The organism is Kitasatospora sp. NPDC086801, assembly GCF_044745805.1.
Classification (GTDB): Bacteria; Actinomycetota; Actinomycetes; order Streptomycetales; family Streptomycetaceae; genus Kitasatospora.
Genome location: NZ_JBIVAX010000036.1, coordinates 1 through 89,318, shown reverse-complemented (window position 1 = coordinate 89,318; position 89,318 = coordinate 1). Strand labels below are relative to the sequence as shown.

Annotated in this window: 75 protein-coding genes, 2 pseudogenes and 1 riboswitch; of the genes and pseudogenes, 35 read left to right on the top strand and 42 right to left on the bottom strand. The window is 71.8% G+C overall.

Going from position 1 to position 89,318, the window contains the following annotated elements; translation table 11 throughout:
• Positions 1 to 98: 98 nt before the first annotated feature.
• The 3 genes from ACIPLC_RS29240 to ACIPLC_RS29230 all read right to left on the bottom strand — a co-directional run bounded on the left by ACIPLC_RS29240 (position 99) and on the right by ACIPLC_RS29230 (position 3,033).
• Positions 99 to 892 (bottom strand): IS5 family transposase gene (locus ACIPLC_RS29240; RefSeq protein ID WP_400476020.1). Its coding sequence is split into 2 segments (ribosomal slippage): positions 99 to 559 and positions 559 to 892, totalling 795 coding nucleotides; the frame shifts between segments, so codons are not numbered across the junction.
• Between the two features lie 397 nt (positions 893 to 1,289).
• Positions 1,290 to 2,069, bottom strand: a complete 780-nt coding sequence (locus tag ACIPLC_RS29235) for a hypothetical protein (RefSeq protein WP_400476014.1) — start codon at positions 2,067 to 2,069, stop codon at positions 1,290 to 1,292.
• Between the two features lie 457 nt (positions 2,070 to 2,526).
• Positions 2,527 to 3,033, bottom strand: a complete 507-nt coding sequence (locus ACIPLC_RS29230) for a hypothetical protein (protein WP_400476013.1) — start codon at positions 3,031 to 3,033, stop codon at positions 2,527 to 2,529.
• Between the two features lie 334 nt (positions 3,034 to 3,367).
• On the opposite strand from ACIPLC_RS29230, the gene ACIPLC_RS29225 reads away from it, so the two are divergent.
• Complete coding sequence (locus tag ACIPLC_RS29225) at positions 3,368 to 4,525, top strand: methyltransferase (protein ID WP_400476012.1); 1,158 nt, start codon at positions 3,368 to 3,370, stop codon at positions 4,523 to 4,525.
• Positions 4,526 to 4,597: 72 nt separating this feature from the next.
• Here the strand turns inward: ACIPLC_RS29225 and ACIPLC_RS29220 are convergent, their stop codons facing one another.
• From ACIPLC_RS29220 to uppS, 7 genes are all read right to left on the bottom strand, one after another.
• The gene (locus tag ACIPLC_RS29220) at positions 4,598 to 4,849 is read right to left on the bottom strand and encodes a hypothetical protein (protein ID WP_400476011.1); all 252 of its coding nucleotides are present in this window, start codon (positions 4,847 to 4,849) and stop codon (positions 4,598 to 4,600) included.
• A gap of 461 nt (positions 4,850 to 5,310) precedes the next feature.
• A complete protein-coding gene (locus ACIPLC_RS29215) occupies positions 5,311 to 5,559 on the bottom strand; it encodes a hypothetical protein (RefSeq protein WP_400476010.1) in 249 nt (82 codons plus the stop codon).
• 1,363 nt (positions 5,560 to 6,922) lie between these two features.
• Complete coding sequence (locus ACIPLC_RS29210) at positions 6,923 to 7,075, bottom strand: hypothetical protein (protein ID WP_400476009.1); 153 nt, start codon at positions 7,073 to 7,075, stop codon at positions 6,923 to 6,925.
• A gap of 91 nt (positions 7,076 to 7,166) precedes the next feature.
• Positions 7,167 to 7,814, bottom strand: a complete 648-nt coding sequence (locus tag ACIPLC_RS29205; protein ID WP_400476008.1) for a hypothetical protein — start codon at positions 7,812 to 7,814, stop codon at positions 7,167 to 7,169.
• On the bottom strand, positions 7,811 to 8,086 hold the full coding sequence (locus tag ACIPLC_RS29200) for a hypothetical protein (RefSeq protein ID WP_400476007.1): 276 nt from the start codon (positions 8,084 to 8,086) through the stop codon (positions 7,811 to 7,813). The genes ACIPLC_RS29205 and ACIPLC_RS29200 overlap by 4 nt, the downstream gene beginning before the upstream one ends.
• A 137-nt stretch (positions 8,087 to 8,223) precedes the next feature.
• Positions 8,224 to 8,658: a site-specific integrase gene (locus tag ACIPLC_RS29195; protein ID WP_400476006.1), complete on the bottom strand. Its 435-nt coding sequence runs from the start codon at positions 8,656 to 8,658 to the stop codon at positions 8,224 to 8,226.
• Positions 8,659 to 8,674: 16 nt separating this feature from the next.
• Positions 8,675 to 9,451: a polyprenyl diphosphate synthase gene (uppS, locus tag ACIPLC_RS29190; protein WP_400476019.1), complete on the bottom strand. Its 777-nt coding sequence runs from the start codon at positions 9,449 to 9,451 to the stop codon at positions 8,675 to 8,677.
• 120 nt (positions 9,452 to 9,571) lie between these two features.
• Between uppS and ACIPLC_RS29185 the strand changes: the two genes are divergently transcribed.
• Together ACIPLC_RS29185 and ACIPLC_RS29180 are read left to right on the top strand one after the other, a co-directional pair.
• Positions 9,572 to 10,615: a methyltransferase domain-containing protein gene (locus ACIPLC_RS29185; RefSeq protein WP_400476005.1), complete on the top strand. Its 1,044-nt coding sequence runs from the start codon at positions 9,572 to 9,574 to the stop codon at positions 10,613 to 10,615.
• Between the two features lie 200 nt (positions 10,616 to 10,815).
• The gene (locus ACIPLC_RS29180) at positions 10,816 to 11,238 is read left to right on the top strand and encodes a DUF6093 family protein (protein WP_400476004.1); all 423 of its coding nucleotides are present in this window, start codon (positions 10,816 to 10,818) and stop codon (positions 11,236 to 11,238) included.
• Between the two features lie 74 nt (positions 11,239 to 11,312).
• Here the strand turns inward: ACIPLC_RS29180 and ACIPLC_RS29175 are convergent, their stop codons facing one another.
• Positions 11,313 to 11,981, bottom strand: coding sequence for a hypothetical protein (locus ACIPLC_RS29175; RefSeq protein WP_400476003.1), 669 nt, complete (start codon positions 11,979 to 11,981; stop codon positions 11,313 to 11,315).
• Between the two features lie 683 nt (positions 11,982 to 12,664).
• Between ACIPLC_RS29175 and ACIPLC_RS29170 the strand changes: the two genes are divergently transcribed.
• Positions 12,665 to 15,550, top strand: coding sequence for a glycoside hydrolase family 3 C-terminal domain-containing protein (locus tag ACIPLC_RS29170; protein WP_400476002.1), 2,886 nt, complete (start codon positions 12,665 to 12,667; stop codon positions 15,548 to 15,550).
• Between the two features lie 66 nt (positions 15,551 to 15,616).
• Positions 15,617 to 15,802, top strand: coding sequence for a hypothetical protein (locus ACIPLC_RS29165; protein ID WP_400476001.1), 186 nt, complete (start codon positions 15,617 to 15,619; stop codon positions 15,800 to 15,802).
• Positions 15,803 to 15,816: 14 nt separating this feature from the next.
• Here ACIPLC_RS29165 and ACIPLC_RS29160 read toward each other — a convergent pair whose 3' ends face one another.
• From ACIPLC_RS29160 to ACIPLC_RS29125, 8 genes are all read right to left on the bottom strand, one after another.
• On the bottom strand, positions 15,817 to 16,161 hold the full coding sequence (locus ACIPLC_RS29160) for a tRNA-binding protein (RefSeq protein WP_400476000.1): 345 nt from the start codon (positions 16,159 to 16,161) through the stop codon (positions 15,817 to 15,819).
• Positions 16,161 to 17,063: a 2OG-Fe dioxygenase family protein gene (locus ACIPLC_RS29155; protein WP_400475999.1), complete on the bottom strand. Its 903-nt coding sequence runs from the start codon at positions 17,061 to 17,063 to the stop codon at positions 16,161 to 16,163. Before ACIPLC_RS29155 ends, ACIPLC_RS29160 begins: the two co-directional genes overlap by 1 nt.
• A 1,030-nt stretch (positions 17,064 to 18,093) precedes the next feature.
• Positions 18,094 to 18,948, bottom strand: a complete 855-nt coding sequence (locus ACIPLC_RS29150; protein WP_400475998.1) for a formylglycine-generating enzyme family protein — start codon at positions 18,946 to 18,948, stop codon at positions 18,094 to 18,096.
• A gap of 204 nt (positions 18,949 to 19,152) precedes the next feature.
• Positions 19,153 to 20,496: an MFS transporter gene (locus tag ACIPLC_RS29145; RefSeq protein ID WP_400475997.1), complete on the bottom strand. Its 1,344-nt coding sequence runs from the start codon at positions 20,494 to 20,496 to the stop codon at positions 19,153 to 19,155.
• A 112-nt stretch (positions 20,497 to 20,608) separates the two neighbouring features.
• The gene (locus ACIPLC_RS29140) at positions 20,609 to 22,372 is read right to left on the bottom strand and encodes a sulfatase (protein WP_400475996.1); all 1,764 of its coding nucleotides are present in this window, start codon (positions 22,370 to 22,372) and stop codon (positions 20,609 to 20,611) included.
• Complete coding sequence (locus ACIPLC_RS29135; RefSeq protein ID WP_400475995.1) at positions 22,369 to 22,971, bottom strand: PadR family transcriptional regulator; 603 nt, start codon at positions 22,969 to 22,971, stop codon at positions 22,369 to 22,371. Before ACIPLC_RS29135 ends, ACIPLC_RS29140 begins: the two co-directional genes overlap by 4 nt.
• A gap of 251 nt (positions 22,972 to 23,222) precedes the next feature.
• Complete coding sequence (locus ACIPLC_RS29130) at positions 23,223 to 24,413, bottom strand: alpha/beta hydrolase (RefSeq protein WP_400475994.1); 1,191 nt, start codon at positions 24,411 to 24,413, stop codon at positions 23,223 to 23,225.
• Positions 24,414 to 24,433: 20 nt separating this feature from the next.
• Positions 24,434 to 25,186, bottom strand: coding sequence for a DUF2993 domain-containing protein (locus tag ACIPLC_RS29125; RefSeq protein ID WP_400475993.1), 753 nt, complete (start codon positions 25,184 to 25,186; stop codon positions 24,434 to 24,436).
• 431 nt (positions 25,187 to 25,617) lie between these two features.
• Between ACIPLC_RS29125 and ACIPLC_RS29120 the strand changes: the two genes are divergently transcribed.
• Both ACIPLC_RS29120 and ACIPLC_RS29115 read left to right on the top strand, forming a co-directional pair.
• Complete coding sequence (locus ACIPLC_RS29120; RefSeq protein WP_400475992.1) at positions 25,618 to 26,304, top strand: response regulator transcription factor; 687 nt, start codon at positions 25,618 to 25,620, stop codon at positions 26,302 to 26,304.
• Entirely contained in the window at positions 26,301 to 27,674 is a 1,374-nt protein-coding gene (locus ACIPLC_RS29115; RefSeq protein WP_400475991.1) for a histidine kinase dimerization/phospho-acceptor domain-containing protein, read from the top strand. The genes ACIPLC_RS29120 and ACIPLC_RS29115 overlap by 4 nt, the downstream gene beginning before the upstream one ends.
• Before the next feature lie 316 nt (positions 27,675 to 27,990).
• Here ACIPLC_RS29115 and ACIPLC_RS29110 read toward each other — a convergent pair whose 3' ends face one another.
• Positions 27,991 to 31,800, bottom strand: a complete 3,810-nt coding sequence (locus tag ACIPLC_RS29110) for a cytochrome D1 domain-containing protein (RefSeq protein WP_400475990.1) — start codon at positions 31,798 to 31,800, stop codon at positions 27,991 to 27,993.
• A 348-nt stretch (positions 31,801 to 32,148) separates the two neighbouring features.
• Positions 32,149 to 32,868 carry a TetR/AcrR family transcriptional regulator gene (locus ACIPLC_RS29105; protein WP_400475989.1) on the bottom strand — a complete coding sequence of 240 codons (720 nt, stop codon included), beginning with the start codon at positions 32,866 to 32,868 and terminating at the stop codon, positions 32,149 to 32,151.
• A 110-nt stretch (positions 32,869 to 32,978) separates the two neighbouring features.
• Between ACIPLC_RS29105 and ACIPLC_RS29100 the strand changes: the two genes are divergently transcribed.
• Positions 32,979 to 34,580 carry an FAD-dependent oxidoreductase gene (locus tag ACIPLC_RS29100; RefSeq protein WP_400476018.1) on the top strand — a complete coding sequence of 534 codons (1,602 nt, stop codon included), beginning with the start codon at positions 32,979 to 32,981 and terminating at the stop codon, positions 34,578 to 34,580.
• A 95-nt stretch (positions 34,581 to 34,675) separates the two neighbouring features.
• Here ACIPLC_RS29100 and ACIPLC_RS29095 read toward each other — a convergent pair whose 3' ends face one another.
• Positions 34,676 to 35,593, bottom strand: a complete 918-nt coding sequence (locus ACIPLC_RS29095; protein WP_400476017.1) for a LysR substrate-binding domain-containing protein — start codon at positions 35,591 to 35,593, stop codon at positions 34,676 to 34,678.
• Positions 35,594 to 35,732: 139 nt separating this feature from the next.
• On the opposite strand from ACIPLC_RS29095, the gene ACIPLC_RS29090 reads away from it, so the two are divergent.
• Both ACIPLC_RS29090 and ACIPLC_RS29085 read left to right on the top strand, forming a co-directional pair.
• The gene (locus ACIPLC_RS29090) at positions 35,733 to 37,526 is read left to right on the top strand and encodes an acyclic terpene utilization AtuA family protein (RefSeq protein WP_400475988.1); all 1,794 of its coding nucleotides are present in this window, start codon (positions 35,733 to 35,735) and stop codon (positions 37,524 to 37,526) included.
• Positions 37,513 to 38,994 carry a CoA transferase gene (locus ACIPLC_RS29085; RefSeq protein WP_400475987.1) on the top strand — a complete coding sequence of 494 codons (1,482 nt, stop codon included), beginning with the start codon at positions 37,513 to 37,515 and terminating at the stop codon, positions 38,992 to 38,994. The genes ACIPLC_RS29090 and ACIPLC_RS29085 overlap by 14 nt, the downstream gene beginning before the upstream one ends.
• Positions 38,995 to 39,013: 19 nt before the next feature.
• Here the strand turns inward: ACIPLC_RS29085 and ACIPLC_RS29080 are convergent, their stop codons facing one another.
• Positions 39,014 to 39,796 carry a MerR family transcriptional regulator gene (locus tag ACIPLC_RS29080; RefSeq protein ID WP_400475986.1) on the bottom strand — a complete coding sequence of 261 codons (783 nt, stop codon included), beginning with the start codon at positions 39,794 to 39,796 and terminating at the stop codon, positions 39,014 to 39,016.
• Positions 39,797 to 39,847: 51 nt separating this feature from the next.
• Positions 39,848 to 41,116 carry a serine hydrolase domain-containing protein gene (locus tag ACIPLC_RS29075; RefSeq protein WP_400475985.1) on the bottom strand — a complete coding sequence of 423 codons (1,269 nt, stop codon included), beginning with the start codon at positions 41,114 to 41,116 and terminating at the stop codon, positions 39,848 to 39,850.
• A gap of 280 nt (positions 41,117 to 41,396) precedes the next feature.
• Positions 41,397 to 41,619, top strand: a riboswitch (cobalamin riboswitch).
• 164 nt (positions 41,620 to 41,783) lie between these two features.
• On the opposite strand from ACIPLC_RS29075, the gene metE reads away from it, so the two are divergent.
• Positions 41,784 to 44,099 carry a 5-methyltetrahydropteroyltriglutamate--homocysteine S-methyltransferase gene (gene metE / locus ACIPLC_RS29070; RefSeq protein ID WP_400475984.1) on the top strand — a complete coding sequence of 772 codons (2,316 nt, stop codon included), beginning with the start codon at positions 41,784 to 41,786 and terminating at the stop codon, positions 44,097 to 44,099.
• Positions 44,100 to 44,334: 235 nt separating this feature from the next.
• Here the strand turns inward: metE and ACIPLC_RS29065 are convergent, their stop codons facing one another.
• On the bottom strand, positions 44,335 to 45,630 hold the full coding sequence (locus ACIPLC_RS29065; RefSeq protein WP_400475983.1) for a hypothetical protein: 1,296 nt from the start codon (positions 45,628 to 45,630) through the stop codon (positions 44,335 to 44,337).
• 391 nt (positions 45,631 to 46,021) lie between these two features.
• Here ACIPLC_RS29065 and ACIPLC_RS29060 point away from each other — a divergent pair, with 391 nt between their 5' ends.
• Positions 46,022 to 46,561, top strand: a complete 540-nt coding sequence (locus ACIPLC_RS29060; protein ID WP_400475982.1) for a hypothetical protein — start codon at positions 46,022 to 46,024, stop codon at positions 46,559 to 46,561.
• An 82-nt stretch (positions 46,562 to 46,643) separates the two neighbouring features.
• Here the strand turns inward: ACIPLC_RS29060 and ACIPLC_RS29055 are convergent.
• A pseudogene (locus tag ACIPLC_RS29055) lies at positions 46,644 to 46,922 on the bottom strand (LysR substrate-binding domain-containing protein); the annotation flags it as partial.
• Between the two features lie 196 nt (positions 46,923 to 47,118).
• A complete protein-coding gene (locus tag ACIPLC_RS29050; protein ID WP_400475981.1) occupies positions 47,119 to 48,336 on the bottom strand; it encodes an erythromycin esterase family protein in 1,218 nt (405 codons plus the stop codon).
• A 58-nt stretch (positions 48,337 to 48,394) separates the two neighbouring features.
• On the opposite strand from ACIPLC_RS29050, the gene ACIPLC_RS29045 reads away from it, so the two are divergent.
• From ACIPLC_RS29045 to ACIPLC_RS29030, 4 genes and pseudogenes are all read left to right on the top strand, one after another.
• Entirely contained in the window at positions 48,395 to 49,243 is an 849-nt protein-coding gene (locus ACIPLC_RS29045) for a TioE family transcriptional regulator (RefSeq protein WP_400475980.1), read from the top strand.
• Between the two features lie 168 nt (positions 49,244 to 49,411).
• Positions 49,412 to 50,647: an epoxide hydrolase family protein gene (locus ACIPLC_RS29040; protein ID WP_400475979.1), complete on the top strand. Its 1,236-nt coding sequence runs from the start codon at positions 49,412 to 49,414 to the stop codon at positions 50,645 to 50,647.
• 353 nt (positions 50,648 to 51,000) lie between these two features.
• Entirely contained in the window at positions 51,001 to 51,918 is a 918-nt protein-coding gene (locus ACIPLC_RS29035; protein ID WP_400475978.1) for a phosphatase PAP2 family protein, read from the top strand.
• Positions 51,919 to 51,941: 23 nt separating this feature from the next.
• Positions 51,942 to 52,138, top strand: a pseudogene (locus ACIPLC_RS29030) (hypothetical protein); the annotation flags it as partial.
• 90 nt (positions 52,139 to 52,228) lie between these two features.
• Here ACIPLC_RS29030 and ACIPLC_RS29025 read toward each other — a convergent pair.
• The 3 genes from ACIPLC_RS29025 to ACIPLC_RS29015 form a co-directional block, all read right to left on the bottom strand.
• Positions 52,229 to 52,468, bottom strand: coding sequence for a hypothetical protein (locus tag ACIPLC_RS29025; protein WP_400475977.1), 240 nt, complete (start codon positions 52,466 to 52,468; stop codon positions 52,229 to 52,231).
• A complete protein-coding gene (locus ACIPLC_RS29020; protein WP_400476016.1) occupies positions 52,465 to 58,641 on the bottom strand; it encodes a DNRLRE domain-containing protein in 6,177 nt (2,058 codons plus the stop codon). The genes ACIPLC_RS29025 and ACIPLC_RS29020 overlap by 4 nt, the downstream gene beginning before the upstream one ends.
• Positions 58,642 to 58,977: 336 nt before the next feature.
• Complete coding sequence (locus tag ACIPLC_RS29015) at positions 58,978 to 59,508, bottom strand: AAA family ATPase (protein ID WP_363586199.1); 531 nt, start codon at positions 59,506 to 59,508, stop codon at positions 58,978 to 58,980.
• A gap of 145 nt (positions 59,509 to 59,653) precedes the next feature.
• On the opposite strand from ACIPLC_RS29015, the gene ACIPLC_RS29010 reads away from it, so the two are divergent.
• Positions 59,654 to 60,091: a VOC family protein gene (locus tag ACIPLC_RS29010; RefSeq protein WP_363586200.1), complete on the top strand. Its 438-nt coding sequence runs from the start codon at positions 59,654 to 59,656 to the stop codon at positions 60,089 to 60,091.
• 94 nt (positions 60,092 to 60,185) lie between these two features.
• Here ACIPLC_RS29010 and ACIPLC_RS29005 read toward each other — a convergent pair whose 3' ends face one another.
• Positions 60,186 to 61,742, bottom strand: a complete 1,557-nt coding sequence (locus ACIPLC_RS29005; RefSeq protein ID WP_400476015.1) for an alkaline phosphatase family protein — start codon at positions 61,740 to 61,742, stop codon at positions 60,186 to 60,188.
• A gap of 187 nt (positions 61,743 to 61,929) precedes the next feature.
• On the opposite strand from ACIPLC_RS29005, the gene ACIPLC_RS29000 reads away from it, so the two are divergent.
• Positions 61,930 to 62,697 (top strand): GntR family transcriptional regulator, encoded by a 768-nt coding sequence (locus tag ACIPLC_RS29000; RefSeq protein WP_400475976.1) that lies wholly within the window; start codon positions 61,930 to 61,932, stop codon positions 62,695 to 62,697.
• 41 nt (positions 62,698 to 62,738) lie between these two features.
• Here ACIPLC_RS29000 and ACIPLC_RS28995 read toward each other — a convergent pair whose 3' ends face one another.
• On the bottom strand, positions 62,739 to 64,139 hold the full coding sequence (locus ACIPLC_RS28995; RefSeq protein WP_400475975.1) for a hypothetical protein: 1,401 nt from the start codon (positions 64,137 to 64,139) through the stop codon (positions 62,739 to 62,741).
• A 599-nt stretch (positions 64,140 to 64,738) separates the two neighbouring features.
• Here ACIPLC_RS28995 and ACIPLC_RS28990 point away from each other — a divergent pair.
• Complete coding sequence (locus ACIPLC_RS28990; RefSeq protein WP_400475974.1) at positions 64,739 to 65,581, top strand: flavin monoamine oxidase family protein; 843 nt, start codon at positions 64,739 to 64,741, stop codon at positions 65,579 to 65,581.
• A gap of 171 nt (positions 65,582 to 65,752) precedes the next feature.
• The gene (locus ACIPLC_RS28985) at positions 65,753 to 65,896 is read left to right on the top strand and encodes a hypothetical protein (protein WP_400475973.1); all 144 of its coding nucleotides are present in this window, start codon (positions 65,753 to 65,755) and stop codon (positions 65,894 to 65,896) included.
• On the opposite strand, the gene ACIPLC_RS28980 is transcribed toward ACIPLC_RS28985, so the two are convergent.
• On the bottom strand, positions 65,860 to 66,072 hold the full coding sequence (locus ACIPLC_RS28980; RefSeq protein ID WP_400475972.1) for a hypothetical protein: 213 nt from the start codon (positions 66,070 to 66,072) through the stop codon (positions 65,860 to 65,862). The two genes, ACIPLC_RS28985 and ACIPLC_RS28980, sit on opposite strands and share 37 nt — an antisense overlap.
• 353 nt (positions 66,073 to 66,425) lie before the next feature.
• On the opposite strand from ACIPLC_RS28980, the gene ACIPLC_RS28975 reads away from it, so the two are divergent.
• The 3 genes from ACIPLC_RS28975 (at position 66,426) to ACIPLC_RS28965 (ending at position 69,479) form a co-directional block, all read left to right on the top strand.
• Positions 66,426 to 67,325 carry an MBL fold metallo-hydrolase gene (locus ACIPLC_RS28975; RefSeq protein WP_400475971.1) on the top strand — a complete coding sequence of 300 codons (900 nt, stop codon included), beginning with the start codon at positions 66,426 to 66,428 and terminating at the stop codon, positions 67,323 to 67,325.
• 114 nt (positions 67,326 to 67,439) lie between these two features.
• Positions 67,440 to 68,480 (top strand): NAD(P)-dependent alcohol dehydrogenase, encoded by a 1,041-nt coding sequence (locus tag ACIPLC_RS28970; protein ID WP_400475970.1) that lies wholly within the window; start codon positions 67,440 to 67,442, stop codon positions 68,478 to 68,480.
• A 93-nt stretch (positions 68,481 to 68,573) separates the two neighbouring features.
• Positions 68,574 to 69,479, top strand: a complete 906-nt coding sequence (locus ACIPLC_RS28965) for an NAD(P)H-binding protein (protein ID WP_400475969.1) — start codon at positions 68,574 to 68,576, stop codon at positions 69,477 to 69,479.
• On the opposite strand, the gene ACIPLC_RS28960 is transcribed toward ACIPLC_RS28965, so the two are convergent.
• The 4 genes from ACIPLC_RS28960 to ACIPLC_RS28945 all read right to left on the bottom strand — a co-directional run bounded on the left by ACIPLC_RS28960 (position 69,380) and on the right by ACIPLC_RS28945 (position 73,246).
• Positions 69,380 to 69,778 (bottom strand): alkaline phosphatase family protein, encoded by a 399-nt coding sequence (locus ACIPLC_RS28960; RefSeq protein WP_400475968.1) that lies wholly within the window; start codon positions 69,776 to 69,778, stop codon positions 69,380 to 69,382. The genes ACIPLC_RS28965 and ACIPLC_RS28960 overlap by 100 nt on opposite strands.
• A gap of 653 nt (positions 69,779 to 70,431) precedes the next feature.
• Positions 70,432 to 71,661 carry an MATE family efflux transporter gene (locus ACIPLC_RS28955; protein WP_400475967.1) on the bottom strand — a complete coding sequence of 410 codons (1,230 nt, stop codon included), beginning with the start codon at positions 71,659 to 71,661 and terminating at the stop codon, positions 70,432 to 70,434.
• Positions 71,662 to 71,669: 8 nt separating this feature from the next.
• Entirely contained in the window at positions 71,670 to 72,701 is a 1,032-nt protein-coding gene (locus ACIPLC_RS28950; protein WP_400475966.1) for a cysteine synthase family protein, read from the bottom strand.
• A gap of 32 nt (positions 72,702 to 72,733) precedes the next feature.
• Positions 72,734 to 73,246 (bottom strand): hypothetical protein, encoded by a 513-nt coding sequence (locus tag ACIPLC_RS28945; RefSeq protein WP_400475965.1) that lies wholly within the window; start codon positions 73,244 to 73,246, stop codon positions 72,734 to 72,736.
• 52 nt (positions 73,247 to 73,298) lie between these two features.
• Between ACIPLC_RS28945 and ACIPLC_RS28940 the strand changes: the two genes are divergently transcribed.
• Positions 73,299 to 73,550, top strand: coding sequence for a hypothetical protein (locus tag ACIPLC_RS28940; RefSeq protein WP_400475964.1), 252 nt, complete (start codon positions 73,299 to 73,301; stop codon positions 73,548 to 73,550).
• Between the two features lie 250 nt (positions 73,551 to 73,800).
• Here the strand turns inward: ACIPLC_RS28940 and ACIPLC_RS28935 are convergent, their stop codons facing one another.
• The 5 genes from ACIPLC_RS28935 to ACIPLC_RS28915 all read right to left on the bottom strand — a co-directional run bounded on the left by ACIPLC_RS28935 (position 73,801) and on the right by ACIPLC_RS28915 (position 79,461).
• The gene (locus ACIPLC_RS28935) at positions 73,801 to 74,835 is read right to left on the bottom strand and encodes a sugar ABC transporter substrate-binding protein (RefSeq protein ID WP_400475963.1); all 1,035 of its coding nucleotides are present in this window, start codon (positions 74,833 to 74,835) and stop codon (positions 73,801 to 73,803) included.
• 80 nt (positions 74,836 to 74,915) lie between these two features.
• The gene (locus ACIPLC_RS28930) at positions 74,916 to 75,629 is read right to left on the bottom strand and encodes a FadR/GntR family transcriptional regulator (protein WP_400475962.1); all 714 of its coding nucleotides are present in this window, start codon (positions 75,627 to 75,629) and stop codon (positions 74,916 to 74,918) included.
• Between the two features lie 133 nt (positions 75,630 to 75,762).
• Positions 75,763 to 76,794: an ABC transporter permease gene (locus ACIPLC_RS28925; protein WP_400475961.1), complete on the bottom strand. Its 1,032-nt coding sequence runs from the start codon at positions 76,792 to 76,794 to the stop codon at positions 75,763 to 75,765.
• Positions 76,778 to 78,334 carry a sugar ABC transporter ATP-binding protein gene (locus tag ACIPLC_RS28920; protein ID WP_400475960.1) on the bottom strand — a complete coding sequence of 519 codons (1,557 nt, stop codon included), beginning with the start codon at positions 78,332 to 78,334 and terminating at the stop codon, positions 76,778 to 76,780. The genes ACIPLC_RS28925 and ACIPLC_RS28920 overlap by 17 nt, the downstream gene beginning before the upstream one ends.
• Before the next feature lie 80 nt (positions 78,335 to 78,414).
• The gene (locus tag ACIPLC_RS28915) at positions 78,415 to 79,461 is read right to left on the bottom strand and encodes a sugar ABC transporter substrate-binding protein (RefSeq protein ID WP_400475959.1); all 1,047 of its coding nucleotides are present in this window, start codon (positions 79,459 to 79,461) and stop codon (positions 78,415 to 78,417) included.
• A 513-nt stretch (positions 79,462 to 79,974) separates the two neighbouring features.
• Between ACIPLC_RS28915 and ACIPLC_RS28910 the strand changes: the two genes are divergently transcribed.
• The 11 genes from ACIPLC_RS28910 to ACIPLC_RS28860 all read left to right on the top strand — a co-directional run bounded on the left by ACIPLC_RS28910 (position 79,975) and on the right by ACIPLC_RS28860 (position 89,201).
• On the top strand, positions 79,975 to 80,826 hold the full coding sequence (locus tag ACIPLC_RS28910) for a fumarylacetoacetate hydrolase family protein (protein ID WP_400475958.1): 852 nt from the start codon (positions 79,975 to 79,977) through the stop codon (positions 80,824 to 80,826).
• An 11-nt stretch (positions 80,827 to 80,837) separates the two neighbouring features.
• Complete coding sequence (locus ACIPLC_RS28905; protein WP_400475957.1) at positions 80,838 to 82,178, top strand: L-fuconate dehydratase; 1,341 nt, start codon at positions 80,838 to 80,840, stop codon at positions 82,176 to 82,178.
• Positions 82,175 to 82,936 (top strand): SDR family NAD(P)-dependent oxidoreductase, encoded by a 762-nt coding sequence (locus tag ACIPLC_RS28900; RefSeq protein WP_400475956.1) that lies wholly within the window; start codon positions 82,175 to 82,177, stop codon positions 82,934 to 82,936. The genes ACIPLC_RS28905 and ACIPLC_RS28900 overlap by 4 nt, the downstream gene beginning before the upstream one ends.
• Complete coding sequence (locus tag ACIPLC_RS28895; RefSeq protein WP_400475955.1) at positions 82,933 to 83,931, top strand: aldo/keto reductase; 999 nt, start codon at positions 82,933 to 82,935, stop codon at positions 83,929 to 83,931. The genes ACIPLC_RS28900 and ACIPLC_RS28895 overlap by 4 nt, the downstream gene beginning before the upstream one ends.
• The gene (locus tag ACIPLC_RS28890; RefSeq protein ID WP_400475954.1) at positions 83,931 to 84,671 is read left to right on the top strand and encodes a (Fe-S)-binding protein; all 741 of its coding nucleotides are present in this window, start codon (positions 83,931 to 83,933) and stop codon (positions 84,669 to 84,671) included. Before ACIPLC_RS28895 ends, ACIPLC_RS28890 begins: the two co-directional genes overlap by 1 nt.
• Positions 84,668 to 86,119 (top strand): LutB/LldF family L-lactate oxidation iron-sulfur protein, encoded by a 1,452-nt coding sequence (locus ACIPLC_RS28885; RefSeq protein WP_400475953.1) that lies wholly within the window; start codon positions 84,668 to 84,670, stop codon positions 86,117 to 86,119. The genes ACIPLC_RS28890 and ACIPLC_RS28885 overlap by 4 nt, the downstream gene beginning before the upstream one ends.
• Positions 86,116 to 86,769, top strand: a complete 654-nt coding sequence (locus ACIPLC_RS28880; protein ID WP_400475952.1) for a lactate utilization protein C — start codon at positions 86,116 to 86,118, stop codon at positions 86,767 to 86,769. The genes ACIPLC_RS28885 and ACIPLC_RS28880 overlap by 4 nt, the downstream gene beginning before the upstream one ends.
• Entirely contained in the window at positions 86,766 to 87,077 is a 312-nt protein-coding gene (locus ACIPLC_RS28875; RefSeq protein ID WP_350875992.1) for an L-rhamnose mutarotase, read from the top strand. The genes ACIPLC_RS28880 and ACIPLC_RS28875 overlap by 4 nt, the downstream gene beginning before the upstream one ends.
• Positions 87,074 to 87,967: an amidohydrolase family protein gene (locus ACIPLC_RS28870; protein ID WP_400475951.1), complete on the top strand. Its 894-nt coding sequence runs from the start codon at positions 87,074 to 87,076 to the stop codon at positions 87,965 to 87,967. Before ACIPLC_RS28875 ends, ACIPLC_RS28870 begins: the two co-directional genes overlap by 4 nt.
• 78 nt (positions 87,968 to 88,045) lie before the next feature.
• Entirely contained in the window at positions 88,046 to 88,741 is a 696-nt protein-coding gene (locus ACIPLC_RS28865) for a FadR/GntR family transcriptional regulator (RefSeq protein WP_400475950.1), read from the top strand.
• A gap of 292 nt (positions 88,742 to 89,033) precedes the next feature.
• Complete coding sequence (locus ACIPLC_RS28860; RefSeq protein WP_400475949.1) at positions 89,034 to 89,201, top strand: hypothetical protein; 168 nt, start codon at positions 89,034 to 89,036, stop codon at positions 89,199 to 89,201.
• The last annotated feature ends 117 nt before the right edge of the window (positions 89,202 to 89,318 follow it).

Genomic DNA, 89,318 nt, shown 5'->3' with positions numbered 1-89,318 from the left:
CCTCCTCCACCACCACCGTAGAGACGAACAGCCCCACGCACAGCCCCGATCAGCAATCTCCCAGCTCAGCCCTTCCCTCCAGAAGAACCGCACCCATCTCATTTGGGGATCCTCCGGAGGCAAATGAGGGCTGCGGCGATGCTGGCGAAGGCGGCGAAGTGGTCGGCCTTGCGTTCGTAGCGGCGGTGCAGTCGACGGAAGCCGCCGAGCCAGACGACGGTGCGCTCGATGACCCAACGGTGGCGGCCGTGGCGTTGGGAGGACTCGACGCCTCGGCGGGCGATGCGGGCGGGGATCTGGCGTCGTCGCAGGTAGGAGCGGATGAAGCGGTGGTCATAGGCTTTGTCGCCGTGCAGCTTGCCGGGCCTGCGTCGCCTCGGTCCGCGCCGCGAGGGGATCGGCGGGATCGCATCGGCGAGCGGGATCAGGGCCTGGCTGTCGTGGACGTTGGCTCCGGAGATCGCCAGCGACAGAGGCAAACCGGTACGTTCCGTCAGCAAGTGGATTTTCGACCCGCACTTGCCCCGATCGACAGGATTCGGATCCGTCAACTCCCCTTTTTCAGAGCCCGCATGTTCACCGAGTTGACGGCGCACCGCGACCAGTCCAACTCGCCCCGCGCGCCGAGCTCCTCCAGGACGACCCGGTGGAGCTTGGCCCACACTCGAGCCCTGCTCCACTCGGTGAAGCGGCGATGGGCGGTGGGCCCGGACGGACCGAAGCAGGGTGGCAGTTGGGCCCAGGTGCATCCTGAGGTGGCCACGAACACGATCGCCGCCAGCACTTCGCGGTCCCCGTATCGGCGTCGGCCACCGCCCTGCGGCCGACTCGGCGCCGCCGGCACCACCAACTGGAACAGCTCCCACAGCTCATCCGGCACCAAGCGCTCCACGATCGTCACGCGAGCAGCCTACAAGGCCAAATGAGATCACTTCTAAAAGGCGTTGACGTGATAGCGCGTGAGTTGCGCTGGCACCACAGGCTGAGGGTCCAGCGAGGCCAGGAAGTACGTCCATCGCCGGAGGGGCAACCACCTGTTCTGGGCTCCGGAGAGGGTGCGAAGTCCGCCGCCAGGGCGGTCCGCATCGCGAATGCCTCGGCGAGGAGGGGATGCCGCCCGGGCAACGGCAGCTTGCCGACATCGAATGTGCCCCGCCGGCCGTCCTCGCTGTGGAAGTCGACGACGAGTCCCCCCGATGCCCCTTCGTGAACGAGCGCTGGGGCCTTGTAGTCCGCGGCTGGCAGAGCTGACCGGCGGCCCGGCCCGGTGCTGCCCCGGCCCTGGCGGGTCACGGCGTCGTCTCCTTCTCCCCGGGCAGGTCCTGCGGGGGCTTCTCGTCGCCCAGGGCCGCGGCCGGGGTGTCGCGGGGGTCCTCCCAGGTGTCGGGGACCAGGGCCATGCGGGTATCCATCTCCAGTTCCTGCAGGGCATGCAGATAGATCAAGGTCGACAGCTGCGAGGCGTGTCCCAGTCTGCGGCGGACCCAGTCCATGGGGTCGCCGAAGATCCGTTGGTAGTGCAGTCGCTGGGCCGGGTTCATGTCGCCGAGTGCGGCGATGTGCCCGCGCTGGAGCTGTTCGAGGGTGATGACGGCAAATGCATGCCTCAGCAGGTGGGCGTGTGCAAAGAGGTCCAGTCCCTGCTCTTCGCACCGTTGGTTGGCCGTGGTGAACATGTCCTTCCATGCCGACAAGGTCAGCGGCATCCCGCTCTCGCCGAGCCAGAACATCGCGGGCTCCAGGCCCTGTTCGGTGTCGACCAGTAGCCGCCGACGCTCGCGCGGGCCGAGCAGTCGGACGTCGATCCTCTCGCTGCGGTGGATACCGCTCGTGTACTGGGCCAGGTGCGGCCTCTGCGGATCGGCGATCACAATCGGCCGTCGGATCTTGCGGTAGCGGCCTGCATCGCGGGCCTCCTCAATGACGCACTGCCGGTCCTCGGCCGCGTAGGCCGTCAGGTCCCGGCGGACCGAGAGCGGCTCGTAGACCCAGCGGGCCGAGTTCCGTTTCGCGATCGCCTTGGGCAGCCAGGACTTGCTGTAGCCGGCCGGGCCGGGTCCGGTCGGCACTTCCGTGATCAGGCGGCTGGCCTGCTCTTCCAGCCGCAGGCCAGTGCGGACCGTGGAGTCAGTGAAGGTTCCGTCTGCTTGGGCTTCGCGTAGACGTAGAACTGCTGCAGATGGGGGACCTCTTGGCTCCATGTGTCCCCGTCGACCCGAGGCCCGCGGGGATCAAGGCGTCGCCAGTAGTGGTAGGCCGTGTGATCGGCCTCGGCCGCGTCCCGCCAGTTCTTCCCGCCCCGGCTCTGATGCAGGAAGTTCAGCTTCCTGCAGAAGGGCCGACGCCCGGTTGATCTGACTGTTCAGCGAGCCCTCCAAGAGGTTCACCCGATGGAAGTACGAGTTGAGGTCCGTGCCGTAGGCGAAGCGCGGCGACAACAGGTACGGCGTGCCATCAGGAATGCCCAGGTCATCGAGCCACAACTCCCACTCGTCCGGGGAGATCCGCAGGTGCCAGGGCTGCGGCTCAGGCTGCGGCAGGTCCCGCGAGCTGTAGTGGACTGACCAGGTTCCTTGTCTCAACACCCGCGGACCGTACAGCTACCTGGTCACTGACCGAGCGTGCACAAGCCAGCGACCGGCGGAACCGTGCGGTGCCGATCGCTCCGTGCGGGTCGTCGGGGACGGTCTCGTGCGGGCGGTTCAGGCGCAGGGCGAGGTCGGAGGCGAAGGCGGTGAAGTCCTCGATGCGGGCGCGCATCGCCTGGATGTGGAGGGTTCGGCCCGCGGGGGCGCGTCCGCGAGGGACGGTGTGGGCGGCGGTGTCGAAGAGCAGACCGTCCGGGGAGATCTGTTCCAGGACGCGGATCGCGCTGACGACCGGCGCGATGGCCACCCACGGCACCTTCCGAGCCCGGCCGGCGGAGTGGTGGTTGCCGTCCGCATCGAGGACGCCCTTGAAGACCCGGCCGTGGATCAGGTGGCGTCCGGGCGGTTCCGGGTCGGGGCAGCAGCCCCGTTCCAGGGCCAGCACTACTGGCGGGAGGGGGTTATTTCGACCGTGCGCTATTCCCCTCCTTCTGTCCTCTTCATCGGCCCTGCCTGGGGAAGCTGCCACGAGGTAGATCACCTGTGGCTGGCTGAGGTTGCGAGTCGGCCGCCAGCCGTGAGACCGTTCCAACGATCTTCTCGGAAAGGGTTTTTCGTGACGCTCGGCATGGTTCTCGGTGATTTCTCGGCTCGCGCTTCGACGCGGGAGCCGTTCCTGCCCTGACGTTCGCACCTGCGCTCGCAGGTCGCGCCCGTTGGCTCCCTCCTCGTCGAAGTGCTCTTCGTGCCCCATGCACGTTCGATCACGAGGAGTACAGGTGTCCGAGATCCGTTGGATCGAAGCCGGTACCGACCAGTCCGCCCAATGGCACTCCGAGAACGGGATGCCAGCGCCCCGACGCGTCGTCGTTGCCGATGACCGTATGCGGGCCGACACCGCATACCGCCTGGCCTGTGAAGGAACCGCTATGCTGTGGCGCGGCGACTTCCACAACGCCCGCCAGTTGCTGCAGGCCATGAGTCGCCGTGCCGACCGTAAGGGCCTTCAGCAGGGGGCCACTCCGGCAGAGTCCTTCCACCTGCACCGCCGCGCCCGCGGACAGCGTGCCCGCACATTGAGCATGCTGCTGGTGCTGTTGGAGCACGACTACACCATTGCGCTCCGCAGATCCCCCGATGTCCGTCGGGCATGCACAGAAACGTACGGCCCGCCGGAGCGGCCCTCGGTGATCTCACTCAGAGAGCTGCTTGGCGTGATCGGCTCGAGCCAGTGGCGCCGGAAGGGGGTGGAGGTGCCCGCCCTCGGTGCGCGTCTCCACCCGCACTATGGCGTGTTCTCCCCGGTCAGGGGCGAGTATGTGAACCTGGTGGCACAGGCGCCTCTGCCGTTGCCGACGTCGGACCGCGGTCCCGGTCCTCGCACGGCGTTCGATCTCGGTACCGGCACCGGCGTACTCGCCGCAGTCCTGGCTCACCGCGGAATCGAGCGCGTGGTGGCCACGGACACCAATCCACGCGCGCTCGCCTGTGCTCGTGAAAACGTCCGCCGGCTGGATATGGCCAGGAGGATCGAGGTGGTGAGCGCCGACCTGTTCCCCCCGGGGCGCGCCGATCTCGTGGTGTGCAACCCCCCGTGGATTCCCGCCCGACCGACATCCTCAATCGAGCAGGGCGTCTACGACCCGGAAAGCCGGATGCTCCGCGGCTTCCTGTACGGGCTTGCTGACCATCTTGAACCGGGTGGGGAAGGATGGCTGATCCTTTCGGACCTCGCCGAGCACCTGGGACTGAGGCCGCGCCGGGAGCTGCTTGCCACCCTCGACGCAGCACGACTGCGCGTTGTCGACAAGAGCGATGTCAGGCCACGACACCCGCGCGTTTCCGACGCCGCTGACCCGCTCCACGCTGCCCGTTCCGTCGAGGTCACCTCGCTGTGGCGACTGACAGCTGCACGGTCACCGGTCTCCGCTTCCTAGTCGAGCCAGGCAGCTTCGGCCTGCCCCTCCGAAGGGCGGCCCTCATGTTGGGGGCCGCCCTTGCATCTGGTGTCAGGTTTCCGAACGCAGCGCCTCGTCGTCTGTTGCCCGGGTTGCAAGGTACTCGGCCCAGTCGCGTCGGGCGTAGGCAACCCAGCGGAGCGCGGTGTGGCGGTGCATCCCGGTCGCGTCGGCGAGGATCGGGCTGGGGAGATCAGTGGCGAGGGCGGCCAGTGCCGCGTTGCGTGCTATGCGAACCGGGATGCCGTGCCGGTTGAGCTTCTGGGTCATGCCGTGCGTCGAGATCGGCTTGCCGGGGACCATGCCGGGGAAGAGCCATCGAGGGCCTGGGTGGGATCGCGAGAGCTGTGGCCGTAGCTCGGGCTGTTCGGCGAGGCGCCGCAGGAGCTCGGCGAGTCGCGGGGGCAGCAGTACGGGGTGACGGCCTAGGACCAGGTGGGTGTGCTTGTCACCGACCTTGAGGTGCTCGGGTGTCAGGTGACGGAGGCGTTCGGTGGACGGGCCGAACAGCAGGGTGATCGCGCCGGCTGCCCGGACGTCCGAGGGCAGGGCATCGTCGGTCAGACAGCGCTGGAGGAGTGGCCACCGGTCGTCCTCGTCGAGCAGGTCCTGGGGTTCCTGGCTCGGGATGGAGGGGACGGTGAGCTCGCGGGTGAGTTGGCGGCTCGTGGTCCATTTCAGGAAGTAGCGGACCAGGTAGCGCCGTTGGCTGGTGGCTCCGGCGATCCAGTCGTCGACGTGCTCCTGGGCGAGGCCAGCGAGGGTCAGGCCGCGCTGGTCTGTCCAGGCCAGGAAGTCCAGGGCGACGCTGATACGGCGTCGCAGGTCGCAGGTCGCAGGTCGCGGTCTGCGGAGGCAGGATGGTGGCGGGTGGCGGCCCGTTGGCGGGCGCGTCGGAGCAGGAACCAGTGAAGGAACGGGCGGGCGACGTTGGCGTGCGCGGCCGGCTTGCCCACGAGCTCGTGCTCCAGCCAGCCGGGGATGCGTTCGATGTCCTCGTTGCGTGATTCCAAGATGCCTGTATGGATCAGGAGTTGGCGAATGTAGCGCTGGTTTCGGCTGGGTGGCAGCTCGTCCAGCAACTTGTGGGTGAGTTCGCGCCCCTCGGCCGCCAGCTGAGCGAGGAGCTTGGTGTTCGGACCCTCCTTGACCCACTGGATGGCCGGGAACGGTGAAGGGGCGTCCGCCAGCGCGGCTGTGAGCGGTCCCAGTTGCGGGGGCGACGGTGCCGTCGGGCCCGGCCAGCAGGGCGTTGACCCGCTCGGCGAGGACGCAGTGAGCGCATCTGCCGCGACTGTGGGGGTTGCCGGCCCGGCCGCACTGACGGCAGGTGTAGTCGGCGGCGAAGCCGACGCAGGGGCCGCAAACCTCGGCGCCGTCGTCGTCCCGGGCGATCAGCGGCTGGACCGTGCCGCAGCGGGGGCACTCGGCCGGTGACCGGAGCACGGCGGTGTAGCAGACCATGCAGACCGGCCCGATGAGCCACTGGGCGTTGACCGGCTTGGTCTGGCCGCAGCGGGCGCATGCTTCCCCGGTGCGGGTGCGCCGGTAGCAAGTACCGCAGACCGGCCGGCCCTCCTGGTCACGGCTGACGCAAGGGTGGACACGACTGCAGATCGAGCAGGTTGCCTCGGGGCCCCGGTAGCAGCCGTCGCAGAGGTCCGGTTGCCCGTCGCGCGCGTTGCGGGCGATGCGTCTGAGCTGCCCGCACCGCCCGCACGGACGCCGTGGTCGGTGGTGACGGTTGTAGCAGAGGTGGCAGAGTGCGCCGTTCTCGTCGACGAGGGCAGCGGCTGCGGTCTTTCCGCAGCTCACGCATGTGTGCATGGGCCGTTTCCAGCACTTGATGCACAGCCCACGTCCGTCGTCCCGCCGTGCCACCGGGTGTCGGTGCTCGCCGCAGTCGGCGCACTCCTCGAACGTGGCGGGGTCCGTGCGGTAGCAGCGGTTGCAGATCGGGCCCTCGGGGCGCCGGGCGACGACTCGCTGGCCGTCGCGGTGGCAGCGCGCGCAGGTTTCGCGGTTTCGGCTTCGGGCGTCGCAGGATCCGCAGAGCCGCCCTTCGGGGCGGAGTTGTCGCAGGTCAGACCGGATCTTTCCGCAGTGCGCACATCCGGGGCGAACGACCGGATGGCCGCCTTCGTGCAGCACCTGGGCCAACCGCAGCAGGACTGACGGGCAGATGGAACTGCCCGAGGTCAGCGCGTCGGGGTGGGCGACCATGTGATCGGCCAGTTCTTCCAGGAACCGTGCAGCCCCGCGTACGGGGATCGGCACCGCCGCTTCCAGGGCCGCTTCCGCGTCGGCGGTGCCGATCCCCGGCAGGGCTTTGCCGATGCGGCTGCTCGGGCAGCGCCGCCGTTCGGCCTCGCCGGCTCACCGGACCACCGCCAACTGCTCGTCCAGGTCCTGGATACCCTCGCTCTCCCGGGCCAGCCGGGTGAACAGGACGGCCAGCTCCTGCTCGGACACCGGCCCGTCGCCAGATTCGAAGTCGGCCAGCAGCGAGCGCAGCTGCAGATCTGCCACCGGCGCTAATGGTGACGTGGGGTATTGGAACTGTCCGAATGCCTGCCTCACCATCCGTGGCCGGGACGTGCTCGGCGACTGTCGATCATGACTACCACTGGTCGCAGTACTCGATGTGGATCTCGCGGGCGTCGCCAAGGATGCCGTCATTCGAGTGGAGCTCGGTGCAGAAGTACGGATAGCTGGGGTGGACCGGAACATAGTTCGGTCCGTTGCGGGCGACATCAAGGAAGTGCCGAGCGGTCTCTCGGAACACCTTCGCGCTGCCGGTCATGAACAGTGTCTCGGTATGAAGGTGCTGGTGAAATAGGTCGCGGTTCTCCCGGTAGTGACGTGCTGCCCAGTCGACTGCGGCGTCGTCGACAGGGTCTGTGTCGGGCAAATTCACGGTCTGGGGACGGCCGGCGCCGAGTCGACTCCTCACCTGCTTCCAGGAGGAGGGGGCGAACTGCAGTGAATGGTGCAGGAGCACGAGGTCGAGCTGGAAGCCGACGTCGTCCGGTACTTCTCTGACTGGCGGGCGGTTTGCCCGCATTGGCAGGTGAATCAGCGAACGAGGCGAGCGTGCGGCGAGCATCCACAATCCGGCGATGCGTCGGGCGGCGTCCTGGTCGAGATAGACGTCCAGGTGCCGATCGTGGTCGATGAGTACTGCATGGCTCAGAGGCTGCGCAGGCCGGATGACTCTGAACTCGTCGGCTCCCAAGCGGGCCTGGTGGATTACGACCGGCAGTTTCATCGGTTCTCCGTTGCGGTGCGTCGGCTGACTTCGTTGGCATATGTGGCCCAGTCGCCCGCGGAGAGACGTTGCCAGGCGACGGCGACGTCGGTGTGGATGCCCAGGGTGCGGGCGAGGATCGCGGCCGGGATCTCGGTGGCGAGCTGGAAGAGAGCGGTGCTGCGGGCCTGGTTGGGCCGGATCCCGAGCTGGTTCAGCCGCTGGGTCAGCTGTGTGGTGCTGATCGGCCGTCCGGGCTGGCCGCCGGGGAAGAGCCATGGAGACGGGGTCAAGGCCCCGATGGTCGCGTGACCCTTGCGGTTCGCGGCAACCACGCGGGCCAGTGCGGCGACAGGCTCGGGCAGCTGAACGGGGGCATCGCCGAGACGGAGATGTACTTCCTGAGCGCCGACCTCGACGTCCTCGATGGTCAGTTGACCGTGGCCGCGCTGACGTGCGGCTCCACCGAGGGCAGCACCGCACCCTGCCCCTTGCGCCCCGACGGCGGCAGCTGCAGCCAGACGACGTACTCACCCGGATCCTCCAGACGGACCTCACGCCAGTCCAGTCCTCGATGAGCCAGGAACGTCCAGTAGTCCTTGAGGTCGTAGGCGTACGCCCTGACGGTGTTCGGCGATCTGTCGACGTCCGTCAGATGGGCCAGGTAGCGCTCGATCGGCTCCACGGGGACGTCGTCGTCCCCGAGCTCGTCACGCGGCCGGGGGCCGCTGAGGTAGGTGTGCACCTCTGGCGACGCCAGCAGCTCGATGAACGCCGCACGGTCCCGGGCCTCGGGCTCACGGAGCACGAGCCGCTCGGTCCGTATCGGTGCAGGAGGCCAGGCGACGTTTCCAAGATCAGTCATGGCGGGCTACCTCTTCTCAGGCGCCGTAGCGGCGCTGTCGGGCGGCGTACGCGCGTACGGCACGCAGGAAGTCGACCTCACGGAACGCCGGCCAATACGCCTCACAGAAGTACAGCTCCGAGTAAGCACTCTGCCACAGCAGGAAGTTCGACATGCGCTGCTCTCCGCTGGTGCGGATGACGAGGTCTGGGTCCGGCTGGCCGGCGGTGTACAGGTGGCGGGCGATGTCGTCCGTGGTCAGGTGGACGGCGAGGTCCCGCATCGACCTGTCGGTCTCCGCCTGCTCGTACAGCAGATCCCGCATGGCGTCCACGAGTTCCTGGCGGCCGCCGTAGCCGACGGCGAGGGTTACGTGCGCCCCGGTGGGGCACTCCCGCGTGGCCTCGACCGCCTCTTTGAGGGCGCGGGCAGTGGTGTCGGGCAGCGTGTCGAGAGCTCCGGCGATATGTACCTGCCAGCGCGGCAGCGGCCTGGCGAGATGCCGGGTCAGGACTTCCTCGATCACCTGCATCAGGAAGGCGACCTCGGCGTCACCGCGCCGTTGGAGATTCTCTGCGGAGCAGACGAACACAGTGACGTGCCTGATCTGGAGGGCCTCGCACCAGGACAGCACGTTCTCTACGTGCTCGGCACCGTACTTATGGCCGAGGCTCGGGTTCCCGATGCCTCGCTGGCGCGCCCAGCGGCGGTTGCCATCCATGATCAGGCCGATGTGCCTGGGCAACTGCCCGCCCTGGAGTTGTCGGCGAAGCCGGCGGGCGTACAGGGCGTAGAGGGGGTCAGTGACGCGCAACATCGAAGCCTTTCGAGTCGGGGTCGACAGCCGCTGGCCAGCCGCAGCGTGCATACTACGGAGTAATAGCACGCATCGCGTGTCATTGGGGAACCCGCCGTCCACTGCCCGGGAGTGCCAGTGCGTACCAACGACGCCCAGATGCTTGTCCTGTCTGCGCTGGCGGACGGTCCACTGCACGGCTATGCCGTCAACACCGCAATCGAGCGGATGACCGGCGAGAGACTCGGCCGCGGCAGCCTGTCCAGCGCGCTGACACGGCTGCGTGGCAAGGGATTGATCGAGTATCTGGACGGAGAAGGCAGGCGACGCCCGATGCGCCTGACCTTTGCCGGCCGCGAGATGCTCAAAGGCGAAATCGAAGCCCTTGCTCATGTCGCGGGGCGCATCTTCGAGACCGTGGTCCCCGACAAGATCGCTTACCAGGATCGGCTCGCCACCACCGATCTCGCGCACTCCTACAAGCAGGCCGTACTCGACGAGCTGGCCATCCAGCCAGGCCACCTTGTCCTGGACCTGGGCTGCGGCCCGGGCACCGACCTCGGGGCGCTGGCACGCGCAGCAGCACCCGCAGGGATGGTTCTAGGAGTCGACTCCGCCCCTCAGATGATCCGGCAGGCGCTGACTCGCATCGCCGACCTGCCACACGCTGATGTGCTGATGGCCGATGTGCACGCGCTGCCGCTTCCCCCGTGTTCTGCGGATCGGGTGCGCACCGACCGCGTGCTCCAACACGTTGCCGACGTCCCTGGGGTTCTGGCGGAGGCCCGGCGGGTCCTGCGCCCAGGCGGTCGACTCGTCATGGCCGAGCCCGACTGGGACTCGCTCGTCGTCGACCACCCGGACCTGGACGTCGCCCGGGCGTACACCCGCCATATCACCGACCGGATCGTGCGCAATGCCGTCGTCGGGCGGCAACTGCCTCGACTGGCCGAGCAAGCAGGATTCGCCGTCACGTCAGTCGTCCCGGTCACCTCGGTCTTTCGCGAAGTCCGTGCCGCCGACCGGGTTCTCGGTCTCCAACGCAACACCGAGCGCGCCGTGGCTGCCGGCTATCTCACCCGTCGGCAGGCCGACGGGTGGCTGGACCACCTCGTACGGAGTCCGTTCTTTGCTTCGGTGACGCTCTATGTGGTCACGGCGGAGGCCCCCGCGCAGATCTAACCCGCCTCGGCGCTTCTGGTCGCCTCCGCGCGCCTGTCACGCGACGCACGCTGCCCCGGAATGGTCACCTTGGCCAGGTCGAGCCGGTTGCTCCTATCGAGCTCGAACCGACCGTGGGGGTTGGACCCGGGGGAGTCCGGCGGTACGGCGGTGGTCCGCAGGACGTGGATGCGCATCGAGAAGGCCGGAGGTGCCGCGGCGTGAGCACCCCCATCAATCTCGACGCCGTCCGCCACACCATGGTGACCACCGTGATGGTCGATACCGTACGGATCAGCAGGCCGACCGGCACCCCCGTCCTGGACGTCGAAACCGGGCTGGTGGGGCCCACGCCGACGGCCAAGGTGTGGGAGGGCAGCGGCGCGGTCCTCTCCGCCCACGGCCTCGCCGCCGTGGAGCACCTGGTCGGCGGCCGGTGGCTGGAGGACAACGCCTCCTGGTACGGACTCGTCAGCCCGCTGTCCGCGCCGCTCCCGCAGCGCGGCGACCTGGTGACCGTCGTCGCCGCGAAGGAACCGACAGCAGGCACGGTCGGCCGGACCTGGCAGGCCCTCGATCCGGGGGAGGCCAGCACCGTGGAAGTCGCACGGATCACCCGCCTCGACGAAGTCGTTTTGCTCTGACCAGTGCAGGCGCAGCCGCGGTGCTGGTGGGGTCAGTCCGGTGAACGGCCCCACCAGACGCCGTCCTTGTAGTGTCAGCTGCCGAGGCTCTCGGCGACGTGGATGAGTTCCGCGTCCGAGAGCCGTGGTGGGGCGCCGGTGGCGACAATGAAGGTGTAGGTCCCGTCCGACCACGTCAGCGAACGGGGGCCGCCGTTGGGGTCCGGTTGCGTGATGGTCGCGGGGTGACCCTTGACTGTGGCGGCCCGGCCGTCCGGTGGCGTGCTGTTCCGGAGGGTCTGGCTGATGATCAGGTGCCCGTGTACGTCGGGCCCCGTGCCCAGCTGGTACCCGATGGCCCAGGCGGGGGTGTCGGTCGGTAGTGAGGCCACGCCGGGCACGTCGACCATCTCGCCTGCGGGGGAGGGGTAGTAGTTCTCCGGCAGGAACGCGGGCCGGAGGAGGTTGCGCTCGTCGAAGTGGATGGCGGGCTTGCCGGTGACGTCGTTCAGCGTCTTGGAACCGAGCGGCTTGTTCAGGTGGGTGGTGATCTGTCCGTAGCCGCCAGGGTCGCAGAAGCCCGGGGGGACCGTGTGCCGCAGGGAGACCTTCACCGCGTTGCTGGACTCGCGTACCACGAGCTTGGGTTGCTTCTCGCAGCCCCAGCCGATGCTGAGTGTCAGGGTCTGGCCGTCGGAGCTGACCAGCAGCGGGTAGCCGGCCACGGGGCCTTCGTGGACCTTCGTTTCCGTGCCCTGGTTCATCCATGTGTTGATCGCGAAGCCGCCACCGAGAACGGCTATGGCGGCTACGGCGGCCAAGCGGTTCCGTCGTCCGCGCTTCGACATCTGACGGACGGTACCTTGCGTCACGAGCCCTCCCCGGCGGTCGCGGCCATGCTTGCGGCACGGCGTGCGCGAAGTCAAGCGAGGCAGGAAGCGGTACGTACAGGGCAAGTCGCTCAAATGCATCCTGTTCAATTGCCAAGAAATGGCAAAGCCTTGACGGTTGTGCCCGGAAAGGTCTCAAGAGGGTTCTTCCGGGGCTTTTATCTGTGGGGTGCGGGGCGTCGGCTTCGCGCTTTCGGACCTGCCGACCCTGGATGCGCCGGTTCCGGCCGCCACCACGGCCTGAGGCGGCGGGCGATGACGACGACGATAGTTGAGCCGCCGGTGCAGGCGGTGGCCCGGGACGCGCACTGGCGGGCCACGATGGCCCGGCTCCGGGCCCGGGCCCTGCCGGATCGGACCGTTTTCATCTGTGACGACGCCGACGCCATCCTCGCCCGCGCCCCTCAGGCGCCCCCCAGTGACCCTTCGCACCCCGGGTGCATCCGACGCGCCCTTGCGCGCTACCTGCCGGCAAGTGTTAATACGCCGTAAATTTGATTGATCGTCACATTTCCGGGCGATCCCGGCCCGGCCCGCCTTCGTCGATCGGTGCTGACATGCGGCGAATCTCCTCCTGTACGCGAATACTCCGGCTCGGGCTCACCGGCTGCCTCCTGGCGGCCGCCACCGGCTCCGGCACCTGCACAGCGGTCGCCATACCGGCCGGTCCGCCACCGCACGGCGGGTGGTCGCACGGCGGGTGGTCGCACGGCGGGTCGTCGCCGGAGCAGAGGGTCGAAGCGCTCCTCGGCCAGCTGACCACCGACGAGAAGGCGACGCTGCTGCAGGGGATCTCCGCGCCGAACGGGGTGTACTCGGTGGGCTACGTCCGGGGCGTGCCACGGCTGGGGATCCCGCCGCTGCTGCTGTCCGACGGCCCGGCCGGCATCCGGGACGGGCAGCCGGCGACGGCGCTGCCGGCGCCGGTGTCGCTGGCCGCCGCCTTCGACCCGGGGCTCGCCACCGGTTACGGCGCGGTGCTGGGCCGCGAGGCCCGGGCGCGCGGCTACCAGGTGCTGTACGCGCCGATGGTGAACCTCGTGCGCGTGCCGCAGGGCGGGCGGAACTTCGAGACGCTGGGTGAGGACCCGTTCCTCGCCGGGCGGGTCGCGGCGGCCGAGGTCCGCGGCATCCAGGCGCAGGGGGTCGCGGCGCAGGTGAAGCACTTCGCGGCGAACAACCAGGAGAACAACCGGCAGTCGTACAGCTCGGAGGTGGACGAGCGGACGCTGGCGGAGATCGAGCTGCCCGCCTTCCGGGCGGCCGTCCGGGACGGCCGGGCCTGGTCGGCGATGTGCGGCTACAACCCGGTCAACGGCATCTGGGCGTGCGAGAACTTCCCGCTGCTGCGGGACGTGCTGAAGGGCCGGTGGGGGTTCGACGGGGTGGTCGGCTCCGACTACCCGGCCACCCACTCCTCGGTGAACGCCGCGGCGGGCGGGCTGGACCAGGAGTTCGGCGGTACGACGTACTTCGCCGACCTGACCGCCGCCGTGGCCGGCGGACGGCTCGCCCCGGCCGTCCTGGACGACCAGGTGCGGCGGGTGCTGCGGCTGATGGTCCGGACCGGGGCGCTGGACGGCGGTCAGCCGCCCGCCGCCGACCCGGCCGCCGGCGCGCGCGACGCCCGGGCGGCGGCCGCCGCCGGGACGGTGCTGCTGCGCAACCAGGGGGCGGTGCTGCCGCTGGACGCCGCCCACCTGTCGTCCGTCGCGGTGATCGGCCCGTGGGCGGACCGCGCGTACACCGGCGGCTACGGTTCCTCGCACGTCGCCCCGTACCCCGAGCAGGTCGTGACGCCGCGTCAGGGAATCGCCGCCCGGGCCGGTGCGGGCGTCTCGGTGCGCTACCACCCGGGCGACGACGCGAACGCGGCGGCCTCGGTGGCCGCCGGGGCGGACGTCGCGGTGGTGGTGGTCGGCGACGAGGAGACCGAGGGCGCGGACCGCGGCTCGCTGGACCTCGCCCCGGCGGACGACGCGCTGATCCGCGCCGTCGCCCGCGCCAACCCGCGGACGGTGGTGGTGCTCAACACCGGCGGGCCGGTCACCATGCCGTGGCTGGACGCGGTGCCGGCGGTGGTCGAGGCCTGGTACCCGGGTGAGCAGAGCGGCACCGCGCTCGCCGACGTGCTGTTCGGCGACGCCGATCCGGCGGGGCGACTGCCCGTCACCTTCCCGACCTCGGCGGCGGCCACGCCGATCCGGGACGCCTCCCAGTACCCCGGCACGGACGGCGCCTACCACTACACCGAGCAGCTCGCGGTCGGGTACCGCTGGTACGACGCGACCGGCACCGCCCCGTTGTTCCCCTTCGGCCACGGCCTCTCGTACACCACCTTCGGCTACGGCAACCTCACCGTGACCGGCCCGGACGCGGCCGGGCGGGTGCGGGTCGGCTTCGACCTCGCCAACCAGGGCACCCGGACCGGCACCGAGGTGCCGCAGCTGTACGTCTCCTTCCCCTCCTCGGCCGGCGAGCCGCCGCAGCAGCTCAAGGCCTTCGACAAGGTCACGCTGGCGCCCGGCCGGTCGACGCACGTGGAACTGCCGCTGGACCGCTCCTCCTTCGCGGTCTGGGATCCCGGCGCGCACGGCTGGCAGGTGCCCGGCGGGCGGTACGGCCTCATGGTCGGCTCCTCCTCGCGCGCGCCGAGACTGCAGGGTGCGGTGGACGTCCCGGCCTCGCCGGCCGTCTCCGCCTGGTCCGGGCGGATCGCCGGCGCCGACGGGTCCTGTCTGGACGCGGAGGCCGCCGCCGCGGACGGCCACGAGGCGGTACGGCTGGCAGGCTGCGCGGGCACGGCGGCCCAGGACGCCACGGTCGGCTCGGACGGCACCGTCCGCGCCCTCGACGGCTGCCTGACTCCGGCCGGCCCGGACGACGGCGCCGCCGTCCGGCTGCGGGACTGCACCGCAGGCGCCGACCAGGTGTGGAGCCCGCGCCCGGACTCCTCGATCCTCCACCCGGCCTCCGGCCGCTGCCTCGCGGCCGCCGACGGCCGGCTGCTGCTGCGGACCTGCTCGGGGGGCGCCGAACAGCGCTGGGCCACCCCCCGCCCGAGCGGCCGGGTGACCGGCATCGCCGGGCAGTGCGTGGATCTGAACCGCGCCGACACGGTCAACGGCACCGCCGTCGAGCTCTACCACTGCAACTCCACCGGTGCCCAGGACTGGACCGTGGGGCAGGACGAGTCCCTGCGGGCCCTCGGCAAGTGCCTGGACGTCACCAACGGCTGGACCGCCGCCGGAACGCCCGCCCAGCTCTACGACTGCAACGGCACCGGCGCCCAGCACTGGCAACCACGCCCGGACGGCACACTCCTCAACCCGGCCTCCGGTCGCTGCCTCGACGCCCGCGACGGCAGCGGCGCCGACTGGACCAGGCTGCAGATCTGGGACTGCCACGGCGGCCCCAACCAGCGCTGGACCCTGCCCGCCTGACGCCTGACGCCTGACGCCTGACGCCTGACGCCTGACGCCTGCCCGCCTGACGCCCGCCGTCGGCCGATGGCCGATGGCCGACGGCGGGCGGGCGGGCGGATGGCGGGCAGGCACCCGTTCCTGCGCCTCATCCTGACCGGCGAGGAGCTGATCCCGACCGACGCCGGCCTCGGCGACCCGTCGCGCCGGCCCACCCGCCACCCCGCGGCCGTCGTCTCCGCAGCGCCCCCGGCCCGGTCGTCCGGCCGGTGACCTGCTGATTCGCGTCAGAGCAGCCGTGCTCCCGGCTTGACCTCCCGGTCCGGGCCGATCAGGACCACGTCGCCGCCGCCCTCGCCCGGCACCCCGAGGACGAGGACCTCGGACATGAAGTCCGCGACCTGCCGGGGCGGGAGGTTCACCACGGCCATCACCAGGCGGCCCTCAAGGTCGTCGAGCGCGTACAGGTCGGTGATCTGGGCGCTGGACTTCCGTACGCCCAGCTCACCGAAGTCGATCCACAGTTTGTACGCGGGCCGGCGGGCGCGCGGGAACGCCTCGGCGCGGACGATCCGGCCCGCACGGATGTCGACGTCCAGGAAGTCGGTGATCGTGATCCCGTCCGCCGCCATCAGACCCGCGCCGGGGGAAGCAGCCCGGCCGACATCGGCAGGGAGGAGTGGCAGACGAGGGAGTCGTGCGGGTGGGAGATGTGGCCCTCCAGGGCAGGCTTCCGGGTGAAGAAGATCAGCATGTCCCGGGTGGACGCCTGCTGCGGGTCGGCGGCAACCACCGGGGAGAGGCTGTGCTTCCGCTCGTGGTCGACGACCAGCATGGTGTCGAGGAAGTGGCGGTGCTGGTGGCGGCCCACGACGAGCTCCGGGTCGACCTCGTCCCAGCGGACCGCGTTGATCTGCCGCATGTCGTGGAGGAAGGTGATCGCGCTGTCGGCGGTCATGTTCTCACTGCCGAGCAGGGTGGTCATGGTGTGGTCCACGCCGTCGCTGTGCACCCCTTCGAGGGCGGGCTCGCCGACGAGTTCGGGCGTGGTGACGGTCCGCAGGTTGAACAGGGTGCACACCCAGCCGGGGTAGTCGTAGTCCAGCTTCGGGCGGTGCGCGATCTCCACGTCCTGGACCATGAACGCCTTGAACAGGAGCAGCCCCTGGAAGGCCCGGTTCAGCTGGAGGTCGTCACCGACCTCCGCGAACTCGCGCGTCTGTCCGGAGTCATGACGTACGAAGTCCTCGCCGGCCGACAGCACGAACGGCTGGAACTCGCCCCGGTCGACCGTCCCGTTCTTCACGTCGAAGTGGAAACGGCCGTTCTTCGACTTGCGGAAGGGGAGGGTGGGATCGTCCGGCAGGTCGTCACTCACCCGCTGAAGCTGGGCCAGGTCGGCGTCGGTGGCGCCGAGCCCCTTCAGCAGGCCGGCCATGTGCTCGCCGGGGACGAAGGCCGAACGCTGCTCGACGTACTCCTTCTTGATCCGGGTCAGGTCGGATATGACCAGGTCAAGGTCGTTGGTGCTCATGGGATGGATACTCCGTTTCGGTTCAGGGGACGACTCCCCGCGGGATCCTTCGGATCCTTCCGCGGTGGAGAGGAACGGCACGGCACACGGCAACAGCACGGTGCCGAGGACGACGGCCGCGTTCAGCCGCTCGCGGAGCAGGGTGCCGACGGATTCGGCGGCGAGCGCGGCGGTACCGGGGGTCAGGGGGCGGTGAGCTTCACAGTGCGGGATCTCTCTCGTGTCATGGGTGACGTCCGCTCTGGGGCGGAACCGATCGCCTACGACGAGAAGAGCCTATGGACCGCTGATCAACGATCAGTCAACAAACGATCTACGTGCGCGCCGGGTCTGGTTCAAAGTCTCGGCGGTTCCGCGAACCCGCAGATCGCGGACGATTGACGATCCGTCACGGAGATCCTCCCCGTACGCAGCGAAACTCCGACGATCAAGGTGGCCTCCCAGCCGCCCGAGCCGCGGGAATCCCTCATTCATCACGGTCTCTCGAACGCCGTTCGCGGTCAGTTCGTGTAGCGGAGGTCGATGACCCGGTGGGTCGCCTCGGTGGTGTCGCGTGGTCGATGTCGCAGGGGGCGGGTCTTGCCCTGCGGGGTGCCCCAACGGTGCTGACGCAATGTCGGTTCCTCTCGGGTGGACGTCGGTGGGCAGGCCGGGCGGTCGTGGCCGCGGCCTGCCCGTGTTGATCATCCCCACCGACTGTCGAGCTATGAGATCAATTTCCGCCATCCTCCCCAAGGGCGGTCTGATGAACGCCGATCGCCCGGCCCAAGGGGCAGGGCGATGAGGCGAACTCCCGTTTGACCGTTCACTCGTAGTGGTGCTGATCCCGGCCCTGACTGCGCGGTGGCGCCCTTTGACGCGTCTCAGCTGGTCACAGTCGGGGGCTCCCTCTGATGGACCGGCCTCCGATGGACCGGCTGCGGATCCGGGACTGCCACGGCGGCCCCGACCGGCGCTGGACCCTGCCCGTCTGACCCCCGCCGCCGGCCGGGTGCCGGGCGGCGGGCACCCGGGGTGGGCGGTCGGTGCGTCAGCGGGGCCGGGTGGCGTCGCGGGCGCAGCGGAAGCCGGCGTGGCCGCTGGAGCTGTCGGGGGTGTTGGAGCTCCGGGCGGCGACGCGGTAGCGGTTGCAGTAGGACTTGTGGCACAGGTGGGAGCCGCCGCGGATGACCTTGGCGGTTCCGGTGGCGGGGCCGGTGGGGTTGGCGGGGGGAGGGGAGGTGGGGTGGTCGGTGGCCCACCAGTCGGCGCACCACTCCCAGACGTTGCCGGACGTGTTGTACAGGCCGAATCCGTTGGGGTCGAAGGCGCGGGCGGGAGCGGTGGCGCGGTAGCCGTCCGTGGCCGTGTTCTTCGCGGGGAAGGTGCCGCGCCAGATGTTGCAGCGGTGGGTGCCGCCGGGGTCGAGTTCGTCGCCCCAGGGGTAGCGGGCCTGTTCGAGTCCGCCGCGGGCCGCGTACTCCCACTCCGCTTCGGTGGGCAGGCGCTTGCCGGCCCAGGAGGCGTAGGCGCGGGCGTCGTTCCACGAGACGTGGACGACGGGGTGGTCGCCGCGGTCGGCGACCGTGCTGCCCGCGCCCTCGGGCCGGTCCCAGGCGGCCGCGGTCACCGCGCACCACCAGGGGGTTCGCTCCACCCGCACGGCGGTGCGCCGCAGGGCGGCCGGGAGGAACCCGGCGAAGACGTAGGACCAGCCCAGGCGCTCGGCGTCGGTGCGGTAGCCGGTGTCGGCGGCGAACGCGGCGAACTGCTCGTTGGTGACCGCGCAGGCGTCGATGAGGAACGGGTCCAGCCGGACCTGCCGCACGGGTCCTTCGCCGTCGTCCGGGAAGCCTTCGGAGTCGTCGGCGCCCATCAGGAACGTGCCGCCGGGCAGGAGGACCATGCCGTCCGCGGGTCCGTCGGGACGTGGGGTCGGGGGCGGGGCCGGGGCCGCGAGGTCGGGCGGGCGGAGCGCGCCGGGGCCTCGTGAGGGCGTGCAGCAGGGCGCCGAGGGCAGGTGCATGGGTTCCTCCGGGAGTGGATCCGGCCGGCCGGGTACGGCGGGTCGGTTACGGCGGGCCCGGCCGGCCGGGTACGGCGGGCCGCGTCAGACCAGGGCCGCCTGGCGCCTGAGGTCGAGCTCCTGTTGCACCCGCTGCACGTCGTTGGCGTAGGGCAGGTGAAGGAGGGTCAGGAAGGCGCCGTTGACGAGCATGAGGACCACCAGGACCGCCAGGAACACCGGGCGCAGTCCGAGCGTCTGGCCGAGGAAGCCGGCGCCCAGGCCGAAGGCGGCCCAGGCGATGGCCTCGAAGACCGAGACGTAGATCGTGAAGGCGGTGGCCCGCAGTTCGGGCGGGGTGACCGCCATGACCATCGGACGGTTGAGGCCGGGGTTGACGCCCTGGGTGACGCCCATGAGGCAGAAGAGCAGGGCGTAGGCGCCGATGCCGCGGTAGTGGACCTGGGTGCCCAGGAAGGCGAGGACGGCGAAGGCGACCTGGGCGCCCTGGAGGGCGCCGGGGAGCCCGTGGCGGGGGCTGCGGCGGGCGGCCCAGTCGGCGAGGAAGCCGCCCAGCAGGGTGCCCAGCAGGTATCCGATGCCCATCGGCATCAGGACGACGGCGGCTCGCTGGGTGGTGAAGCCGAACACGTCCACGAGGTAGACGACGGCGAACGAGGAGAGCAGCAGGTGTCCGGAGAGCAGTCGTGACACCAGGAGGATCGCGAAGCTGGGGATCTTGACCAATGAGAGGACGGTGGCCAGGTCGATCTTCCTCCGGGGCGCGCGGGTGGCCTGGTCGAGGTCGGCGAGCTGCCGCTCGGCCGCGCCGCGGCCGGGGTCGCGGAAGCAGAGCAGCAGCACCACGCCGAAGAGGATGTTCAGGGCGCCGACGCCCCACAGGCCCCAGCGCCAGCCGTCGTGCACTCCCGCCAACTGCCCGATGAGCGGGCCGAGCACCGAGCCGACCAGTGCGAGCGCACCGTAGAGGGCGCCGACGGCGCGGCCGCGCGACGGGGCGTCGAACAGGTCGCCGATGATCTCGGAGACCAGCGGGTGGGCGGCCGCGTAGCCGGCCGCGAGGACCGTGACGAAGAGCAGCAGCTCGGCGAAGTCTCCGGAGAAGCCGGCGGCGATCCCCCAGGCCCCCCACAGGCCGGTGGACAGGACCAGCACGCTCTTGCGGGACCAGCGCCGCGCCGCCCACACCCACAGCGGGGCCGCGAGCACGCCGACCAGCTTGCCGGCGGCGGTCAGGATGCCGAGCGCGCCGAGCGTGAGGCCGAGGGCCTCTCTGATGACCGGGAACAGGCCGGTGACCAGGCCGGCTTCGGTGCCGTCGACCAGCATGGCGCCGCCGAGGACCGAGAGCTGGGCCCAGCGGCCCCTGACGGGGGGTGGGCCGGTTCGCGTGGCGGGTCCGGAGGCGTTCTCGATAAGGTCGGACATGCGCGACTCCACTCTTCGCATCGTTCGTCACAGGGGCAGTGCGGGGGAGCGGGGATGTGCTCGCCGGTGACGGGGTTGCCGCCCCGTCACCGGCAGGTCGTGCGCCGGCCGGTCAGAGCGCGGCGAGTTCCTCGGCCACCCGGCGCAGGGCCGAGACGTCGGTGAGCCCGCCGGCCAGGGCGGCGACGTCGATCAGCGGCGTCGGGCCGAGGAACTGCAGGAACTCGGAGTCGACGATCCCGGGCAGGTGCCGGCGCATCACCTCCACGGCGACCGGGTCGGAGATCAGGGCGAACACCGGGGTCCGCAGCGAGAAGCGTCCCGAGGGGTAGTCCTCCGGGCGGGGCAGCGGCTCGGCGGCCCTGTCGGCCTGCTCGTGCTGGGCGCGGACCAGCAGGTGCTCCGCGCCGACCGGGCCCTCGCCCGGCAGGCCGAGGCGCTCGTACTGGCTCGGCGGTGCGTCGTTCGCGCGCATCAGGTCCACCAGCAGGGTCGCCATCCGCAGTTCGGCCGCGTCGTCGACGAGCGGGGTGCGCTGCTCGGGGTCGTTCTCCAGGTCGAACAGCAGGGTGCCGTGCCGGTGGGGGTTGATGAAGGTGCGGCCCGGGACGCGCAGCGTGCGCACGCCCTTGGTGAAGGTGAACGGCTCCGCCAGCCGGAGGTCCGCCAGCTCGGCGGGGGAGAACCGCCCGCGCATGTGGGTGGGCATCAGCGTGTGCTCCAGCAGCGGTGCGTTGTGCACCGTGGCGGGGGCGCGCATGTAGACGTACCGGCCGTCGGTGACGTTGACGTGGCCGCCGTGGGCGCCGAACAGGGCCGCCTCGCGCAGAGGGGTGTCCTCGGCCACCGGCAGCGGGTGGCCCTGCATGTCCGCGGGGCGCTCGATGCCGAAGTACTCCAGCAGCGTCGGTGCGAGGTCGATCGTCTGCGCCAGGGCCTGGCGCCGCTCCCCGGCCTTGCCGGCCCGCGGGTCCCAGACGAACAGCGGCAGGTGGACCAGTTCGTCGTACCAGGGCTGGACGGTCTTGCCCCACCAGCCCTTCTCGCCGAGCAGCAGTCCGTGGTCGGTGTTGACGATCAGCAGGGTGTCGTCCCACAGGTGCTGCTCGTCCATCAGGTCCAGCACCCGCCCGAGGGAGTGGTCGCACATCGACAGCAGGGCCGCGTACTCCAGGCGGGCGTGTTCGACCTGGCCGGGGGTCTCCACCACCCGCTTGTAGTCGGGCCAGTCGAAGTGCGGGCCGTCGTAGTCGTGCGGGTAGAGGTCCTTGAACCGCTGGTGGGAGAAGAACGGCTCGTGCGGGTCGAAGGTCTCGATCTGCACGAACCACCGGTCCGCGTCCCGGTTGGTGCGCAGGAACTCCAGGCCGGCGTCGAAGGTCAGCGTCTGCGGGTGCCGGTCCTCGGTGGCCAGGTGCGGGCGGTTCACCCAGTCCTGTCGGTAGGACTCGAACCGCAGCTTCTTCAGGTCCTCCGGGATCTCCGGGTCGGCGACCTGGCCCTTCCACGGGTCGCCTTCCTGGCCGCGGAAGAACTCCCAGGTGTTGTACCGGCCGTGGTAGGTGGCGCCGCCGTCCTCCCAGTAGTGCGGGTGGTCGCTGACCAGGTGGGTGTACACCCCGTTCTGCTTGAGCAGTTCGGGCATGGAGTCGTCGAACGGCTCCAGCGGGCCCCAGCTGCGGTGCAGGAAGTTGTACCGACCGGTGTGGATCTCACGGCGGGCTGGCATGCACGGCATCGACCCCGCGTAGGCGTTGTCGAACGTGACCGTCCGCTCGGCCAGCCGCGCGAAGTTCGGCGCGTGCGTCCAGTCCCCGCCGTAGGGCGGCAGCATGTGCCGGTTGAGGCTGTCGAACATCACCATGATCGCCTTCATGAGGCGCTCCCCTCTCCGGCCGGTGGCGTCCTCTGCCCCGGCTGCCACTGTTCAAGGCGCTGGAGCATGTGCTCCAGCCAGGCCACCCACGCGTCCATGGCGCCGGCGCCGTACCGGTGCAGTTCCTCGTAGACCTCGCGGGCCAGCTCCTGGTCCAGCTCGGGCAGCGGGTCCTCGAAGCGGACCGTGCGGTCGCGGGGCCGGTTGCGGGCGATCTGCTCGCGCCGGTGGTCCAGTTCGGTACGGATCAGGCGGATCGCCGCCGTGCGGTCCAGGACCGCGGCGAAGGCGAAGCGGGACAGGAAGTCCGCGTCCTGGAACCGGCTGGGCGGCTCGTACGGGGAGTGCACCCAGTCCAACAGCGCCTCCCGCCCGACGGGTGTGAGCCGGTACACCTTCGCGTCGGGACGCCCCTCGCGCGGATCGACCTCGAACGCCACCCAGCCGTCGGCCACCATCCGCCCCAGCAGGCGGTAGATCTGGCTGTGGTGAGCCCTCGAACGGAGGAACTGGCCCTCCGTCTCGACCCACTTGCGCAGGTCGTACCCGCTGAGCGGACGGCCGGCCAGCAGGGCGAGCAGGACGTACTCGAACTGCATCGAGCCCCCTATGTGTGGAATCACTTATGTGCTCAGTGTTCTATCCACAGCCGCCAGGGCCGTCAACGCACCGGACGGCGACTTATCGGACCGTTCACGCGGGGTTCACGGTGATTCACGGCTCCGCAGCACCCGGGCGGGTGCCGTGGGTCCGGCCTTCCGGCCTGAGCCGCGGAGCTCGTGAGTCGCCGTCGGGCTCGTGAGTCGCCGTCGGGCTCGTGTGACGTCGAGGTGCGGTGCCCGGGACGCGGTCAGGTGTGCTGGGCGAGGAAGTCCGCGAGCTCCTTGTCGTACCGGGCGGGGTCGGCGTTCCAGGAGCCGGTGTGGCCGGCCCCGGGGACGGTGACGAGTCGGACCTTGTCCGGCCAGTCGCGGGCGAACCGGGCGCTGCCGGCGTACGGGACGAGTGTGTCGGCGGTGCCGTGGAAGAGCAGCACGGGCTGTTCGGGGCCGCCGTTGCGCCGGTTCGCCGCCAGGGTGTCGACCTGGTCGAGGTCCACTCCGGCTTGGAACCGGATGAAGGGGGCCGTGAGGTCGGCGATGGGGAACGGGAGTCCGAGGCCGGTGGCGATCGTGTCGATGGCCGCCCGGTAGTCGAGTGCGGGTGAGTCGAGGACGACTGAGCGGACCGCGCTGGTGTCCTGGGCGCGCTGAAGGTAGTTCTCGACGATCGCGCCGCCCATGGAGAAGCCGTAGAGCACCACGCCGGAGGCTCCGTGGGCTTGGGCGTAGCGGACGGCGGCGTCGAGGTCGCGCCATTCCGTGTTGCCGAGTTGTCGGTTGCCGTTGGAGTCGCGGGGGGCGCCGGGGTCGTTGCGGTAGGTGATGTCGAGGATCGGGTAGCCGAGGTCGTGCAGTCCGGGCATCGTCCGCAGGCCCGCGCTGCGGCCGGCGCCGAGCCCGTGGACCTGGATGACCCAGGTGCTGCGCGAGCCCGGGAGGTACCAGGCGGGCATCGGGCCCAGGTCGCCGGGGTAGCTGACGTCCTGGTAGTCCAGCCCCACCGCTCGGCGCGGGTCCGAGTTCCATACGGTGACGATGATCTTCGCCTTGGCGCCGACGGCGGGTGGGGTGGTGGCCTGGAGTTCGCGGGTGACGGTCTTGCCGTCCGAGGCGAGGATGCGGCCGAGTTCTCCCGAGCGCCGCTGTGCGGATCCGCTGTCCTGCCAGACCAGGCCGTAGGTGCCGGTGTAGCGGCTCTCGTCGGTGGCGGGAAGGGTCACCGTCGCGGTTCCCACGGCGACGATGCGGGTGTTCAGCGGGGTGTCGTCGGTGGGGTGCAGCAGCTTGCCGGTCAGGAGCCACAGCGCGCCGGACGCCGCGGTGAGAGTGAGGACGAGCAGGCCCGTGACGGCGACGACGATGCGTCGGCGCAGGCGGGTGCGGTGGCTGGACGGTGGTGTCGTGGGGTGGTTGGACGGTGCTGTCGTGGGGTCGGTCATCGCCGGGGTCGGCTCCTGGTTCATGGCTGCTTCAGCGTGGTGGGGCCGGAGGCCAGGGTGAGGGCGAGTCCGGTCGGTGTGACGGTGAGCGAGACGGGCTTGAGGGACAGGGGGTAGTCGGCTTGTCGTTTCCGCGCGGTGAGCTTGGTGTTGATCTGGTCGAGCTGGGGGCCGGTGATCGTTCGGCCGAGGAACTGCAGGCTGGTGGCGGTGATGGTGACCCGGCCGTCGGCCAGGGCGGGCTTCAGCGTCAACTGGCCCATGCCACCCGGGCCCAGGGCGAGCAGGAGGGTGCCGGTGGCGGGGTCGGTCCGGGTGCTGCTGATGGGTACGCCCTGGCCCGAGTCGCGGATCGTTTCCGCCAGGGAGTCGGCAGGGATCGTGACGGTGGCCCGGACGTCGGACGCCGTCGCGGGCTCGGCCAGGTGGAGGTCGTCGAGCGTGATGCGGACCGAGGCGCCCGTGAGTGAGCCGAGGTGGGCGTCGTCCGCGCCGAGCGTGACGTGATCCAGGTGCCGGTCGAGGATCGCGAGCAGCGCCGGGCCGGCGCCGGTGTCGACCGTCACCCGGGTGTCGAGCGCCTTTCCCATGCGGTCGGCGATCCGGCTCTTCAGGACGTGCCGGGTGACGGCCTCGCCGCCCCCGGCGATGGCCAGCACGACGGCCACGGGCAGGACGACGGCGCGAGTGATCCGGCCGCGCCGGGTGGCCGGGCGGCGGAGACGGCCCAGCCGCGTGGTGGCGGTTCGGGCCGGTTCGGGACGGATGGTCATCATTGTCCTGCTGTCGTTGTCGGGGCGTCGGAGGGGGCGAGTGGCCCGGTGCGGTCCCGGCGGCGTCCTGCGATCGGCCGTTGTCCGGGGGACGGGGCGTGACCGGTGCGCGTCAGCAGCACGACGACCGCGACGATCAGGAGGGCCGCAACACAGACGCCGAGCAGCACGAGGGACCTGGAGCCCGTGAGCACGACTGCTCTCCCTTGTCCTGACCCCGCCGGTCGGTGAGGCCGGAAGCATCCTGTCGCCGTTGTGCAAGGCGAAGGTTCGGCCTGTGTTCGGGCCGTGTAAGGATCACCGTCGGTCAGCCGGACGGTGACGGCCCGCGGGTTAGCATCGGTGCAGTTCGAAGCCGTGGCACGCGCGACTGGCCAGGCAGCCGCGCGATGGGTGCCGCGGCGCAGACAGACTGCGGTGGCACCGAACAGATGACACAGAGCAAGGGCCTTGTGCTGGTGGTGGAGGACGAGCGCCACATCGCCGACCTCCAGCGCCTGTACCTCACCCGCGAGGGCTTCGGCGTCCACACCGAGGCCGACGGCACGGCCGGGTTGGCCGCCGTGGCACGGTTGCGGCCGGTGGCGATCGTTCTCGACATCGGGCTGCCCGGGCTGGACGGCACCGACTTCTGCCGTCGGCTGCGCGCCGCCGACGACTGGACGCCCGTCATCCTGGTCACCGCCCGGGACGAGGAGGCCGACCGGATCCTCGGCCTGGAGATCGGCGCCGACGACTACCTCACCAAACCGTTCTCGCCCCGCGAGCTGGTCGCCCGCGTCAAGGCGGTGCTGCGCCGCACCGCCGGCCCACCGGTCTCGGCCGTCCTGGGCACCACCCGGCTGCGCCTGGACACCGGTCGCCGCACGGTGCTTCGCGACGGTGAACCGCTGGAGCTGACCACCACCGAGTTCAACCTGCTCGCCCACCTGCTGGCCCGGCCCGGTCAGGTCTTCAGCCGCGAGCAGCTCCGCGCCCAGGTCTGGGGGCAGGCCGACTACGGCGACAGCCGGGTCGTCGACGTCTACGTCTCGCAGCTGCGCGCCAAGCTCGGCGACGCCAGCCCGATCCGCACCGTGCGGGGGATCGGCTACAGCGCCCGGGAGCCGGGCCGGTGAGGCGCCTGCGCGCGGGCTCGCTCACCGGCAGCCTGGTCCTGCTCGCCACCGTGGTGGCCGCCACGGCCGTGCTGCTGGCGGGGGTCGCGGCCTGGCAGACCGCCTTCTCCAACGCCGAGTCCCAGTACCGGGAGCGCCTGTCCCGGCAGGCCACCGTGCTCAGCCTCGCTCCCAACCTGTCCGTGCTGCTCCTCGACCAGACCCAGCGGCTGACCGGGGCCACCGGCGTCCTGGTCGCCGTCGTCGCCCCGGACGGACACGTGGACGGCCCTGCGGCGCAGGCCGTCACTCCAACCGACCGGGACGCGCTGCTCGCCGGACGGACGCTCTCCGCCACGGCCTCGCTCGGCGACCAGCGCGTACTCGTCCAAGGGCACCCGGCAGGCAACGGCGGCGCCGTTGTGCTGACCCAGCCGTTCACCGAGGTCGATGCGGCTGCCAGCCGGATGCGCGGCAGCCTGACGCTCCCCCTGGTCGCGGGCCTGGTCGGAGCCGCCCTCGCCGGAGCCCTGCTGGCCCGCCGCATCGCCCGCCCCCTGGTCGCGGCGGCCGGCGTCGCCCACCGACTCGCCGCAGGTGAACGCGGCCTGCGCTGCGAGGCCGACGGCCCCACCGAGGCCCGCGACGTCGCCCAGGCCCTGAACGCACTGGGCGCCGCCCTGGAACGCAGCGAACGACGCCAGCGCGACTTCCTGACCTCGATCTCCCACGAGATCCGCACCCCCCTCACCGCACTCCAGGGGTACGCCGAGGCCCTCACCGACGGGGTCGTCGAACCCGGGCAGCAGGCCCAGGTCGGCCAGATCCTCCTGACCGAGACCAAACGCCTGGACCGCTTCGTCTCCGACCTGCTCGAACTCGCACGCCTGGACGCCGACGACTTCCCCATCACCCGCGAACCCACCGACCTCGCCGTCCTCGTCCGTGAGACCGCGCAGGCCTGGGACCAGCGGGCCCGACAGAGCGAACTCCACCTGCGGGTGGAAACCGCCGGGGAACCCGTGATCACGGTCACCGACGGATTCCGGGTCCGCCAGCTGCTCGACGGCCTGATCGGCAACGCCGTGCGCGTCTCGCCGCCCGGCGCCCCCGTGGTACTGGCCCTGCGTCGAACGGACACCGGCGACACCGAGCTGCAGGTCCGCGACGGCGGGCCCGGCCTGACCGACGAGGACATCCGGGTCGCCTTCCAGCCCGGCGCCCTGCACTCCCGCTATGCGGGTGCCCGCCCCGGCGGCACCGGCCTCGGCCTGGCCATCACCCGTCGCCTCACCGACCGGCTCGGCGCCACCATCACCGTCCACGGCCACGGCCCCGAGGGCGGCGCCTGCTTCACCGTCACCCTCGGCACCATCCCGCCCGACGCGTAGCCGCTCGCGCGGCACCCCGGGCCAGGGCCGCGCGTGTCCGCGGCCGAGTTGCAGAAGGCACCGAAGGCGAGGCACGGCCCGTCGCCTCCTACGCGGCGGAGCCGGGGACGCTTCGGGACGGCCTGTTCGCATCGCTGCGGTCGAGCCTGCCGAATCCGGTGCTTCCGCGGCGATGGGTACGGCTGCCGAGCTCCCCCGGAACGGGAACGGGAACGGCAAGGTCGACCACCGCTCGCTCCACCAGCCGTCCGGGTAGCGGGGGGTAGCGGGGGCGGAAGCGCGCGGCCGTCAGGTCGTGATACCGCCGTGAGTCCGCTCATCGGCAGGCGTCGCCCGTGGTGGTGCCGGAGAGGGATCCGGGCCAGTGGTTGGTCCGGCTCAGTTCGCAGATGCGGTCGGCGGTCCGGTCCGCGTCCGTGGGCCACAGCCGTGCTCCGTCGCCGGCGGCGGTGAGGAGCGTGCTCTGGTCGGGGCTGAAGGCGGCCGTGTGCACGGCTCTGGTGTGACCGACGAGCAGCGCTCTGACCTGCCGTGATGCCACGTCCCACAGGCACACCGTGCCGCCGGCGTCCGTGCTGGCCAGCGTGCGGCCGTCGGAGCTGAAGGTGACGGAGAAGACGGTGCTGATGTGGCCGGTGAGGGCGGCGACCGTCCGGCGCTGCGCCACGTCCCACAGGCGCACGGTGGCGTCGGAGCTGCCGGTGGCCAGGGTGCGGCCGTCGGGGGAGTAGGCCAAGGAAGCGATGGCGTTGGTGTTCTCGGACAGTACGGCGAGTGTGCGGTGCGTGGCCAGGTCCCACAGACGGACCGCCCCGTCGTATCCGGCGGTGGCCAGGGTGCGGCCGTCGGGGGCGAAGACGGCCTTGGAGACCAGGTTGCTGTGCCCCTGGAGGACTGCCGTCGTCTGGTGGGTCGCCACGTCCCACAGGCGCACGGTCGTGTCGAGGCTGCTGGTGGCCAGGGTGCGGCCGTCGGGGGAGAAGGCGACGCTCGAGACCTGGTCGGTGTGGCCTTCGAGGGTGGCCACCGGGCGGCCTGACGCGGCGTCCCACAGCCGCGCCGTGCGGTCGGAGCTTGCGGTGGCCAGCAGTTGGCCGTCCGGGGAGAACGCCAGGTGCATGATGTCCTGGCTGTGTGCCGCGAAGGTCACGAGGGGCCGGGGCGGGGTGGTGGTCCACGTGGTGACGGAGCCGTCGGTGTGGCCGATGGCGAGTGTCCGGCCGTCGGGGGCGTAGGTGGCGACGGTCGCGATGGCCTCCAAGTCGTTCGTCGCGCTGAAGGTGGCAGCGATCTGGCGGGTCTTGAGGTCCCAGGTGTGGACGATGTGATCGGTGGCGGTGGTGGCCAGCTCGTTGCCGTCGGGGGAGAGCGCCAGCGCGGGGGCGGACGTGTTGGTTTCGTGGAGGGTGGCGGTCAGCCGGCGCTCGGCCACGTCCCAGAGGGCGACCGTGTTGTCCTGGCCGATCGTGGTCAGGGTGCGGCCGTCGGCGGTGAACGCGGCCTGGCTCACCTCCTGGGTGTGTCCGTCGAGGACGGCCGTGGTGTCGTGCGATGCCAGGTCCCACAGCCGTACGGTGCGGTCGGCGCCGGCGCTGGCCAGGGTGCGGCCGTCGGGGCTGAAGGCGACGGTGCCGACGGCGCCGGCGTGGCCGGTGAGGGTGGCGAGCACGCGGTGGGTGGTGGTGTCCCACAGCCGTACGGTGTGGTCGGCGCCGGCGGTGGCCAGGGTGCGGCCGTCGGGCGCGTACGCCACCGCTCGTACGGAATCGGTGTGGCCGGTGAGCGTCGTGAGGGCACGCCGGGACGCCACGTCCCACAACCGGGCGGTCTGGTCGTACCCGGCGGTGGCCAAGGTGCGGCCGTCGGGCGAGAACGCCGCCGACCAGACGGTGCCGGTGTGGCCGGTGAGGAGGCCCGTGGTGCGGCCGGAGGCGACGTCCCACAGCCGTACGGTGTGGTCGGCGCCGGCGCTGGCCAGGGTGCGGCCGTCGGGGCTGAAGGTGACCGTGTCGACGGTGCCGGCGTGGCCGGTGAGGGTGGCGAGCACGCGGTGGGTGGTGGTGTCCCACAGTTTCACGGTGTGGTCGGCGCTGCCGGTGGCCAGGGTGCGGCCGTCGGGCGAGAACGCCACCGCCGTCACGGCGCCGGTGTGACCGGTGAACTGGTTGGAGGAGTAGGCGGCGTAGGCGCTCAGCAGGCTGCTGCGGGCCTCGGTGCTGTGGGCCGTGCGGTAGCCCTCCAGCGCGACCAGCGCCGCGGCCTCGGGCTGCGTTTCGAGGAGTTGCCTGGACTGGGCGGCCCGTTCGCGGGAGACCGCGATGCGGCGCTGCGCGTCGGACTGCGCCCCCTGGACGAACGCGGTCACCGCCAGCACCAGGGAGAGCACGGTCAGGACGGCCAGCGCCACGACCGTCCGGCGCTGGCGACGGCCACGCTGGTCGTCCGCCGCGGTACTGGCGTCCAGGAAGGCGGACTCCAGCCGATTGAGCGCCGCGCCGCCGGTGCGGGACCAGCCCCGGGCGGTGGCGAGCTGCGCTCCCCGGTACAACGCGCCCGGGTCGCGCTGGAGTTCGTGCCAGGTCAGGGCGGCCTGGGTGAGCCGGCGGTGCGTCCGCAGGGCCTCGCGATCGACGTCGAGCCAGTGGCGCAGCCGCGGCCAGGCGCGGATGACCGCTTCGTGGGCGACGTCGACGGTGCCGTCGGCCAGGACGACCAGGCGGGCGGCGGCGAGCCGGTGCAGGAGGTCGTCGATGGTCCTGGCGTCGGCGAGGCCGTCGAGTTCCTCCCGGGCCAGGCGGCGGCGGGTGTCCTCGGTGCCCTCGCCGGGGGCGGTGAGCCGGAGGAACAGCAGCCGCATGGCCTCCTGGTGGCCTGGCGGGAGACCGGTGTACATGGCCTCGGCGGTCTGGGTGATGGCTCCCCGCATGCCGCCGGTGGCCCGGTAGTCGGCCAGCCGCAGGACGGCCCCGCGCCGCCTGGTCCAGGTCTCGCGCATCGCGTGGGCCACCAGCGGCAAGGCGCCGGGCTGGCCGGTGGCCTCCGCGAGGACGGCCTCCAGCAGGTCGGGGTCCACCACGGCGCCCGCTCGGGCCGCGGGTTCGACGACGATGTCCCGCAACTCGGCCCGGGTGGGTGTGCCGACCGGTAGTTGGGCGCCCGAGCGGAGGGCGCCGGCCAGGGCGGGGTGGGCGAGGCAGCGGTCGTAGAAGTCGGCGCGCACGCTGATGACGACCCGGACCCGGGCCCGTTCGTCTGCTGCTGTAGGGCCGTCGGCCGCGCGGTCGTCGGCCGTGCGGTCGCCGGCCGTCCAGGCCAGGCAGGCCAGGGCCGCCTCCCGCTCCCCGACGTCCGCGCAGGTGGTGAAGAGCTCCTCGAACTGGTCGACGACGAGGACGACGCGCCGGTCGGCGGGCTGCGCGATCAGCCAGGTGTCCAGCGCGATCCCCAAGGCCGCGGGCTCGTCGGCCAGCGCGCGGGACAGGGCCTCCGCGTCACCGCCGGTCAGAGCGCAGACCGCCAGGGCCAGCGCCCGCAGCGGGCGGTCGCCGGGGACCAGCGGCGCGGTGTGCCAGGACTCGTGGAGCCGGGGGAGCAGCCCCGCCCGCAGCAGCGAGGACTTGCCGCTGCCGGAGGCGCCGACGACTGCCGTCAGCCGGTGGTCACCCACGTGCCGGACCAGGTGACTCACCAGTTCCGACCGGCCGAAGAAGATGTCGGCGTCCCCCGTGCCGAACGCGGCCAGTCCCAGGTACGGGCCGTGAGCGGGGCCGCCACCGTCCGCGTGGTCCGTACCGCTGTCCTGCGCCGTGGCGGACGGCCCTCGGACGGCCCGGGAAGCCGCCTGCCAGCGGGCCTCCCACTCCGCCTGCTCCCCGCCGCACACCCGCGCGTAGGCGAGCACCACGGCCAGCGACGGCAGGCGCTCACCCTTCGCCGCCTCCGCCAGCGTGCTGGCGGAGTAGTGCGACTCCTTCGCCAGCACGCGGTAGCTCGGTGCGCCCGACCGGTCCCGCAACTGGCGCAGCTCCCAGGCGAGCCGCTCCACCGGACCGGCCTGCGGATCCACGAACCGCTCCGGTCTGCCCAGCCGGGCCTTGCGCCGTGTCCCGTTCGGCCGCGTGTCCACGTTCACCACCCCCGGCAGGCCTCTCCCGCCCCCTCACATCGTTGTCCGACTTGAATGTCCTGCCCAGAGGGCTCTTTCGGACAATGCGCCGCCGCCGCAGAGTTACCGGCATCGGGGGGTTCGCCGGAACACCTCGTGGCGTTCGGGGGACGGCCCGGTGGCAGCCGCTCGCCACCGGGCCGAGCGCCGAGTCCTACGGGGTCGAGCCCGGCACCGTCACCGCGAACACCGCCGTCCTCAAGCGTGCCGCCGTTGGCGCCCCGGGCCGCCAGCCGGGCGACGTACAGGCCTGACCGCACCCGCGCGTCGCTCCGCCCGTCGCCCCGGCCGGTTTCGGAACGACACGCCCTAGCGGTGGGCGAGGCCGTCGATCATCAGGGAGAGGGTGAAGTCGAAGCGGTCGTGGCCGGTGCCGGCGGTGAGTTCGGCGGCGTGGCGGGTGGTGTGGGGGAAGGTCTCGGCGGGCAGGGCGGTGAGGCGGCGCAGCAGTTCGTCGCGGTCGAGGACCCAGGCGTCGTCGTGTGCTGCCCGCTGGCGCATGATCGAGACTTCGAGGCAGTAGGCGGCCACGTACAGCAGGAGGGCGTCGACGGCCCAGGCGGCGGCCTGCGGGGCGACGCCGCCGGCGAGCAGGATCGCCAGCATTCCTTCGCTGACGCGCATGGTTTCGAGGTCGGTGGGGGCGATGGCGAGCGCGGCGCGGGAGATTCCGGGGTAGTCCAGGTACTGGTCGCGGATCCGGGTGCACACGCCGCGGATCTGGTCCCGCCAGGCCGTGGGGTCGGGTTCGGGCAGGGCGAGCGCGGCGCACAGCCGTCCGATGAGCAGTTCGTCGAGGTCGGCCTTGTTGACGACGTGGGCGTAGAGCGAGGCGGGGCCGGTGTCGAGGGCGCCGGCGAGGCGGCGCATGGTCAGTGCCTCGTAGCCCTCGGTGGCGATGACGCCCAGCGCGGTGTCGACGACCTGTTCCACGGTGATCGGGGCCTTGCGGCGCCGCGGCCTGGGGTCGGTTTCGGCCTCGGGGTTCGGCGGCTGGTGGCGTGCCGCGCGTCGCTCTCTCGGGTTCACCCGACCATCATAGCTTGACACGAACGCCGTTCGTTTATAGAACAGTGTTCGTGACTAGGAATGTGAACCAGGATGCGAAACAGGCTGTGAACCGGGCCGCGCACCAGGACGTGGACGTGACCGTCGTCGGCGCCGGGCCGGTGGGCCTCGTGCTCGCCGCCGAGCTGGCGCTCTCCGGGGCGACGGTGCAGGTGCTCGAACGACGCGCCGAGCCGGACGGGTCGATGAAGGCGGGGGCGATCAACGTGCCGACGGCCGAGGCGCTCGACCGCCGCGGCCTGCTGCCGGCCGCCGAACAGGTGCAGCGGGAGCAACTCGAACGCGTGGGGTCGTTCGCCCGCGCGGTCGACCAGCCGCCCGGCGGCGGCCGACGAGCGCGCGCACCCCGCTTCACCGGGCACTTCGCGGGGATGGTCCTCGACGCCGGCCTCGTGGACTGGTCCGACGCCGACCTCGCCGCGCACACCGCCGTCGACGGAGCGCGGATGGTGCCGCAGCGCGAGCTGGAGGAACTGCTGGCCGACCAGGTCGCGCGACTGGGCGTCGCGGTGCGTCGCGGGGTGGAGGTCACCGCACTCGAAGACACCGGCGACGGCGTGCTCGTCGGCACCACCGCCGGCACGGTCCGCACCGGGTGGCTGGTCGGGTGCGACGGCGGGCGCAGCACCGTGCGTCGCCTCGCGGGCATCGCCTTCCCCGGCACCGACCCCGAACTCACCGGACACCTGGCGGTCGTCGACCTCGCCGACCCCACGGTGCTCGCGGACGGATGGGTGTGGTCGACCAAGGGGGCCTACCGCTACGGGCCCCAGCCCGGGCGGGTGGTCACCGTGGAGTTCGACGGCGCTGCCGCCGACCGCTCCGCGCCGGTCACCCTGGAGGAGGTGCAGGCCAGTCTGCGCCGGGTCTCGGGCACCGACGTCACGCTGACCGCGCTGCGCGGCGCCGCGACCCGCTGGAGCGACAACGCCCGCCAGGCCGCGGCCTACCGCTCGGGGCGGGTGCTCCTGGCCGGCGACGCCGCGCACGTGCACTCGCCGTTCGGCGGCCAGGGGCTCAACCTCGGGATCGGCGACGCGATGAACCTCGGGTGGAAGCTCGGCGCCGTGGTCGCCGGGTGGGCGCCCGAAGGGCTGCTCGACACCTACGACGCCGAACGCCGCCCCCTCGGCGCCTGGGTGCTGGACTGGACCCGGGCCCAGATCGGGGTGATGCGCGGGGACGCCAAGTCGGCCGCGCTCCGGGAGGTCGTCGCCGACCTGCTGGGCACGGGGGCGGGCACGACCTACGCGGTCAAGAAGATCTCCGGGGTGACGCAGCGCATCGACCTGCCCGGCGACCACCCGCTGGTCGGGCGGTACGTCCCCGACCTGTGGCTGGCGGACGGCTCCCGGCTGGTCGACCACGGTCACGGCGGCGGGTTCCTGCTGCTCGACCGCACCGCGGACGGCGCGTTCGCCCGCCTCGCCGGGGCCTGGGCCGGGCGGGTGACCAGCGTGTCCGACGTGACCGACGCGTCCGACGTGACCGGCATGACCGACGACCACGCGGCGCCGACCGGGGTGCTGGTACGCCCGGACGGGGTGGTCGCCTGGGCCTGCGACACCGCCGGCATCACCGCCGGCACCGGCACCGGCACCGGCCTCGAAGCCGCCCTGCGCCGATGGGCGGGCGCGCCGTCCTCCTCACCCGGGCATGAGCCGGTGCGCTGAACTCCGCTGCGCTGAACTCCGCTGTGGTGAACGCCGTTGCGGTGAACGCCGGTGCGCCGAACCGTGATGCCGGCGTCCCGCCCGCTCCTGCGGCGTCACCTCGGCAGGGGGCCGTGGGTGGTGGGCAGACCTTCGGCGAGGGTGGCGGCCAGTTCGGCCAGCATCTCGCCGGGGCCGGGCCGGTCCTGGTGCCAGGCCGCGACGGTGGTGAGGGTGAGGTCGCTGCCTTCGATGGTGAGGGTGACGACGGGCTCGCCGGTGAAGGCCTTGCCCGTGGTGCTGCCGCCCAGGGCGATGAGGGTGAACGCCTGGCCGGCGGCGACCAGGTGGGCCAGGCCGCCGAAGTTGTCTCCGTCGAGCCTGATGCGCTTGCGGACCGCGACCCGGGTCAGGACTTCGTCCAGTCGGCGGTAGATCTCCGGTGCGGCGTCGTAGCCGATGGAGGCGAACGGCAGGTGGGCGAGCTCGTCCAGCCGCACCGTCGTGCGTGCGTCGAAACCCGTCCCGCGCCCGACGACCACGGCCACCGGGGCCGTCTCCAGGTCGAGGGTGCGGATGCCGGGGCCGGTGACGGGACCGTGGAGGAAGCCCATGTCGATCTCGCCGGTGAGCAGGGAGCGCACCAGGGGCTCGGTGCTGGCGGGGCGCAGCCGGAGGAGGAGGTCGGGGTGCCGGTCCGCGACGGTGTTCAGGAAGCCGGTCCGCAGTTCGGTGGACACATCGGGTGCGATGCCGATGGTCACGGTGCGTGGACTGGTGCCGGCCGCCGTGCGGGCGAGGCCGGGGAGGGCGTCGAACCGCCGGATCGTGTCGCGGGCCGCCGGTAGCAGCGCCTCGCCGGCGGGGGTGAGTTCGACCTTGTGGTGGGTGCGGACGAACAGGGGGGTGGTGAGCTCGCGTTCCAGGTCCCTGATGCGCTGGCTCAGCGGGGAGGTCGCCATGTGCAGGCGTGCGGCGGCGCGGGTGAAGTTCAACTCCTCGGCGACGGTCACGAAGTACCGCAGGTGCAGCATGTCCACCGCCTCAACATACGCCCACCTGCCACGTGACCGGTGCGGTCATACGCGTGTGCGGGGATTGGTCGTGGCCGAAGGGGGCGTCCGCTTCTAACGTCGGAGGGGAAAGGTCCACCCCGAGAGGAAGGTGTTGACCATGAGCGGTCGACCCATTCGCATCGCCAACTTCTCCGGCTACCTGGGAGACCGGTACACCGCCATCGACGAGGCCGTGGCCGGTGACCCGGTCGACGTCCTGGTTGGGGACTACCTCGCGGAGATCACGCTCGCGGGCCTGTCCGCGCAGTACCAGGAGGATCCGACCCGGGGCTACCCCGAGTACTTCCTCGACCAGCTGCGGCCCAACCTCGCCACGCTGGCGCAGCGGCGGGTCAAGGTGGTGACCAACGCGGGCGGCTTCCACCCCGCCGCCTTGGCCGAAGCCGTCCGCGGTCTGGCCGCCGAGGAGGGCGTACGCGTCAACGTGGTCCACATCGAGGGCGACAACGTGCTGCCCCGGCTGCCCGAACTGGCTGGGGCCGGGCACCTGCTGGAGAACCTCGACACCGGCCGGCCGCTGTCGTCCTGGGGCGCGGCGCCCATTTCGGCCAACGCCTACCTGGGCGGCTGGGGCATCGCGCAGGCGCTGGCCGAAGGCGCGGACATCGTCGTGTGCGGGCGGGTCACCGATGCGTCCCTGGTGCTGGGCCCGGCGGCGTGGTGGCACGGATGGAACCGCACGGACTGGGACAGGCTGGCCGGCGCGGTCGTCGCCGGGCACATCATCGAGTGCGGCCCGCAGGCCGTCGGCGGAAACTTCTCCGGGTTCACCGGCATTCCGGGCATGCTCGTCCCCGGTTTCCCGATCGCCGAGATCGCCGCGGACGGCAGCAGCGTGATCACCAAGCACGGCCGCGACGGCGGGGCCGTCACGACCGACACCGTCACCGCCCAACTCGTCTACGAGATCCAGGGGCCGCGCTACCTCAACCCCGATGTCACCGTGCACCTGGACGACGTCCGGCTGTCCCAGGCCGGCCCCGACCGGGTCCAGGTGTCCGGGGCGGTGGGCTCGCCTCCGCCGCCGACGACCAAGGTCGCGGTCTTCGCCCAGATCGGCCACACGATCGTGAACACCGTCTACGTCACCGGGACGGAGGTCGACGAGAAGGTGGACCTGCTGCGCGCCCAGATCGGCAGGGACCTGCCCGCAGGCGTGGACGAGCTGGACTTCACCAGGATCGGGGTCGCGGCCACCGATCCCGAGACGCAGTGGGACGCGACGGTCGCGCTGCGGGTCATGGCCACCGCACGGGACCGTGAACCGCTGGAGCGTCTCGACCTCGCGGGCCGGCTCAGCAGTCTGTACCTGCAGAGCATCCCGGGCTTCTTCCTCGACGGCGCGGGCACGCTCGCGGTCGCCCCGAAGCCCCGGATCGACTACTGGCCCGCGCTGCTGGACATGGCCGCCGTGCCCCACCGGGTGGTGCTCCAGGACGGCCGCGCCATCGACATCGCGCCGCCGGAGCAGACCGCGACGGTGCGCCAGCCGGTTCACCCGGAGCCTGTGGAAGCTCCGTCGGCCAGCGGGGTGCGCCGGGTGCCGCTGGGCACTGTCGCGTACGCCCGCAGCGGCGACAAGGGCGGCAACAGCAATGTGGGGATCTGGGCCCGGGACGCCGCGGCCTGGCCGTGGCTGCGGCAGGCGCTGAGCACGGCGGAGCTGCGTCGGCTGCTGCCGGAGGTGAAGGACCTCGACGTCGTGCGCCACGAGTTCCCGCAGCTGCGTGCGGTGCACTTCATCCTGCGCGGGCTGCTGGGGACCGGCGGTTCGTCCAACCTGCGCGTCGACCAGGTCGGCAAGGCGGTCGGGGAGTACCTGCGCGCCAAGCACGTCCTGGTCCCCGAGGCGCTGCTGACCAGCGGAAAGGGTTCCGATGACGCTCACTGACCGGGTCGCCCACGCGGTCGCGCACCCGGCGGCCGACGACGCCTTCGACCCGCACGCCCAGCTCGCCGAAGTGCTGGCCGGAATCGGGATGAGCCCGGCCGACACCGGCGGCGCCATCCGGTTCCACGGCGCGGACCCGGTGGTGCCGAGCACACTGCGGCTCGGCGCGGCGTCCGCCATCGCGCTCGTCGCCAAGTCCGCAGCCGTCGCGAAGCTCTGGCGACTGCGCGGCGGCCCCGGACAGGACCTCTCGGTGGACCTGCGGGTGGCCCCGCACCGGCTCTGCCCGTTCTACGACCGCACCTGGGAGCTGCTGAACGGCTATCCGCCCGAAGACTCCGCGAATCCCTCCCAGGCGCTGGGCTTCCGGTTCTACCGCACGGCGGACGATCGCTGGGTCATGCCCCTCAATCCGTATCCCAGGATCAAGGTCGCCGCCCAGCGACTGCTGGACGTCCCGGACGACCCGGACCGGGTGGCGACGGCCATCGCCCGCTGGAAGGCCCGCGAACTGGAGGAGGCCGCCGTCGCGGCCGGAGTGGTCCTGCCGATGCTGCGGACCACCGGCGAACTGCTCGCCGAGCGGCACTACCGCGAGGCCCTCGCCGACCTCCCCCTGATCGAGATCACCAGGATCGCCGACAGCGCGCCGGAACCGTTCCCCGACGGTGCCGTCGATCCGCTGTCCGGGATCCGGGCGCTGGGCATGGGCCATGTGATCGCCGGCGCCGGCCTCGGCCGGGCCCTCGCCCTGCACGGCGGCGACGTCCTCAACCTGTGGCGCCCCGGCGAATTCGAGCACGACCTCACGTACGCGAGCGCCAACGTCGGCGTACGGTCGGCGACCGTGGACCCCTACCGGGAAGAAGGCGCCCGGCGGATCAGGACACTGCTCGCCTCGGCGGACGTCTTCTACGCCAACCGCAGGCCGGGGTACCTGGACAAGATCGGCCTCTCCGCGCAGGAGGCCGCGCACCTGCGCCCCGGGATCATCCACGCCACCGCCTCGCTGAACGGTGAACGGGGCCCCTGGGCGGACCGCGTGGGCTTCGACCAGACAGCGGGAAGCCTGGTCGGCATGATGCTGCTCGAAGGGGACGGGGAACGCCCCGCGCTGCCGCCGGTCCTGGTGGTCAACGACTACATCGTCTCCTGGCTGATGGCCGCCGGTGTCGTCGAGGCGCTCACCCGCCGGGCCACCGAGGGCGGCAGCTACCGGGTGCACGTCTCACTGACCCGCGCCGCACTGTGGATCCTCGGCATGGGCGTGTTCGACCGGGACTACGCCCGCGAGACCGCCGGACGCGGCGAGGAGCACGCCTACCTGGCTCCGGAGACCTTCACGGCGGACACGCCGCTCGGGCGCTATCAGGGCGTCACCGACCAGGTGCGGATGTCCCGCACCCCCGGCCGGTACCGCACCGTCCTCGTACCCCGGGGCTCCTGCCGCCCGCAATGGGAGCAGTGACGCCGCGACCCCGGGCCGGTCAGGGGGAGTCCGGCCCGGGGATGCGGACGCTGGCGGAGCGGAGCCTGGTCTCGACGAGTGCGACCAGGCGGGCCCCGGCCGATCCCCGGGCTTCGCCGTGGTGGGCGATCAGCTTGTACCGGGCCGCGGCCTCGGTGCGGGCTTGCAGGCCGGTCACGATCTTCAGCTGTGCGGGGTTGGCGAGGAAGTGGTCGGCCGCGGCGGTGGCGAGTTCGGCGATCCGCGGGTCGTCCGGGTCCCAGGCCGTGGCTTCGTAGCCGCGCTTGAGCAAGGCGACGAACCGGGTGTCCTGCAGGGCGTGTTCGACGTCGGCGAGGTAGCCGTCGAAGCCCTCCGGGACGAGGGCTCTGGCCAGCACCCAGCCCTCCCTGGTGGCCGCCACCTCGTCCGGGGTGAAGCCGAGGCCGGGCATCCGCTCCAGCAGTGCCACGGCGCGGTCGGGCAGCAGGGCCCGGTCGCCGTCGGCGAGCCGGTGCAGCGTGTCGCGTCGAACGGTCAACTCCTCGATCCGTTCGGTGAGTTGCCGCTCGACGTCGGCGAGCGTGGTGGAGAACAGCGCGGCGTCGGCGTCGAGCAGGGGCCCGGTCTCGGCCAGCGGCACCCCGGCGGCGGCCAGCGTCCGGACCTGCACCAGCCGCAACAGGTCGGCCGATCCGTACCGCCGGTACCCGGAGCCGTCGCGTTCCGGCTCCCCGACCAGGCCGAGCTTGTGGTAGTGCCGCACCGTCTTCACCGTGACGCCGACGAAGGCCGCCGCCTGCCCGATCGTGACTCCGTTCATCCGCCCATCCTGCCCCGTGTTCGAGCTCGGCGGCTACCGTGACCTCGGCGGCTACCGTGATCTCGTCGACTCCTTCGAGCTCGGCGGCTGAGCGGAGCACCTCAGAGCGTCGGCCGGGCCGGATCGGCCTGCCCGCCGCAGAACACCTCGTCCGCAGAACACCTCGTCGACGAGCCGGTGCATCGCCGCCTGGAACGCCCCGCCGATGGACAGATCGGCGTCGTCCACGCAGTTCAGCGCGGCGGTCAGGGTCTTGCTGCCGTCGGGTGTGCTGTACATCAGCGCCGCGTGGCCCACGGCGGCGCCGTTGTGGGAGATGACGGTGCCGCCGCCGTCCGTCTTCACCACGAACACGCCCAGGCCGTAGTCCATGTTCGGGATGCCCGTCGGGTGCGGGGTGCACATCTCGGCCAGCAGCGGGGCCGGCAGGAGCCTGCCGCCCAGCAGCGCGGAGATGAAGGTGTGGAGGTCCCGGGTGGTCGAGATCATGTCGCCGCCGCTGGAGATCCAGGAGGGGTTCTGGCGGGTGATGTCGATGGTCCTCCGTTCGCCGGCCTCCTCGTACCGGTAGTAGGCGTGGGCGTGCGGCTCGGGGATCTCCGGCGAGGCGTCCGGCGCCACGGTGCCCGACAGCCCGAGCGGCCCCAGGATCAGCCGCCGCATCTCCTCGGCGACCGGGCGGCCGGTGACCTTCTCGATCAGCAGCCTGGCCAGCACGTAGTTGGTGTTGGAGTAGCTCCAGCCGGCCCCCGGTTCGAACCGGGCCGGCTTGGACAGCGCCAGCCGTACCAGCTCCTGCGGCCGGTAGGTCTTGAAGCGGTCGTCCACCCACTCCCTGCCGGTGGTGCTGTAGGGGATGGCGATCCCCGGCACGATCGTCCCGTCGTCGTAGACCTCGCCGGTGTGGTTGAACACCCCGCTGGTGTGCTGCAACAGCATCCGCACCGTGATCCGCTCGTCCAGCCCGAACCCGGGCAGGTGGTCCGCCGCCGGGGTGTCCAGCCCGATCCTGCCCTCGGCCACCAGGTGCAGCACCAGGGTCGCGGTGAAGGTCTTGGTGTTGCTGCCGATCCGGACGTGCCCGTTCGCCGGCGGCTTCGCGGCGCCGCCCAGTTCGGCGGCCCCGGCGCTGCCGACCCACTCGCCCCGCTCGTCGTGCACGCGCAGCGACACCCCGACGAAACCGGAGTCGACGATCTCCTCGATCGCCTGCTGTAGCCCTGGGCGGTCCTGCCCGGCGGCGGCGGCCGTCGGCGACTCGGCGCCGTACGCGGGGGTCCGCAGGGTGCTCCCGTGCTGGCCGGAAGAGGTGAGGGACATGGTGGTGTGCTCCTTCGCATCGGTGCTGCCCGGGTCGGCGTCGTGCCGCTGAGAGGAGCTTCCGCCCTGACCCGAGGTCAACCTCAACGGTGATCCGGCTCACAGCCGCCTCCCGGGCCCGGGGCGGCTCCGGGAGCGGGGCGCCGGCCCGTTCGGGCGGCCGCCGAAGCTCGTACGCGTCCGGCCGCGTCCCGCACGGCGATCGCCGTGGGCCAGGCGACGGCGTCTCACCATGCGAACAGCTGCCGCGATTTCCGCTTCGGCCCGCGCGTTTTGCCCCTAAGCTGACGGCGCAGCTGGTTCGCCCCGTCCGCCAGGCAGGGCGTCGCAAGAGGGAACCCGGTGGGAATCCGGGACTGCCCCGCAGCGGTGAGTGGGAACGACCGCCGTCATACGCACTGGGCCCGGATCGGGTCTGGGAAGCGACGGCCAGTAGGTACCGGACGCCAACAGGCCCGGTGCGCCCACGAGTCCGAAGACCTGCCCGCTGCCCGCCCGCGGACCGTTCCGCGTGCGGACATCCCGGTGACCTCGAGGGCGGGTCGGCGAACACACCAGGCGGATCGGGCCCGCGCGTCCACGGCGGCCGCCGCCCGGTTCGTCATCCCTTCGCGCTCTCGTCCCGTCCCCGGGCACTTGAGGAGACAGACTCGCGAAGGAGAGTCCCTTGACAGCGAAGTCCGCAGCCGCGGCGACCAGGGCCACCGTGTACGGCTACCCCCGGCAGGGCCAGGGCCGGGAGCTGAAGAAGGCGATCGAGGGGTACTGGAAGGGCACGGTCACCGCCGACGCCCTGCGGGACACCGCGGTCGGCCTGCGCCGGGAGAACTGGGCGCAGCTCGCCGAGGCCGGTGTCCGGGAAGTGCCCACCGGCGACTTCTCGTTCTACGACCACGTGCTGGACACCACGGTCGCCGTCGGCGCGATCCCGGCCCGCCACCGGGCGGCCGTCGAGGCGGACGCGCTGGACGGCTACTTCGCGATGGCGCGCGGCACCCAGGAGGTCGCGCCGCTGGAGATGACCAAGTGGTTCGACACCAACTACCACTACCTGGTGCCCGAACTCGGCCCGGACACCGTCTTCACGGCCAACCCGGACAAGGCCGTCGGGGAATTCCGGGAGGCACTGGCGCTCGGCCACGAAGCCCGGCCGGTCCTGGTCGGCCCGCTGACCTACCTGCTGCTCGCCAAGCCGGCCCCCGGTGTCGCCGAGGACTTCCAGCCGATCACCCTGCTGGACCGGCTGCTGCCCGTCTACGCGCAGCTGCTGGCGGACCTGAAGGCGGCCGGGGCGCAGTGGGTCCAACTGGACGAGCCCGCCCTGGTGCAGGACCGCACCCCGGCCGAACTGAACGCCGCCGCCCGCGCCTACCGTGAGCTGGGCGGCCTGCCCGACCGTCCGAAGCTGCTGGTCGCGAGCTACTTCGACCGTCTGGGCGAGGCCCTGCCGGTGCTGGCCAAGGCCCCGGTCGAGGGCCTGGCGTTGGACTTCACCGGCCCGGCCGTCGGGAACCTGGACGATCTGGCCGCCGTCGGCGGGCTGCCCGGCAAGCGGCTGGTCGCCGGGGTGGTCGACGGCCGCAACATCTGGATCAACGACCTGGAGAAGTCGCTGGCCACCCTGGCGACCCTGCTCGGCCTCGCCGAGCGGGTCGACGTCGCGCCGTCCTGCTCCCTCCTGCACGTGCCGCTGGACGCCGCCGCCGAACGCGACGTCGACCCGCAGATCCTGCGCTGGCTCGCCTTCGCCAAGCAGAAGGCGAGGGAGGCGTCGTTGCTGGCCCGGGGCCTGCGCGAGGGCACCGGGGCGATCGCCGCCGACCTCGCCGCCAACCGCGCCGACCTCGCCTCGCGCGCCAAGTCGCCGATCACCCACGACCCGGCCGTCCGCGCCCGTACCGCCGCCGTGACCGGGGCCGACGCCCGGCGGGCGCAGGCCTACCCCCAGCGGGCCGAGGCCCAGCGCGCCCGGCTCGGCCTGCCGCTGCTGCCGACCACCACGATCGGCTCGTTCCCGCAGACCTCCGAACTGCGCATCGCGCGGGCCGACCTCACGGCGGGCCGGATCGACGCCGCCGCGTACCGCGAGCGGATGGAGACGGAAGTCCGGGAGGTCATCGCCTTCCAGGAGAAGGCCGGGCTGGACGTCCTGGTGCACGGCGAGCCCGAGCGCAACGACATGGTCCAGTACTTCGCCGAGCAGCTCACCGGCTACCTGGCCACCCGGCACGGCTGGGTCCAGTCCTACGGCACCCGGTACGTGCGCCCGCCGGTCCTCGCCGGGGACATCTCCCGCCCGCACCCGATGACCGTCGACTGGTTCCGCTACGCCCAGGGCCTCACCGACCGCCCGGTCAAGGGCATGCTCACCGGACCGGTCACGATGCTCGCCTGGTCCTTCGTCCGCGACGACCAGCCGCTCGGCGACACCGCCCGCCAGGTCGCCCTCGCCCTGCGCGACGAGGTCACCGACCTGGAGGCCGCGGGCGCGGCCGTGGTCCAGGTCGACGAGCCGGCGCTGCGCGAGACCCTGCCGCTGCGCGCCGCCGACCGCCCTGCGTACCTGGACTGGGCCACCGAGTCCTTCCGCCTGGCGACCTCCGGCGTCCGCGCCGACACCCAGATCCACACCCACATGTGCTACGCCGAGTTCGGCGCGATCATGACGGCGATCGACGAGCTCGACGCGGACGTCATCTCGCTGGAGGCCACCCGTTCGCACATGGAGGTCGCGGGTGAACTGGCCGGGGCGGGCTACCCGCGCGAGGTCGGCCCGGGCGTCTGGGACATCCACTCCCCGCGCGTCCCGAGCACCGAGGAGGCCGTGGAGCTGCTGCGCGCGGGCCTCGCGGCCATCCCCGCCGAGCGGCTCTGGGTCAACCCCGACTGCGGCCTGAAGACCCGCGGCTGGACCGAGACCCGCGCCTCGCTCGACAGCCTCGTCGGCGCCGCCCGCCACCTGCGCGCGGAGCTCGCCGGCTGACCGGCCGGTGACCACGGCGTCGGCCGGGCCGGCGGCCCGGCCTGTCTCCGGGCGAGCTGCTCCTCGCGCGGCAGCCGGTCGGCACCGGGGTGGACACGGACGTGGTGCTCGATCACGGGACTCCTCGTGAGTGTGTGACGACTCCGGGTCTTGCGTGATCGGTCAGGGGCGGCGCCGGCTTCGTGCCGACGCCGCCCCGATCACCGGCCCGCGCATGCCGGCGGGAGGAGTCCGGCTACACGAAGTCGCCGATCACCATGCCGTTGTACAGGCGCAGGGTCGACGCGAGGTCCGTCACGTAGATGTTGGGCGAACAGGACGGTCGCGTGCCCCCGAGGGGATTCTTGCAGTTCTCCCCCTTGATGCTCGCCGACAGGATTCCCGCGGCGAACTTGGTGCCCTGCGTGCCGTACGAGTACACGGGGCCGCCGCTGTCTCCCTTCCCCGCCATGTTCTTGCCGGAGACCTGGTCGAGCTCGCTCACCACGCGCGTGGTTCCCTCGATCTTCTTCTCCTGGTTCGTGCTGACGGCCTTCCCGCCGCAGACCTCCCCCATGAGCGCGCCGCTCACGCAGAACTCCATGCCGGCATAGAGGGTGCCGGGGCCGGTGAACTTCGACGTGGCCTGGGTCGTCGACTTGACCGGCCCGCCGGTGTAGAACCACGGCGAGGCCTTGTCCACCGAGATGAACGCACTGTCGTGGCGGGCGATCTCGTCCGCCACCTTGCCGATCACCAGACCGTTGCCGCTCTTGACCGTGGTGCCGGACGACACGCAGTGCTCGGCGGTGATCAGGTAGTACTGGTCGAACCCCGCGGGGTTGTACTCCTTGGGCCACTTGGCGCCGAAGGCGGATGTGCAGGTCGCGCCCTGACCCCCCACGGTGGTCTTGATGAGGGATCCGCCGAACCAGGGGGAGCTGTCCGCCTCCCGCAGACCCGTGTCCTGGGCGGCTTCCTCCGGCGCGACGGTGACGGGGATGCCGTGGGTGAGGCTGTCCGGGATCGAGGCCGTGCTCTGCGGGGAGGCCTGGGCGTTGTCCTGGGCTGCGAGCTGCGCGGCGTCGATGCCGATGTTCAGTGAGTTGCCGTCGTTGCTCGGCCCGGCGCTGATGATCTCCGCGCCGTTGACGCGGATGTCGGACGTGATGATCGCATGCGCCCGTTCCTTCAGCTCCTCGGCGTTGTAGCGCGAGGGAACGACCGAGACGGCGACGCCCCGGGCACGCTGGGCGGCGACCAGATCACCGATGTCCCGGGGAACCGCCCCCTTCCAGTAGAGGGTGTACCCCTTGTCCTGCACGGACACGGTGATGTTGCCGTATCCGGTGGCCGGGTCCAGGTGAGCCTGCCGGTTGACCTCGTCCGCGGCCTGGACGATCCGCTCCTGGGCCTCGGCGAAGGCCTCGGTGGTGGAGCCGGTCGCCGGATCGGCCGACGCGGCGAAGGCCGGCACCGACATCAACGGCGCGGAGAGGACCAAGGACGCCCCGCTGAGCAACGCAGCCAGCCGCCGTGCATGATGTGCCATCAACTTTCCTGACTGTCGGGACGATTGCGCTTCTCAGGTACGCGCACTTACGGGCTACAACGCGTCGGCCGGGTCGTCCGGTTCAGGCGCTCGCGTCGTGGTGAAGAACCACAGGGGCAGGAGGACCGCGAGGACGGCTCACCCGTACTGGTGACGCGCTGGTGACGCGCTGTTGACGAGTGGAACCGGATCGCCGGGGGCTGCACCACCGCCCCCGGCGATCCGCCGTACCGCCGGGACCTGCGGGAAGCCGCCGCAGGCGGGTGAGAGCGGACGGGCCGTCACGGGTGTGCGAGTCGCGGCAGCGGGCGCCCGGCTTCGGCCGGGAGCGGTACCGTCAAGCGGGTGAACCAATCCGCGCACCCGTCGCGGCCGTGTGAGAAGGAGACCCGTGTCATCGCCTTGTGACCCCCAGTACGCTGCCGTCGGCGATGTGAGCACAGCGCTCATGATGATCGACTCCCGGCTCAAGGCCATCTACGACGGCAAGGCCGGGACGGACCCCGAACAGCAGCGGATGATCGACCAGTTCGCCGCATCCGTGAGCCCCGAAGAGTTCAACGAGCTGCTGGACGGCGCGTGCACGCTCATCTACCTGTTCATGAACTGGCTGCGGACGGCCTGCGAGGACCACGGCAAGGACGTCATCGAGTACGTGGTGCCCACCCTCGTGGCCACGATGCGCATGATGCCCAAGACCTTCCGCCCCGAGGTCATCCCCACCATGGCCGGCCTGCTGATCGCCGCGGGCAGCGGTCTGAGCCCCAACCTGTGGCGCGCGCAGTACGGGCCCTGGACCGACGCCGAGATGAACCCCCTGGAAGCCACGGTCACCCTGCTCGCGGAGCACGTCAACCGGATGTCCGGCGACGACCACGACTTCGCCACGCGCCTGATCACCGACGCCCTGTCCCAGCTGGACCAGGGCTGACGCGCGGCGCCTTGCGCGGGCGCGGGACGACGGCCGCCTGACCCGCCATCGGCCCCGCCCACCAGGCGGGGCCGATGGTGGGTCAGGGCACCGGCGGGAAGGACGTGGACTCGGACCAGGTCTCCTGGCGCAGCAGTTCGAGCAGGGCCGTCTCCGCCGGGCCCGCGCCGTGCCGGACCACGGCGATGACGGGCTGGGAGACGGCCGGAGACACCGGGCGCGCGAGGTGCTCGTGACCGTGGGGCACCGCGGAGGCCAGGACGAGCGTCACCCCCGGCCCGTGGGCGGCCCAGCGCACGGCCGTCGCCGTCTGGGACACCCGGGCGACGGTGGTCGGGGCCGGCTCGCTGTCGCGCAGCACGGCCGGCAGCGGTGGCGGCGGTGGGCGTGGCGGCGACCGCGGCGCGGAAGGCGGTCGATCGTTCGTCGATCAGCCGCAGCAGATCGGGGAAGTCCAGGGTCTCTCGCACCCCGGTCGTCTATCACCGTGCTCCGGCGGCCGGACAGCGATTTTCACAGGCGGGACTGCTGGTGGTGGCCCTGGCCGTACTGACCACCTAGCTCTGCGGGACGTCCTTGACGAACACGATGCCGTCGGTGCCCGCCAGGTGGGCCGGGTCGAGCGGGGCGTAGCCGAACCAGGGGGATACGCGGGGCTCGGGCCGCGTACCGGCGAGGGCGGTGGCCAGCCGCGGGGCGTCGATGACGCAGCGGTCCTTCGGGAGCGCGTACAGGAGTCCTTCGAGGGTGTCCGGCGCCGGGGCGTTCACCCCCTGGTGCCGGATCGTGCCGAGGGCCGTGGCCACGAAGGCGTACCCCTCGCCGAGCCGGGCGCTCACGAGCGCACCGGCGCTCCACCACTGCACCGGCCCCTCCCACATCTGCATCGTGCTCTTCTCCCGCTGGAGATGGGAGTTGTGGGCGTGGACGAGTGCCGGGCCCCGAGCGGCGACGGCAAGGAGGTTGTGGGCCATCATCACGTCCCGCAGCGCGCACAGTCGCGTCATGCGGGCCGGTGAGGTGTCGGCCATCCAGTAGTGGTAGCGCAGCAGGCCGGTCGAGGTGCGCCCGTACAGGCGCGCCCGGTCCCAGTCGTCCCGCGAGGTCGCCGCGAGCAGGTGCGGCGTCTGCGCGTCGAGCAGCGCCACCAGATCGTCGGCGAGCAGCCGCAGCTCCCTGGCCTCGGCCGACCGCCCCGTGGACCGGGACGGGTCCATCATCGCGGCGGGATCGGTCCACCGGTCGTCGGGGCCGAGCAGGCGGTCGATGGTGTCCGCGGTGCAGGGGAGCAGGTCCGCGTCCACCCGGGCCGCGAGGTAGCCGTGGAGTGCGAGGAGGGCCTGCCGGGGGCTCGCGGCGTGGGTGATCTCCAGCGGGCCGTCGAAACCGGCGAAGCGGAGCCGCTCGGAAGCGGGCCGGCCGTCGTCGTCGACGCGGACGTTGTAGGCGCGCATCCAGCGCACGAGCTCGCGGTTGGCCGCGGAGGTGCCCCAGCCGTGGCTGATCCCCCGCTCCGTGACGTCGTCGAGGGTGCCCGTGCCCGAGGTGACGTAGTCGTCGACGAGCAGGCCCGTCATGCAGTCGCTCTCGATCGCGATCGTCCGGTAGCCCTCCTGCTGGACGAGCTGCCGGAAGAGCTCGTTGCGCAGGTCGAGCAGAGCGTCCTCGCCGTGGGTGGGCTCGCCCAGGGCGAGCAGCCGGGGCCGGGCCGGGAGCAGCCCCATGATGGCGGCGGCCTCGACGGCACGGGCGGTGTCCTTGATGTCAGTAGCCATGCCTTCAACGGTATCGTTGAGCCTTCGGTTGAAACTTTCCCGCGATATCGTCGGCAGCATGGGGAGAAACCTTCAAAGCGGTGATCGGCTCAGGCCGGTCGATCTGGCGCGCGGGCACGGTCTGTCCACGCAGGCGATCAGGAACTACGAGGAGGCCGGCATCCTTCCGGCCGCCGGTCGCACACCCCACGGCTACCGCATCTACACCTCGCTGCACGCGGGGGCCCTGCGCGCCTTCCTCGCCCTGGTGCCCGGCCACGGCCACCAGGCGGCGACGTCGATCCTGCGGGCCGTGAACCAGGGCGCGGTCGACGAGGCGTTGCGCCTCATCGACGAGGGCCACGTCCAACTCCTCGACGACCGGCGGACCCTCCAGGCCGTGGAGAGCGCCCTCCGCGACCTGGGGCCCGCCACGGCGCCCGAGCCCGGTACGGGATCCGAGCCGGCCGCGCTCTCCGGGCCCGGCAGCACGTTCATCGGGCCACTGGCGGACAGGCTCGGAATCCGGCCCGCGACGCTGCGCGCCTGGGAGCGGGCCGGGCTGGTGCGCCCGCACCGTGACCCGCGGACCGGGTACCGCGTCTACGACGAGGCCGACGCGCGGGACGCCCGGCTGGCCCACCAACTCAGGCGGGGCGGCTACCTGCTGGAGCAGATCGCACCGCTGATCGCCCAGGTGCGGGCGGCCGGCGGGCTGGAGCCGCTGGAGGCCGCACTGTGCGACTGGCACGGTCGGCTGTCCGCCCGCGGGCGGGCGATGCTGGCCGGGGCCGCAGAACTGGAGGCGTACCTCCGCGTGCATCTCGAAGGGCACGGCGGCGACGGCCCCGGTGTCCTGGCTCAGGCACCGGCGGTAAAAGAGCCGTTGAGTGTCCGCACCGGTGCCAGGATGGTCGAGTCGCGGTGAAAGGAGCACATCGGTCGCCTGGCCGCCCTGTCCGTCCGGCTCGGCCCGCACCACCGGCGGGCACTCTCCGCGTCGCCGCCCGCGCTCGTTGAAACGGCCCGGATCGCCGCCAGGCCACCCGGCAGGCCGACGGCACCGCTTCCCCCTACCCCGTTGAGGAGCCACGCCATGACCACCCCGCGCGTCTTCCCCCTGGAGCCCGCCCCGATCCACGTGTCCGACGAGGTCCTCGATGACCTGCGGGCCCGTCTGGCACTGACCCGCCCGCCGCTGGACGAGGGGAACGGGGACTGGTCCTACGGCGTCCCGGACAGCTATCTGCGTGAGCTGGTCGCCTACTGGCGGGACGGCTACGACTGGCGCGAGGCCGAGGCCGCCATCAACGCCTACGAGCACTACCAGGTGAGCGTCGACGGTGTCCCGGTGCACTTCATGCGCAAGCCCGGCCGCGGCCCCCGCCCGGTCCCGTTGGTCCTCACCCACGGCTGGCCGTGGACGTTCTGGCACTGGTCGAAGGTGATCGACCCGCTCGCCGACCCGGCCGCGTTCGGCGGTGACCCCGCCGACGCCTTCGACGTCATCGTGCCGTCCCTGCCCGGCTTCGGTTTCCCCGGCCCGCTCACCGGCTTCTCGGACGTCAACTTCTGGAAGGTCTCCGACCTCTGGCACACCCTGATGACCGAGACCCTGGGGTACCAGAAGTACGCCGCCGGGGGCTGCGACATCGGCGGGATCGTCTCCAGCCAGCTCGGCCACAAGTACGCCGACGAGCTGTACGGCATCCACATCGGCTCCGGGCTGCCGCTCGACTTCTTCACCGGCCCCCGCGCCTGGGACTTCGCCCGGAACCGGCCCCTCACCGGCGACCAGCCCGCCGACGTCCGCGCCCGCACCATCGAGCTGGACCACCGCTCGGCGTCCCACCTCGCCGTGCACATGCTCGACGGTGCCACCCTGGCCCACGGGCTGAGCGACTCACCCGCCGGACTGCTCGCCTGGCTGCTGGAGCGCTGGAACGCGTGGAGCGACAACGGCGGCGACGTCGAGTCCGTCTTCACCAAGGACGACCTGCTCACCCACGCCACGATCTACTGGGTGAACAACTCCATCGCCACGTCGATGCGTTACTACGCCAATGCCAACCGCTACCCCTGGGCCCCCGTCCACGACCGCACCCCGGTCGTGCAGGCCCCGGTCGGCCTCACCTTCGTCACGTACGAGAACCCGCCCGGCATCCACACCGCCGACGAGCGCGTCCAGGCGTTCAAGACCGGCCCGCAGGCCGGTTGGTTCAACCACGTCAACGTCAACGCCCACGACCACGGCGGCCACTTCATCCCCTGGGAGAACCCCGACGCCTGGGTGAGCGACCTGCGCCGCACCTTCCGCGGCCGCAGGCCCTGAACCACCCTGCGGGCTCGTCCGGCGACGGGCCGGGCGGCGGTGGTACGGGGCCGGCGGAGTGGAATTCTTCCTCGGCGGCGCCGCACAGGGGGCCGCCCGCGTCCACGTCGACCCGAGAGATCCGGTAGCGGGACGGGAACCGCGACTTCGCCGCCGGCGTCCCCGTTCAGACCAGGTCGTCTACGACCGGGGCCTGGACCGGGGCCCGGTCGGGGCGCAGCTCGGGAGGCAGCGGTGCTCGTGGCTCCTTGAGTTCCGAGCAGATCCCGGGCCGGTCGGCCGGCCCGGCCGACCCACGGCGTGCCGGAGGAGGCACGCGGCCGAACCTCCGCCCCTGCAGAAGAAAGACAGTGATGACTCAGCAAGATCACCAGGCCCTGGCCGCACCCGGGCCGGACGCGCCCGAGCGGGTCCCGGGAACCCCGGCCGGGCGGAGTCCTTCGCGGTCGATACGGCCGTGGCTGCCGGCTTCGCTGTGCGTCCTGGGGTTCGTGGCGGTCTACCTGCTCGCTGTCTGGACCCCGTTCGGGCAGCGGGGGGAGAACTCCCTGATGAACGGGAACGGCGGCGAACCGGCGTGGATCTACGACTGGTCGGGGTCGGTCTACGACTCGGCGGCCATGCCCCCGCTGGAGTTCACGGCCTTGCCCACCCTGGTCGTGGGCATGGCCGTGATCGTGGTCGTCGCCCTGGTGCGGCGGTGCTGGTGGCAGGGCTGCGCGGCGATCGCGGTCGTCCTGGGCACGTTCGGGGGCACCGAGGTGTGCAGCAAGGTGGTCCTGCCCCGCCCCGATCTGGTGAACGCGCCCGCCATGCTGACGGAGGTGAGCTTCCCCAGCGGGCACGCGGCCGTCCCCGTCGGGCTGGTCCTCGGTGCCGCGCTCGTCGCCTCCCCGCGTCTGCGCCCCTACGTCACCGCGGTCGGCATGCTGTGGCTCACCGTCACCGCCGGTGCCGTGCAGGCGCTCTACCACCACCGGCCCAGCGACGTGCTGGGGGCCACGCTGCTGGGCTGCGCCTGTTACGGTCTCGCGCTCTGGCTGCTGCCGTCCTCCGCCGCACCGGGCGTCGCGCGGAGTCCGCGTGCGCTGTCGGCCGTCGCCCTCGCACTGTCGGCGGCCGCCGCGCTCGCCGCCGGTGCGCGGGACGACTCCGTCACGGGACCGCTGGTCTTCGCGGCAGCGGCCTTCCTGTGTGCGGTCCTGGTCTGGGTCACCGTGGTGGAGGGCCCCGCCCGCATCGCGCGTCGTGCGCGGCCCGCAGTGCGCTGACCGCCCGGCTGGGGCCCCGTCCGGTGCTGAAGGTGTCCGATGCGGACGCCTTCCGCCCCGGCCCCGAGGTGGAGGTGGTGACCCCGTTCGAGGACACCACTTCGGGACCAGGCTGATGACCGTCCGCGACCCGGACGGGCGGCCGTGGAGCCTCCGGGCCCCGGCGAAGGACCGGCCGCAAGGAGACGGAGCCGGCCCCGTGACCGTGGTCGGGCGGTGAGCCGTCAGGCGCTGGGTTGCTGAGAACACGGAACAGGCCGACCCGCCGGTGGTGCCGGTGGGTCGGCCTGTTGCGTGGGTGTGCGTCGGCCTAGCGGCGGCTGGTCCGCGCTCGCAGGCGGCGGGCCACGAGGGTGGTCGTGGCGCGCAGGGCCAGTCCGATCACCGGTGCGAGGAGCAGGGTGCACCAGGTGCGGGCGGTGGCGTCGGCGGTGAGGCGGTCGGCGAGCAGGTAGGCGGCGAGGAAGGACGGGGCGAGCCAGGCCCCGTTGGTCGCGGCGAGGCGCAGCGGGCTCGCCCGGCGCGTTGTGGGTTCCTCCGTCGATGTCATATGAACCTCCTGACCACGCCGATCACCTTGTCGACGATCCGCTGGGAGACGCCTCGGTCGAAGACGAAACCGGCGAGGCAGCCTGCGACGGCCCAGACGATGCGCTGTTTCCACCCGCCGCTGCCGAACAGTACACCGGCGCAGGCGCCGCCGGCGCAGTTGCCGATGTGGAGCGCCCAGGGTGCCAGGAAGGGGATCCAGGCGGCCACGGCCGCGGTGACGGACAGTTGGACGGCGCGGGCGACGGCGGCCTTGAGCGCGGCCTTCAGCCAGCCGGGCATCCGGCCGTTGAGGTCGGTGCAGTTGACCGGGTCGGCGTTGCAGTAGTCGTAGGCGTTGGCGCTCGCTCCCTGGACCGGGTCGGGGGAGAGGAAGCGGCCGGTGGCCGGGTTGTAGAGGCGCGCTCCCATGAGGGTGAGGGCGCTCGGGGTGTCGTCGGAGCGCTGCTTGTCGCCGAGCCAGGCGTAGCGGGTGCCGGGCTGGCCGGTGCGCGGCTGGCCGTACTCGTCGTAGTCGAGGACGGTGGGCGCGACGGCGGTGTCCAGCGGCAGCCGCAGGGTGATGTCGCCGTGCAGGTTGGCGAGTTGCAGGACGGTGCCGCCGGTCTTCGCGGTGGTGGCGGCGAGGGTGCCGGCGGGGCCGGTGACGTTGCGGGTCAGGGTGCCCGCGGTGTCCTCGGTGATCCAGCGGGGGCTGTCGGTGTCGGAGCCGTAGTGGTTGGTCCGCAGACCGGTCTGGGCCCAGGTGCCGGCGGTGTTGGTCTCGGTGGTCCAGGCGCGGAAGCGCTGGGCCGAGTCGAGGGTCCAGCTCTGCCGGTTGGTGCCGCTGGTCTGCTGCTGCACCAGGTCGGTGTTGTAGTACGCGACGGTGCTGCCGGGCAGGGCGGTGGTGCGGCCGAACGCGTCGTAGGTGTAGCCGGGGTTCACCAGGCGGTCGGCGGTGTCGTAGGTGCTGGTCTGGCCGGTGCCCCCGGTGGTGGTGCAGGTCTGGCCGCGGGCGGCGTCGGCGGTGGCCAGCGCGGTGCGGTTGGTGTCGCGGTCGAAGGTGTAGGTGCGGGTGGTGCAGACGGCGTCGGTCGAGGTGTCCTGGACCTGGAGGAGCCGGCCGGCCCGGTCGTAGGCGTAGGTCTGGGCCGCGGTGACGCCGGGGGTGCCGGTGTGGGTGGCCCGCTGGCCGTGGATGGTCTCGGTGATGCCGTCGGAGACCAGCACGAGGCCGTCGCTGTCGCGGGTGTAGGTGCGGCCGGTGGTGGTGCCGGCCGGGTCCTTGTCGTCGGTCCGGGTGTAGCCGCCGGGCAGGCCCTGGGTGAGCGGCGTGCCGTCGGCGTCGTAGCGGGCGGTGAGGGTGCCGGCGACGGAGTCCGTCACCGAGGTCGCCAGGCCGCGCGGGTCGACGGCGGTGTCGTACGTGTAGGTGGTGGTGGAGGGGGAGGTGTCGGTGACCTTGGTGGGGCGGTTGAGGGCGTCGTACTCCGTGGTGGTGACGGCGCCGTCGGCGTCGGTGTAGGAGATCAGGCGGCCGAGTTCGTCGTAGCCCTTGGTGAGGGTTCCGCCGGTGGCGGAGGTCTGGCGGGTGACGGCGCCGGTGCCCGGGTGGTACGTGGTGGTGGCGGCGGGGGCCGGGGTACCGAGGCCGTCGGTGACGGTGACGGTGGTGGGGCGCCCCGCCGTGTCGGTGTCGGTCACGGTGGTGCGGGTGACGCCGTTGGCCGTCTCGGTGGTGCGGGTGACCTGGCCGAACTGCCCGTACTGGGTTGTCCTGGTGGGCAGTTGTGCGGGGTTGGCGCCGCCGCCGGTGATGGCCGCGGCGGGCCCGGTCTGGCAGACGAGGTCGGCCCACTCGGGGCGGTTGCCGCAGGTGCCGGTGCCGCCGGCGGTGTAGTAGGTGGTCCAGCCGGCGGCCGCGTCGGAGCCGGTGGAGGCCGGTTGCCGGGTCGAGACGACCCGGCCCTGGCTGTCGTAGCCGGTGGTGGTGGTCAGGGCGAGGCCGCCGCTGTCCCTGATCTGCGCGGTGGGCACGCCGAGCGCCCAGTCGTACGTGGTCCGGTCCTGGCGGGCGTCGACCAGCAGGTCGGGCCAGGCGCGCAGCCGGGCGCCGGTGGTGGTGAGGGTGATCTGGTTCTTGATCTTGGCGGTGCCGTCGGTCGGCCGGCCCTCGTCGTAGGTCTTCACGGTGTGCTGGCGGGCGGGCAGTTGGGTACCGGCCTTCGCCAGGACCGTCGTACCGGAGGTGGCGTCGGCGGCGAGGGTGATGCGGTGGAGCGGGTCGTAGACGTCGGTCTCCTGCTGGCCGTCCGCGCTGTAGGCGCTGCTGCTCGACAGGAGCCGGGCGCGGTCGGCGGAGGGCAGGGTGTCGATGCCGAGGTCGGCCAGTTCGGCCTTGGCCGCGGGGGTGGCCCCGAGGGCGAGCTCGCGGTTGGCCGCGGTCAGGCTGCGGACCTGGTGGCCCTGGTTGTCGTACTCGGTGGTGGTGAGGTGGTGGCCCGGGGTGGCCTGGTTGACCTGGCGGCCGGAGGCGTTCAGGTAGGTGACGCTCGCCCGGGTGTAGTCGCCGGCGCCGAGGTCGGCGGCGTTGTTGGGGGCGGGGGCCTGGTCCGGCGGGAACACCGCGGTGGCGTCGGTCGGCAGGTCGCTCTGGCCCCAGGCGGAGGCGGCGGGCGCGGAGAGGTCCTCCGGTGCCTTCGCCCCGGAGAGCGGGACGCCGTAGACGACGGTGGTGGTGGCGGTGCCGTTCACGGTGCCCGTGGTGCCGGGGGCGAGGGTGTCGTGCCAGGTCTTCGTCAGCATGCCCGGGCCCGCGGCCGGGTTGGTGGCGACGGTGCCGTACGCCAGCGAGGTGGCACGGGTGCCGCTGAGCTGGACGGAGGAGAGCAGGCCGTCGTCCGCGCCCTGGGTGTAGTAGGTGTACTGGTTCTGGCTGCTCTGGCCGAGCCGCGGGTCCCAGGTCTGGCGCAGCCGCCCGGCCGAGTCGTAGCGGTAGACGGCGACGTCGGTGGCGGTGGCGGCGGCTGCTCCGGGCGCGGTGCTCCAGAGCCTGATCGCGCTGACCTGCCCGGCGACGTCACCGAACTCGGTGTCGGTGGTGACGCCGGTGGCGGTGGTCGCGGTGGCGTAGACGAACTGCAGGACGCGGCAGCCCTTGGCGGCGACGTTCGCCGCGCACACCGCCGGGGTGGCCGCGGAGGTCGGCGCGATGACGAGCTTCGGCCGGGCCAGCGTCCTCCCGCCGACCACGGTCGTCTCCGACACCACGCTGGTGGTGGTGTTGGCCAGCCCGCCGAGGAGCGTGGAGGTCACCGTCCAGGTGGCGGCGGCCGGATCGGCCTTGGCGAAGGTGGTGACGGTGCCCTCGGTGCCGGAGAGCGTGAAGCCGGCGCCGAAGGAGCCGCTCAGGGTGAGGTCCTCGCTGCCCGGCTCGGGTGCCCAGCCGTCGCCGGCCGCGTTCGAGGTGAAGGAGACGGCGGAGCCGTCGGCGGCCATCACGCTGAGCGAGGTGCCGGAGGTCCTGCGGATCTCCGTGTACTCCGAGGCGGACAGGCTCGACGACACGCCGGACACCCAGTTGGGGCCGAAGATCGCCGCCTGGCCGTCCTGGCCGGCGGCGGCCCGCGGGTCACGCGAGGAGTGCGTGCGGCCGACCGTCATGCCGAACAGCGAGACGTCGGTGGCCGGGACCCTGAGGTCGCCGGTGAGCAGGTTCAGCGCACCCGGGCCGACGTTCTCCGTCGCCGCGCCGTCGGCCTTGCGGTCGACGACGACCCGCACCGGCTCGGAGGAGACGGCCGCGGCGCCGGGCCCGGTGAAGTCCGCGCGGAGCTGGACGGTGCCGTCCGGGGTCACCGTGGAGGTGGCGTTCCAGGTGAGCGCCGGGCTCTTTCCCGAGGCGAGGGGCACGGGCCAGGCCGCCAGCGCGGCACCGCCGTTGGTGATGTCGCCGGCGGGGATCCGCGTCCAGGCGTCGGCGTCGGAGCGCCGCCAGGAGAAGGCCACCTGGTCGTACCGGGCGGCGTCGGCCTCGGCGGTGAGCGGTAGGCGCGCCGCGGTGCGGGTGCCGTCGTTCGGGGAGATGACACCGCCCGCGCCGACCTGGAAGGTGTGGGTACGGGCCTCGGACTTGTTCTCCGCCCGGTCCACCGCCCGCACCTGCAGGGTGTTGGTGCCGGCCTTGGCCGGGGTCACGGTGAAGGTCACCGGCGCGGCGGAGCCGTTCGTCGCGACCTTCGTCCAGGTCGCGCCGTCGAGCGTCCACTCCAGCGCGTTCTGGTCACCGGCCGGCGGGGTGGCGGTGAAGGAACCGGCCTGGCCGGGGCCCTTGACCCACTGGCCCGACGGGTAGTCGGTGGAGGAGAGCGCGGCGGGCGCCGAGGGGGCGGAGGTGTCGACCGTGAACGTCGCCCACGCAGACCAGTTGTTGTTGTAGTGCAGCCCGTCGTACGGGGAGGTGCGGAACCTGTACGTCCTGCCGTTGGTCAGCACACCGGCCGGGACCTTGACGGAGGCCGGGGCCCCGCTCGGCACGTACGGGGAGACCAGGACGTTGCCCACCTGGGTGTCGGTGGCGGCGTCGAAGATCTGGAAGGTGCCGTCGACCTTGTCGTTGTTCGGGTCGACGAAGGTGTCGCGCAGCGTCGGGGTGGTGGAGTTGACCCACCAGGTGCCGGCGGCGTCCTTGGAGAACGGGGAGCCGGCCTGCTGGTCCGTCCCGGTTCGCGGGCGGTAGTTGTACGTCACCGTCAGCTTCGGGACGTTGGTGGCGGCGTTGGCGGAGTTCACCTCCTTCCAGTACTTGGTGTTGGTCTCGTCCGGGGCGCGCAGCCCCATGCCCGAGGTGGTGTTCTTCGCCGACGTCCAGGTCTGCACCAGGTTGGTGACGTCCGCGGTGATCCAGCCGTCGCCGCCGCAGGCGTCCCGGCCCTTGGTCTCGGTGCCGGTGGCCTTCTTGGCGTTCCAGGAGGGCTGCGCCGTCCAGCGCGAGGCGGTCGAGGCGAGACCGGTGTCCCAGACGTCCCACGCGTAGGGCTGGCAGTCGCTGTTGCCGGAGTGGAAGTTGTACAGCGACAGGCTGGCGTTGGTGATCAGCGCGTCCGCGATCGGCGCGGTGTTCCAGTTGATGAACGACCGGGCCTGGCGGGAGGAGCCGTCCGCGTTCTTGGTACCGGAGTTGCCCCAGTAGATCTCGGTGTCGGCCGACCAGTCGACCGTCTCGCCCTGCTGCACCCGGGTGTCGAAGACGTTGCCGAGGGCCGTGGTGGACGGGTCGACCGTCACCGGGTACTGCGTCCTCGGGTCGGCGAGGAACGCGGCGTCCGGCGTGAACACCAGGTCGATGCCGTCGCCGCGCTGAACGACCTTCAGACCGACCTTCGCCTGCCGGGCGTGCTCGCCGGAGCCCTCGGCGGCGGCGGTCGCGTCCCACATCACCGGCGCCGGGAGGGCGGCCCGCCGCTCGCCGGTGCGCTTGTCGGTGAACAGCACGCCGCCGTCCGGCTGGACCTCGGCCTTCAGGCCGTCGGCCTTCAGCGGCATCGTGTACGAGAACCCGGCGGCGCTCGGGCGCTGCTTGAGCACCGTGTACTGCTCGAAGCCGGTCCGGGTGGCCTCCACGACCAGGTCGGCCGCGCCGTCCGCGATCGCGTCCCGGTAGGTGGCCTTCGTGCCGTCCAGGGCGGGCTTGGGCAGGCCGCCCCTCCACTGGAGCTCGACCTGCTGGTCGCCCTGCCCGAGGGTCACCAGGGTGCGGGCGTCGTCCGACGCCGCCTGCGCCTGGAGCAGCGACTTCGCCCGGGTGCCACCCGCGCCGGCGAGCCGCAGCGCGTGCGGGTGGGCCTTCGGTGCCACCGACCCGTCCGCGCCCGCCTGCAGGCCGAGGTCGACGTCCACCCACTGGCCGTCACGCTGGAAGCGGACCGGGCCCGCGAACAGCTCGGTGGTGAGCGAACCGTCCTTGTTCACCCACGTCGTCGACGTCTCCGTACGCTCGGAGAGCGCCTCCACCCGCTGCCCGGACAGCCGGGCGGCGACCCTCGCCGACGGGACGTCGGCGGCCGAGGTGGCCCACTGCCCGGCGCCCTTGCCCACGGACCCCGCGCCCGGCGCCGCGGCGAACGCCGTCTCGGACCCGGCCAGCAGCGACACCGCCACAGCGAGGGCCAGCGACCCGCTCACCGCCCGCATGCCAACGGGCCTGCCGGGTCTGCGTCGTGTGGTCATCCGTCTGTTCATATCGACTCCTTGAGACACCGTCGCTCGACGGCGCTCTCGGAGCATAGGAGTGGGCGGCAAGATCAAAGATGGGGTCAAATGACGCCAAAGGATCATCAAATAATGATCTTGTTTCGACAAGATTCACGTGATCGTGATCATGGCGTAGGCAACCGCGCCCGCGCCCCGCGCGTTACGTCAGCGGCGCCGGCCGCGCCGACCACTTACCGGCCGCCACCGCCGGTAGGGCGGGGCCGTTCCGTACCCCCGGCCTCCTGCGGGGGACGGGCTCAGCTGTCGTAGCGCCGCTCACCGGTGGCGAAATGGCGGGGTGAGACGGGTGTCGGCGAGGATCCGCTCGACGGTCTCGTCGAGGGTGCTGTGCTGCGGAACGACGCGTTCGAGGCCGCCGGGCAGAAGGTCGTGGGGCTGGTACCAGTCGGCCATGTCCTCGGGGGAGAACTCGGCGGCCTGGGGGCGGGTGGCGTGGCGGCGCACGGTCTCGTCGAAGTCGGCGTCGAGGTAGTACAGGTGGCTGCGGCCGCGGTGGTCGGCGGCGAGCCGGGCGAGCATCGGGCCGTAGCGCTCGGCGGCGAGGATGCCCTCGACGACGGTGTGGAAGCCGTGGTCGAGGGCGTGCCGGGCGACCAGGTCGATGAGGCCGATGTTCGCCCCGCCCGGGAGGTCGCGTTCGCGCAGGACGGTGCGCCGGAGCACGTCCTGGGCGACGACGGCCACGCCCCGTCCGTACGCGGCGCGCAGCCGCGCGGCGACGCTCGACTTGCCCGCCCCGCTCGGACCGCGGACCACCACCAGCACGGTGTCCTGAGTTCCCGTCACGCCGGTACCGTACCGGCAGTCGGGGGGCCGCCCGGCCGGCACGCGCCGAGGGCCATGACGGCGCCGGCCGCCACCGGACGGCTCACCGGCCGCGAGTGTCGGAGGTGCGCGGTACCGTCGCGGCATCCGACCGGAGGAGGACCGCATGGCGACCAGGTGGAGCTTGACGATCGACTGCGCGCACCCGGCGAAGCTGGCTGAGTTCTGGGCACTGGCGCTGGGCTATGCGGAGAAGCCCGCACCTGTGGGATTCGGGAGTTGGGAGGAATGGCTCTCCCACTACGGGATCCCGGAGGACGAGTGGGATGACGGCGCGTACCTCTGTGATCCCGAGGGGGTGGGCCCCACCATGTCCTTCCTGAAGGTGCCGGAGCCGAAGGCGGTGAAGAACCGGGTGCACGTGGACGTCCAGGTCGGTGGCGGCCGTGAGACACCGTGGGAGGTGCGATGGCCGCGCGTGGTCGAGGCGGTGGAGCGGTTGACCGCTGCGGGCGCGACCGTGGTCAGCGAGGAGGAGTTGGACGGCAGGCCCGATCATGTGGTGATGGCCGACCCGGAAGGAAACGAGTTCTGCCTGGTCTGACAGTCGAACTCCGCTCCGGGAGACCGCCGTACCGCATGGTGGGCGTCGCCTCCCGCCGCCCCGGGGGCCGGGGCGGCGGGGGCCGGTGGTGGTGTCAGGCACCGAAGGAGACCTGGTCGACCGTCCAGAAGGCGCTGTTGGTGCCCGTGTAGCGGAACTGCAGACGCGCGGTGGTGGCGCCGGCAGGCACGGTGACGGGCAGGTGCTCGACGGTGTTCAGGTCCGCGCGGTAGGACTTCACCAGCTGCGGGGCGCCGTCGTCGAAGACCACGTACACGTCGCCGGTCTGCGGCCCGTCGACCTTGTAGTCCGTCGCGAAGGACAGCGTGGCCCGGCCGAGGCCGGCGACCGGGTAGGCCGGGCTGACCAGGGTGGAGTCGAACTGGCCGGCGCCGTGCGCCTTGTCGTCCCACTCGTCGGAGTCGGCGACCGCGAAGACGTCGCGGGCCCGCACGTTGGTCTCCCGGCCCTGCCCGAGCTGGGTGGCGCTCCAGAACTCGTCGGTGGCGAAGGCCCAGCCGCGCCACTCCGTCACCCCGCCGCTGGGCATCCGGGAGTTGTCGATGCTCCAGCCGCTGGGCGGCGTGTGCGTCCAGCCCTTGACCCCGGCCGGGATGCCCGTCTCGTCCACCCGGCCCTGTAGGGCGGGGCGCAGCGCGTCGAAGGCGTCCGGGACGATCTCGTCGATCGGCTGCCCGTCCAGGCGCCAGGCGGGGTCGATCGCCGCGCCCTCGTGCCGGAGGACGGTCGGCGCGATGTCCACGGGCTTGACGTCGTAGCGCCGGGAGCCGGCCGGGTAGCCGGCGCCGTCGGCGATCACGAAGGTCTGCCGCTCGTTGGCGCTGTTGCCACCGTGTCCGCCGGCGTCGGTGTGCCCGTGGTCGGTGGTGACGACGATCAGCCAGTCCTCCGAGCCGTACGTGGCACGGGACTTGACGGCCTGCACGACCTGGCCGACCAGCGTGTCGACGGTGTGGATGGCGGCCGCGTACTGGGCGCTGGCGCCGCCGGAGGCGTGCCCGGCCTCGTCGACCCCGTCGAAGTGCAGGAAGGCGGCGTCCGGGTTGCCGTGGGCGAGGTAGTCGGCGGCGTCGGCGGCGGTCTTGGCGTCGTTCTCGCTCTCGGCGATCCGCAGGTCGGCCTTGCCGTTGAAGACGTTGCCGGTGATCGGGTTCCACGAGCCGATCACCAGCGTGGAGGTGGCCGGGTCGGCGGTCTCCAGTCGGCTGGCGAAGTCCGGGTACAGGTCGAATCGGGCGCCGGTGAACGCGTTGTCCTTGACCTGGTGCTTGTCGGGCCACACGCCGGTGGCGATGGTCGACCAGCCCGGCCCGGACAGGGTCGGCGCCAGTGGGTTGGCGTACAGGTTGCTGGTGGCGGTCATGCCGCCGGCCATCAGCGCCTTGAGGTTGGGCGCGTCGGCGGCCGCCAGCTTGTCGTAGCGGGTGCCGTCGACGCCGATGACCAGGGTCTTGGCCTGCTTGGTGCCGTCCGGCAGGCCCTTGTAGGCCGGGGCGGCTGAGGTGGGGGCGGCCGAGAGGGGGACGGCTGAGCCGGGGACGGCCGCGGGGGAGGCGCCGGCGGGCGCCGCCGGCAGCAGCACGGTGGCCGCGGCGGTGGCCGCGGCGACGGTCCGGATGGAGCGGGGGATGTGCACGGGGGCTCCCAACTAGGGGGCGACGCGGTGCGGTTGCACCGGCACTGAGGATGGGGCGGCCGCACGAGGACGAGCCCTCCCTGAATCCACGGTTGTATGAACAACCGCCGAAATTCAGTCCAGACCGGTTACCATTCCGTGATCTCAGGGGTGCCGAACCACCACTCGATAAGGTGGCGCGGTGAACCACGGCACCCCCCGGCCCCCCGTCGCCCCCGCCCGCTCCGGCGTCCCCGACCACGGCCGGGTGCCCAAGTACTACCTGGTCAAAGCCCAACTCGAAGACCTCATCGCCGACTTGGGGCCCGGCGGACGCCTGCCCACCGAAGCCGACCTCGCCGAACGCCACCACGTCGCCCGCGCCACCGTCCGCCAGGCCCTGCGCGACCTCCTCCTCGAAGGCCGCCTGCGCCGCCAGGGCCGTGGCACCGTCGTCGCCGGCCCCAAGATCGAACAGCCGCTCTCCCTCGCCAGCTACACCGAAGGCGTCACCCGCCAGGGACTGCGCCCCGGCCGCACCCTCATCACCCTCGACCGTCTTCCCGCCGACCCGCCCCTGGCCCAGCGCCTCGCCGTCCCCGAAGGCGAACCCCTCTGGCACCTGGAGCGCGTCCTGCGCGCTGACGAGGAACGCGTCGGCCTGGAGTCCACCTACGTCCCCGTCGCCCGAGTCCCGCACCTGGAGCGCGAGTTCGACCCCGAAGGCTCCTTCTACGGCTACCTGCGCGAACACGGTGTGCGGCTCGGCGGTGCCGACGAACGCATCGAGACCGTCCTCGCCACCCCCCGCGAAGCCCTGCTCATCGGCACCCCGCCCGCCCTGCCCATGCTGCTGCTCCACCGCCGCAGCCGCGACGCCGCCGGCCACCCCCTCGAACAGGTCCGCACCCTCTACCGCGGCGACCGCTTCAGCTTCACCCTCGCCCTGCACGCCCCCGACACGACCTGAAACCACTGGAGTCGAACGAGTGGCGACGGGTGCCGCCGGTGTTACGCAGGACCGCCGGACGCCGGTCGGGTGAGCCGGGTGAGCCGGGTGAGCCGGGTGAGCCGGTGCCACCAGGGGTGCGGTGGTGGCTGGGGTGCCTCGGCGGTGATCGGGACGAACCGGCTCCCGATCGGGGTGTCCCACTCGGTCAGCGCGGCGGGGAACCAGGTGACGGGCTTGGTGTCGTCGCGGTTGTTGGCCCAGGCGGCGACGCGCTCGGCGGTGTCCCGGCCGGGGAGCAGGCCGCGTTCGTCGGTGTCCGCTCCGAGGTCGCGTACGGCGTCCCGGTACAGGTCGTTGCAGAGCCAGCTGTGCAGCAGGCCGTGGTCGTAGCCGAGCACCTCCCAACCGAGTTCGCTCCCGCCTGCGGCCACCTCCGGGACGGGGGTGCGGCCGCCCCCGCCGCCGTCCCCGTCCCCGTCCCCGTCCCCGCCGCCGTCCCCGTCGTCGGCCCGGCCGCCGAGTCGGGCGAGCAGCACCGGCTCGTACGTCGCGGCCGCGCGGATGTCGGCGACGAAGCCGGCGGCGTGGTCGGCGGGCACCGACAGGGCGTACAGGCGCGCTTCCCCGGGCACTTGGAGCGGCGCGCAGGCCGTCAAGGCTTCCTCGGCGGTGTCGAACCAGTAGCCGTCCTGCGGGAGCCGGTCGATGAGGCAGTCGGACGCCGTGGTCAGCCGTTCCGTCCGGGGCAGGCTCGGGCCCGTCACCGGCTCGGGGATGGCCACGAAGTAGCCGGCGGGAAGAAGCGCCCCGCTGGCGGGCGAGGCCGGCCGAGCCGTGTCGGCGGGCGTCACGGATGCGCCGTGCCGGGGCCGGGTCAGCAGGGGAAGTGACTCGGCCGCGTGGTGCGGGCGGCGTTCGGCGAGCCAGAAGAGGTAGCCGCGCAGGTACTCCTCCAGCCCGTGGTCGAGGTAGGCGAGGTAGTCGCGCAGGCCCTGGGCGGAGTCCCGGTAGTGCTCCCGGTACTTGCCGCGGGCACGCGACCAGCGGTCGGAGACCACGTCGGCCCACTCGCGTACCCGTCCGCGTTCCTGCCACCACTCGCGTACCGCCGGGGCCGTCCAGTGGTCGTCGCCGTCCATGGCGAAGCCGCCGTGGCCGAAGAAGCAGCCGCTCAGCAGGTCATGGGTTTGCGCGGGGTCGGTCGGCTGGCGGTAGACGAACTCCATGCCGTCCAGCGGCCCGTGCTGGTCGTCGTAGGCGATGTGGAACGGTGCGTCCTGGCGGCCCATCTGCATGCTGTCGGTGTGGGCGCCGTAGAACGGGCCGGGGACGTTGCGCCAGTTGCGTTCCTCCCAGAGGCCGCCGAACTGGTCCAGGTGAGGTTGCTCGGTGAGCAGCCGTCGGGCGGTGGGCAGTGGGTCCCAGTAGCCGCCGGGCCCGTCGTGGTTTCGGTCGTCCACCGGTCGGACTCCGTTCTGTGGTTCTGGTCGCAGATGGCCGGGGGTGGTGTCCGGGGCCCTGTGGAGCGGGGCGAAGCGGGCTGCTGTCTGCTGCCCGACGGTCTCGGGTGTCAGCGGGTCGGGGTGTGAAGGATGCCGTTGATCAGGACGTCCAGGCCCCAGGTGTCGCGGTCGCCGGGGGAGAACAGCGCCTGCCGGAGCGAGGTGACCATCGGGTAGCGGTCGGCGGGCAGGGAGGCGTAGTGGCTGTCCGCCGCGGCGATGGTGTTCTCCTCGTCGGAGTCCTTGGTGTTGTAGGAGCTCTGCTCGGTGGCAGCGGCGGCGATGCGTCGCGATCCAGGATCTCAAGGCCGGCGCGCACGATGACGTCGCGGCTGAGGGGGGCCTTGGCGGGCCGCGCGCGGCGGCTGACGGGCTGCGTGCTCATCGGGTCCAGCCTATCCCTCGAACGAACACCGTTTGACACGAACGCCGTTCGTTTCCTATCGTCAGAGCGAACGGCGTTCGCGACGAATTGTGCCGAGGAAGCCGGCTGGGACCTCGCACGGATCCAGGCAGCCGGCACCCTGGAGAACCTCACCTCCCGGCTGCACTACTCCGTGGTCACCACGCTCATGGACAACGCGACGATCTCCCCCACCAACCGCTACTGGGAGCTGGAGGGCGGCATGGACGTCCTCACCGACGCCACGGCGGCACCGCTGAAGAACGACATCCGGATGGGCTGCCGGGTGACCCGCCTGGTCCAGACCGACACCGGCGTCCGGATCGAGACCTGCGCCGAGAGCGGCACCGAGGAGTCCTGCGACGGCGCCCCGACCGCACCGGACGAGTGCTTCGAGGGCGACTACGCGATCGTCACCATCCCGTTCAGCGCACTGCGCTTCCGCAGGGTCCAGCCGTCGATGTCCTACCCCAAGCGCCGGGCCGTCTCCGACCTGCACTACGCCCCGGCCACCAAGGTGCTGCTGGAGTTCAAGACCCGGTTCTGGGAGAACAGCCCGGACGGCTTCACCGGAGGCGGCTGCACCAGCGACAGCCCCAGCCGCTTCACCTACCTCCCCTCCCACGCGCCCGCCAGCTCACCGGGCGGCGTCGTGCTCGCCTCCTACACCTGGTCCGACGACGCCATGCGCTGGGACTCCCTGACCGAGGGCGAGCGGTACGCCTTCGCCCTCGACGACATGGAACAGCTCTTCGGCCCGGTCGTCCGCCGCGAGTACACCGGCGTGGGCGCCACCCAGCCCTGGACCAGGGCCCGCTACGCACTCGGCCAGGCAGCCGTGTTCACCCCGGGCCAGTTGCGCGAACTGCACCCGGCAACCCGCACGGTGGAGGGCCGCGTCCACTTCGCCGGCGAGCACACCAGCCTCAAACCCGCCTGGATCGAAGGCGCGCTCGAATCCGCCGTCCGCGCCTTCCTCGAAGTCCACCCGCGCTAGCCCGCCGACTCCCCGGCGTTACCCTCCGCAGGGGCCGGGCCCGCCACTGTCCCGCTGGGCTGCTGGACGCGATGGGGGCCGAACCGGACCCCTGGGTGACAGGACCGTGCTCAGAACGCCGCGACCGCCCTTGAAGACCACCGGTTCCACTACCGTCGGGAGCACCGGGTCATGACCGTCCGAGAGTTCGACGTCACCATCGTGGGCAACGGAGCACTGGGGCTCTTCCTGGCCAAGGAACTGATCGAGCGGGGGCAGGGCATCATCGCGGTGTGCGGTCACCGCTCGCGCGAGTACTGCGCGGCGCCCCGCTGAATGGTGACGATGAAGGGGAACCGCCCGCGCGTGGCGGCGGTGCCGCCCACCACGGCCCGCGCGCCAGGCGCCGCGACCACCATCGGCACCAGCAAACCGGCCAGCGCGATCCCGGCCGACAGCACCCTGCGCACCATCATCGTGCCCCGCGTGGCGGGACGGAGAGTCCTTGTCATGCGAGCATCGTGTCCGCTCCGAAACTGCCGGTCCACGCGTCATGGTTCCGTTGCCCGGAGCTTGGCCGTGGCGGTCTGCGGCTCACCGCTCAAGTGCAGGTGGGCGAAGCTGTCGGACACGGCGGACGGGCTCCTTGCGGACGGGGAGCAAAGACGCCCCACGCTAGCGGTTCGGGGCTGGCGACTCGCCGTGATGGGCGGGGAAGGCCGGAGATTTGACGAGACCTTCCCGCCGCTTTGACGCCCTGGTGATGTCGCCCCCCGCCCGTCGCGCGAGCACCTGCTCGAACCGCTCCACCGCGCCCGTCACGTGACCGGTAGCGCCTGTGCCGTCCGGCGCGCAGGCTGATGACATGGACGCCATCGCGCTTGGAAACGTGGAGATCACCCGCGTGGTCGAGCTGGCCGCCCGGGGCCGCGCCCGCGACTACGTGTTCCCCGACGTGCCCGTCGAGCACTGGCGAGCGCACGAGAACTGGCTCGCCCCCACCTTTCTGGACCCGGTCGCCGACGAGATCCACGTGATGATCCAGACCTGGCTGATCCGCAGCGAGGGCCGGACGATCCTGATCGACACCGGTATCGGCAACGACCGGGAGCGCCCGGCCATGCCGGCATTCCACCATCTGAACACCCACTACCTCGAAGAGCTGGCCGCGGCGGGCGTCCGCCCGCAGGACGTGGACACGGTGATCTGCACCCATGTCCACGGCGACCACGTCGGCTGGAACACCCGCCGGACGGACGACGGAGCGTGGCGACCCACCTTCCCCAACGCCCGGTACGTCATCTCGCGCGCCGACTTCGACTACTGGAACCCGGCGAACGGACACCGGACCCGCTCCGGCCCCCGGATGGCCAACGTCTTCGAGGACAGCGTCGCCCCCGTGCACCAGGCCGGACAGACCGTGCTGTGGGAGGGCGACCACTACGACGTCGACGCCCGGCTCCGGATCGAGCCCGCCCCCGGCCACACACCCGGCTCCTGCGTCGTATGGCTGCGATCGGGCACCGACCGGGCGGTGTTCGCCGGGGACCTGCTGCACAGCCCACTGCAGATCGTGGAGCCCGACGACTGCCCCAGCTTCGACGAGGACGAGCCCCGCGCCCGGAACAGCCGACGCCGGGTCCTGGGAGAGGCCGCGGACCGGGGCGCCCTGCTGCTCCCCGCGCATCTCCCCGGGCCGGGCGCAGCCGAGGTGCGGCGCGCCGGGGACCGGTTCGCGGTGAAGGAGTGGGCGGCATGGCGGTGAGGCCCTTTCCCGGACCGACCCCAGGTCGCACGCCCCTGACCTGGAAGCTCGAGCAACCCGGAGCAATCCGCACAGAAGGGTCCGGAGCAATCCGCACAGAAGGGTTTGGACGCCATGACCACCGTTGCCGCCTACGCCGCACCCGCGGCCAGGGCCCCGCTGGAGCGCACCACCATCGAGCGCCGCGCCGTCGGTGAGAACGACGTGCTGATCGACATCGCCTACGTCGGCATCTGCCACTCCGACATCCACCAGGCCCGCGAGGGCTGGGGCAAGGCGATCTTCCCGATGGTGCCCGGCCACGAGATCACGGGCGTCGTCACGGAGGTCGGCCCCGGCGTGACGAAGTTCGAGGTCGGGGACCGGGCCGGCGTCGGCTGCATGGCCGACTCCTGCCGCGAGTGCGAGAACTGCAGGGCCGGCCTGGAGCAGTACTGCGCCGACGGTCCGATCTGGACCTACAACGCTACTGGCAAGGACGGGCAGCCCACGTACGGCGGTTACTCGCAGAAGATCGTCGTCGACGAGAACTACGTCGTGCGCGTCCCGGACGCCCTGTCGCTGGACACCGCCGCCCCGCTGCTGTGCGCGGGCATCACGACCTACTCGCCGCTGCGGCACTGGAACGTCGGCCCCGGCAAGAAGGTCGCCGTCATCGGCCTCGGCGGGCTCGGCCACATGGGCGTGCAGATCGCGCACGCCCTCGGCGCCGACGTCACCGTGCTGTCCCAGTCCCTGCGCAAGAAGGACGACGGCCTGCGGCTGGGCGCCGACCACTACCGCGCCACCAGTGACCCGGCGACCTTCGAGGAACTCGCGGGCACCTTCGACCTCATCCTCAACACCGTCTCCGCGCCGCTCGACTTCGCGGCCTACTTCTCGCTGCTGCGCACCGACGGCGCCCTGGTCAACCTCGGTCTCCCGGAGGAGCCGGTGCAGATCACGCTCCAGTCGCTGTCCGGCAACCGCCGCAGCGTGAGCAGCTCGGGCATCGGCGGCATCGCCGAGACCCAGGAGATGCTGGACTTCTGCGCCGAGCACCAGGTGGCGGCCGAGATCGAGCTGATCCGCGCGGACCAGGTCAACGAGGCCTACGAGCGGGTCCTCGCCAGCGACGTCCGCTACCGCTTCGTCATCGACACCGCCACCATCTGACATCGTCCGGCCACGGCCAACGGCTCTGGTCGCGTCGTGGCCGGCCACGGGGACGGTCGGTCTTACGGCTGTGAACACATCGTGGAGGGCACTGTGCAACCGATCCTGGTGACCGGGGCCGCCGGCCGCGTGGGCGCCGTCGGACGGTCCGTGGTCGAGGACCTGCGGCGACGAGGCCTCCCGGTCCGCGCCATGGTGCGTCACGATGACGAGCGTGCCCGAGTGCTGCGTGCGACGGGCGCCGAGGTCGTCGTCGGGGACCTGACCCGCACCGACGACGTGGCCGAGGCGCTGGCCGGCTGCGGGCGGGTGTACTTCGGCATGGGCGTCTCCGCCCAGTACCTGGAAGCCGCCGTCACGACCGCGGCCGTGGCGCGGGAGGCCGGGCAGCTGGAGGTGTTCGTGAACATGTCACAGCTGACCGTCTCCGAGCTGGGCCTGACCGGCGCGGGTGAGTCGCACCAGCACCGGCAGCAGTGGCTGGTGGAGCAGGTTCTCGCCTGGTCGGGGCTGCCCGTCGTCGGGATCAGGCCCACGGTGTTCCTGGAGAATCCGCTCTTCCGGGTCGGTCTGTCCTCGATCGCGACGGACGGCACCATCAGGCTGCCCCTCGGGCGGGCGCGGACCTCCCCCGTGGCGGCTGCGGACGTCGCCGCGGTCGTGGCGGAGATCCTGGCCGAGCCGAGCCCGCACCTCGGCCGGGTCTACGAGCTGACCGGCCCGCGCTCGCTGGACGGCCCGGCCATCGCTGCGGAGGTCTCCGCGGCCCTCGGCCGACCGGTCGGTTACGTGGACGTCCCTCTGGAGGAGTGGATCGACCGTGATCTGGGGCCCCTGGAGCTGCCGGAACACGTGTTCCAGCACATCTCCACCATGGCCCGGCTCCACGCCGAGAACCGCTACGACCGCCAGGCCGACGGCGTCGAGCAGGTCACCGGGCGCCCCGCCGCAGGAGTGGGCGACTTCGTCCGGCAGAACGCCGACCGGTTCGCCCGGTGAAGTCGGGCGACCCAGCCGCCCGCCGTCCAGGGCGAGACGATGATGCACGGCACCCGGAAGCCGCCGCCGATCGGCAGGCCGCCGACGAACTCGCCCGGCGCCGCGGCCGCGGGCGCCGGTGTGGCGGCACGTGGTCGCCCTCCTCGCCGACCCGCGCTGCGCCTACAGCACTCGGTATGGTCGGCGCCGACTGTCGACCTGCTGTCTTCCGAGGGGGCCGGCCCCGTGTCGATCCCCTTGCCCGCTTCCCGGACTCGGGTGCGTCGCCCCGCGCAACGGTGTTGCGGTGGATGCAACACGAGCCGAGCGGCGGATCTCCCGGGTGTGGCGCACCTGGCGCTGGCAGTGGGCGTCTCCTGCTCCGACCGTCCCAGAAGCGGCAAGACGGCCGGGGAGCAATGCTGGCGCCCGTCAGTCCGATGCCGCCGCCGGGCATTGACCTCGCGTCAGCTCTGCCCGTCCCGTTGGCTCGAGTCGTCGCAGCGCAGTTCGCGATCCGTCCGGCGGGGCCGGGAGGCAGGGCCTGGTGCTGGAAACCGGACACTTCCATTCCGGTATGGGGCGGCCATGTGTCCGCTTTTGATCTGCGGACGGTCGACCTCGACGGGATGAACGGGACGTTTGCCGGGGCGGGTGGTGCAGGGAGGTGCCGGAGTTGTCTGTATGACTGGTGGGCCTGGGTGGTCGTTCGGCGGGTTTGTGCCTCTCGGGCCACCGGCTGCCGTTGCTACGTTCCGTAGGCGCACCGGCACCTTCCCGCACGACAGCAGGCGCGGTACGGCCACCCCGCTGGCCGTACCGCGCCTGCTGCTGCCAGCCGCGTTCAAGGGTGACGGTCGAGGAATGCGAGACGTGAGGAACAAGGCATCTCCGCCGGCATTGGCCTCGCCCGTGGCGGTGTCGAAGCGGACCACGGCCGGACCGGCCCCCGCATGGTGGGGCGAGGCGCGGTTCAGCCGGTGACGGCCGGCTCGTGAACCACGGCTGCCCTGGCGGTGAGGGCGAGGCCGTAGCGGCGAAGGAGGAGGACGGCGGTGGTGGCGAGGCCGATGAGCAGGCCGAGCCACAGGCCGCGGGTCTCGCCGCCGAGGGGGTAGGCGAGGAGCCAGGCGGCGGGCAGGCCGACGAGCCAGTAGCCGATGAGGGTGATGCGGAAGCCGCTCTTGGTGTCGTCCAGGCCGCGGAGCAGTCCGACGCCGATGTTCTGGGCGCAGTCGAAGAACTGGAGGACGGCGACGACGGCCAGGAGGCCGGTGGCGATGTGCAGGCCCTGCTGGTCGGCGGGCGTGCCGGGGTCGAAGTAGGGCCGCAGGACGAGGGCGGGGAGGGTGAGGTAGGCGATGCCGACGAGGGTGGTGACGACGGCTCCGCAGGCGAGGGCGGTGTTCTTGATGCGGCGGGCGGCGGCGTACTCGCCGAGGGCGAGTTCGCGGCTGACGTTGATGGAGGCGGCGTGGGAGAGGCCGACGGCGACCTGGAAGACGATGTAGATCAGCTGGTTGACGGCGGTGTGGGCGGCGAGGGCGGCGGCGCCGAAGCTGCCGGCGAGCAGGGCGGTGACGGAGAAGAAGCCGGCCTCGGAGCCGTAGGTGGCGGCGATCGGGGTGCCGAGGCCGAGCAGGCGTCGCACCGTGGGTACGTCCGCGCGCCAGAAGTCCAGGCTCAGCAGCGGTGCGAGCTGGGGATCGCGCCGGGCTGAGGCGTAGAGGGCGAGGAAGGAGAGCAGGTAGACGCTGCTGGTGGCCACCCCGATGCCGGTGAGGCCGAGCTTCGGCAGGCCCCACGTGCCGTGGATGAAGGCCCAGTTGAGCCCGGCGTTGATGGCGACGGAGGCGATGGTGATCTGCAGCAGTGCCTGCGGGCGGCGCATGCCGACGGTGAACTGGCGGATCGCCTGGAACCAGAGGCAGGGCAGCAGGCCGGGCGCGAGCGCGGCGAGCATGCTCTGAGCACGGTGGGCGACGTCCGCGTCCTGGCCGAGGAAGGTGGCGGCCTGGCCGATGAGGACCATCAGGACGGCGCCGGCGATGCCGGCGAGCGTGGCGACGGCCATCGCCGCCCGGACCAGGCCGCGTACGTCGGTCGTGGTGAGGGCGACCTGGGCGAGCTGGGTGAGGGCGAGCGGGACGGCGAGGACGGCGAGGGCGCGGCTGTCGCGGGCGAGGGTGGTTGGCTGCTGCATCGTGGGTATCAGTTCCTGCGGAGTTTGGTCAGCGTCTCGTCGATCCCGGCTTCGACCGCCGGGTCGAGGAGGTCGCGGGCGGTCATCCAGTCGTCGTTGAAGACGGTGTCCATGTACTTCTCGCCTCCGTCGTTGATGAAGGCGACCATAACGGCGTCGGGCGGCAGTTGGCCGAGGCGGTCGAGGGCCTCGTACACGACGCCGCCGGCGGAGCCGCCGATGAGCAGGCCGGTGCGGCGGGCGACGGCGCGGGCGGTGGCGAAGGCCTCGATGTCGCCGACCTTGACGCCTTCGTCGATGAGGTCGTAGTCGACGAGCAGGCCGATGGTGGCGCCTTCGGGGGTGCCGGTGCCGGACTGGTAGTAGTCGTGGGCGGGCGGGCCGAAGGCGATCGAGCCCTTGGGTTCGACGCCCACGACGGCGACGTCGGGCACGGACTTCTTGAGCTCGCGGGCGGTGCCGCAGAGTCCGCCGCCGGTGCCGACGGCGCCGATCAGTACGTCGACCCGGTTGTCGAGGGCCTGGGCGATCTCGCGGCCGACGGCGTAGTAGCCGACCGCGTTGCTGGGGTTGTTGTGCTGTTCGGTGAAGAAGGTGTTGTCCTTGCCGCGGGCCATGTCCTCGGCGAGTTCCTCGCGGGCGGCGGTGTGGAGTTCCTCGCCGTCGGTGTCGGCGTCGACGTAGACGAGTTCGGTGCCCATGGCCTTCATGCCGCGCAGTTTGTCGGCGGCGGCGTGGTTGTCGACGACGGCGGTGAAGCGGTAGCCGCCTTCGGCGGCGACGACGGCGAGTCCGAGGCCGGTGTTGCCGGAGGTGGACTCGATGATGTGGCCGCCCTCGCGCAGGTCGCCGCGCTGCTCGGCGTCGAGGACCATCTGGCGGGCCATCCGGATCTTGGCGCTGCCGGTGGGGTTGTACATCTCCAGCTTGAGGAGCAGGCGGGCGCCGTTGTCGGCGCGGGCGAGTTCGAACAGCGGGGTGTAGCCGATGAGGTCGGATATCCGGCTGACCACCGGGGGGCGGTGCAGGGCGTCGGTCATGGTGGGGCTCCGTGGGGACGGCGGGGCGGGGGTCAGCGGTCGAGGCGCCAGCGCGGGCGCCCGGCGTCGTCGAGTCGGTCGATGACGACCTTGGGCGGCAGCGGGAGTTCGTGGAAGGGGGACTCGTTGGAGTCCATCTGGTAGCCGGCGGTGTTGGGGTAGACGAGCAGGTCACCCACGCGCGGCCGCGTGGGAAAGGCGACCTTGCGCCAGGTCAGCAGGTCGGAGTCCAGGCAGCTGGCCCCGCCCACGCACGCCGGGTACGGCTGCCCCGAGTGACCGGTGTGGCCGCCGAGCAGGAGGGGGTCGGGCAGGTGTTCGCTGTTGAACCACTGCTCGGACAGGCTGAGGCTGGTGCCGTTCACGGTGACGATCCCGTACCCGGTGCGGTCCTTGACGCCCTGGACGCGGAACACCGACGATCCGGCGCGGTCCAGCAGGGCGCGACCGGGCTCCAGCAGCAGCGTCACCGCGGCTTGCCGCAGCCGCTCGGCGAGGCTCGCGCCGTCGCCGCCGGGGCTGGCGAGGATCGCGCGCAGCGCCAAGCGGTGGCGGGCCGACGTCCGCGCGTACGGCTACCCGGACCTCACGGGCAAGGTGTGGGTCGTCACCTGGAACGAGATCGAGGGCTTCCTGAACAGCGACCTGGACGGCACCTTCGTCCAGGGCCACGGCGTGAAGCTGACCCACCGGGCCGCCAAGGGCCGCTACACCCTCGGTAGCGAGGGCCAGCAGGCCAAGTGGCGCAGGGGCGCCGGCTTCCCGAAGACCTTCTACGAGACCACGGACTCCGTCGGCGGCGCGTCCTACTGGGTCAACGGCGACGACATCCGGCTCCGCGAGTCCTGAGCACGACCGGACAGGTCGAACCTCCTGCGCCGGCCGACGATGGGCACACCGTTCGTCGGCCGGCGCCGCCAGGCCCGTGACCACGTGGGACGGGGAGGTGCCGTACGTCGGCATGAAGGGGGCTTCGACGGAAGGGACTCGGTGATGTCCCCGGTGAACGCCGGGGAGCAGTCAGTGGTGGTGCACGGACCGGAGTCCCGTCGTCCCGTTGTTGCGGTGGGTGCCGGCCTCCTTCTGGGGCACGCCTCGGTCAGCCCGTGGCGTGGTTGGCCCAGAGCGACGGGTCGTCGACGTTCTCCTTGGTGACCAGGGGAGCGGGGAGCTGGTCCTCCAGGCCGTTGGGCAGGGAGATGATGGTCGAGTGGTGGTCGGTGGGCCCGGGTTGGAAGTTCCTGCCTTCGGCAGCGGCCTTGGCGTAGTACAGGGCGTACTTGGCGTAGAGGTCGGCGGGCTGGGAGACGGTCGCGTCGATGTCGCCCTTGCGGATCGCGTCGAACTCCTGCGGGATGCCGTCGTTGGAGACGATGGTGATGTGGCCGGGTTGGCCGGCGGGCTTGAGCAGGCCCTTCTGGCGTAGGAGATCGAGGGTGGGCTGGAGGAAGACGCCGCCGGCCTGCAGGTAGATGCCGTTCAGGTCCCGGTTGGCGGCGAGGGTGGACTGGAGCTTGGCGGAGGCGATGTCGCCCTTCCAGTCGGTGGGCAGCGCGATCACCTGGATACCGGGGTAGTTGTGTTTCATGCAGGCGGCGAATCCCTCGGAGCGTTCGTATCCGTTGATGGAGGTCAGCGCGCCCTGGAGCTCGGCCACCTTGCCCTTGCCGCCGAGCTGCTTGCCGAGGAACTCGCAGGCCTTGGTGCCGTACGTCTTGTTGTCGGTACGGACCACCATGTAGACGCTGCCGTGCTCCGGTTCGGTGTCCACGCTGATCGTGTGGATGTTGGCACGGAACAACTCGGAGAGTGTCGAATCGGTGGTCATGGTGTTCTGCGGCGCCATGACGATGGATTTGGGATGTCGGGCGGCCAGTGAGTGGACGTTGGCGGTGAACGTCGCGTCGTCGCCGTCCGAACGGGTCGGGGGCAGGACACTCAGCTGCTGGTCGTTGATCTCCTGCTGGAGGTACTTCGCGTACGCCTTCCAGAAGTCGGAGTCGGCGCGGGGGATGTCGATGCCGATCTGGGGGCGGTTGCCGGGGTCATCAGTGCCACCGCAGGCGGTGAGGCAGCCGGCGAGCAACACGGCGATGCAGCCCGTGCAGGTGGTCCGGATGGTTCGGCTCTTCATGTGTCAGACCGTCCTGGGTCGTGGGGGCCTTGCGCGCTGAGGGGGAGGGGAACGGATGTACGGGATTCGGCACGTCGCCGTCAGGCGATGGCGTCGAGGTCCGGGGGGTCGAGGTCCGGGGGGTCGGTGCCGGCGGCCAGCCAGTCCTCGACGGCGGCGACGTGCACGGTGCTGGCACTGGCGGCCAGGACGGCGTCGTGGTCGACCAGGGCCCGCCAGATGGCCTCGTGTTCGCGGTGGGCCTGCTCGCGGGCAGGGGTGTCGTGCGTACCGCGTACGATGCGCAGCCGCTGGGTGTGGGTGGAGAGGATGCCGAGCAGGGTGGACAGCACGGGGTTGCCGACGGCATCGGCGATGGTGCGGTGGAACTCGATGTCGAGCTCGATGAACTCCTCGATGCCGGCAGCCGCAGCGCTCCGGTCGAGGACGGCCCGCAGCGTTCGCAGGTGGTCGTCGGTGAGCAGGCCGGCGGCGAGGGCGGTGACCTGCGGCTCCAGCAGGCGCCGTACCTGGAGGAGTTGCCGGGCCGTGTGCCCGTGGGAGACGTCGGAGGCGAAGGCCATGGCTTCCAGCAGGAGGTGTGGCTCCAGGCCGGAGACGTAGGTGCCGTCGCCCTGCCGGGGGACGAGGATCCGCATCGCGGTGAGCGCCCGGACGGCCTCGCGCAGCGAGTTGCGGGACAGCCCGAGCTGGTCGGCGAGGTCGGCCTCGTTGGGGAGTCTCGCGCCGGGCAGCAGGGCGCCGGAGACGATCATTTCCTTGATCTTCTCGATGGCCTGGTCGGTCACCGCCATGGTGTTCGCCTCCTGCGTGCGGGCATGGGAGTGCTGGTCGGTCGAGTGGGCGGGGAGGGGGAGGCCGAAGCGGCGCGACCGGTTCCCGCGGAGTTGGTCGCGCCGCTTCGGTGGCTCTCGGGCCGGGGGCCCGTCACTCCTGTTTCTCGCCCGAGGCGAAGCGGGAGATGATCAGCGCGACGATGATGATCGCGCCGTTGAGGAACTGGTTCCACAGCGGCGGCACGCCCGCGAGGGTCATGACGTTGACCACGAGCTGGAGGGTCAGCACACCGGTCAGGGCACCGAAGAGGGTGCCGCGGCCGCCGTTGAGGCTGACGCCGCCGATGACGGTGGCGGCGAAGACCTGGAAGATCCACCCGTTGCCCTGGTCGGCGGAGATGGAGCCGTAGTGGCCGGTGTAGAGGACGCCGGCGAAGGCGGCCAGCAGGCTGCCGAGGATCAGCACGGTCCAGGTGATCCGGTCGACCCGGATGCCGGCGGCGCGGGCGGCCTCGGGGTTGCCGCCGATCGCGTACAGGGCGCGGCCGTGGCGGAGCCAGGCGAGGGCACAGCCGCCGGCCAGGAAGAGCAGGGCGCAGACCCAGATCGCCGCGGGGACGCCGAGCCAGCTGGTGCTGCCGAGGTAGGTGAAGGAACCGGGCAGGTTGACGATCGACTGGCCCTGGGAGATCGCGACCTGGAGGCCGCGGAGCAGGGTGAGCGCGCCGAGGGTGACGATGAAGCCGTTGAGGCGCAGCTTGAGGATCAGGAACCCGTTGATCGCCCCGATGAGCGCGCCGACGGCCAGGCACAGCGGGATGGCCGTCCAGGAGGGAAGGAGCCCGAGGCCGTTGAAGCGCGCGCCGTGGTCGGGGAGGACCAGCCAGACGGCGATGACGGGGGCCACGCCGATCGTGGATTCCAGGGACAGGTCCATCCGGCCGACGACCAGGATCAGCGCCTCGGCCAGCACCAGCAGGCTCAGTTCGGTGGCCTGCTGGCCGACGCCCAGGAGGTTGTCGGTGGTGAGGAAGGCGGGTGAGACGACGAAGCCGATGACGCCGAGGACGAGCAGGACCGGTACGAGCGACAGGTCGCGGTAGCGGGCGAGGTCGAAGCGCCGGCCGGCCGGTGCGGTGCCGGCGGTGGTCGCGCGCGGGCTGACCTCAGTGGTGGGAGACATTGCGTTCCTTCGTGTCGGTCGGGCCGGACATGCCCTCCATGGCTGCGACCAGCTGTTCGTCGCTCCAGCCGTGCTCGAACTCGGCGACGACGCGGCCGTGGAACATGGCCACGACGCGGTCGCAGACCCGCAGGTCGTCGAGTTCGTCGGACACGATCAGAGCGCTCCTCCCGGCGTCGGCGACCTCGCGGACGGTGCCGAGCAGGAACTCCTTGGATTTGACGTCGACGCCGTTGGTGGGCCGGATGGCCACCAGGACGTGCGGCTCGGTGGCCAGGGCCCGCGCGATGACCACCTTCTGCTGGTTGCCGCCGGACAGTGCGGACACCGGGGCCGAGGGGCCGGGTGTCTTGATGTCGAGGTCGTCGATCATCCGCTCGGCGAAGGCCCGGGTACGGGAGGGCAGCACCGTGCCGAAGGGCCCGAGCTGGTCGGTGACGGTCAGGGTGGCGTTCTCGGCGACACTGCGCTGCGGGATGAGGCCCTGGAGGTGCCGGTCCTCGGGCACGAACCCGATGCCGGCCGCGAGAGCGGCGGGAACGCGCCCGGTGCGCACCGGGCGGCCCGCGACGGTGATCGTGCCGGCCTGCGGGCGGTGCAGACCGGCGATGGTCTCGCCGAGCCGGACGTTGCCGCTGGCGGCCGCGCCGGCCAGGCCCACGACCTCGCCGGCGTGCGCGGTCAGGGAGAAGTCCTGGTAGGCGCCGGCCAGGCTCAGGCCCGAGACGTCCAGCAGCGGGGCACCGTCGGGGCGCGTCCGGCCGGTCACCGACCAGGCGGGCCCGCTGTCCCGGGAGCTCTCGCCGGTCATCGCCTCCACCAGGGCCTGCTGGTCGAGTTCGGCGACTGGTGCGGTGACGATGTGCCGGGCGTCGCGGTAGACCGTGACGGTGGTGCAGAGGTCGTAGACCTCCTGCAGGTGATGGGAGATGAACAGGAAGGCGACGCCCTGTTCCTGCAGTGAGCGCAGCTTGTCGAAGAGCCGCTCGATGCCGCGCGCGTCGAGCTTGGCGGTGGGCTCGTCCAGGATGATGAAGCGGGCCCCGAAGGACAGCGCCCGGGCGATCTCGACGAACTGGCGCTGCTCGACACTCAGGTCCTCGGCGCGCGCGGTCGGGGCGACGTCCACGCCGTACTCGGCGAGCAGCTCGGTGGCGCGGCCGCGCAGCTGTTTCCAGCTGATCGGGCGCAGGGCGCCTTTGCTCTGCCGGTCCAGGAAGAGGTTCTCGGCGACGGTCAGCGCGGGGATGATGGTGGAGCGCTGGTAGACGCAGGCGATCCTGGACCGCCAGGCGTCGGTGTCACCGGGGGCCGGGGCCTGCTCGCCGTCGAAGCGCAGGGTGCCGGTGTCGGGGTTCTGCAGGCCGGTGAGGATCGACACGAGCGTGGACTTGCCCGCGCCGTTGCGCCCTACCAGGGCGTGCGACTCGCCGGGCGCGACCGAGATGCGGGCGTCGCTGAGGGCGACGGTGGCGCCGAAGCGCTTGCTGATCCCGTCGGCCTCGACGACGGGGCCCCGGACGGGGCTGGGGTCCGCCATGGCGGGGACGTCCTTTCCGCAGGATCCGTGCGTGGCGGCCCGGGAGGGGGCCGGGCCGCCACGCACGAGGGGTCGGTGGGCTACTTGCCTACGCCGTTGCCCCAGAGGGACTTGTCGTCGACGTTCTCCTTGGTGACCAGGGGAGCGGGGAGCTGGTCCTCCAGGCCGTTGGGCAGGGAGATGATGGTCGACTGGTGGTCGGTGGCACCGGGTTGGAAGGTCTTGCCCTCGGCCGCGGCCTGCGCGTAGAACAGCGCGTACTTGGCGTAGAGGTCGGCGGGCTGGGAGACGGTCGCGTCGATGTCGCCCTTGCGGATCGCGTCGAACTCCTGCGGGATGCCGTCGTTGGAGACGATGGCGATGTGGCCGGGCTGGCCGGCGGGCTTGAGCAGGCCCTTCTGCTGGAGCAGGGCGATGGTGGGCTGCAGGAAGACGCCGCCGGCCTGCAGGTAGACGCCGCCCAGGTCCGGTTCGGCGGCGAGGGTGGACTGGAGCTTGGCGGAGGCGACGTCGCCCTTCCAGTCGGTGGCCAGCTCGATCACCCGGATGTCGGGGAACTTCTCCTTCATGCAGGCGGCGAAGGCCTCGGACCGGTCGCGGCCGTTGACGGAGCTCAGCGCGCCCTGGAGTTCGGCGACCTTGCCCTTGCCGCCGAGCTGCTGGCCGAGGAACTCACAGGCCTTGGTGCCGTACGCCTTGTTGTCGGCGCGCACCACCATGTAGACGTTCCCCTTGTCGGGGCGGGTGTCGATGCTGACCACGGGGATCTTCTTGGCGGTCAGCTGGTCGAGGGTGGAGGCGATCGCGCCGGTGTCCTGCGGGGCCATGACGACGGCCTTGGCGCCGGTGTTCTGGAAGACCTGGACGTTGGCGACCAGCTTGGTGACGTCGTTCTGCGAGTTGCTCACCGGCAGGGTGTTGAGGCCCTGGGCGGAGGCGTCCTGCTTGATGTACTGCGCGTAGGAGTTCCAGAAGTCGGAGTCCGCACGCGGCAGGTCGATGCCGAGCGCCGGCTTGCCGCCGGCGGCGGAGTCCGTCGCGCTGCCGCGGTTGCAGGCGGTGGCGGCCCCCGCCAGGACGACTACGGCGGCGGCCGCGGCCGCGATTCTGGAGGAGCGAGGCTTCATGGTGCTGATCTCCTTGGCTGGGATGTCCGGGCTCCCCCGCGAGGGTGGGGAGCCGGTGTGGCGGGCGGCGGAGAGGCCTGTCCCCGGGAGGTGGAGCGGGGGTGGTTGAGCCGGACCTCCCTTCCCGGCCGTCATCCAGGAGGGAGGCCGTGGATGCGGCGGGTCGTGGCAGGCGCCGGATCGTGCTCCCCGCAGTCATCGGATGGCTTGCGATCACGAGGACCATACGAGCTTGGCACGTGACTGACAATAGGGAAACCTCGGACGGATCTCAACCGTAACGTCCGGGCCTTCGTTTCGGGTGACAGGGAGCCGTCATCTCCTTTCTGAGCTGGAGATTTGATGAACGGTTAGGAGATGTTCAGCTCCCGGCCCCCGATGGGCTCCGGCAGACATCGGAGGACTTCTTGCGGTGCGTGGCCGACACTCGTATGGTCAGGGCGTCGAGGATTCATCCGATGTGTGGGCCCGGTGAAGAGCCCCGGCCCGCAGACCTATGGCAGGAGTCAGGGCATGAAGCTAGTGCGGATCGGACCGGCGGGAGAAGAGGCTCCGGCAGCCCTCGGCGACGACGGCCGGGTCTTCGGACTCTCGGGCCTGACCGGTGACATCGACGGGGCGTTCCTCGCCTCGGACGGGATCGACCGCGCTCGCGCCGCCCTGGCCGCCGGAGAGCTCCCTGCGATCGACCCGGCCGGCCTGCGGATCGGCGCACCCGTCGCCCGGCCGGGCAAGGTCGTCTGCATCGGCCTCAACTACCGCGACCACGCGGAGGAGACCGGCGCTGCCGTCCCCGCCCGGCCGGTGGTCTTCATGAAGGACCCGTCCGCCGTGGTCGGCCCCCACGACCAGGTGCTGATCCCGCGCGGCTCGGCCAAGACCGACTGGGAGGTCGAACTCGCGGTCGTGATCGGCCGCGAGGCCCGCTACCTGGACTCGCCCCGACAGGCCCCCGCCCATGTCGCGGGCTACGCGATCAGCAACGACGTGTCCGAGCGGGAGTTCCAGCTCGAGTACTCCGGGCAGTGGGACCTCGGCAAGTCCTGTGAGACCTTCAACCCGCTCGGCCCCTGGCTGGTCACCCCGGACGAGGCCGGCGACGTGCAGGCCCTCGGCCTTCGTCTGGCCGTCAACGGCGAGCAGCGGCAGAGCGGCAGCACCAAGAACATGATCTTCGACGTCCCGTACCTGGTCTGGTACCTCAGCCAGTACATGGTGCTGCGGCCCGGAGACGTCATCAACACCGGCACCCCGGCCGGCGTGGCCCTGGGTCTGCCCGGCACCCCCTACCTGCGCGCGGGCGACACCGTCGAGCTGACCATCGACGGCCTCGGCATCCAGCGCCAGACCTTCTCCAACGCCTGAGAGGCACCACGTTGTCCGCAACCACAGCGCGGATCACCGCCGTCGACACCTACGACATCCGCTTCCCCACCTCGCGGGAGCTGGACGGGTCCGACGCCATGAATCCCGACCCCGACTACTCCGCCGCCTACGTCGTCCTGCGCGCCTCCACGGGCGGCCACGAGGGCCACGGGTTCACCTTCACCATCGGTCGCGGCAACGACGTCCAGGTCGCGGCCATCGACGCGCTGCGCCCGCACGTCGTCGGACGGTCCGTCGCCGAGCTGTGCGCCGACCCCGGTTCCCTGTACCGCGACCTGATCGGTGACAGCCAGCTGCGCTGGCTCGGCCCCGAGAAGGGCGTGATGCACATGGCGATCGGAGCCGTCGTCAACGCCGTCTGGGACCTCGCCGCCAAGCGTGAGGGCAAGCCGCTGTGGCAGCTGCTGGCCGACGCCGACCCCGAATGGCTGGTGTCCCAGGTCGACTTCCGCTACATCGCCGACGCGCTGACGCCCGATGAGGCCCTCGAACTGCTGCGCAAGGGCAGACAGGGCGCACCCGGGCGGGCCGCCGAACTCCTACGCCGTGGCTACCCCGCCTACACCACCTCGCCCGGCTGGCTCGGCTACAGCGACGAGAAGCTCACCCGCCTCGCCAAGGAGGCGGTGGCCGACGGCTTCACCCAGATCAAGCTGAAGGTCGGTGCCGACCTGGCGGACGACATCCGCCGCTGCCGCGCCGCCCGCGAGGCCGTCGGTCCGGACATCCGGATGGCGATCGACGCCAACCAGCGCTGGAACGTCGCCGAGGCGATCGAGTGGACGAACGAGCTCGCCGAGTTCGACCCCTACTGGATCGAGGAGCCGACCAGCCCGGACGACGTGCTCGGCCACGCCGCCGTCCGGCGCGGTGTCCACCCCGTCAAGGTCGCCACCGGCGAGCACGTGCAGAACCGCATCGTCTTCAAACAGCTGCTCCAGGCCGGCGCCATCGACGTCCTCCAGCTGGACTCGGCCCGGGTGGCCGGCGTGAACGAGAACCTCGCCATCCTGCTGCTCGCCGCCAGGTTCGGCGTCCCCGTGTGCCCGCACGCCGGCGGCGTGGGCCTGTGCGAACTCGTCCAGCACCTGTCGATGTTCGACTACGTCGCGCTCTCCGGCACCACCGAGGACCGCGTCATCGAGTACGTCGACCACCTCCACCAGCACTTCCTCGACCCCGTGGTCATCGACGGCGGCCGCTACCGGGCACCCACCGTGCCCGGGTTCTCCGCCACCATGCACCAGACCGCCATCGACACCTACACCTACCCCGACGGCACGTTCTGGGCAGCCGACCTGGCCGGCGGCGACAAGGAGGAGCGCTCATGACGACCGACCTCGACGGGCTCACCGCCCTGGTCACCGGCGGTGCCTCCGGCATCGGACTGGCCACCGCCCGGTTGCTCGGCGCACGCGGAGCGGACGTCGCCGTCCTCGACCTCGACCCGAGCGGCGTCCGCGCCCCGCTGCGCGGCTTCACCGCCGACGTCGCCGACGACCGCTCCGTACGCGAGGCCGTCCAGGCGGCGGCCGAGGCGCTCGGCGGGATCGACATCCTGGTCAACAACGCCGGCATCGGCGCCGCCGGAACCGTGGAGGACAACCCGGACGAGCAGTGGCACCACGTCCTGGACGTCAACGTGCTCGGCATCGTCCGCACCACCCGCGCCGCCCTGCCCCACCTGCGCCGCTCCGCCGCCGCCTCGGTGGTCAACACCTGCTCCATCGCCGCCACGGCCGGACTGCCCCAACGTGCGCTGTACTCGGCGAGCAAGGGCGCCGTCCACTCACTCACCCTGGCCATGGCAGCCGACCACGTCCGCGAAGGCATCCGGGTCAACTGCGTCAACCCGGGCACCGTCGACACCCCGTGGGTCGGCCGGCTGCTCGACGCGGCCGACGACCCGGCCGCCGAGCGCTCCGCACTCAACGCCCGCCAGCCCACCGGCCGGCTGGTCACCGCCGAGGAGGTCGCCGCCGCCATCGCCTACCTCGCCTCCCCGGCCGCCGCCAGCGTCACGGGCACCGCGCTCGCCGTCGACGGCGGCATGGCCGGCCTGCGCCTGCGACCGGAGCCACGCCCGTGAAGCCGCGCCACCACCCCCTCGGCCGCAGCGGGGTCCAGGTGACCGAACTCGCCTTCGGCGCCGCCGGCATCGGCAACCTGTTCACCCCGGTCACCGACGAGCAGGCCGGACAGGCCGTCACCGCCGCCTGGGAGTGCGGCGTACGGTACTTCGACACCGCCCCGCACTACGGCCTGGGCCTGTCCGAGCGGCGACTCGGCGACGCCCTGCGCGCGTTCCCCCGGGACCAGTACACGATCTCCACCAAGGTCGGACGCCTGCTGGAACCGGCCCCCTCCGGCGACGGCGACGACCTGGCCGACGGCTTCGCCGTGCCCGCCACCCACCACCGCGTCTGGGACTTCAGCGCCCGGGGTGTGCGCCGCTCCATCGAGGACAGCCTGGACCGGCTCGGCCTCGACCGGATCGACATCGCGTACCTGCACGACCCCGACGACCACGCCGAACAGGCACTCGCCGAGGCCTACCCGGAACTCGAACGCCTGTGCGCCGAAGGCGTCCTGGGAGCGATCGGCGTCGGCATGAACCAGGCCGGGCTGCCCGCCCGGTTCATCCGCGAGACCGACCTCGACGCCGTCCTGCTCGCCGGCCGCTACAGCCTCCTCGACCAGCAGGGCCTCGCGGAACTGCTGCCCCTGGCCCACCGGCGCGGCGTCGGCGTCGTGATCGGCGGCGTCTTCAACTCCGGCCTGCTCGCCGACCCGCGGCCCGGCGCCACCTTCGACTACACCGCGGCCCCCGCGGACCTGCTCACCAGGGCCACCGACCTCAGGGCCGTCTGCGAGCGGCACGGCGTCCCGCTGCGCGCCGCCGCCCTGAAGTTCCCGTTCGGGCACCCGGCGGTGGCGAGCGTACTGGTCGGCACCCGCAGCGCCGGCGAGGCCCGGGACGCCGCCGCCATGCTCGACCACCCCGTTCCGGCCGCGCTCTGGGCCGAGCTCAAGCACCGCGGACTGCTGCCCGCGGACGTCCCGACCCCCGGGGAGGTGGGCTGATGCGCATCGCCCTGTTCATCACCTGCTTCAACGACACCCTCTTCCCCGACACCGGCCGCGCGGTGGTGACGGTGCTGGAGCGGCTCGGCCACCGTGTCGAGTTCCCCCGGGAACAGACCTGCTGCGGCCAGATGCACTTCAACACCGGCTACCGCCCCGACGCCGTCCCGCTGGTGACCCGCTTCGCCCGGGCCTTCGCCGACTACGACGCCGTGGTCACGCCGTCCGCCTCCTGCGCCGGGATGGTCCGTGACAACCACCCCCTGCTCGCCGAACAGCACGGCACCGCCCCGCTCCTCCGACAGGTCACCGAACTGGTGCCCCGGGTGCACGAGTTCACCGAGTTCCTGACCGACGTCCTCGGCGTCACGGACGTCGGTGCCCGCTTCCCGCACCGCGTCGCCTACCACCCCACCTGCCACTCCCTGCGCGGCCTGCGCCTCGGCGACCGCCCGGACCGGCTGCTGCGCGCCGTCGAGGACATCGACCTGGTCGACCTGCCCGCGGCCGACTCCTGCTGCGGCTTCGGCGGCACCTTCGCCGTGAAGAACGCCGACACCTCCGCCGCGATGCTCGCCGACAAGAACGCCGCCGTCCTGGACAGCGGAGCCGAGGTCCTGTGCGCCGCCGACAACTCCTGCCTGATGCACATCGGCGGCGGACTGTCCCGCCGGGGCGCGACCGTGCGGACCCTGCACCTGGCCGAGATCCTCGCCGCCACCGAAGGAACCGCACGATGAACAAGCCCGGCAGCCGTGGCGTCGTCTGGCTCGGTTCCCCGGCCTTCCCCGACGCCGCCCGCGAGGCGCTCGGCAACAGCCGGCTGCGCGTCAATCTGAAACGCGCCACCACCACCATCCGCGACAAGCGGCTCGCCGTCGCCTCCGAGTTGGACGACTGGGAGCAACTGCGCGACGCCGCCGCCGCGATCAAGAACCGCACCGCACGCCACCTCGACCGCTACCTCGTCCAGCTGGAGGCCGCCGTCACCGCCGCGGGCGGCACCGTGCACTGGGCCTCGGACGCCGCCGAGGCCAACCGCATCGTCACCGAACTCGTGCGGGCCACCGGCGAACGCGAGGTCGTGAAGATCAAGTCCATGGCGACCCAGGAGATCGGCCTCAACGAGGCCCTCGCCGAAGCCGGGATCACCGCCTACGAGACGGACCTCGCCGAACTCATCGTCCAACTCGGCGACGACCGCCCCTCCCACATCCTCGTCCCCGCGATCCACCGCAACCGGACCGAGATCCGCGACCTCTTCCTCGCCGAAATGGCCCACTGGGGGCAGCCCGCACCGGAGAACCTCGGCGACGACCCGCGTGAACTCGCCGAAGCAGCCCGCCTGCACCTGAGGGAGAAGTTCCTCACCGCCAAGGTGGCCGTCTCGGGCGCCAACTTCGCCGTCGCCGAGACCGGCACGGTCGTCGTCGTGGAGTCCGAGGGCAACGGCCGGATGTGCCTCACGCTGCCCGAGACGCTGATCACCGTCATGGGCATCGAGAAGACCGTCCCCTCCTGGTCGGACCTGGAGGTCTTCCTCCAACTGCTGCCCCGTTCCTCCACCGGCGAGCGGATGAACCCCTACACCTCCACCTGGACCGGCACCACCGACGGCGACGGCCCCAGGGAGTTCCACCTGGTGCTGCTCGACAACGGCCGCACCGACACCCTCGCCGACGAGGTCGGACGGCAGGTGCTCGGCTGCATCCGCTGCTCGGCCTGCCTCAACGTCTGCCCCGTCTTCGAGCGCACCGGCGGCCACGCCTACGGCTCGGTCTACCCCGGACCGATCGGCGCCGTCCTCACCCCGCAACTGGTCGGCGTGGAGAACGCGGCGTCCCTGCCGTTCGCCTCCACGCTGTGCGGCGCCTGCTACGACGCCTGCCCGGTGAAGATCAACATCCCGGAGGTGCTGGCCCACCTGCGGGCCAAGACCGTCGAGAGCAGGCCGAGGGGAGCCGAGGCGCTGGCCATGAAGGCCGCTGCCACCGTCCTCGACTCCCCGCGCCTGCTCTCCGCGGCCCAGAAGGCCGCCGCGCTCGGCGGCAGGGCCCTCGCCAGGGAGGGGCGGATCGGCCGGCTGCCGGGCCCGCTGCACGGCTGGTCCGACACCCGCGACACCCCCGCACCTCCGGCGGAGTCCTTCCGCACCTGGTGGCGCAAGAACAGGGAAGGTGAACGATGAGCAGCCGTGAGGCGGTTCTCGGCCGCATCCGGGCGGCGCTCGCCGACGTCCCCGCCGGCGAACGGCCCGACGACGTCCCCGTACCCCGGACCTACCGCCGCAGCCACACCGAGCCGGGCGAGGACACCGTCGCCCTGTTCGCCGAGCGGGTCGCCGACTACCGCGCGAACGTCACCCGCACCGACCAGGCGGGCCTGCCGGCCGCCATCGCCGCCGCGCTCACCGCATCCGGGGCGAGCAACCTGGCACTGCCCAGCGGCTTTCCCGTCGAGCTGCTGCCGCCCGGCGACTGGCAGTGGCACCCGGAACCGCTGGACGTCCAAGCCCTGAACGCCTTGGACGGCGCCTGCACCCTCGCCGCCGCCGGCATCGCCGTCACCGGGACCATCGTCCTCGACACCGGCCCGGGCCAGGGCCGCCGCGCCCTCACCCTCGTACCCGACTACCATCTGTGCGTCATCCGCGCCGGACAGATCGCCGCCGACGTCCCCGACGCCCTCGCCCGCCTCGACCCCGCGCTGCCGCTGACCTTCATCTCGGGCCCTTCTGCCACCAGCGACATCGAACTCGACCGCGTCGAGGGCGTGCACGGCCCCCGCACCCTGCACGTCGTCATCGTCGACCACCCCACCCACCCGGAGCAGCCATGAGAGTCGCCCTGCACACCCGCCTCCGCCCGGACCGGATCGCCGAGTACGAGGCCGCCCACCGGGACGTGCCCGCCGAACTCGTCGCAGCCATCCGGGCTGCCGGCGCCACCTCGTGGACGATCTGGCGCAGCGGTTGCGAGCTGTTCCACCTGCTGGAGTGCGAGGACTACGCCCGGCTCCTCGCCGAACTGGAGCACCTCCCGGCCAACACCGCCTGGCAGGAGAGGATGGGCGAACTGCTCGACATCAGCCACGACTACTCGGACGCCGGCGCCGGGGCCGGGCTCCCGGCCGTGTGGGAACTGTGACCGGACGTCAGATCGTCGACGCGCACCACCACGTCTGGGACCTCGACAGGCGGCCGCAGCCCTGGATCAGCGGCGAGGCCCTCGCTCCCCTGGCCCGCTCCTTCACCGCCGTCGACCTCGCCCCCGAAGCCGCGGCGGCCGGAGTGGTCGCCACGGTCGTCGTGCAGACCGTCTGCGCCCCCGAGGAGACCCCCGAACTGCTGGCGCTGGCCGACGGCAGCGACCTGATCGCCGGCGTCGTCGGCTGGACCGACCTCACCGCCCCCGGCGTTGCCGACGCGATCGCCGCCCTGCGCGAACTCCCCGGCGGGGAACGGCTGGTGGGCATCAGGCACCAGGTCCAGGAAGAGCCCGACCCCGAGTGGCTGCTGCGCCCCGACGTCCAGCGCGGCCTGCTCGCCGTCGCCGGGGCCGGTCTCGCCTACGACCTCGTCGTCACGCCGCACCAGCTGCCCGCCGCCGCCCTCGCGGCCGCCCGGCTCACCGGCCTGACGTTCGTCCTCGACCACCTCGGCAAGCCCCCGATCGCCGACGGCACGCTCGCCCCCTGGGCAGCGGACCTGGGCCGCCTGGCCGCGCTGCCCAACACCGTGGGAAAGCTCTCCGGCCTGGTGACCGAGGCCGCCCCCGGCCGGTGGCGGACGGCGGACCTCAGGCCCTGCGTCGACACCGCCCTGGAGGCCTTCGGCCCGGAACGGCTCCTCTTCGGTTCCGACTGGCCGGTGTGCACCCTGGAGGCCGGCTACGCCGAGGTCACCCGGATCACCCGGTACCTCGTGGACGGGCTCAGCGCGGGGGAGGAGGACGCGGTGTTCCGGCACAACGCGGTCCGCGTGTACGGGCTCGGCGCACCGCGCCGGCCTGTGGAGGGGCGTGCTGAATGGTCTTGACCTGTCGCGATCAAGGCCAGCTCCGGGTGGGTGCCGGGGAGACTATGCTGCAGGGATCAGGACCAGGGAGGCAGCGGCGTGCCAGTCACCGACTCGGCGATCGAGAAGATCAAAGCCATGATCGTCAGTGGTGAACTGCGCCCCGGTTCGCGACTCCCGAAGGAGGCCGACCTGGCCGAGCGGCTCGGTCTGTCGCGCAACTCCCTGCGTGAGGCGGTGAAGGCTCTCTCGCTCATCCGGGTGCTCGACGTACGCCAGGGAGACGGCACGTACGTGACGAGTCTGGAGCCCAACCTGCTGCTGGACGCGCTGGGCTTCGTCGTCGACTTCCACCAGGACGACTCGGTGCTGGAGTTCCTGGAGGTCCGCCGCATTCTGGAGCCCGCCGCCGCAGCCATGGCCGCCCGAGTGATGCCGGACGCGGACATCGCCGCGCTCGGAGAGGTCCTGGAGAGCCTGAGTGACGACGCCCCCCTGCAAGAGCTGATCGACAACGACCTTGAGTTCCACCACAGGATCGCGGCCGGTTCGGGCAACACCGTCCTGTGCTCGCTCGTCGACGGTCTGTCCGGCCCGACCGCCCGGGCGAGGATCTGGCGCGGGCTGACCGAGGAAGGCGCGGTCGACCGGACCCGCCAGCAGCACCGCGCCATCCTCGACGCCATCGCCCACCGCCGCCCCGACGTCGCGCACGCCTGGGCGACGGTGCACGTGGCAGGCGTCGAGCAGTGGCTGCGGGACACCCTCGGCGCAGCCGGATCCTCGCTCGGCTGACCCGGGGCGGGTGCTCCAAGGGGCGCGACCTCCGTGTGGGCGGGTGCTGTGGACGAAGCCGCGGGATTGGTCTGCCGCCCGGCGAGGTGATGCCTGGCAGGACCTGGCCGCCGCCCAGGCCGCCGTCTACCGGGCCGCCCGCGTCGCAGCCCGCCGCGACCTCCCCCTCCTCCCCCTCCTCGTCGTCAGGCCGCACAGACCAACTGCCAGCCAACTGCCCTTCGGGAGGCGTCATCAGGTGGCGGGCGGCTCGTTGGTCCAGGTGCTTGACGCCCCGAAGAAGGAGAATCCCATGCCCGAGCCCGAAGAGTACGCCGACGAGCAGCCCGAACTGGTCGTCCACAGGGTCGCAGACCCGCAGGACGACGGCTCCGACCCCGTGGCGGATACTGCCGACCAGGCGCCGGGAACGCAGGCGCGCACGCGCGCCGGTGGCGTGATGGACCAGGGCCAGATGTAGCAGAGGCTGGGGACGGGTGGGCTGAGGTGACCCCCGGATTGTGGACACAGGGGTTTACGCCGCGAGTGAGAGTTTAGCCGTCGTGCGTTGCTGTTGTTCGAACTCCATCGGGGAGAG

Excerpts from the sequence above, each read along its gene's own strand:
- ACIPLC_RS28985 (WP_400475973.1), top strand. The coding sequence starts at position 65,753 with ATGACCGTCCGAGAGTTCGACGTCACCATCGTGGGCAACGGAGCACTG.
- ACIPLC_RS29050 (WP_400475981.1), bottom strand. The coding sequence starts at position 48,336 with ATGGCTACTGACATCAAGGACACCGCCCGTGCCGTCGAGGCCGCCGCC.
- ACIPLC_RS29195 (WP_400476006.1), bottom strand. The coding sequence starts at position 8,658 with ATGACTGATCTTGGAAACGTCGCCTGGCCTCCTGCACCGATACGGACC.
- ACIPLC_RS28920 (WP_400475960.1), bottom strand. The coding sequence starts at position 78,334 with ATGGCGGACCCCAGCCCCGTCCGGGGCCCCGTCGTCGAGGCCGACGGG.
- ACIPLC_RS29165 (WP_400476001.1), top strand. The coding sequence starts at position 15,617 with ATGGCCGATGGCCGACGGCGGGCGGGCGGGCGGATGGCGGGCAGGCAC.
- ACIPLC_RS28930 (WP_400475962.1), bottom strand. The coding sequence starts at position 75,629 with ATGGCGGTGACCGACCAGGCCATCGAGAAGATCAAGGAAATGATCGTC.
- ACIPLC_RS29155 (WP_400475999.1), bottom strand. The coding sequence starts at position 17,063 with ATGAGCACCAACGACCTTGACCTGGTCATATCCGACCTGACCCGGATC.
- ACIPLC_RS29075 (WP_400475985.1), bottom strand. The coding sequence starts at position 41,116 with ATGTCCCTCACCTCTTCCGGCCAGCACGGGAGCACCCTGCGGACCCCC.
- ACIPLC_RS29010 (WP_363586200.1), top strand. The coding sequence starts at position 59,654 with ATGGCGACCAGGTGGAGCTTGACGATCGACTGCGCGCACCCGGCGAAG.
- ACIPLC_RS28860 (WP_400475949.1), top strand. The coding sequence starts at position 89,034 with ATGCCCGAGCCCGAAGAGTACGCCGACGAGCAGCCCGAACTGGTCGTC.
- ACIPLC_RS28900 (WP_400475956.1), top strand. The coding sequence starts at position 82,175 with ATGACGACCGACCTCGACGGGCTCACCGCCCTGGTCACCGGCGGTGCC.
- ACIPLC_RS29085 (WP_400475987.1), top strand. The coding sequence starts at position 37,513 with ATGACGCTCACTGACCGGGTCGCCCACGCGGTCGCGCACCCGGCGGCC.
- ACIPLC_RS28955 (WP_400475967.1), bottom strand. The coding sequence starts at position 71,661 with ATGCAGCAGCCAACCACCCTCGCCCGCGACAGCCGCGCCCTCGCCGTC.
- ACIPLC_RS29120 (WP_400475992.1), top strand. The coding sequence starts at position 25,618 with ATGACACAGAGCAAGGGCCTTGTGCTGGTGGTGGAGGACGAGCGCCAC.
- ACIPLC_RS28935 (WP_400475963.1), bottom strand. The coding sequence starts at position 74,835 with ATGAAGAGCCGAACCATCCGGACCACCTGCACGGGCTGCATCGCCGTG.
- ACIPLC_RS29220 (WP_400476011.1), bottom strand. The coding sequence starts at position 4,849 with ATGGTCCCCGGCAAGCCGATCTCGACGCACGGCATGACCCAGAAGCTC.
- ACIPLC_RS29045 (WP_400475980.1), top strand. The coding sequence starts at position 48,395 with ATGGGGAGAAACCTTCAAAGCGGTGATCGGCTCAGGCCGGTCGATCTG.
- ACIPLC_RS29170 (WP_400476002.1), top strand. The coding sequence starts at position 12,665 with ATGCGGCGAATCTCCTCCTGTACGCGAATACTCCGGCTCGGGCTCACC.
- ACIPLC_RS29090 (WP_400475988.1), top strand. The coding sequence starts at position 35,733 with ATGAGCGGTCGACCCATTCGCATCGCCAACTTCTCCGGCTACCTGGGA.
- ACIPLC_RS28980 (WP_400475972.1), bottom strand. The coding sequence starts at position 66,072 with ATGACAAGGACTCTCCGTCCCGCCACGCGGGGCACGATGATGGTGCGC.
- ACIPLC_RS29095 (WP_400476017.1), bottom strand. The coding sequence starts at position 35,593 with ATGCTGCACCTGCGGTACTTCGTGACCGTCGCCGAGGAGTTGAACTTC.
- ACIPLC_RS29175 (WP_400476003.1), bottom strand. The coding sequence starts at position 11,981 with ATGAACCAGGGCACGGAAACGAAGGTCCACGAAGGCCCCGTGGCCGGC.
- ACIPLC_RS29150 (WP_400475998.1), bottom strand. The coding sequence starts at position 18,948 with ATGGTCCTCCTGCCCGGCGGCACGTTCCTGATGGGCGCCGACGACTCC.
- ACIPLC_RS29135 (WP_400475995.1), bottom strand. The coding sequence starts at position 22,971 with ATGCAGTTCGAGTACGTCCTGCTCGCCCTGCTGGCCGGCCGTCCGCTC.
- ACIPLC_RS28915 (WP_400475959.1), bottom strand. The coding sequence starts at position 79,461 with ATGAAGCCTCGCTCCTCCAGAATCGCGGCCGCGGCCGCCGCCGTAGTC.
- ACIPLC_RS28880 (WP_400475952.1), top strand. The coding sequence starts at position 86,116 with ATGAGCAGCCGTGAGGCGGTTCTCGGCCGCATCCGGGCGGCGCTCGCC.
- ACIPLC_RS29145 (WP_400475997.1), bottom strand. The coding sequence starts at position 20,496 with ATGTCCGACCTTATCGAGAACGCCTCCGGACCCGCCACGCGAACCGGC.
- ACIPLC_RS29160 (WP_400476000.1), bottom strand. The coding sequence starts at position 16,161 with ATGGCGGCGGACGGGATCACGATCACCGACTTCCTGGACGTCGACATC.
- ACIPLC_RS28925 (WP_400475961.1), bottom strand. The coding sequence starts at position 76,794 with ATGTCTCCCACCACTGAGGTCAGCCCGCGCGCGACCACCGCCGGCACC.
- ACIPLC_RS29080 (WP_400475986.1), bottom strand. The coding sequence starts at position 39,796 with ATGAACGGAGTCACGATCGGGCAGGCGGCGGCCTTCGTCGGCGTCACG.
- ACIPLC_RS29205 (WP_400476008.1), bottom strand. The coding sequence starts at position 7,814 with ATGAAACTGCCGGTCGTAATCCACCAGGCCCGCTTGGGAGCCGACGAG.
- ACIPLC_RS28975 (WP_400475971.1), top strand. The coding sequence starts at position 66,426 with ATGGACGCCATCGCGCTTGGAAACGTGGAGATCACCCGCGTGGTCGAG.
- ACIPLC_RS29040 (WP_400475979.1), top strand. The coding sequence starts at position 49,412 with ATGACCACCCCGCGCGTCTTCCCCCTGGAGCCCGCCCCGATCCACGTG.
- ACIPLC_RS29140 (WP_400475996.1), bottom strand. The coding sequence starts at position 22,372 with ATGAAGGCGATCATGGTGATGTTCGACAGCCTCAACCGGCACATGCTG.
- ACIPLC_RS28910 (WP_400475958.1), top strand. The coding sequence starts at position 79,975 with ATGAAGCTAGTGCGGATCGGACCGGCGGGAGAAGAGGCTCCGGCAGCC.
- ACIPLC_RS28890 (WP_400475954.1), top strand. The coding sequence starts at position 83,931 with ATGCGCATCGCCCTGTTCATCACCTGCTTCAACGACACCCTCTTCCCC.
- ACIPLC_RS29065 (WP_400475983.1), bottom strand. The coding sequence starts at position 45,630 with ATGGCACATCATGCACGGCGGCTGGCTGCGTTGCTCAGCGGGGCGTCC.
- ACIPLC_RS29020 (WP_400476016.1), bottom strand. The coding sequence starts at position 58,641 with ATGCGGGCGGTGAGCGGGTCGCTGGCCCTCGCTGTGGCGGTGTCGCTG.
- ACIPLC_RS29025 (WP_400475977.1), bottom strand. The coding sequence starts at position 52,468 with ATGACATCGACGGAGGAACCCACAACGCGCCGGGCGAGCCCGCTGCGC.
- ACIPLC_RS29035 (WP_400475978.1), top strand. The coding sequence starts at position 51,001 with ATGACTCAGCAAGATCACCAGGCCCTGGCCGCACCCGGGCCGGACGCG.
- ACIPLC_RS28875 (WP_350875992.1), top strand. The coding sequence starts at position 86,766 with ATGAGAGTCGCCCTGCACACCCGCCTCCGCCCGGACCGGATCGCCGAG.
- ACIPLC_RS28950 (WP_400475966.1), bottom strand. The coding sequence starts at position 72,701 with ATGACCGACGCCCTGCACCGCCCCCCGGTGGTCAGCCGGATATCCGAC.
- ACIPLC_RS28885 (WP_400475953.1), top strand. The coding sequence starts at position 84,668 with ATGAACAAGCCCGGCAGCCGTGGCGTCGTCTGGCTCGGTTCCCCGGCC.
- ACIPLC_RS28970 (WP_400475970.1), top strand. The coding sequence starts at position 67,440 with ATGACCACCGTTGCCGCCTACGCCGCACCCGCGGCCAGGGCCCCGCTG.
- ACIPLC_RS29130 (WP_400475994.1), bottom strand. The coding sequence starts at position 24,413 with ATGACCGACCCCACGACAGCACCGTCCAACCACCCCACGACACCACCG.
- ACIPLC_RS29125 (WP_400475993.1), bottom strand. The coding sequence starts at position 25,186 with ATGACCATCCGTCCCGAACCGGCCCGAACCGCCACCACGCGGCTGGGC.